Annotated in this window: 80 protein-coding genes, 1 tRNA gene and 1 pseudogene; 21 read left to right on the top strand and 61 right to left on the bottom strand. The window is 63.3% G+C overall.

What is annotated here, in order from left to right:
* The 4 genes from JQ46_RS03545 to JQ46_RS03560 form a co-directional block, all read right to left on the bottom strand.
* A partial coding sequence (locus JQ46_RS03545; protein WP_424647995.1) for a transposase-like zinc-binding domain-containing protein occupies positions 1 to 273 on the bottom strand: 273 nt, incomplete at its 3' end.
* Between the two features lie 230 nt (positions 274 to 503).
* Positions 504 to 1,490 (bottom strand): alpha/beta hydrolase family esterase, encoded by a 987-nt coding sequence (locus JQ46_RS03550; protein ID WP_237744702.1) that lies wholly within the window; start codon positions 1,488 to 1,490, stop codon positions 504 to 506.
* Positions 1,491 to 1,708: 218 nt separating this feature from the next.
* Positions 1,709 to 2,665, bottom strand: coding sequence for an alpha/beta hydrolase family esterase (locus tag JQ46_RS03555; RefSeq protein ID WP_237744703.1), 957 nt, complete (start codon positions 2,663 to 2,665; stop codon positions 1,709 to 1,711).
* A gap of 209 nt (positions 2,666 to 2,874) precedes the next feature.
* Positions 2,875 to 3,750: a TIM barrel protein gene (locus tag JQ46_RS03560; protein WP_237744704.1), complete on the bottom strand. Its 876-nt coding sequence runs from the start codon at positions 3,748 to 3,750 to the stop codon at positions 2,875 to 2,877.
* 148 nt (positions 3,751 to 3,898) lie between these two features.
* Between JQ46_RS03560 and JQ46_RS03565 the strand changes: the two genes are divergently transcribed.
* The gene (locus JQ46_RS03565; protein ID WP_034985514.1) at positions 3,899 to 5,041 is read left to right on the top strand and encodes an isochorismate synthase; all 1,143 of its coding nucleotides are present in this window, start codon (positions 3,899 to 3,901) and stop codon (positions 5,039 to 5,041) included.
* Between the two features lie 54 nt (positions 5,042 to 5,095).
* Here the strand turns inward: JQ46_RS03565 and JQ46_RS03570 are convergent, their stop codons facing one another.
* Entirely contained in the window at positions 5,096 to 5,908 is an 813-nt protein-coding gene (locus JQ46_RS03570; protein WP_034985515.1) for a fumarylacetoacetate hydrolase family protein, read from the bottom strand.
* Positions 5,909 to 6,092: 184 nt separating this feature from the next.
* Here JQ46_RS03570 and JQ46_RS03575 point away from each other — a divergent pair, with 184 nt between their 5' ends.
* Positions 6,093 to 7,787 (top strand): alkaline phosphatase D family protein, encoded by a 1,695-nt coding sequence (locus JQ46_RS03575; protein WP_155271083.1) that lies wholly within the window; start codon positions 6,093 to 6,095, stop codon positions 7,785 to 7,787.
* Between the two features lie 109 nt (positions 7,788 to 7,896).
* Here the strand turns inward: JQ46_RS03575 and JQ46_RS03580 are convergent, their stop codons facing one another.
* Positions 7,897 to 8,910, bottom strand: a complete 1,014-nt coding sequence (locus JQ46_RS03580; protein ID WP_034985517.1) for a 3-isopropylmalate dehydrogenase — start codon at positions 8,908 to 8,910, stop codon at positions 7,897 to 7,899.
* Positions 8,911 to 9,010: 100 nt separating this feature from the next.
* On the opposite strand from JQ46_RS03580, the gene JQ46_RS03585 reads away from it, so the two are divergent.
* On the top strand, positions 9,011 to 9,928 hold the full coding sequence (locus JQ46_RS03585) for an ABC transporter ATP-binding protein (protein WP_051876230.1): 918 nt from the start codon (positions 9,011 to 9,013) through the stop codon (positions 9,926 to 9,928).
* Complete coding sequence (locus JQ46_RS03590) at positions 9,915 to 11,546, top strand: hypothetical protein (protein ID WP_034985518.1); 1,632 nt, start codon at positions 9,915 to 9,917, stop codon at positions 11,544 to 11,546. Before JQ46_RS03585 ends, JQ46_RS03590 begins: the two co-directional genes overlap by 14 nt.
* 114 nt (positions 11,547 to 11,660) lie before the next feature.
* Here JQ46_RS03590 and serA read toward each other — a convergent pair whose 3' ends face one another.
* From serA to JQ46_RS03640, 10 genes are all read right to left on the bottom strand, one after another.
* Positions 11,661 to 13,250, bottom strand: coding sequence for a phosphoglycerate dehydrogenase (gene serA, locus JQ46_RS03595; RefSeq protein WP_034985519.1), 1,590 nt, complete (start codon positions 13,248 to 13,250; stop codon positions 11,661 to 11,663).
* Between the two features lie 98 nt (positions 13,251 to 13,348).
* Positions 13,349 to 14,644, bottom strand: a complete 1,296-nt coding sequence (locus tag JQ46_RS03600; RefSeq protein WP_237744705.1) for a GTP-binding protein — start codon at positions 14,642 to 14,644, stop codon at positions 13,349 to 13,351.
* Between the two features lie 112 nt (positions 14,645 to 14,756).
* On the bottom strand, positions 14,757 to 15,536 hold the full coding sequence (locus JQ46_RS03605; RefSeq protein WP_034985522.1) for an ABC transporter ATP-binding protein: 780 nt from the start codon (positions 15,534 to 15,536) through the stop codon (positions 14,757 to 14,759).
* Positions 15,533 to 16,696: an iron ABC transporter permease gene (locus tag JQ46_RS03610; protein ID WP_237744706.1), complete on the bottom strand. Its 1,164-nt coding sequence runs from the start codon at positions 16,694 to 16,696 to the stop codon at positions 15,533 to 15,535. Before JQ46_RS03610 ends, JQ46_RS03605 begins: the two co-directional genes overlap by 4 nt.
* Positions 16,696 to 17,604, bottom strand: a complete 909-nt coding sequence (locus JQ46_RS03615; RefSeq protein WP_192817231.1) for a FecCD family ABC transporter permease — start codon at positions 17,602 to 17,604, stop codon at positions 16,696 to 16,698. Before JQ46_RS03615 ends, JQ46_RS03610 begins: the two co-directional genes overlap by 1 nt.
* Positions 17,605 to 17,730: 126 nt before the next feature.
* Positions 17,731 to 18,627 carry an ABC transporter substrate-binding protein gene (locus JQ46_RS03620; RefSeq protein ID WP_034985525.1) on the bottom strand — a complete coding sequence of 299 codons (897 nt, stop codon included), beginning with the start codon at positions 18,625 to 18,627 and terminating at the stop codon, positions 17,731 to 17,733.
* A gap of 239 nt (positions 18,628 to 18,866) precedes the next feature.
* On the bottom strand, positions 18,867 to 19,943 hold the full coding sequence (locus tag JQ46_RS03625; protein WP_034985527.1) for a cation diffusion facilitator family transporter: 1,077 nt from the start codon (positions 19,941 to 19,943) through the stop codon (positions 18,867 to 18,869).
* A gap of 270 nt (positions 19,944 to 20,213) precedes the next feature.
* On the bottom strand, positions 20,214 to 21,230 hold the full coding sequence (gene ilvC, locus JQ46_RS03630) for a ketol-acid reductoisomerase (RefSeq protein WP_034975188.1): 1,017 nt from the start codon (positions 21,228 to 21,230) through the stop codon (positions 20,214 to 20,216).
* Between the two features lie 157 nt (positions 21,231 to 21,387).
* On the bottom strand, positions 21,388 to 21,906 hold the full coding sequence (ilvN, locus tag JQ46_RS03635; protein WP_034973946.1) for an acetolactate synthase small subunit: 519 nt from the start codon (positions 21,904 to 21,906) through the stop codon (positions 21,388 to 21,390).
* Positions 21,906 to 23,768 carry an acetolactate synthase large subunit gene (locus JQ46_RS03640; protein ID WP_034985529.1) on the bottom strand — a complete coding sequence of 621 codons (1,863 nt, stop codon included), beginning with the start codon at positions 23,766 to 23,768 and terminating at the stop codon, positions 21,906 to 21,908. Before JQ46_RS03640 ends, ilvN begins: the two co-directional genes overlap by 1 nt.
* A gap of 953 nt (positions 23,769 to 24,721) precedes the next feature.
* Here JQ46_RS03640 and JQ46_RS03645 point away from each other — a divergent pair.
* The 4 genes from JQ46_RS03645 (at position 24,722) to JQ46_RS11435 (ending at position 32,621) form a co-directional block, all read left to right on the top strand.
* Positions 24,722 to 26,791 (top strand): mechanosensitive ion channel family protein, encoded by a 2,070-nt coding sequence (locus tag JQ46_RS03645; protein ID WP_034985531.1) that lies wholly within the window; start codon positions 24,722 to 24,724, stop codon positions 26,789 to 26,791.
* Positions 26,792 to 26,804: 13 nt separating this feature from the next.
* Positions 26,805 to 27,374 (top strand): PH domain-containing protein, encoded by a 570-nt coding sequence (locus tag JQ46_RS03650; protein WP_237744707.1) that lies wholly within the window; start codon positions 26,805 to 26,807, stop codon positions 27,372 to 27,374.
* A 40-nt stretch (positions 27,375 to 27,414) separates the two neighbouring features.
* The gene (gene ilvD / locus JQ46_RS03655; protein ID WP_034985535.1) at positions 27,415 to 29,262 is read left to right on the top strand and encodes a dihydroxy-acid dehydratase; all 1,848 of its coding nucleotides are present in this window, start codon (positions 27,415 to 27,417) and stop codon (positions 29,260 to 29,262) included.
* 332 nt (positions 29,263 to 29,594) lie between these two features.
* Positions 29,595 to 32,621: an excinuclease ABC subunit UvrA gene (locus tag JQ46_RS11435; protein WP_034985539.1), complete on the top strand. Its 3,027-nt coding sequence runs from the start codon at positions 29,595 to 29,597 to the stop codon at positions 32,619 to 32,621.
* Here the strand turns inward: JQ46_RS11435 and JQ46_RS03670 are convergent, their stop codons facing one another.
* From JQ46_RS03670 to gatC, 8 genes are all read right to left on the bottom strand, one after another.
* A complete protein-coding gene (locus tag JQ46_RS03670; RefSeq protein WP_034985541.1) occupies positions 32,622 to 34,163 on the bottom strand; it encodes a DoxX family protein in 1,542 nt (513 codons plus the stop codon).
* 167 nt (positions 34,164 to 34,330) lie between these two features.
* Entirely contained in the window at positions 34,331 to 35,857 is a 1,527-nt protein-coding gene (gatB, locus tag JQ46_RS03675; RefSeq protein ID WP_034985544.1) for an Asp-tRNA(Asn)/Glu-tRNA(Gln) amidotransferase subunit GatB, read from the bottom strand.
* A gap of 200 nt (positions 35,858 to 36,057) precedes the next feature.
* On the bottom strand, positions 36,058 to 37,425 hold the full coding sequence (locus tag JQ46_RS10770; RefSeq protein WP_051876232.1) for an HNH endonuclease signature motif containing protein: 1,368 nt from the start codon (positions 37,423 to 37,425) through the stop codon (positions 36,058 to 36,060).
* Positions 37,426 to 37,777: 352 nt separating this feature from the next.
* A complete protein-coding gene (locus tag JQ46_RS03685; protein ID WP_034985546.1) occupies positions 37,778 to 38,806 on the bottom strand; it encodes an ATP-dependent 6-phosphofructokinase in 1,029 nt (342 codons plus the stop codon).
* Positions 38,807 to 38,924: 118 nt separating this feature from the next.
* Positions 38,925 to 40,313, bottom strand: a complete 1,389-nt coding sequence (locus JQ46_RS03690) for an MFS transporter (RefSeq protein ID WP_034985547.1) — start codon at positions 40,311 to 40,313, stop codon at positions 38,925 to 38,927.
* Positions 40,314 to 40,997, bottom strand: coding sequence for an NUDIX domain-containing protein (locus JQ46_RS03695; protein WP_237744708.1), 684 nt, complete (start codon positions 40,995 to 40,997; stop codon positions 40,314 to 40,316).
* A 298-nt stretch (positions 40,998 to 41,295) separates the two neighbouring features.
* Positions 41,296 to 42,798 (bottom strand): Asp-tRNA(Asn)/Glu-tRNA(Gln) amidotransferase subunit GatA, encoded by a 1,503-nt coding sequence (gatA, locus tag JQ46_RS03700; protein ID WP_034985551.1) that lies wholly within the window; start codon positions 42,796 to 42,798, stop codon positions 41,296 to 41,298.
* A gap of 155 nt (positions 42,799 to 42,953) precedes the next feature.
* A complete protein-coding gene (gene gatC / locus JQ46_RS03705) occupies positions 42,954 to 43,259 on the bottom strand; it encodes an Asp-tRNA(Asn)/Glu-tRNA(Gln) amidotransferase subunit GatC (protein ID WP_034985553.1) in 306 nt (101 codons plus the stop codon).
* A 63-nt stretch (positions 43,260 to 43,322) separates the two neighbouring features.
* On the opposite strand from gatC, the gene JQ46_RS03710 reads away from it, so the two are divergent.
* Positions 43,323 to 43,994 (top strand): amino acid-binding ACT domain protein, encoded by a 672-nt coding sequence (locus tag JQ46_RS03710; RefSeq protein ID WP_034985555.1) that lies wholly within the window; start codon positions 43,323 to 43,325, stop codon positions 43,992 to 43,994.
* Between the two features lie 58 nt (positions 43,995 to 44,052).
* On the opposite strand, the gene ilvA is transcribed toward JQ46_RS03710, so the two are convergent.
* Positions 44,053 to 45,756 carry a threonine ammonia-lyase, biosynthetic gene (gene ilvA / locus JQ46_RS03715; RefSeq protein WP_237744709.1) on the bottom strand — a complete coding sequence of 568 codons (1,704 nt, stop codon included), beginning with the start codon at positions 45,754 to 45,756 and terminating at the stop codon, positions 44,053 to 44,055.
* 213 nt (positions 45,757 to 45,969) lie between these two features.
* Positions 45,970 to 47,379 (bottom strand): cation:dicarboxylate symporter family transporter, encoded by a 1,410-nt coding sequence (locus JQ46_RS03720; protein ID WP_237744710.1) that lies wholly within the window; start codon positions 47,377 to 47,379, stop codon positions 45,970 to 45,972.
* A gap of 668 nt (positions 47,380 to 48,047) precedes the next feature.
* On the opposite strand from JQ46_RS03720, the gene JQ46_RS11220 reads away from it, so the two are divergent.
* Positions 48,048 to 49,385 carry a hypothetical protein gene (locus tag JQ46_RS11220; RefSeq protein WP_155271084.1) on the top strand — a complete coding sequence of 446 codons (1,338 nt, stop codon included), beginning with the start codon at positions 48,048 to 48,050 and terminating at the stop codon, positions 49,383 to 49,385.
* A 36-nt stretch (positions 49,386 to 49,421) separates the two neighbouring features.
* Here JQ46_RS11220 and JQ46_RS03730 read toward each other — a convergent pair whose 3' ends face one another.
* Positions 49,422 to 50,096, bottom strand: coding sequence for a 3'-5' exonuclease (locus JQ46_RS03730; protein WP_051876234.1), 675 nt, complete (start codon positions 50,094 to 50,096; stop codon positions 49,422 to 49,424).
* Positions 50,097 to 50,411: 315 nt separating this feature from the next.
* Between JQ46_RS03730 and JQ46_RS03735 the strand changes: the two genes are divergently transcribed.
* The 4 genes from JQ46_RS03735 (at position 50,412) to JQ46_RS03750 (ending at position 57,327) form a co-directional block, all read left to right on the top strand.
* Positions 50,412 to 52,319 carry a vWA domain-containing protein gene (locus JQ46_RS03735; protein WP_237744711.1) on the top strand — a complete coding sequence of 636 codons (1,908 nt, stop codon included), beginning with the start codon at positions 50,412 to 50,414 and terminating at the stop codon, positions 52,317 to 52,319.
* Positions 52,320 to 52,361: 42 nt separating this feature from the next.
* A complete protein-coding gene (locus JQ46_RS03740; RefSeq protein WP_051876236.1) occupies positions 52,362 to 54,320 on the top strand; it encodes a vWA domain-containing protein in 1,959 nt (652 codons plus the stop codon).
* A gap of 25 nt (positions 54,321 to 54,345) precedes the next feature.
* A complete protein-coding gene (gene ligA, locus JQ46_RS03745) occupies positions 54,346 to 56,433 on the top strand; it encodes an NAD-dependent DNA ligase LigA (protein ID WP_034985561.1) in 2,088 nt (695 codons plus the stop codon).
* Between the two features lie 63 nt (positions 56,434 to 56,496).
* A complete protein-coding gene (locus tag JQ46_RS03750) occupies positions 56,497 to 57,327 on the top strand; it encodes an aldo/keto reductase (RefSeq protein ID WP_034985563.1) in 831 nt (276 codons plus the stop codon).
* Between the two features lie 95 nt (positions 57,328 to 57,422).
* Here JQ46_RS03750 and JQ46_RS03755 read toward each other — a convergent pair whose 3' ends face one another.
* From JQ46_RS03755 to JQ46_RS03765, 3 genes are all read right to left on the bottom strand, one after another.
* Positions 57,423 to 58,538, bottom strand: coding sequence for a hypothetical protein (locus tag JQ46_RS03755; RefSeq protein WP_034985852.1), 1,116 nt, complete (start codon positions 58,536 to 58,538; stop codon positions 57,423 to 57,425).
* A 7-nt stretch (positions 58,539 to 58,545) separates the two neighbouring features.
* Positions 58,546 to 59,769: a tRNA 2-thiouridine(34) synthase MnmA gene (gene mnmA / locus JQ46_RS03760; RefSeq protein ID WP_034985566.1), complete on the bottom strand. Its 1,224-nt coding sequence runs from the start codon at positions 59,767 to 59,769 to the stop codon at positions 58,546 to 58,548.
* Positions 59,770 to 59,837: 68 nt separating this feature from the next.
* Positions 59,838 to 61,082 (bottom strand): cysteine desulfurase family protein, encoded by a 1,245-nt coding sequence (locus tag JQ46_RS03765; RefSeq protein ID WP_424647996.1) that lies wholly within the window; start codon positions 61,080 to 61,082, stop codon positions 59,838 to 59,840.
* Positions 61,083 to 61,433: 351 nt separating this feature from the next.
* On the opposite strand from JQ46_RS03765, the gene JQ46_RS03775 reads away from it, so the two are divergent.
* A complete protein-coding gene (locus JQ46_RS03775; RefSeq protein ID WP_034985570.1) occupies positions 61,434 to 62,633 on the top strand; it encodes an ATP-binding protein in 1,200 nt (399 codons plus the stop codon).
* A 129-nt stretch (positions 62,634 to 62,762) separates the two neighbouring features.
* On the opposite strand, the gene JQ46_RS03780 is transcribed toward JQ46_RS03775, so the two are convergent.
* The 5 genes from JQ46_RS03780 to JQ46_RS03800 all read right to left on the bottom strand — a co-directional run bounded on the left by JQ46_RS03780 (position 62,763) and on the right by JQ46_RS03800 (position 67,767).
* Entirely contained in the window at positions 62,763 to 63,716 is a 954-nt protein-coding gene (locus tag JQ46_RS03780) for an electron transfer flavoprotein subunit alpha/FixB family protein (RefSeq protein ID WP_034985573.1), read from the bottom strand.
* A 21-nt stretch (positions 63,717 to 63,737) separates the two neighbouring features.
* On the bottom strand, positions 63,738 to 64,526 hold the full coding sequence (locus JQ46_RS03785; RefSeq protein ID WP_034985575.1) for an electron transfer flavoprotein subunit beta/FixA family protein: 789 nt from the start codon (positions 64,524 to 64,526) through the stop codon (positions 63,738 to 63,740).
* A 92-nt stretch (positions 64,527 to 64,618) separates the two neighbouring features.
* Positions 64,619 to 65,860 carry a THUMP-like domain-containing protein gene (locus JQ46_RS03790; RefSeq protein ID WP_034985577.1) on the bottom strand — a complete coding sequence of 414 codons (1,242 nt, stop codon included), beginning with the start codon at positions 65,858 to 65,860 and terminating at the stop codon, positions 64,619 to 64,621.
* A 13-nt stretch (positions 65,861 to 65,873) separates the two neighbouring features.
* Entirely contained in the window at positions 65,874 to 66,785 is a 912-nt protein-coding gene (locus JQ46_RS03795) for an NUDIX hydrolase (RefSeq protein ID WP_034985578.1), read from the bottom strand.
* 22 nt (positions 66,786 to 66,807) lie between these two features.
* Entirely contained in the window at positions 66,808 to 67,767 is a 960-nt protein-coding gene (locus JQ46_RS03800; RefSeq protein ID WP_192817233.1) for an ABC transporter ATP-binding protein, read from the bottom strand.
* A gap of 68 nt (positions 67,768 to 67,835) precedes the next feature.
* Here JQ46_RS03800 and JQ46_RS03805 point away from each other — a divergent pair, with 68 nt between their 5' ends.
* Together JQ46_RS03805 and glgB are read left to right on the top strand one after the other, a co-directional pair.
* On the top strand, positions 67,836 to 69,860 hold the full coding sequence (locus tag JQ46_RS03805; protein WP_034985579.1) for an alpha-1,4-glucan--maltose-1-phosphate maltosyltransferase: 2,025 nt from the start codon (positions 67,836 to 67,838) through the stop codon (positions 69,858 to 69,860).
* Between the two features lie 11 nt (positions 69,861 to 69,871).
* Positions 69,872 to 72,007, top strand: coding sequence for a 1,4-alpha-glucan branching protein GlgB (gene glgB, locus JQ46_RS03810; protein WP_034985581.1), 2,136 nt, complete (start codon positions 69,872 to 69,874; stop codon positions 72,005 to 72,007).
* Between the two features lie 75 nt (positions 72,008 to 72,082).
* Here the strand turns inward: glgB and JQ46_RS03815 are convergent, their stop codons facing one another.
* The 17 genes from JQ46_RS03815 to rho all read right to left on the bottom strand — a co-directional run bounded on the left by JQ46_RS03815 (position 72,083) and on the right by rho (position 88,369).
* Positions 72,083 to 73,111 (bottom strand): tetratricopeptide repeat protein, encoded by a 1,029-nt coding sequence (locus tag JQ46_RS03815; RefSeq protein ID WP_034985583.1) that lies wholly within the window; start codon positions 73,109 to 73,111, stop codon positions 72,083 to 72,085.
* A gap of 100 nt (positions 73,112 to 73,211) precedes the next feature.
* The gene (nucS, locus tag JQ46_RS03820; RefSeq protein ID WP_034985584.1) at positions 73,212 to 73,937 is read right to left on the bottom strand and encodes an endonuclease NucS; all 726 of its coding nucleotides are present in this window, start codon (positions 73,935 to 73,937) and stop codon (positions 73,212 to 73,214) included.
* 36 nt (positions 73,938 to 73,973) lie between these two features.
* Complete coding sequence (locus JQ46_RS03825; RefSeq protein WP_034985585.1) at positions 73,974 to 74,393, bottom strand: DUF2550 domain-containing protein; 420 nt, start codon at positions 74,391 to 74,393, stop codon at positions 73,974 to 73,976.
* Between the two features lie 103 nt (positions 74,394 to 74,496).
* The gene (locus JQ46_RS03830; RefSeq protein WP_034985587.1) at positions 74,497 to 74,868 is read right to left on the bottom strand and encodes a F0F1 ATP synthase subunit epsilon; all 372 of its coding nucleotides are present in this window, start codon (positions 74,866 to 74,868) and stop codon (positions 74,497 to 74,499) included.
* A 12-nt stretch (positions 74,869 to 74,880) separates the two neighbouring features.
* Entirely contained in the window at positions 74,881 to 76,326 is a 1,446-nt protein-coding gene (gene atpD / locus JQ46_RS03835) for a F0F1 ATP synthase subunit beta (RefSeq protein WP_034985588.1), read from the bottom strand.
* A gap of 2 nt (positions 76,327 to 76,328) precedes the next feature.
* The gene (locus JQ46_RS03840) at positions 76,329 to 77,309 is read right to left on the bottom strand and encodes a F0F1 ATP synthase subunit gamma (protein ID WP_034985590.1); all 981 of its coding nucleotides are present in this window, start codon (positions 77,307 to 77,309) and stop codon (positions 76,329 to 76,331) included.
* A 66-nt stretch (positions 77,310 to 77,375) separates the two neighbouring features.
* Entirely contained in the window at positions 77,376 to 79,013 is a 1,638-nt protein-coding gene (gene atpA, locus JQ46_RS03845) for a F0F1 ATP synthase subunit alpha (protein ID WP_034985862.1), read from the bottom strand.
* Positions 79,014 to 79,099: 86 nt separating this feature from the next.
* Positions 79,100 to 79,918 (bottom strand): F0F1 ATP synthase subunit delta, encoded by an 819-nt coding sequence (locus JQ46_RS03850; protein ID WP_034985591.1) that lies wholly within the window; start codon positions 79,916 to 79,918, stop codon positions 79,100 to 79,102.
* 5 nt (positions 79,919 to 79,923) lie between these two features.
* A complete protein-coding gene (locus tag JQ46_RS03855) occupies positions 79,924 to 80,484 on the bottom strand; it encodes a F0F1 ATP synthase subunit B (RefSeq protein WP_034985593.1) in 561 nt (186 codons plus the stop codon).
* Positions 80,485 to 80,553: 69 nt separating this feature from the next.
* Positions 80,554 to 80,796: an ATP synthase F0 subunit C gene (locus JQ46_RS03860; RefSeq protein WP_005292984.1), complete on the bottom strand. Its 243-nt coding sequence runs from the start codon at positions 80,794 to 80,796 to the stop codon at positions 80,554 to 80,556.
* Positions 80,797 to 80,889: 93 nt separating this feature from the next.
* Positions 80,890 to 81,690, bottom strand: a complete 801-nt coding sequence (atpB, locus tag JQ46_RS03865) for a F0F1 ATP synthase subunit A (RefSeq protein WP_034985596.1) — start codon at positions 81,688 to 81,690, stop codon at positions 80,890 to 80,892.
* 502 nt (positions 81,691 to 82,192) lie between these two features.
* Complete coding sequence (locus JQ46_RS03870) at positions 82,193 to 82,663, bottom strand: hypothetical protein (RefSeq protein ID WP_049049868.1); 471 nt, start codon at positions 82,661 to 82,663, stop codon at positions 82,193 to 82,195.
* A gap of 5 nt (positions 82,664 to 82,668) precedes the next feature.
* On the bottom strand, positions 82,669 to 83,841 hold the full coding sequence (locus JQ46_RS03875) for an MraY family glycosyltransferase (RefSeq protein WP_034985599.1): 1,173 nt from the start codon (positions 83,839 to 83,841) through the stop codon (positions 82,669 to 82,671).
* Positions 83,841 to 84,500 (bottom strand): L-threonylcarbamoyladenylate synthase, encoded by a 660-nt coding sequence (locus JQ46_RS03880; RefSeq protein ID WP_034985601.1) that lies wholly within the window; start codon positions 84,498 to 84,500, stop codon positions 83,841 to 83,843. The genes JQ46_RS03875 and JQ46_RS03880 overlap by 1 nt, the downstream gene beginning before the upstream one ends.
* Positions 84,501 to 84,555: 55 nt before the next feature.
* On the bottom strand, positions 84,556 to 85,521 hold the full coding sequence (locus tag JQ46_RS03885) for a N5-glutamine methyltransferase family protein (RefSeq protein ID WP_237744712.1): 966 nt from the start codon (positions 85,519 to 85,521) through the stop codon (positions 84,556 to 84,558).
* 19 nt (positions 85,522 to 85,540) lie between these two features.
* Entirely contained in the window at positions 85,541 to 86,617 is a 1,077-nt protein-coding gene (gene prfA / locus JQ46_RS03890) for a peptide chain release factor 1 (protein WP_034985602.1), read from the bottom strand.
* A gap of 3 nt (positions 86,618 to 86,620) precedes the next feature.
* The gene (rho, locus tag JQ46_RS03895; protein ID WP_034985603.1) at positions 86,621 to 88,369 is read right to left on the bottom strand and encodes a transcription termination factor Rho; all 1,749 of its coding nucleotides are present in this window, start codon (positions 88,367 to 88,369) and stop codon (positions 86,621 to 86,623) included.
* Positions 88,370 to 88,661: 292 nt separating this feature from the next.
* Here rho and JQ46_RS03900 point away from each other — a divergent pair, with 292 nt between their 5' ends.
* Together JQ46_RS03900 and JQ46_RS03905 are read left to right on the top strand one after the other, a co-directional pair.
* Positions 88,662 to 90,359, top strand: a complete 1,698-nt coding sequence (locus tag JQ46_RS03900) for a long-chain fatty-acid--CoA ligase (RefSeq protein WP_034985606.1) — start codon at positions 88,662 to 88,664, stop codon at positions 90,357 to 90,359.
* A 151-nt stretch (positions 90,360 to 90,510) separates the two neighbouring features.
* Entirely contained in the window at positions 90,511 to 91,191 is a 681-nt protein-coding gene (locus JQ46_RS03905; protein WP_034985607.1) for a DedA family protein, read from the top strand.
* A gap of 23 nt (positions 91,192 to 91,214) precedes the next feature.
* Here the strand turns inward: JQ46_RS03905 and thrB are convergent, their stop codons facing one another.
* The 5 genes from thrB to argS form a co-directional block, all read right to left on the bottom strand.
* Positions 91,215 to 92,141 (bottom strand): homoserine kinase, encoded by a 927-nt coding sequence (gene thrB, locus JQ46_RS03910; protein WP_034985610.1) that lies wholly within the window; start codon positions 92,139 to 92,141, stop codon positions 91,215 to 91,217.
* Positions 92,141 to 93,214 (bottom strand): threonine synthase, encoded by a 1,074-nt coding sequence (gene thrC / locus JQ46_RS03915; RefSeq protein WP_034985612.1) that lies wholly within the window; start codon positions 93,212 to 93,214, stop codon positions 92,141 to 92,143. The genes thrB and thrC overlap by 1 nt, the downstream gene beginning before the upstream one ends.
* Before the next feature lie 56 nt (positions 93,215 to 93,270).
* Positions 93,271 to 94,596: a homoserine dehydrogenase gene (locus JQ46_RS03920; RefSeq protein ID WP_034985613.1), complete on the bottom strand. Its 1,326-nt coding sequence runs from the start codon at positions 94,594 to 94,596 to the stop codon at positions 93,271 to 93,273.
* A gap of 135 nt (positions 94,597 to 94,731) precedes the next feature.
* Positions 94,732 to 96,144 carry a diaminopimelate decarboxylase gene (gene lysA / locus JQ46_RS03925; RefSeq protein ID WP_034985615.1) on the bottom strand — a complete coding sequence of 471 codons (1,413 nt, stop codon included), beginning with the start codon at positions 96,142 to 96,144 and terminating at the stop codon, positions 94,732 to 94,734.
* 70 nt (positions 96,145 to 96,214) lie between these two features.
* Positions 96,215 to 97,885 (bottom strand): arginine--tRNA ligase, encoded by a 1,671-nt coding sequence (argS, locus tag JQ46_RS03930; protein WP_034985617.1) that lies wholly within the window; start codon positions 97,883 to 97,885, stop codon positions 96,215 to 96,217.
* Positions 97,886 to 98,012: 127 nt separating this feature from the next.
* On the opposite strand from argS, the gene JQ46_RS03935 reads away from it, so the two are divergent.
* Positions 98,013 to 98,085, top strand: a tRNA-Arg gene (locus tag JQ46_RS03935).
* 32 nt (positions 98,086 to 98,117) lie between these two features.
* On the opposite strand, the gene JQ46_RS03940 is transcribed toward JQ46_RS03935, so the two are convergent.
* The gene (locus JQ46_RS03940; protein ID WP_034985619.1) at positions 98,118 to 98,750 is read right to left on the bottom strand and encodes a hypothetical protein; all 633 of its coding nucleotides are present in this window, start codon (positions 98,748 to 98,750) and stop codon (positions 98,118 to 98,120) included.
* 83 nt (positions 98,751 to 98,833) lie between these two features.
* Here JQ46_RS03940 and JQ46_RS03945 point away from each other — a divergent pair, with 83 nt between their 5' ends.
* A complete protein-coding gene (locus JQ46_RS03945; protein ID WP_237744713.1) occupies positions 98,834 to 99,196 on the top strand; it encodes a hypothetical protein in 363 nt (120 codons plus the stop codon).
* Here the strand turns inward: JQ46_RS03945 and JQ46_RS03950 are convergent.
* From JQ46_RS03950 to JQ46_RS03960, 3 genes and pseudogenes are all read right to left on the bottom strand, one after another.
* Positions 99,193 to 101,943 (bottom strand): AAA family ATPase, encoded by a 2,751-nt coding sequence (locus JQ46_RS03950; RefSeq protein ID WP_034985622.1) that lies wholly within the window; start codon positions 101,941 to 101,943, stop codon positions 99,193 to 99,195. The genes JQ46_RS03945 and JQ46_RS03950 overlap by 4 nt on opposite strands.
* 20 nt (positions 101,944 to 101,963) lie before the next feature.
* Positions 101,964 to 103,220, bottom strand: coding sequence for a metallophosphoesterase family protein (locus tag JQ46_RS03955; protein WP_051876238.1), 1,257 nt, complete (start codon positions 103,218 to 103,220; stop codon positions 101,964 to 101,966).
* 15 nt (positions 103,221 to 103,235) lie between these two features.
* A pseudogene (locus JQ46_RS03960) lies at positions 103,236 to 103,666 on the bottom strand (hypothetical protein); the annotation flags it as partial.

Below are 103,666 nucleotides of genomic sequence, written 5' to 3' on the forward strand. Positions count from 1 at the left end.
GGGGTCAGGCACATCAACGAGCCAGCACCACTTGAAGCGCCGCTTCATGGTGGCGCGGCTAACACCGTTTCGTTTGGCTAGGTCGTCGAGTGATATTGCGGTGGTGCAATGCTCGATGAACTGGGTGAACACTGCCGCGTTGGTGATGTCGTTTCGACGTTTGACGCTGGAGGCGCCGCATTGTTTGCAGCGCCATCTGGTGGTGCCTTTGCTGGTGGTGCCGTTGCGTTTCATTTCACCGCCGCAGTGGCAGCGTGGTTGGTTCTTCGACATTGCGACACCACACCACGCCGCGCATAGCACATCACGGCTGCCACACCGAGGATTTCCCGTCGGGGGCTAGATATATGCTTCCGGAGCATATACTTTCCGGAAACCTACAGGTCAATCCGTGAAAATCCGCGATTCCGGACACACTTTTTGACCCTTAACCCGGCTCTGTACAGGCAAAGCAAAACCCCCGCGCGGTGGCGGGGGTTCGGGGTGCCGTTAGGTCACGGCGCCTAGGCCTTGCGGTGGCGCGACAGGAAGTACCACGCAGCCTTCGGAGCGTCCGGGGCGAAGGCGTGCCAGTTGTGGCCGCCGAAGTCCGCACGCCACAGGACGGTGGAAGCGTGGCAACCGTTGTAGGTGAAGCCACTGGTCAGGGCGTGGGCACGAACCCCATGCAGGGTACGCATGTCGCAGGAGTTGCGGCGTGCCGCGTTGTCGAAAGCGGCCCGGGCACCGTAGTAACGCATGCCGTGGCGCTCGCCGCCACCGTAGTGCATCAGGGTGTCGTGCACACCGTGGATCAGCATGGTCGGCACGTTGCGCCCACGGCAGTCGTTCATGGTGGCGTCATAGTAAGCACCAGAAACAGACACGACAGCAGCGACTAGATCCGGAGCCTGGCAGGCCAGGTTCATCGCCATGCCGCCACCGTTGGACAGGCCGGCGGCATACACGCGACGGGTGTCGACGTTGTAGCGCTTAGACAGGGAGCGGACCATCTCGCGGACGAAAGCGACGTCCTCGCCACGGCGGGTCTTGGAGTACGGGGCACCTTCCCAGGAGCGGCCGATGCCCTCGGCGTGGACGACGACGGCATCGCGGCCAGCCACCGCATTGAGGCGGGACATGTTCTTCATGTCCGCCGCAGATTGGCCGCGACCGCCGAACACAAAGAGGATCGGCTTCTTTCGCTTCGCGGAGTTCACCGGAACATCGACGATGGCCGTGCGGGTCTTCCCCTTGACGTTGAAGGTCTGGTAGTTGTTCCCCGGGCGCGGGCTCAGGGAGCCAGCGAGGCCGGTGAGGCCGCCGGAGAGGCTGCCCACCAGGCTGCTTGGGGCGGCGCTGGCCTGCGGGGTAGCGGACTCGTTGCCGGCAGCAGCATCCAGAGCCGGGCCTGCCAGGGAGCTTGCGCCGATACCGAGGGCTACAGCCAGGGAGAGCGTCAGCTTGCGGAAGCGGCCACCGCGGCGAGCCGGGCGGGAAGCGCCGGACACGCCAGAACCTGCGGAATCAGTGTGAGTAGCCGCGGAAAGAGAGTGAGTGTTCGCGGCCTTCGTGTGAGTAAAACGTGACGAAAACTTTTGCACTGTTTAAACATACACCGAGCGATAAAACTTAGGAACTTTTTCTTACAAAACACTAAAATCCGCCACAGCGTCGGCTCGTAGCGCTAGCTCGTAACGCTAGCTGTCTCTAGCAACCCCAGCTAGTTCTAGCTGGCCGCACCGGGCAGCGTCTTGTTCTGGCGAGCCAGGAAGTTCCAGGCCTCGTTGGCGACGTCGGGCGCAAAGTGCCAGTTGTGCCCCTGGTCATTGATCCGCCAAAATACTGCTTCGTCGCGGCAGCCCGGGTATCCGAACTGGGTGACGTTGTTCGGCTTCTGCTCCACCACCGGCTGTGGCGCGCAGCCGTTGCGCAGCGCACGCGAGTGGATCAGGCGTGGAGCCGGCAGGTACGGCGCGTTATGCAGCGTACCGCCGTTGTAGTGGGTGAGCTCGTCCTGCTGTCCGTGGATCACAAACGTCGGCACGGACTCCGGCGCGCACCCCTCGTTAATAGGGTTATAGAAGGCCCCGGAGACGCTCACTACTCCGGCAATGAGGTCGGGAGCCTGGCACGCCAGGTTCATCACGAACCCGCCACCGTTGGACATACCCGTAGCGTAGATGCGGTTACGGTCGACGTTGAACTTCCTGTCCAGCTCGTTGACGATCTGTCGCACGAAGTCGACGTCCTGGCCGCGCTTGCTGGTGGCGTACGGTGCACCCTCCCAGGCGTTGTCGATGCCACGCGGGTAGACCACGATCGCTTCGCTGGCTGCGCCGGTGTTCGAGAAGCGGGAGTAACTGCGGTAGTTCTCGGGCGTATCGTCGCGCCCGCCGAACCCAAACAACACGGGCGTGGGCTTGTGCGGGTCGTAGTTGGAGGTCACGCTAACGATTGCGCTGCGGATGCTGCCGTCGGGTCGGGTGAACTCGATGTTCTCCGGTTGTCCGGGGTGCGCCCTATCTATTGTTGACGCCGGCTTCGGCGCCGGTGCTGGTTTCGGTGCAGGCTTGGGCGCCGGAGCGGGAGCCGGCGCGGGCGCTTCCTGTGCACTGGCCACGCCAGCTCCGCCGACGAGCGTGGCGGCAAGCATCGCCAACGTCATGGCGACAGATACGATCACAAGCAGGGCGAAGCGTAGGGCACGGCTACCAAGGTGGCGCCCGGCACCCGCAGCGTTTCCGGTAGTTACAGAGCCAACAGCTTTAACATTCTTAACAGCAGTCACATGAGTCACAAACGTAACATTAGACACAAGCTTCACTGCGGATGTGCTGTAACACGCCGAAATGTGAGCAAATCCTTCAGCTTTTACTCAGCTAAGCGCACGCGCTAGATGTGCTCGAGGACTACTTCCCCTCCATAGCCAGCCGCCCGCAGCTGGTTAATCCACTCCTCCAGCGGCGCTTGGCCAGACCCCGGCGCCCCACGGCCTGGGAAGTCCGCGATCTGCACATGCTCCGGCCACAGCTCGTTCCCCGGCCCCCGGCCGGCAAGCCAGGTCCAGTCTTCACCATTGGCGGCGAGGTGGTAGGCGTCAAGAAGAAGGCGACCACCTGCGGCAACCAGGGGCGCAGCCTCCTTAATGCTGGTCACAGGGTAGTTTTCAATGCCGCTCAGCGGCTCGACCAAGGCCACGCCACCGAAGCGTGCCAGGCGCTTGGCCACTGCGGCGAACGCGCGCACCTGACGTCGCTGCAACGCGCGACCACCGCGGCCGACCAGCACGTTGAAGCGCCGCACGCCCGTCAGCCGGTGCAGGTATTCGACGGCGTTGAGGTGCTCAATAAGTTCCTCGGTGATCGCGGGGTCGCCATCGACAAATACGTCGTCGACCGCACTCCCGGCATCCTCAGTGTTCCCGCCGCTAGCGTTGCCAGCGTTCTTAGTGCTACCAGCATTCTCAGCCCCGCCTTCTGGGCCGACCAGGTGCAGCACTCCCCGATCACCAGCCGTCAGGTCACCGGCCCACAGGTTCAGTGCCACGAGCTGGCGCGGGTTCTCCTGGCGCCCCTTGGCCAGCGCATCCACCAGCTGGCGCATCTGCTGCTCGGAGGGGTGGGGCGTATCCCATGGCCACCACAGCTCCACCTTGTCGTAGGGAGAATTCGCAACGGCCTCAAGGGCATCCGCGCCGGTCGGCGCGCCGAGGGAATGGTTTTTCGCGGTGGCGAAACTCACCTGATGTGCACCTGATTCTGTATTCATAGGCATCATCATTCCACGTAGAGGCACTAATCCAGAATTCAAGTCAGTTTCTTGCCGTACACAGCCCCGAGGCTTCTTGCCGCATACAACCCGCGCGCAACCCAGGGCGAGGCAGCCCGCTGTCTTGCCGGGAAGTAAAATGGCAGCCATGACCCATGAGCAGCGACCGGCCACCGCCCCGGATTTCCTGCTTTCCCGCCCAGATCGCAGCATCCGCACCCAGGGGCGCAAGGCGACCTTCCCGGACCCGTTCGAAGCATCCACCGCGCTTCGAAACAAGGAAGCAGACTTGATTGTCGGCGCTTTCCCCTTCGACACGTCCCTCCGCGCGGCTCTCATGGAGCCCGAGACCGTCGTCCGCGCCGAAGGCCCGCTGGAGCCACCGGCTTTCTTCCGTGGCAGGGACGCCGCCCGCACCCTGACGGTCGAGTCCGTCGAAGCGCAGACCACCGCCGAGGAGCACACCGCGATGGTCGCCGCCGCCGTCGCCACGATCCAGCAGTCCCGCCTGGAAAAGGTGGTGCTGGCCCGCGCCGTGGACATCACCTACGCCGAGACCGTAGACCCGCTGTTGATTGCCGCACGCCTGATCGACCTGTCCGCCTACCGCGACGGGTTCGCCGTGGACCTCTCCGCCACGGGGCGCTCCGAGTACCAGGGCGCGATGTTCGTCGGCAGTTCACCGGAGATGCTGATTCGCCGCGATGGCCGCCAGATCTCGGCCTTCCCCCTGGCCGGTTCCGCGCCGCGCACCGGAAGTCTTTCTATTGATGACGCCACAGCCCGCGAACTCGGAAGCTCCGACAAGGATCTACGCGAGCACCGCTTTGTGGTGGAGCACTACCGTCGTGTGCTGGAGCCATTGTGCGAGACGCTGGACATCCCGGCCACCCCGGAGATCCATGAAACCAACGAGATGATCCACCTGGGAACCCAGATCGCGGGCACTTTGAAGGATGACGAGTATTCCGCGCTGGATCTGGCCTTGATGCTGCACCCCACCCCGGCTATCGGCGGCACCCCGACGGACGATGCGCTGGGGGTTATTGCGCAGGAGAAATCTCCGCGCGAGTTCTACTCCGGCGCCGTGGGCTGGTGCGATTCCATTGGCGACGGGGAGTTTATGCTCTCTATCCGCTGCGCCATCGTGGAGGACAACACCGCCCGCGCCTGGGCCGGCGGAGGCATTGTCGTGGACTCGATTCCCGCCATGGAGGCGGAGGAAACGTCCGCGAAGCTGCAAACAGCGCTGCGGGCACTCAACGTGCCTGCAGCGCTGCGGGAAGTGTAGCGCCCGGGGCAGCCATAGCCGGCCGGTGCTGAACACGCGGCTGGCGAGCTCCGCCTACTTGCCGTAGGCCTGCACCGGGTTGGCCAGCTTACCCAAGCCCGGGATCTCGACCTCGATGCGGTCGCCCGGAACCATCTCTGCGGTGCCGGCGGGCGAGCCGGTGCAGATCACATCGCCCGGCAGCAGCGTGAATGCGGAGGAAACCCACTCCACAATCTCCGGGATGGACTTGATCATCTGGTTGGAGTTGGAATCCTGCTTGGTTTCCGTCTTCCCCTCGTGGGTGAGGTGCGCCAGGATCGGCTGGTTGTCGATGTCGATGCTGTCCACAGCCGTTTCGATCCACGGGCCCAGCGGGCAGAAGGAATCCAGCCCCTTCGCACGGGACCACTGACCGTCCTGGAACTGCAGGTCGCGGGAGGAAACGTCGTTGACGACGGTGAACCCCAGCACCACGTCCTTCCAGTTGTTCCGGTTGACGTCCTTACACGGGCGGCCGATGACGATCGCCATCTCGCCTTCGAACTCCACGCGCGTGGCCCACTCGGGGATACGGATAGGCGCCTCGGGGCCAACGACGGCTGTCGGGGGCTTCAGGAAGATCGTCGGCGGCAGGTGCTCGGCGCTCTTGTTGAACACCTCCTCGACGTGGTCAGCGTAGTTGCGCCCGACGGCAATAACCTTCGACGGCAGGATCGGGGCCAGCAGTCGAACGTCTTCGATAGGCCAGGATTTTCCGGTGAATTCGGGCTGTCCGAACGGGTGGCCTGCGATCTCGCGGAGGGTAGCGCCGGTGCCGTCCGGCTGGCCGCCTTCCACGATCGCGAAGGCCATGCCCTCGGGGTGTGCAATTCGAGCAATACGCATGTTTCCATACCCTACTCCATTGCCCCTTCTACCTCTTGCTATGCCCCTTCTTTGCGGTCTTGTCCTTGTTCTTCTTTATGACGCCGCCTTCTCCCCGACCATTAACCATGAATTTGTTTTCACGTAATCCGCGATTAACGCGCTTGCCACGGCTGCGACAGTTTTAGCCGTTAGCTTGGCCGCTATGACGAATCGCAGCGTTAATCCACAACTCCCCAATCCCTCGAATCCTTCGAATTCCGCAGCTGCTTCCAACCCTCGCAGCACCACCCGCCGCACGTTCCTGGCCGGCGCCAGCGCCACCGGCGCTGCCCTACTGGGCACGGGCGTGGCGCACGCTCTCGGCTCGCAGGCCGGCAGTGTGGCTGGCTCCGCCGCCGGATCCTCAGTGGGTTCCAGCGGGGCGATCGGCTCAGTTGGGTTGCAGCGCTCCCGGCCAGTGATCACTCATGGCGTCGCTACCGGCGATGTGCGACCCGACGGCGGCCTTGTATGGGCGCGCGTCGATCGACCGGCGCGCATGGTCGTAGAAGCATCAACGGATCCGGCATTCCCGCGCCACAAGACCAAGACTTTCCGCGGCGCCACGCTCACCCCGGATAGCGACGGCACCGGGCGGCTGCGCCTGGTCGGCATGGAGCCCGGCCAGAAGATCCACTACCGCGTGACCATGGAGGATCAGCACACTGCAGCGCGCTCCGTGCCGGTGATCGGCAGCTTCACCACCGCGCCCTCCACCAGCCAGGCGCCGAAGAACATCCGCCTGCACTGGTCCGGCGACGTGGCGGGCCAAGGCTACGGCATCAACCCAGAGATCGGCGGCATGTACTGCTGGAAGACGATGGCAGACCGCAACCCGGACCTGTTTATCCACTCCGGCGATACGGTCTACGCCGATGGGCCGATCGAGGAAAACCACAAGATGGACGACGGGCGAGTATTCAAGAACCTCACCAGCCCGTACAAGAACAAGGTGGCCGAAACCCTGGAGGAGTTCCGCGGACAGCACGCCTACAACCTGCTGGACGAAAACTACAAGCGCTTCAACTCTCAGGTTGCACAGGTGGTGCAGTGGGACGACCACGAGACGACGAACAACTGGTACCCGGGCGAGATCCTGGAAGACGACAAGTACCAGGTCAAGGACGTGAACCTGCTGGCGCAGCGCGGATTCCAGGCCTTCCACGAGTGGCAGCCACTGGACCGGAAGATGGCCGTGGATGGCCGCGTGTACCGCAAGATTTCCTACGGCTCCCTGCTGGACATCTTCGTGCTGGATATGCGCAGCTACAAGGACCGCAACCCGGACAGCGGAGCTTCTGCCACCCAGCCGGGGCACATCCTGGGGGCCAAGCAGGAAAAGTGGCTCATCGAGGGTGTGAAGAACTCCACCGCCACGTGGAAGATCATTGCCAACGACCTGCCGCTGGGCATCGTGGTTCCGGATGGGGACGACCAGGAGGGCGTGTCCAACGGAGCGGGCGGCAAGGCCGTCGGCCGCGAGGCGGAGATCGGGCGCGTACTCAGCGGAATCAAGGATGTGCGCAACGTGGTGTGGCTGACCGCCGACGTGCACTACACCGCCGCCCACCACTACTCGCCGGATCGTGCGGATTTCCAGGACTTCGCACCGTTCTGGGAGTTCGTCACCGGGCCGCTGAACGCCGGCGGCTTCGGACCTAACGACATGGACGGCACCTTCGGCCCGGAGGTCGTGTACGTGCACGCCCCGGCGAAGGATAAGCAAAACTCCTCGCCGCTGGATGATTTCCAGCACTTCGGAGAGGTGGACATCGACGGCGGGTCGAAGGACCTCACCGTCCGGCTGTTCACCACACGGGGCAAGGAGCTGTGGTCAAAGACGCTGCGCGCGCAGTAGCGGCGCGGCCGGCGCCGACGAGTGCTGAGCAGCCACGCGGAGCCAGTGGTCACAGCGGGCGGGCGCCGCCGGGCGCAGCCAGGAGCCGCGCGGCGCACTCAGTGGCTTACTAGAGGTTTGCGACCACGCGGTCGCCGACCTCCGCAGTCTTCACCGGGCCGCCGTCGCGCGCGCCGGCCTCGGCCAGCACGGCCGCCTCGATGCGCTCTGCGTTGGCATCGTCGCCCAGGTGGCGCAGCATCAGCGCCACCGACAGGATCGCCGCGCACGGGTCGGCAATACCCTGGCCCGCGATGTCCGGCGCGGAGCCGTGCACCGGCTCAAACATGGAGGGGTTCTTCCGCGAAGGATCAATATTGCCGGAAGCCGCCAGGCCAATGCCACCGGTGACAGCGCCCGCCAGGTCGGTCAGGATGTCGCCGAACAGGTTGTCCGTGACGATCACGTCGTAGTCCTGCGGCTTGGTGACCATGTAGATCGTCGCGGCATCGATGTGGTTGTAATCCACCTGCACCTCGGGGTACTCCTGCCCCACCGTCTCGATGGCGCGCTGCCACAAAGAGCCTGCGTTCACCAGCACGTTCGTCTTGTGCACCCAGGTCAGCTTCTTACGCCTGCTCTGCGCGCGCTCGAACGCATCGCGCACCACGCGCTCTACGCCGTAGTAGGTGTTTTGGGATACTTCGGACGCCACCTCGTGGTCAGTGCCCGCGCGCAGTGTGCCGCCGTTGCCGCAGTAGAGGCCCTCGGTCCCCTCTCGCACGACGACGAAGTCAATGTCGCCCGGGTTGGCCAGCGGGCTGGAAGATCCCGGGTACAGCTTCGACGGACGGAGGTTCACCGCGTGGTCCAGTTTGAAGCGCAGCGGCAGCAGCAGGCCGCGCTCCAGCACTCCGGCAGGCACGGTGCGGGGGTCGCCGATGGCGCCCAACAGGATAGCGTCGTGCTCGCGCAGGGAGTCTAAGTCCTCGTCGGTCAGGAGTTCACCATTGCGCAGGTAGCGGCGGGCGCCGAGGTCGTAGTCGGTGGTTTCCACGTCGTCACGCAGAGCGTGCAGAACCTTCAGGGCCTCGGCGGTTACTTCGGTGCCGATGCCATCGCCGGCAATCACTGCGAGTTTCACTGTATGAACTCCTTTGTCTCACTAGTTGGTTATCTAGAACAATAGCATGCCACCCGGACACCACCCGCGAACCGACGCAAAACCGATATATCGATATAAAATGGCGCGCATGACTTTTCAGCCATATCCCTCACATTCAACCCCTTACGCAGGAGACGCGGAGATTGGCGACGCAGCGCTAGTCATCCGCAACCTCGTGAAGACCTTCACGGACAAGGTCGCGGTAAATAACCTCAACCTGACCGTGCCGAAGGGCAGCTTCTACGGCATCGTCGGCCCCAACGGTGCAGGCAAAACCACTGCCATCCTCGCAGCAACGGGCATCATTCGGCCCGACAGCGGCAACTCCTGGGTCGCCGGCCACCCACTGTGGGCAGACCCAGCCGAAGGCACCCGGGTGGAAGAGGAAGTGCTGGCAGCCAAGCGCAGCTACGGACTGCTGGTCGACGGCCTCCCCGTGTTCGAACGCCTCAGCGGCAAGGAGTATCTGGAATACCTGGGATATCTGCGTGACATCCCCGGCGAAGAACTGCAGCAGCGCATCGCAGACCTGCTGCGGGCACTCGATCTGGAGGATGCCGGCAAGAAGTACATCGCCGACTACTCCGCAGGCATGAAAAAGAAGATCCTGCTGGCCGGCGCCCTGCTGCACAGCCCGGAGGTTTTGATCCTGGACGAGCCCTTCGAGGCTGTGGATCCGGTATCCGGCGAAGTGATCCGCACGATCCTACGACGTTACGTCGAAGCAGGCGGCACCGTGATCCTCAGCTCACACGTGATGGAGCTGGTCGAGGGACTCTGCAACCACGTGGCGATCATTAACCAGGGCACCGTCGTTGCCGCCGGTACCACCGAGCAGGTACGCGCAGGCAAGTCCCTATCCGAGCGCTTCGTAGAAGCCGTAGGTGGCAAGCAGCTGGACACGGAATCCTTCGGCTGGCTACGCGGCGGATCGCAGTCAGCGCACGGCGCGCAGGCGCACGGGCCACACGAAGGGCAGGCCGGTGTCGAAGACTAAAACCTTCCTCAAACTCCACTGCAAGCTGTGGGCGCACGCGTTCGTGGGCAACCTGCAGATGATCATCGCCTCGGTGGCCGTAACCATCACTGCAGTGATGGGCTGCATCGGCCTAGGCTTCAGCAGCTACGGGGTGCTTGTCAACGATGAAGACCCAGCGATGTTCGTGCTGACGATGGGGCTCGGCAGCGTGCTCTACCTAGCCATGTCGGCCATCTTCCCCAGCGAGGAACGGATGCTGGACCCGCGCATGTTCAGCTCCCTGCCACTGACCGACCGCGACATCCTTCCGGGTATGGTCACGGCCATGTTCATCAACTCGCGGGCGGCGATCTCGCTGGTGAACACCATCATCATGGCCGCCCTTGGATACCTCGCGTTCGCGGAGGTAGCCTCCGCGGGCGCGGGCGCACTGTGGGTACTGGCGTGTGTACTCCAGCTGGTGATCACTTTGCTCGCGGGCGAGGCGCTGGCCGCCGCGCTCAGCAGCATCGCCACCAAGTTCAACGAACTGTGGGGCAACGTCGCCGGGTTCGTCTTCACCTTTGGCTTCCTGGCGCTGTACCTCTTGCCTCAATTGCTGGCCGACGGAACCGATCCCACCGCGGCCATCAAGACCAGCGCCGACATCCTGTCCTGGACACCCTTCGCCGCTGCGGCCGGAGCGGCTGCTGACATGGCCAACATCGGAGGCGGTGGCGTCGGCACCGGCCTCGCCAAGGGCGCAATCTGCCTCGTGGCGATCCTCGCAGTGGCTTACATAATGCGCGTGGCCGTCAAGCACGACCTCAACAACCCACTGCCGACTCAGCACGCCACCCGCGCGGCGAAGGGCGACAGCCTACTGCTGCCGCGCGTCCCCAGCTCCCCCGTCGGCGCCCTCTACTCCCGCGAGATCCGCTACTGGCGCCGCGACAATCGCTTCATGATGAGCCTGATGGTCGTGGTCGTCCTCTGCGGACTGTACCTACTGATGGGAATGCTCGACGCGGCCAACCGCTGGATGCTGTGGTTCGCACTGTTCTTCGTATCCCTTGGTCCACAGCAGGTCGCGGGCAACTCCCTGGGCATGGACGGCCCATCCAACTGGGTACACATGGTCGCCGGAGTGCGCGGCAAGCAGATCGTCGCCAGCCGCAGTCTCTCCACCGTGACGGTGCTGGTGCCGATTTGGCTGATCGTCTGCATCGCCGCCGGAGCCATCGACGGCTTTAGCGCCACCTGGCTGCTGGTTAGCCTTTTGACCCTGGGTTGCATCCTCCTCGCCTCCGCGATGGCGAACTTCAGCGCCACCCGCTTCCCCGCTCAAACCACCGCGCCGGGCACCAACTCCTTCAAGCAGCGCAACGGCGGCAGCAACGCAATAGTCTCCGCGCTGGTGACGATGCTGATTCTCACCGTCTCTTTCCTGCCGGGCGGGCTGCTGGCACTGGTCCCGCTAGCCATGGCCGACGGAGCTAGCAACAGCATTGGCGCCATTCCCCTACTCAGCTGGCTGGGCGTGTTGCTGCACTGGGTGATCGTCGTCGGCGCCGCCTGGATCATGAATCGTCGCGCCTCCCGCCGGCTCGACCTCGAATGGCCGGACATCGCGCAGAAGGTGCAGCAATACCTGTAGCAGCGCGACCGGGGGGCGTCCATAAAAGATCAATCCATAAAAGATCGCAAGAAAAAGGCCGGGCAACGACTGCCCGGCCTCACACGTACTGGGCGTGAAGCCCAGCCTCGCGGTCTAGAGGTTCAGAACGAACGCGTTGGAGGCGTTCAGCTCTGCCTTGACCTCTTCGACTAGCTGCTTGTCCAGTTCCTCACTCACGCGCAGAACCAGAGTTGCCGTCTGCTCATCGTCCGTCGGGGACAGTGCAGCGGCGTCGATGTTGATGCCCTTATTGCCCAGCAGCGTACCGACCTTGCCCAGCGCGCCCGGCTGATCCGGGTATGCCAGGAACAGGTTCGTGCCGGTGGCGCGCAGGTCCAGGCCGCGGTGGTTGATGCGGACGATCTTCTCCACGTGCTCCAGGCCGGTCAGCGCTCCAGCGACGGTGGCGGTGGTGCCATCGGCTGCGACAACCTGAACCTCCAGGATGGAGCGGTGGCTGACGGACTCGTCCTGGGTCTGTACGTCCAGCTCCACGCCGCGCTCTTCAGCGATCTGCGGGGCGTTGACGAAGGTGACCTGCTCATCGATCACGCCGGAGAACACGCCACGCAGGCCAGCTAGACCCAGCGCGTCGACGGACTCGGTGGACAGCTCGCCACGGGCGGTGACGGTCACGGTGTTCGGAGCGCTGTTCAGCAGCTCGGAAGCAACGCGGCCCAGGTTGGTGGCCAGGTTCAGCCACAGGGCAACTTCCTCGGAGACCTTGCCGCCGGAGACGTTCACTGCGTCCGGTACGAAGTCGCCGGCCAGGGCCTTCAGAACGGATGCGGCAACGTCGGTGCCCGCGCGGTCCTGTGCCTCCACGGTGGAAGCGCCCAGGTGCGGGGTAACGACGACCTCTTCCAGCTCGAACAGCGGGGAGTCGGTGCACGGCTCGGAGGCGTACACGTCGAAGCCGGCGCCGCGGATGTGGCCGGACTTGATGGCCTCCGCCAGGGCTGCCTCGTCCACTAGGCCGCCGCGGGCGGCGTTGATGATGATCTGCCCCTTCTTGGACTTTGCCAGCAGGTCCGCGTCGAACATGCCCGCGGTTTCCTTAGTCTTCGGCAGGTGGATGGTCACGAAGTCGGAGCGGCTCATCAGCTCTTCCAGCTCCACCAGCTCCACGCCCAGCTGTGCGGCACGGGCGGGGTTGGCGTACGGGTCGTAAGCGATGATGTCCGTCTCGAAAGCGGCCAGGCGCTGTGCAAACAGCTGGCCGATGTGGCCGAAGCCGACGATGCCGACGGTCTTGCCCAGGATCTCTACGCCCTTGAAGGAGGAACGCTTCCACTCGCCGTCGCGCAGGGTCTTGTCGGCGGCGGGGATCTGGCGGGCGGTGGACAGCAGCAGGCTGATTGCGTGCTCGCAAGCGGAGTGGATGTTGGAGGTCGGAGCGTTGGCGACCATCACACCGCGGGAGGTGGCGGTGTCGATGTCAACGTTGTCCAGGCCCACGCCTGCGCGGCCGACGATCTGCAGCTTCGGCGCTGCCTCGAGCACCTCGGCGTCGACGGTGGTTGCAGAGCGGACCAGCAGCGCGTCTGCGTCTGCGACTGCCTTCAGCAGCTCGGGGCGGTTGGGGCCGTCGACCCAGCGAACCTCGACGGAATCACCGAGAGCATCGACGGTGGACTGGGACAGTTTGTCGGCGATGAGGACTACCGGACGGGTGTTACTCACGAATGTTTCTCCCTAAAGTGCGACATTGCCTCGCCCACGCCGAAACGACCGCGCCGACGCGGGAAGGGACCACGCCATCCAAATGTGACGTGCGACCCTTACAGCATAACTCTTACCTCTGCGTCACTCAGCATTGCCTTAAGGAATTGTTGTACCGCTCTGTCTGCATCGAAATTGACGCCAATAAGTACCACCTCACTGGAGGGGGTCAGCCCCACCTGGCGCCACCCACCCGCCGGCTGTATCCGCAGGTCGGGACCAGCTTGGTGCCAGACGTGAGCGAGTTCCGGGCGGTCGGCGATCCAGCAGTATCCCTTGGAGCGCACCAGCCCGGTTGTGGAGCGCAGAGCCTTGATCAGGCGCTCCCGGTCGAAGGGGCGGTCCCCGCGGAAGACAACGGAGCTGATGCCGTACTCTTCCGTCTCTGGAGTGTGCGGGTTCTCCAACTCGTCGAGGTAGCCTTCGTAGGCGCGCGCCGTCGCTTCGTCGTAGAGGTGTGCGCCGAGAATGTCGTCGACTGCCGACCGCCCCTCAGCTGCGCCGTCGGCCGCCACACTCGGAGTCTCAGCCGCGCCAGGGGCGTCCGCACTGGCGCCGGCGCCTGTTGGGGCGTCGGACTGGTCGGCGACGATGCGGCCGTGGAGGAGTTTCTCGATGCGCGCCCGCGGGTTCATTCTGCGCAGCAGCGCTACCGTCGCGCGGTAGCGCTGCTCGCTGACGAGGTCCGACTTGGTGACGTAGATGACGTCCGCGAACTCAACCTGATCGACCAAAAGATCCGCAATGGTGCGTTCATCGTCCGCAGTCGCCTGCAGGTCCGCTTCTGTGAGCAGCTTCTTCTGCCCTATTTGCGGCAGGAACTGGGCGGCGTCAACAAGAGTGACCATAGTGTCGATCGGCGCAACGTCCGCGAGGCGAGTGCCGTCCTCCCAACGCCATTCGAAAGTTGCGGCGACGGGCATGGGCTCGGAGATTCCCGTGGATTCGATGACGATGTGGTCAAAGTTTCCGCTACGCGCGAGCGTGCCGACGGATTCCACCAGGTCTTCACGCAGTGTGCAGCAGATGCAGCCGTTAGTGAGTTCGACGAAGCGGTCTTCGCCGCGCGTGAGGTGGCCTTCGCCTGCGATGAGGGCGGCGTCGATGTTGATTTCCGAAAAGTCGTTGACGATCACCGCGATGCGCCGGCCGCCCCGGTTGGCGAGCAGGTCGTTGAGCAGTGTTGTCTTGCCCGACCCAAGGAATCCGGACAACACCGTGACGGGCGTGGCACTCGCGGTGGTGGCAGTCGGCGCGACGTCCGCAGGCACCCCACTTCTCTGGCGCAGGGCCTCGCCAGAAGCAGCAACTTCGGAAGCTGGGTGGTCGGAAGAATGGCTATGTGTATGTCTCATAGCCCGTCACCCTACACGTTATTGCAAGCCGTTTTCATTAGTGACGCTGGGAGTGCACTTCGAAATACCTCTAACGACCCTATCTTTAGCGCCTTTAGCGTCTTTAACGTCTTTAGCGATACGGAATCGGCAAGACTCTCCCTGTTTCCGGATCCCGCACTTCCAGGCAGGAAATCCCGAAAAGCTCCTCAACGAGCTGCGCGGACATAACTTCTTCTGTCTCCCCCGCCGCCAGCACCTGACCGTCACGCATAGCCACGATAGAATGAGCGAAACGGGCCGCGTGCGTCATATCGTGTACGACCATCACGATAGTTCGACCGGCAGCGTTGAGCTCTCGCACTAAATCCAGAATCGCGATCTGATGAGCGGGATCCAAGTACGTCGTTGGCTCGTCGAGGAGCAGCACGGGAGTCTGCTGAGCCACGGTCATCGCCACCCACACTCGCTGGCGCTGGCCGCCAGACAAATCCGTCGCTGGAATGTCGAGCAGGGCGGTCACCCCGGCGCGTTCCGCCGCCTCCTCCACCGCGCGGTGGTCCTCCGCTCCCAACGACGCAAACGCCCCGGTATACGGATACCGACCGTACGCGATAACTTCCCGCACACTCACCCCTTCGGGAGTAACGGGCTGTTGCGGCAAGAACGCAACGTGCCGGGCAAACTCACGCGCGCTCATCTTGCGGATGGAGCGATCGCCTAGGTAGACCTGTCCCTTCGAGATTGGTTGTTGACGCCCCAACGCTCGCAGCAGCGTAGATTTTCCGCAGCCATTCGGGCCTATGAGGGCGGTAATCTTCCCCTCCGGAACCTGGAGAGAAACATCTCGCAAGACATCCGGGCCGCCGTAGCCTACCGTGATGGCCTCGGCGTGCAAGGCAGGTTCACTCATCGGGAGCTCCTTTCATCTGTCGTGGGCACCGCAGGCGCTCCCGCAGGGGTGCGAGACATACGCAGCAGAAGATAAATGAAGTACGGGGCGCCGACAACGGAGATCAACGCACCCACAGGGATTTCGGTGGGTGCAAATGCCCAGCGGCCAAGGGCGTCACAGAAAACGACCAACCCCGCGCCAGCCAGCGCAGACACTGGCAACACTCGCCTGGCAGCACCACCAACCAGCAGTCGAGCAGCATGCGGCACGATTAATCCTGCAAATCCCAACACTCCCGCCGCAGCCACTGCGGCGGCTCCCAACAGGATCGCGAACAGCACCGCCACAGTGCGCCACGCTCGCTCACTCACGCCTACTCCCGCCATGGCAGAAGAGTCCAGGTTCAGCATGTCCAAGTGCCTCGAGAGCACGATGGCTACCACTATGACCACCAACACCACTGGCCCAACGACTTGCGCATCCGCGAGAGTGCGGGCGTAAAGCGACCCCTTAAGCCAGGTCATCGCTGCGCCGGCTTCCGGCGCAGCCTTGACCAACAACAGTTGAGTCAGCGCACCGAGACCTACAGAAACCGCTACTCCAGTGAGGGTGAGCCGCACCGGATCCGTTGCTCCCTTTCCTGCGAGCACCAGCACCAGGCCTGCACCCACCAGTGCACCAACAAAAGCCACGGGAGTCAGTGCCTGCGCCGGCAAGGAACCGACACTCAACAGAGCTGCCACGGCTGCCAAGCCCCCTCCTGCGGTGACGCCCACAGTGTCCGGAGCCGCCAGCGGATTACGCAAGGCTAGCTGCAGCAACGCGCCGGAGACCGCCATCGCTGCACCAGCGAGGATCCCCACGAGCACACGGGGCATCCGGTAGCGCCATATGAGTTTCCCACCGGTGAAGAGGTCGTGGATCGTCTCTGCCGGGGGCTTCATGACGGCGCCGACGCTTAATCCCAGGACGATCGCGAACGCCAGCAAAGCCAGCAGCGCTGCATACACGGCTATAACGCGGGGCGCGCCGGCATTAGTACGCCGTGGCGCTATAGCAACTTCCCGCGGCGCCGCAGTATCACCCTGCGGCGCTGCAGTGTCACGCCTCGGCGCTGCAGTTCCCGGCTGGGAAACGCCCCTCCGGAGGATTCGTTTGCGATTCAGCCTGCGGTTCATCAGCGCCCACCTCCTGGTCGCAGCCGATTAATACCCCACAGCAGCAAAGGCACGCCTGCAATGGCAGTAACCACGCCCACTGGAGTCTCCGCCGGCGCCCACAGAGCCTGCGCAACGGAATCCGCCACCAGCAGAACCACCGCGCCCACCACTGGGGCGATCACTAAGCTCAATCGGTGACGCGGGCCTGCCACCCGATACGAGACGACCGCCGCCATCAAGCCAAGGAAACCAATGGGTCCAGCAGCCGCAACTGCCGGCGCGATCAACAGCACTGCGCCCACCACTGCCAAAATGCGCAGACGGTGGGGGTTCGCGCCGACGGAAGACGAGAGGGCGTCACCAGCAAAAAGCGTATCCAGCCCCCGACCAGCAGCAATAGTAAACGGCAGAACCACCGCCACAGCAATAATGCAGGGCACTACATCCGGGAAACGAACCCCACCCAAGCGGCCCGAAAGCCACGACAGCACGGTCGAAAGCTGAGCCTCATCGATGACCAAAATGATCGCGGTACACGCCGAGAACAATGCAGAAACGGCTATGCCGAGCAAAATCATCCGCTGCACCGACTGAGCACCAGTCGGATCCCCCACCGTCACGCGCATCCCGATACCTACCGTGATCGCAGCTCCAAGCGCTGCACCACACAACGCCCCCGGCAGCACAGCTGCGCCCGACACAGATCCCGTGATCGTCGTGCATAGCACAGCGCCAAACGCCGCACCGGAATTCACGCCGGTGATTTCCGGATCCGCCAGCGGGTTGCCTGTAGCCGTGCGCAGCAACACGCCTGCCGCACCCAAAGCCATGCCGATCACCGTCGCCGCCAAGAGCCGGTCGCGCATAACGGAGTGCATTTCCCCCGCGAGTTCTGGCGCGTTAGTCGGCACCTCCACGCTGTTCATGCGCCAGACCCATACTGCAAGAATGACAGCCAATCCCAGCGCCAGCAGAATCGCTAGTTGTGTAAGGCGTGGTTTGAGCCCTCGTTGCACTTAAATTCCTTCGGTCGTAAACGCACGAGGGTGCGCCTACTTACGAGCGTTCTCCGTTTCAATGATCTGATCCAGCATTGCCTCTGCGGCCAGCGGACCACGAGAACGAGACCAGGTGTCCTGCTCCACGTCCACGATGTCCTTCACCACATCCTTGTATGGGCTGGACTTGAAGCCCTCGATGTCGTTGTACAAGTACATCCGATCCAGCTTCATTGAGGGGAGCTTATCACCCGTCATTTCGGCAACGTCAGTCTTGGACTCGATAGCGGTACGGGAACCGTCGTAGCCGTAGACGTAGCCGGCGTCAGAAAGAAGAGAGCCTGCGAAAGAATCCTTGATCCAGGTGTAGAGAGTGCCCTTCGACCATCCGACCAGCGCTGCACGAGTGTTCGGCTTGACGAGCTTCTTAGCCTCTGCGACCTTGCCTTCGATACGCTCACGCACTTCCCCAGCTTTATCTTCCTTGCCCAGCTTCTTTGCGATGTCATCCATGGAGTCAAGGACGTCGGTGTAGCTGGCGTCGCTGTAGGACTTCGTCTCTGCAATTTCCTCCAGCTGCGGCATGATCGATTCCTGTCGCGTTGGGCTAGCGAGGATCAGGTCGGGTTCAAGAGACTGAATGACCTCCAGGTTTGGCTGTTTTGCCTGGCCAACCGATTCGATGCCCTCGAGCTTGCCCTCCAGAGTTTTCGGCCCGGAGGACTTGCCGATCTCTACAATGCCGACAGGCTTTACGCCCAGCGCCTCAAGGATTTCCTCATATCGCCAGTCCAGCGCGACCACCCGTGGCTCGCCGTCTTTACCGCCTCCGCCGTTGTCACCGTCACCGGAGCCACAGGCAACGAGGGCCGTGGCTCCGAGAATCGTCGCGACGAGGAGAGCCAGGGCGCGACGTAAAGAGCCGCGCTGAGAGTTTCGAGAGTTCATCATTCCGCAGACACTACCAGACTTAGGTTCACCTAAGCAAGGTGAACCTACCCTCTCAGGTCGGCTCCGGTTGCTAAGAGTTTCGTCAACCGTTAGCGGTCGTTATCGACCCAGCCGGCGCCGGCCGTTATCGACCCAGCCGTTGGCGGTCGTTGTTTATCCAGCCGTTGGCGGTCGTTGTCACCCCTGCCGTTGGCGGTCGTTGTTTACCCAACCGCCCGCGGCCATTGCCTATCTATCCGCTAGCAAACGTTCTGCGAGCCCTCGTGGTTAGCGTGGCTGGCGCGCTCCACCTGAATGGTGGCGTGCGCGATCCCCCGCTCCTGCAGCGTGGCCTGTGCCGCGCACAGCACCGCGGCCGGGTCGCGATCTTCCGGAACCACCAAGTGCACGGAAGCCAACGCGCTCGTGCCATCCAGCGACCACAGGTGGAGATCGTGCACGTCCAGCACACCGTCGACTTGTCGCAGCAGAGCATCGACCTCAGCGGGCTGGTAACCCGGAGGCGCCTGCTCGAGCAAAATGCGCAAGGCCTGCATCATCAGCTGCCAGGCGCGCGGCAGCACCAGCGCGGCAATCACCAGCGAGGCGATAACGTCCGCATACTGCCAGCCGGTCAGAATGATCACGCCGCCGGCCACGAGCACCGCGACGGAACCCAACATATCCGCCAGCACGTGCAGGAATGCGCCCTGGACATTGACCGAATGCTCCCGCTGGCGATTAAGGATCCACGCGGAAATGATGTTGGCTAACAGGCCGATCACCGCGACGATCATCATCGGACCGGCCATGATCTCCACCGGCTCGCTGAGGCGCTGGAACGCCTCGACCACTATCCATGCCGAAATTCCCAGCACAGTGACAGCATTAACAAGCGCGGCGAGCACCTCCACCCGCCGATAGCCGAATGTCGCTTGCGCGGTTGCAGCCCTGCGGCCGATGAAAATGGCGACGACTGCGATGATTAGGCCGGCGGCGTCCGAAAGCATGTGCATCGCATCGGCCAGCAATGCGACGGAGCCGGTGATCAGACCGCCGATCACCTCTGCAAAGAAGACTGTGCCAGTGACGCCAAGCACAATGAGCAGCGCGCGCAGCGGAGCATCCGTCGGCGTGTGGGAGTGCGAATGTGCGTCGCCGGATTCGTGCGAATGTGCTTGGCCACCCTCAGATACGCCGGCGGGCGCGGGCGCACCGCCAGCCGCGGGCGCGTCGCCAGGCGCGGACGCGCTGGAACGCAAAGAACCGTGGCGGTGCACGTCGGCACCACCACGGTCCTGTGGTTGTTGCTGAGCTGCGCTTGCGGGGTCGTTCATACCCTCACTTTAGCAGCCACATCCCTTATTGACAAATTACTGAAAACAAAGACGGGGAGCCAGAACGGCTCGCCATTGGCGGCCGGAACATGGGCTCCCCGCTAAACAGATTCCAAATTCAGAATCCATAAACTTGGAAATCTAAAGCATTCAGTTATTCAGCCAGACCGCTTTAAGCAGGCCGCTTCAGCCGAGCAGTTTCGGCCGAGCAGTTTCGGTCGGGCAGTTTCGGTCGGGCAGTTTCGGTCGGGCAGTTTCGGCCGAGCCGCTTTAGGCGGTCTCGGCGCGAGCGTCGACCTTGACCCAGCTCATCAGGTCGCGCAGCTTGGCGCCCGTCTTCTCGATCTGGTGATCGTTGTAGGAAGCGCGCAGCTCCTCCAGCTCCTTGTTGCCACCCTCAACGTTGGCAACCAGGCGCTTGGTGAAGGTGCCGTCCTGAATGTCGGTCAGAATGTCCTTCATGCGCTTCTTGGTGTCCGCGTCGATGACGCGCGGACCGGACAGGTAGCCACCGAACTCTGCCGTGTCAGACACGGAGTAGTTCATGTTGGCAATGCCACCCTCGAACATCAGGTCCACGATCAGCTTCATCTCGTGCAGGCACTCGAAGTATGCCATCTCCGGCTCGTAGCCAGCCTCCACCAGAACCTCGAAGCCTGTCTTGATCAGCTCCTCGGTGCCGCCGCACAGAACGGCCTGCTCGCCGAACAGGTCGGTAACAGTCTCCGCCTCGAAGGTCGTCGGGATCACGCCGGCGCGTGCACCACCGATGGCAGCTGCGTAGGACAGTGCCAGGTCGCGGCCGTTGTTCTTCGGGTCCTGCTCAACGGCGATCAGGCACGGAACACCCTTGCCGTCGACGAACTGGCGGCGAACCAGGTGGCCCGGCCCCTTCGGGGCAACCATGCCGATAATGATGTTGTCGGCCGGCTCGATCAGCTTGAAGTGGATGTTCAGGCCGTGGCCGAAGAACAGTGCGTCGCCGTCGTTCAGGTTCGGCTCGATGTCCTCGGCGAAGATCTTCGCCTGGGAGGTGTCCGGAGCCAGCAGCATGATCACGTCTGCCCATTCCGCAGCCTCTGCGTTGGTCTTCACGGTGAAGCCGGCTTCCTCAGCCTTGGCGCGGGACTTGGAGCCCTCACGCAGGCCGATGACGACCTCCACGCCGGACTCGCGCAGGTTCTGGGCGTGTGCGTGACCCTGGGAGCCGTAGCCGATGATGGCTACCTTGCGGCTCTGAATGATGGACAGATCAGCGTCGTCGTCGTAAAAAACATCAATTGCCATGGGGAGCTTCCTTTCGTTGACTGTCTACCTTTATAGCAGACTTTATTTCATTTGGTGAGACTTTGGCGTCCACATAGTGAACTCTTGCGGGACTGCTGCCCTCTTTCGTAGGTAGTGACGCCCACCCGGCTGCAAGCTGAAGGCGTCACCAAAGAACCTAGAGATTCGCCGGGTACATGGCGCGAGGACCGCGACTGATCGCAGTCGGCGACGCCTCGACAAGCTCGCGAATACCGAACGGCTCCAAAACGTCCAGCAGAGCCTGCAGCTTCGACGGCGTGCCAGTGCACTCGATGATCACCGACTCCGGACCGACGTCCACCACGTGTGCGCGGAACAGCTTCGCGGACTCCACCACCTGGGTGCGGTTCGCATTGTCAGCGGAGACCTTCACCATCATCAGGCCGCGGGAGACGATGGTCTCCGGGTCGTGGCGCGTGACCTTAATGACGGGGATCAGTTTGTTCAGCTGTTTCGTGATCTGCTCCACCACGTGATCCTCGCCCTCGACGATGATGGTGATGCGGTTGATGCCCTCGACCTCCGTGCGACCAGAGCTGATCGACAGGATGTTAAACGCGCGGCGGGTAAACATGCCGGAGATACGCGAGATGATGCCGTCGACGTCCTCACACAGGACGGACAGGGTGTGGACCTGTACCTTGTTCGTGCTCATTAGTCTTCTTCACCTTCCTGGGTGACCTCGTGGATCTCCGCGGGCGATTCTGCCGCCGAGGATTCCTCGTCGAACAGCGGCCGCAGGTTGCGTGCGTACTGGATTTCCTCGTTGGACGTGCCGGCGGCGACCATCGGCCATACCTGCGCGTCCTCGCCGACGATGAAGTCGATGACGACGGGGCGGTCGTTGATCTCTTCGGCCTTGCGGATGGTCGGCTCTACATCCTCTGGCTTTGTGACGCGGAACGCCGCGCAGCCCATGGACTCAGCCAACATCAGGAAGTCCGGCAAGTAGGTCTCCCCCGGCTTCAGGTTGGTGTGCGAGTACCGCTGGTCATAGAACAACGTCTGCCACTGGCGGACCATGCCGAGGTTTCCGTTGTTGATGAGGGCGACCTTGATCGGCAGCTTCTCCACCGCGCAGGTAACGAGCTCCTGGTTCGTCATCTGGAAGCAGCCGTCACCGTCGATGGCCCAGACGGAAGTGTCCGGCTTGCCGGCCTTTGCACCCATGGCGGCGGGCACGGAGTAGCCCATCGTGCCGAGACCACCGGAGTTCAGCCAGGTGCGCGGGTTTTCGTAGTCCACGAACTGCGCCGCCCACATCTGGTGCTGCCCCACGCCGGCGACGTAGATGGCGTCCGGGCCGATGGTCTTGGACAGGGTCTCGATGACGTACTGCGGGGCGAGCTTGCCGTTGGGCTGCTCGTCGTAGCCGCGGGGGAAGTCCTGCTTCAGCTTGTTGAGGTAGTTCAGCCAGCCGGCGGTGGCGGGCTTCTTCAGGTCCAGGTTCCGCATCGCCTGGTGGAGTGCGGCCAGCACTTCGCGGGCGTCGCCGACGATTGGCACGTTGGCTTCGCGGATCTTGCCGATTTCCGCCGGATCAATGTCGGCGTGAATGACCTTCGCATCCGGGGCGAAACTATCCACGTGGCCAGTGACGCGGTCGTCGAAGCGGGCGCCGATAGTGATCAGCAGGTCGGAGCGCTGCAGGGCTGCGACCGCCGGGACACTTCCGTGCATGCCGGGCATGCCCATGTACAGCGGGTGGGAGGCCGGGAAGCTGCCCAGTGCCATGAGGGTGGTGACGACTGGGATGTCGTTGGCTTCTGCGAATTCCAGCAGTTCTGCGTGCGCTTCTGCCTTGATCGCGCCGCCGCCGACGTACAGCGTCGGGCGCTTCGCCGCGCTGATCATGCGCACGGCTTCCTCTACCTGGCGCGGGTGCGGGCTGGTGACCGGACGGTAGCCGGGCAGCTCGTACTTCGGCGGCCAGTTGAATTCCAGCTCTGCGTTTTGCACGTCCTTCGGGATGTCCACCAGCACCGCGCCGGGGCGGCCGGTGGAGGCCACGTGGAAAGCCTCGGCGATGGCGCCGGGGATGTCCTCGGGGCGGGTCACCATGAAGTTGTGCTTGGTGATCGGCATGGTCACGCCGCGAATGTCCGCCTCCTGGAAGGCGTCAGTACCCAAAAGACCCTTACCGACCTGGCCAGTGATGGCGACCAGAGGCACCGAGTCCATGTTGGCATCGGCGATGGGGGTTACCAGGTTCGTTGCACCCGGGCCGGAAGTTGCGATGCACACGCCGACGCGGCCGGTGGCCTGGGCGTAGCCGGTGGCGGCGTGGCCGGCGCCCTGCTCGTGGCGGACAAGGATGTGGTTCAGCTTTTCGGAGTCGTACAGCGCCTCGTAGAGCGGCAGCACAGCACCTCCGGGCAGGCCGAATACGACATCGGTGCCTAGCTCTTCTAGGGAGCGGACTACGGCTTGCGCGCCGTTAATTCGCTCTGGCCGCTTGCCGCGGGGGTTATTCGCCAAGGTGGCGGGGCTGGGTTGCGAGCGTGATGTGTGTGTCACGTTTTCCTTCGCTCCTTGAGTCCTGGAATCCGTCCTGCCTTCAATTCTCTGTCTCTTTCGCTTCCCGGTTGCCCGCCGCAGCAGCCGCGCCGCGCGGCGCACGCCACGCGGCACAGCGTTTGCGCCTCAGCGCTGCGCATCAACGCAGCGCCAAGCAAAGCTCTGCAGTGCCCCGCAGTGCCACGCGCATCAGCGCCACGCATTGCCACGCGGCGCACGCCGCAGCGTTCGCACTTCGGCGAGCTGGCGTCACCAGGAAGCGATAGAGCCGAAAATCTTCGGTGTGGAATCGCTTGTTCGGTTAGGTGCATGTCCTCCACACAACAAAAGCCCCCAACTTGCCGACGCTGCTGCGTCAGTTGTCGGGGGCGCCGTGTCGAGCTCGACGAGGTAGCTAGTGGCGCCCCTCGATAATGAGTACTCGTACTAGTTGCGTGAATTCCATGGCTCTAAATTTAGCGGCTTTCGCGAAAGTAGTCAAGCCGTTGACCACTCGTTTCCCAAAGTATGATGCCCCCGTCTCACCTACTGGACAGCCCAAAACGCCCCCGACCTGTACTTCATCCCTCCCGCACCCCCGGCCTCCCTCCGGTTTCTCTCTCCCCGATCTCCCCGGCTCCCCTGAGCTTCCCCCTCCAGTTCCCATCCGCGGCTTCCCTCCGGTTCCCCTCTGGCACTCAGCCTCAGCGCAACCGAAACTCCAATGTCCTCCCGGTCGCCACGCACCCGGCGGCGCAGTTACCCCGGTTGCTCCGGCGCAGAAGCCACGGTCGCCCCGGCGCGCAGTACGCGCGCCTGAACGCGACCCGTGAATCCGACTGGGAACCCCGTCTGGAAACGAATCAGAATCGGGTCAGAATCTGGTCAAAATCTGGTCAGAGTCAGGTCAGAATCCCGTCCGAATCCTGGCGGAGCACTCTCCCCGATCGTTTCCGGGACTACGGTGGGGAAGCATGTTGAAGTTCTATGCTTTCCAGCTCTGGGAATGGGTGGTCGTCCACGGCCTTCCCTTGACTGCACTGGTCATTATCGCAATTTTGATCCCCCGCGTGGGGCGTTTGGCGATTCGCATTGTCAGCAGCCGCTTCGATGAGGGCGAGGAGGCCACCAAATCCCGCCTCGCCCTGGTCGGAGCGCTGGTGTACGTGCTCCAGGCGATTGCGTACTTCGCGATCATCATGCTGGGACTGACGAACCTGGGTGTACCCGCCATGGGTGCCGCCCTGCCTGCAACGGTCGTTTCCGCTGCTATTGGTTTCGGCGCGCAGAACGTGATCGGCGATTTCCTCGCGGGGTTCTTCATCATCTCGGAGCGTCAGTTCGGCGTGGGAGACTTCGTTGCCTTTGACGGCACGTCCAATGACATTTCGGGCACGGTTGTGGGGCTGACGTTGCGAGCGACGAAGGTGCGCACTGCATCCGGTGAGGTTGTGACCATCCCGAACGGCTCCGCGGGTGTGATCACGAACTATTCCCAGGACTGGTCGCGGGCGGTGGTGGACTTGGCGGTTCCTCTGCAGCCGGGCGAGTCCATGTCGCAGCTGACGGATCGCGTGGAGGCCACGGCTGCGAAGGCTTTGCAGGATCCGACTATCGCCGGGGACGTCACCGGCGAGCTCGAGGTTCTGCCGGCTACGGATATCGTCGCTCCTACTGCGGCGGGTCAGTCGTGGCAGGTTAATTTCCGAGTCATGGTCGTGGTGAACCCGGCGCGTCAGTGGGCGGTGGAGCGTGTTCTGCGCTCGGCTTTGGTGAATGTCTTCTGGGACCGTTATGACATGCCGCGAGTCTTTCTTGATGGTTCTGACGCCCACTCCTCCCCCGCTGCCGATCCCACAAAGGCTGTGGCTGCAGAATCCGCGCTGGCGCCCACGGAGGTCTTGCCCGCCCAGCACGCGTCGCGCAATCGGTCAGCTTCGGTGGCTGATGGTTCACAGAGCGGCTCTGCAGGAATCGCCGCTTCGGCTAGCAGTTCTGCACCAGTAGGCCGATCCGCACCCGCGGGCAAAGCTTTAGCGGCGCACGGAACCGCGTCAGCGCACGAAACTGCCGCTATGGATGCCGTGCAGGCTGAAGGGGCTGACCGGGCTGGCCAACTTGCACAGCCCGACCAGGCTGAACCGACTGACAAGTCTGAACAGACTGGCCAGCACGAAAAGACTAATCTGCCCGCGGGGTCTCCTACGACTGACGGCCCTGGAGTCCGTCCCCTCGACAGCGATGGAACCATCGGCCAGACGCAGGCGGCTCCCTCACAGCACACTCGCGCTGGCGCGAGTGCTCGCATTAGCGCTAATGCCAATTCCGCCTCCAGTTCTGACGAAGATACCGGCCTAACGGAGGCCCACGGCGACGGTTCGGATATCCCCATTGGTGCGAAGGACACTGAAAAGGACACTGAGAAAAACACTGAAAAGAAGGAGAAATTCCAGGGCATCTGGCGCAACGAGGAACACTCCTCCAAGTTCAAGAGGATCATGAGCGTCGGTGGCCGCACCCGCCCCTCCACCACCGGGCTGATCCTGGCGCTGTTGCTAGTCGGCGGCCTGGCGCTGGCCTCCTCGAACCCAGAGGGCGGAGACACTGGCTGGCTCTCCCCCGACTACTGGCGCGACCGTCCCTCCAACAGCGAATCCTCCGAAGGCCCCGAGAACTCCGAAGGAAACGATCAATCCGGCGATAACTCCACCGATCAGAACAACCCCACCGGCGACCCAAGTTCTGATCCCAATTCCAACGCAAACACCGACTCCAACAGCCAGCCCACTAACAACCAAAACAGCGGCTCAAACAACGGCTCGCCCAGCGGAGGGACCAACGAACCGACCAGCGACTCCAACGCCAACAGCCCCGAAACGAACTCCGGCGCAGATTCCAGTAGTCAACCCTCGCAACCAGCCGGCCCCCAAAACTCCAACAACAATTCCAACAGCGGCACCGGCGGCAACAGCATGAACGGCGCTGCACCTCGCGCTATGGGTGCGACGGGTACGCCCAATGCGACCGACATCACCCACGGCTGATTAAATGAACACCATGAACTCGAAGGTTTTCCACCCCAGCCGCGAACACATCCTCGGCGGGTTCGTCATGTTCCTGATCTGCCTGCTATTCACCGGCTATAAGGTCGCCTGGTTTTTCTGGGTTCCGCTAGTGCCACTAGTGTTTATTCTGTGGACTTTGTGGGTACGAACCACCGTGTCCGACAAAGCCATCACCACGCGCTACCTCTTCCGCGCAGGCAAAACCATGCAGTGGGAAGACTTCCGTGCGCTCCGCTTCAACCGAGCCGGACGCGCCTACGCCGTAGACAACCAGGAAAACAGCATCTGGCTGCCAGGCGTGACCTTTAACTCCCTGATCGACCTGCACAAGGTCAGCGGCGGGCGTATCCCCGACCCCGTCAGCCCAGCCCGCGCAGCCACGGACGACAAGGTGCAAGTCGTCAATAAGGAGGGCTACGCCGTACTCATGGACAAGGACGAGTACAAGGAATACGAAAAGCAGCGCCGCCGCGAAGCGGGAGTCGACGCGCAAGACGCCGACGCGCAAGACGCCGCCGCGCAAGACGCCGACACGCAGGACAAGGACAACGCCGGCAGCTAAACGCCGAGAAAAGAACAACAAGAAGAGAGCCGTGAACAGTATGAACGCCATCCCATTGAGATCCGCCGTCACTACCCAAGGCCGCAACGCAGCCGGCGCCCGCGCCCTGTGGCGTGCGACAGGCATGACGGACCAGGACTTTGAGAAGCCCATCATCGCCATCGCGAACTCATACACGCAGTTTGTACCGGGCCACGTGCACCTGAAGGACGTGGGAGACATCGTCGCTGACGCCATCCGCGAAGCCGGCGGCGTTCCCCGCGAGTTCAACACCATCGCCGTCGACGACGGCATCGCTATGGGACACGCGGGCATGCTCTACTCGCTGCCCAGTCGCGAGGTCATTTCTGACGCCGTCGAGTACATGGTCAACGGCCACGCCGCCGATGCGCTGGTGTGCATCTCCAACTGCGACAAGATCACGCCCGGCATGCTGAACGCCGCCATGCGTCTGAACATCCCGGTGGTGTTCGTCTCCGGCGGGCCGATGGAAGCTGGAAAAACGGTGGCAGTTGATGGTGTCGTGCAGGCTCCGACGGATCTCATTACCGCCATCTCCGCCTCCGCGTCCGACAAAGTCGACGCACAGGCGCTGCTGGAAGTTGAGTCCGCCGCCTGCCCGACGTGCGGCTCCTGCTCCGGCATGTTCACCGCCAACTCGATGAACTGTCTGACCGAGGCGCTTGGCCTGTCCCTGCCGGGCAATGGTTCTACCTTGGCGACTCACGCCAAGCGGCGCGACCTGTTCACCAAGGCCGGCACCACCATCGTTGAGCTGTGTCGCCGCTACTACGGCGAGGGAGACGCCTCCGTCCTGCCGCGCAACATCGCCACCCGCGAGGCCTTCGAAAACGCCATGGCGCTGGACATGGCCATGGGCGGATCCTCCAACACCGTGCTGCACATCCTCGCAGCCGCCCAGGAGGGTGAGGTCGACTTCGACCTGCACTCCATCGACCAACTGTCCCGCGAAGTGCCGTGCCTGTCGAAGGTGTCCCCGAACTCCGACTACCACATGGAAGACGTCCACCGCGGAGGCGGCATCCCCGCCATCCTCGGCGAGCTCTACCGCGCCGGCAAGCTGAACGAAGGCGTGCACTCCGTTCACTCCGCCACGCTGAAGGAATGGCTACTGTCCTGGGACATCCGCTCCGGGGCTGCAACTGAGGAAGCCATCGAGTTGTTCCACGCCGCTCCCGGCGGAGTCCGCACGACCAAGCCATTCAGCACTGAGAACCGTTGGTCCAGCTTGGACACCGACGCAGAGGGTGGCGTCATTCGCGATGTAGAGCATGCGTACACCGCCGATGGCGGTCTGGTTGTCCTCCGCGGCAACCTGGCCGAAGACGGCGCCGTGATCAAGGCCGCGGGTGTTGATCCATCGATCTGGCACTTCGAAGGCAAGGCACTGGTCGTCGAATCCCAAGAAGAAGCCGTGCGCGTGATCCTGGACAAGAAGGTCAAGCCGGGCCACGTCGTGGTCGTACGCTACGAAGGCCCCGCCGGCGGGCCGGGAATGCAGGAAATGCTGCACCCGACCGCTTTCCTCAAGGGCGCGGGGCTCGGCAAGGAGTGCGCGCTGATCACCGACGGTCGTTTCTCCGGCGGCACATCCGGACTATCCGTCGGCCACATCTCCCCCGAGGCTGCGCACGGCGGCCTGATCGGCCTGGTCCGCGACGGGGATCCGATCACCATCGACGTGCACGAGCGCCGATTGGAGCTGAACATTTCCGACGAGGAGATCGAGCGCCGCCGCGCCGAGATGGAAGCTTCCGACAAGCCGTGGACTCCCACCACTCGCCAGCGCAAGGTCACCAAGGCGCTGCGCGCTTATGCCGCGATGGCAACCTCCGCTGACCGCGGAGCCGTCCGCGAGGTGAAGTAGCCACCGCGCCGCCCGGCTGCCGACGCGCGCGGGGTCGTAGGCGTACGGTCGCACGTCCCAGCGGGCGCAGGCGGTGCTGACGGCTGACCGGCGGCGCTCCTGCCCCGCAAAGCCAGCATCCCCGGGGTCGCGGCCTCCCGCGCGGCCGTAGGCTGGAGGGCATGCATGATTCACATCTCCAGCCCGATGCAGAACGCGCAGACTCCATCGCAGCCGAGGCTGACAGCGCCCGCCGGAGCCATAGTGGCGGCTCCACTGTCAGCAGCTACCACGCCGGCGGTGTCGGCAGCGCTCGCGGTAGCGGCGCCTGTGACTGCGCTGGCGACGATGGAATGATCCGCGTCCGCGACGCCCACCTGCGCAACCTCAAACACCAGGACGTCTCGCTGCCGCGCAACGCCCTGGTGGCGGTGACGGGCGTATCCGGGTCGGGGAAATCTTCGCTGGCGTTTGGCACGCTGCACGGGGAGGCTCAGCGGCGGTATCTGGAATCGGTCGCACCGTTTGCGCGCCGACTAATCGGCGGGGCCGTCGACCCGCGGGTGGGATCCGTGGAGGGGCTGCCGCCGACTGTCGCGCTGCAACAGGGAGCGCAGGCGGGCGGGGCGCGCTCGACGGTGGGTACTGCATCGAACCTGTCGAACACGATCCGCCTGCTGTATTCCCGCTGCGGCGATTACCCGGCGGAAGTGCGCGAACGCCACGGCGGGCGTCTGGACTCGGACAGCTTCTCCCCTAATACGACGGCAGGCATGTGCCCGGAGTGTCAGGGCACGGGCGTGGTGCATGAGCCGACGGAGGAGTCCATGGTTCCGGACCCGTCGCTTTCCATCGAAGAGGGTGCTATTGCCGCTTGGCCCGGCGCGTGGTTGGGGAAGAACTTCCACGATATTGTCGCGGAGCTCGGCTTCCCTATGGACATTCCGTGGCGAGATATCCCGCGGGCCGACCGGGATTGGATCCTTTTCACGGACGAGCGGCCGGTGGTGACGATCCACCCTCACCGGGGTGCGGACCAGATTCAGCGGACGTATGAGGGCACTTGGCGTTCGGTGGCCTCTTATCTGCGGAAGACGTTGGCGGAGACGGGTTCCGATTCCGCACGACGCCGCGTCCTGTCGTTTATGAAGTCTTCCCGCTGTGGGGTGTGCGACGGTCGTCGCCTTATTGTCGACGCCCTTTCCGTGGAATACCTCGACCTTCCCATCGATGCCCTTGGAGCGCTTCCTTTGGAGGAGGTTCTCTCTCGCTTCGCGGAGCGCCGTGCCTCTGTGTCCGCAGACACTGCCCGCGGACAGGACGGAATCCGCGCTACGCCAGCGCAGCGAGAGGCCGAGAGACGAGAGGCAACCGAAACCTCAGTAACTTCAGACACTGAGGCCGCAGAGGATGCTGCGGAGTCGCCAGCCGGCGAAGGTTCCAGCGCGGCCGCACCCGCGGGTGAGGATTCCAGCGCGGCCGCACCCGCAGGTGGGGATTCCAGCGCGGCCGCACCCGCGGGTGAGGATTCCAGCGCGGCCGCACCCGCGGGTGAGGATTCCGCCAGCGCGGAGGCGGAGCGGATTCTGCTGGACCAGGCGATCCCTACGCTGGAGTCTGTGGTGGATCTCGGCTTGGGACATCTGAGCCTGGATCGTGCCACTTCCACCCTGTCGGCGGGTGAGCTGCAGCGGCTGCGGTTGGCGTCTCAGCTGCGGTCGGGACTTTTCGGAGTCGCATATGTTTTGGACGAGCCGTCCGCGGGGCTGCACCCCGAGGAGCGCCGCGCAGTGATGCGGCTGATCCGAGGTTTCCTGGACGCGGGCAATAGTGTCCTGCTGGTGGAGCACGACATGCACCTGGTTGCGGAGGCCGACTGGATCGTCGACGTCGGCCCCGGCGCAGGCGAGCTCGGCGGAGAAATCCTCTACTCCGGCCCGGCCAAGCCTCAAACGCCGCACGCATCTCAAACGCCGCACGCATCTCAAACGCCGGACACATCCCAAAACTCAGCGACTACTGCCGCTGCGGTCGGGGATCCCGGCCAGGGCACATTCCAGTTCCCGTCCGAAAGCGCGGGCCCGGCCGGTAATTCCAACGCGGCCGCAGACGCCAGCGCCGCCACAAACGCCAGCGCCGTCGCAAATGCGGGTCCGGGCGCCAACCAGAGTGCCAACGGCGCTGGCGCCGCTGAAGCCGACCGTGCTAACACTTGCCCTGACACTGGCGGCGCCGACAGGGCTGCCCTGGCGGGAATTGACTGCCCCACCGGCCGAGCCCTCGCCGCCGGGCCGCTGAAACTGACCGCCGACGCCGACGCGCGCACCCCCTCCGGCACACTCAGCCTCACGGACATCAACGAGCGCACCCTGAAAAGCCTCGACGTGGAATTCGGCCTCGGCACATTCACCGCGATCACGGGCGTCTCGGGCTCCGGCAAGTCCACGCTTCTGTACACGCTGGCCAACTCACTGCGCGAACGGGTTAAGACATCGGTCGACGACGGAGACGTGGCGTCAAAAAGTAAGGGCCCCGCAGAAAAAACAGGCTCCGCAAGAGCAACAACGGCCCAACTCAACGCTGACCTCAACTCAGACATTGCCATCAACCGGTTGGTGCAAATCTCACAGAAGCCCATCGGCCGGACACCCAGATCCTGCCTCGCAACCTACACCGGACTCTTCGACCGCGTACGGAAACTCTTCGCACAGACCGACGAAGCGAAACGGCGTGGCTGGACCGTCTCCCGGTTCTCGTACAACGTCACCCAAGGACGCTGCCCCACCTGCAGTGGAGAAGGGCAAATTGAAGTCGAGCTAGTGTTCCTGCCCGGCAGCTACACTCCCTGTCCCGACTGTCACGGCGCACGCTACAACTCTGAAACGCTGGAAGTCACCTGGAACGGGCGGACGATCGCGGACGTGCTGGAGCTCACCGTCGCTGAAGCGCGGGAGGTCTTCGCCGATGAAGAGGCAATCGCCCGGGCGCTGCGGGCTCTGTCGGCTGTCGGGTTGGATTACCTCCGGCTCGGGCAGCCGGCCACGGAGCTGTCCGGCGGCGAGGCCCAGCGAATCAAGTTGGCCACGGAGCTGCAGCGGGCTCAGCGGGGGCATACCGTGTACCTCATGGATGAGCCGACCACCGGCCTACACCCCGCGGACGTGGATTTGCTGGTGACGGAACTCCAGCGGTTGGTCGACAACGGGAACACCGTGGTGGTTGTGGAGCATGACATGCGAGTTGCGGCTCAAGCGGACCGAGTGCTGGAAATGGGGCCGGGGGCCGGCGCGCGGGGCGGCCGGGTTGTCGCAGACGGAAGCCCCGCTGCAGTGGCTCAAACGGACACCGCGACGGGGCGTGTACTAGCGGAAAGGAGCTAGTTAGTTGAACGGGTTGCCTCCGCCGACGCCGAGCCACAGCCCGGCGGTGGCCGCCGCTGCGACTACGAAGAAAATCCATGCAGACGCCAACGGTCGGGTTGCCCATCCCCTACTGCGGTCGAGGCTGATCCGGCCGGGGCCGAGGAAGATGAGGCTTATTGACGCCACCGTCAGCGCCGCCCACAGTTGGACGTGAGGGTTCAGGCCGTATGGCCATAGGGTTCCCTGGAAGCTGTCAAGGTTGTGGAACGCCATAAATCCGCCGACGATAGTGGCGAGTGCCGCACCGAATGGTGTGACGAGGCCGAGGAGCAGTAGCCCGCCGGCGACAACCTCCGCGACGGGGATGCCGATGGCGAGGATGTCGGTGAAGTTGTAGTTCTCCAGCTGGCTCTGGAATATGTCGACGCCCGGGTCTCCGCCGAAGGCGAACAGCGTCTGCAGGCCGCGTACCAAGAGGTACGCGCCCAGCACCGCGCGCAGGATGAACAGTCCGAAGCTGGTGGTACCGCGCTTAACTTCCGCGACTGCGCCCGTGCCCGCGCCAGTCACACCAGCATCAGCAGCCCCAGCGGCCGCGCCGGCAACACTTGCGCCCGCCGTGCTGCGGTCAGTGTCCGCGTCAGTCACACCAGCATCAGCAGCCCCAGCGGCCGCGCCTGCGCCGCCAGTCCCAGTTGCCGTGTCAGCGTCAGTCACACCAGCATCCGCGCCGGCAACACTTGCGCCCGCCGTGCTGCGGTCAGTGTCCGCGCCAGCAGTTGTGCCCGCGCCGACCACTCCAGCCCCAGCGCCAGCGGCCGCGCCTGCGCCGCCAGTCCCAGCGGCTGTGTCAGCGTCAGTCACACCAGCATCAGCAGCCCCAGCATCCGCGCCGGCGATACCCGCGCCCGCCGCGCTGCGGTCAGTGTCCGCGCCATTCTTCGCCTGTCGGATGAAGGCCTGATCGTTGGTTGAAGCGGTGGCCTGCTCCGCCGGGTTGGCGTCATCAACCTTGCCCCAACGGTCGGACGCGCCGCTGGCCGCGCTCGCATCAGCGCGAGTGCCCGCAGCAGACTGGGAGGAATCCAGCTTCGACAGATCCACTTCCGGCTCCGGCGGGCGGCTTTCAATACGCTGCGGACGCGCCCGGCCAAGCACTGCATAAATGTCCCGCTTGGCTGGCTTTTCCTCTACAGAGGCCTCAGCCTCTGGGGCCTCTGCCCCTGGAATTTCAGCCGAAGCATCGGCCGACGCGTCCGACTCGGCCGGCACTGGCTTCCTCGCCGACTTCGCCTCTCCCTCGGAAACCTTCCCCCGCTCTGGAGCTTCGGGCTTGGCATCCTCTGCTGCTGACGATTCCACGGTTTCCCCGCCGACAGGTTCCTCGCCGGGCTTGTCGATTTTGGTCGCCTTGGCGGGCGGTGTGACGTCAGCGGGCTTCTGCGCGTCCCGACGGTAGACGGGCACGTCGATATCGTTGTTCAGGTCATCCGCTAGATCATCCGCGGAGTTGCCGAACAAAGCGTCGTCTGGACTGTTGGGCTTCGCGTTGTTATTCACGCACCCCAGACTATTCTGACCAGCGCGATTTCCGCGGGAGGTCGCTCGGCATGTCTTGGATGCCATACTCCATCGGCTGTGTTCGCACTGACCAGCTGCTGTTCTGGCGATTCCGGCCGGTCCGATAGTTCCGGCGAGCCCGGCGGGTCCGACAGTGTCAGTCGCAGCTAGCTGAGCTTCTTAGCGATCAGCTGGTTCACCTGTGCGGGGTCTGCCTTGCCCTTGGTGGCCTTCATAACGGCACCGACAATCGCGCCGGTGACCTTCTTATTGCCCGCGCGGTACTTTTCGACGATGTCCGGGTTTGCGGCCAGGGCTTCGTCGACTGCCGCTTCGATGGCGCCGTCATCGCGCACGACTTCCAGGCCGCGCGCTGCGACGACCTCGTCGACGTCGCCTTCGCCTGCCAGTACTCCGTCGACTGCTTGCCGTGCAAGCTTGGTGGTGAGCTTGCCTTCGTTTACTAGTGACGCCACCCGCGCCACCTGAGCCGGCGTGATGTCTAGACCGGTAAGCTCCACGCCTTGTTCGTTTGCCTTACCCGCGAGGTAGGAAACCCACCAGGAGCGAGCTTCGTCGGGCTTGGCGCCTGCTTCGACGGTGTCGACCACTAGATCCAGGGCACCGGCGTTGACGAGGTCGCGCATTTCCTCGTCCTTCAGACCCCATTCCTCCTGGATGCGGGCACGGCGGATCCACGGCATTTCCGGCAGGGTGGCGCGGATTTCTTCGACCCACTCGGCGGGGGCCAGTACGGGCGGCAGATCCGGGTCGTTGAAGTAGCGGTAGTCCGCCATGGTTTCCTTCGGGCGTCCCTTGGAAGTGGTGCCGTCAGTTTCCTGGTAGTGGCGGGTTTCCTGAACGATCTCCACGTCGTTGACAAGGCAGGCTGCTTGGCGCTGCATTTCAAAGCGTACGGCCTGTTCGACGGACTTCAGCGAGTTGATGTTCTTCGTTTCGGTGCGCGTGCCGTATTCGGTGGTGCCGACGGGGCGCAGGGACAGGTTGGAGTCTACGCGCATGGAGCCTTGGTCCATGCGTGCGTCGGATACGCCGAGTGCCTTGACGAGGTCGCGCAGTGCGGAGACGTATGCCTTCGCAACTTCTGGTGCGCGTTCGCCGGCACCTTCGATCGGCTTGGTCACAATTTCAATCAGCGGCACGCCTGCGCGGTTGCAGTCCACCAGGGAGGCGGTGGCGCCGTGGATGCGGCCGTCTGCGCCGCCGAGGTGGGTCAGCTTGCCGGTGTCTTCTTCCATGTGGGCGCGTTCAATCTCCACGCGCCATTCGGTACCGTCTTCCAGTACGACGTCGAGGTATCCGTCGTAAGCGATGGGCTCGTCGTACTGGGAAATCTGGTAGTTCTTCGGCTGGTCTGGGTAGAAGTAGTTCTTGCGTGCGAAGCGGGACTTCGGAGCAATATCGCAGTTCAGCGCCAGGCCGATCTTAATGGCCCATTCCACGCCGAGTTTGTTTACGACGGGCAGCGCGCCCGGTAGGCCGAGGCTGCATGGGTCGACGTTGCTGTTTGGTGCGTCGCCGAATTCCGCGGAGGACGTGGAGAACATTTTCGTCTTCGTGGCGAGTTCGACGTGAACTTCCATGCCCATTACCGGGTCGAAGCGCTCCAGCACTTCGTCGAAGTCCATCACATCATCGGAGTAATCGTAGACAGGCGCAGTCATGCCAGCCATCTTAATACGTCCCCGTGGCTGTGTGGCGTTAGGGTCGCTGGGCGCCCGCGGCCGCGCCTCCGCGCACCTCCCACGCATTTCAGCGCGCCAATGGCCACCTACGCACCTTTTCGGGCACCCCGGCACCTCCCAACGCGTCAGCACCGCCGCTGCGTCAACGCAGCCGCGCCTCCGCACACCTCCCTCGCATTTCAGCACCCCTAGTCCTTCCATCCACGATGTGCGCCTGGTCCCCGCTCCCCGCGTCCCGGCGGTTCCAGCGGTTCCCCGCGTCCCGGCGGTTCCAGCGGTTCCCCGAGTTCCGGCGGTTCCCCGCGTCCCGGCGGGCTCGGCGGCAGCCAGGTGACGCGCCCGTGCTCGCGCACCATCCGCCCGCGGCCGCGTTGCCCGTTCACGCCGTTGTGGTACGGGCACAGGAGTGTCATATTTTCAGGGTTCGTTTCTCCGCCTTTCGCAAATTCCTGCAGGTGGTGAACTTGGCATTCACTCGCCGGACGCCCACAGCCCGGCCAGGCGCATCGCGTCGTTTCGGCTTCCAGCATTCGGCGCTGTTTTGATGACGCCAACCGCTTCACCCTGTACAAATTCACCGGCCCTTGCTCCGGAGCTATCAGGGTGACGCAATCCCCATCTTTCAGTACCTCGCCGGCCACGTAAGCCGCAACCTCCGCGCCGGCCGAGCCCGCTGAGGTGCTGCCTGCCACACCGGCTGAACTCGCCGTAAGCGCCGTCTCCGCCGCTCTGGCCGCCTCCGCCGAGGTGCTGCCTGCCACCCCGGCTGAACTCGCCGTAAACGCCGTCTCCGCCGCTCTGGCCGCCTCCGCCGAGGTGCTGCCTGCCACGGCTGCGTCGGCGATTGAAGTGTCGGCAATTGGCATGGATAGCTGGCTGGGAAACACAGCGTCTTCTAAACGACGGGCGACGTATTCCGCCCCGGTGAGGACGGCCCCGTTGGTGGCACGCAACTCGATCTCATCCCCTTGTCCACTGAGTACCTGAATGTAGTCATCCAGGCTGACCACAACGTTGGTGGTCAGCGTGCTGCGTTGAATGGTGCGATTCTCCGTGAGCCATGCCAGTGGGTCCAGACGTGCAGACTCCCAGATCTCCGACATGCGGTGCGACGGCCCCGTGAACTGGATGGTGGTCTTCGTGCCGTGCATGATCCGGCGTCCTCCGTCGTCGGGAACCCGAGGCCCCTGCATTTCCCGCCGCAGCTGCGTCGCCCGGCGCGAAATCGCTGCATAGTCTCCAGCGGTATTGCATAGCGCTTCGGTGAACACATAACGCTGTTTGATCCCCAGCGTCCGTGCTCGTTCGGCGATCAGTATCAGCACATCCAGACCGTGTCCGTTGCGCTGGGCGGCTTCCAGCGCCCGCTTTTTATAACGCGAGTACGCCGCCCCGGAGAAGTGTTCCGCGGCCCGCGCCACGCTCCGCGCATACTCGCGTTCCAGCGGCAGCTGCTCGGCGGGCGTGCCAATGGCTTCTGTCAGCAGCTCCACGCCGTGGCTCTGCGCGTCCGCCACTTGGCGCTTGAGCTCCGCGAGCTGCTGCAACTTTTCCATGCCCCGAACGCTAAACCATGCGCAAAATCTTTGCCCCGCACCGCGCGACCACCTGTGGATAACTCGCCCCCTTTGCCAGCGTTTTCCACAGGCTTTTCAATTCCCCCTTGACAATCCTCCGCCAGGCGTGCTGTACGAAGCGCGCATCCCCAGCATGCGACGCTTGCCACTAAACGCACGATTGCCCGGCTCTGCCCAGCACCGCCCGGCGTTGGCTAAACGCCGGACATACAGCGCGCCCTGCCTGTGGCGCCTGGCTCTGTCGACATTGCGCCGCGCCAGGCTGCTCGCGCGCCTCCGCCGCCCTGCACCCCTTCGGCGTCCGCGGCGTCTGTGATGTCCGCGGCGTCCGCTAGCCGAACAGCGAGCGCGCCGTTTCGTAGCGCCTCTCAGGAACTTCCTTCAGCGTGCCGACTGCCTCTTCAAAGTCGATCAGCTCGATGCTGCCGCCCTTGAGCGCTACTACCTTGCCAAACTCCCCCCGGATGGCGGCCTTGGTGGCATTCACAGCAAACCGAGTTGCCAGCACGCGGTCAAACGCGGTGGGAGTTCCGCCGCGCTGGATGTGCCCCAGCACGGTGGAACGCACGTCGGTATCCAGGCGGTTTTCGATTTCCTTGGCAATCAGCGCGGACATGTCTTGGAACTTCTCGTGGCCGAACTGGTCCACTTCGCGTTCGGCGACGTCCAGGGTGCCTTCCTTCGGCAGTGCGCCTTCGGCAACGACGATGATGCCGTACTTCTCCCCCAGCTGGAATCGGCGAGCCATCCGGCGGCAGACATCGTCGATGTCGAAAGGGAACTCCGGAATCAGGATTTCGTGCGCGCCGCCGGCCATGCCTGCGTGTAGTGCGATCCAGCCGACGTGGCGGCCCATGACTTCCACGATCATCACGCGGTCGTGTGATTCGGCGGTGGTGTGCAGGCGGTCGATGGCGTCGGTGGCGACGGCAACGGCGGTATCAAAGCCGAAGGTGTAGTCGGTTCCATTGACGTCATTGTCAATGGTCTTCGGCACGCCGATGACTGGCACGCCGTTGTCGTGCAGGAAGCGCGCGCCTTTCAGGGTGCCTTCGCCGCCGATGGGGATCAGTGCGTCGATGCCTGCGTCTGCGAGGTTGGCTTTAACACGGTCGATGCCGGCCATGAAGTCGTCGGGGTGCAGGCGTCCGGTGCCGAGGATGGTGCCTCCGCGGCGCAGGATTCGGTCGATGAAGTCGTCGTCGTACAGTTGCACGCGGCGGTCTTCCAGCAGTCCTTGCCAGCCGTCTTCGAATCCGACGACGGTATGGCCTTCCCCGGCCGCTGTCCGCACGATGCCTCGGATGACGGCGTTCAATCCTGGGCAGTCTCCACCACTGGTCAAGGTCGCAATACGCATGTTTTAAAGTCTAGCGATACCCCGCCGGATCTGCCGGGCGGGATGTTTTCGCGACGGTTTCGGGGGTTTAGCTGGCCTCTACTGGTTTTCCGGTCTTTATTGTCTTTATTATTGACGCCTACTCGTCTCCGCGACTGCCCTCTGGCCGAGCCATGCCGGAGGCCACTGCGCCGAGGATCAGCATGATCACCGCGGGCAGCAGGGAGTCACCGAAGGCCTGAGGACCGACGGCACTGACGCGCGCTTGCACGACGGCGGCGATAACGGCGGCTCCTGTGACGGCGCCGAGTTGGCGGGTGGCGTTGTACATTCCAGAGCCGGCGCCAGCGAACTGGGGCGGCAGGTCGCGCAGGGTGGTGGTGGAGTTCGGAGCCCAGACGAAGGAGTTTCCGAATCCAAGGATCACGAAAGCCCCGATCATCATCCATAGTGGGCGTTCGGGGCGCATGGAGAACACCAACGCGGCCACGCCGGTGGCCATTAGGCAGAATCCGAGGACGGCGAAGCGCCTGGGCTCGTAGCGGTCGACCAGTCGGCCGACGAACGGCGCCATAACTCCAGCGATGATGGCCATGGGCGTCACCACAAAGGAGGCTTTCATCGGACTGAAGAGGTGGACTTCCTGCAGGTACATCATCACTGGCACCATCATGCCGGCGACGGTGAAGCCCATGGTGAAGATGGATGCGTTGCCGAATGCGAAGTGGCGGCGTGCGAACAGTGCGATCGGAACGAGCGCGCTGCCTGCGGACAGGCGGGATTGCAGCCAGACGAAGGCCACCAGCAGCGCCACGCCTCCGAGCAGCAGTACCCAGATCCACGGCGCCCAGCCGGCGGGGTCGCCTTCTTGGATGCCGTAGATCACCATCGTCATCGCCACCATGGAAAGCAGGATCGACGGCACGTTGATGCGTTCGTCGGTCGGCTGGAACCGCGGCACCCAGCGGGCGACCATCACCACGGACAGCACGCCGATGGGTACGTTGATGAAGAACACCCACTGCCAGGTTGCGTATTGGGTGATGAGGCCTCCGAGCAGCGGCCCGGCGAGAGTGGAGATTCCCGCCGTGGCACCCCAGATGCCCAGTGCGGCCCCGCGCTTGTCGCGCGGGAAGATGCGGTTGATCACGCTCATGGTCTGGGGCGTCAATAAAGATCCGCCAATACCTTGCACGGCGCGGGCGGCGATCAGCGTTTCGATGCTGCCGGCCAGTCCGCAGGCAAGTGAGGAGAGCGTGAAGATCGTCATGCCCGCGATGTAGAGGTTCTTCGGGCCGAAGCGGTCGCCGAGCCGGCCGGTGACCATCAGAGGCACCGCGAACGCCAGCAGGTAAGCGCTGGTGACCCACAGCACCTGGCCGTAGTCGGCGTGCAGGTCGGCTTGGAATGCTGGCGTGGCGACGGCGACGATCGTTTGATCCAGCAGGATCATGAAGAAGCCGATGCACAGCGCCACGAGGGCACGCCATGCTTGCGGCAGTGGAAGTGGCAACGCGGGGTAATTCACTTAAAGGGAGTCTACTGCTGCCCGGATTGCGGGCAAACTGGCCTTAAACTCCGGCATCAGTGGCAGTTCTTCCAGCTGGTCGATGGGCTGCCATAACAGCTCCAGTGATTCGGCTGTCGGGTGCAGTTCCAGGTGTTCGGAGCAGGTGGCCAGGACGGTGGTGTACGTCCACTCGTTGATTTCCGGGTTTTCGTATTGCCACCAGTATGTGCCGCCGAGTCCGAAGATTCCGTGGGCGTTCAGCGAGGTGTCGAGGCTGGGGTGTCGGACGGGGAAGTCCTGCAGGGCCTTGCGGGGGTCTCCGTTGCGTTCGATGATCTTTTCGATGTCGGCGAAGAGGTGCCACTCGTCGTCGCGGACGGGCAGGCGGCAGTACGCAACCTTGACGGGAACGGTGGAGGTGACGATTTCTCGGTGTACTTTTACCGATGACGCCCCCACGCCTGTCTCTTCCCACGTTTCGCGGAGGGCGCCGTCGGTGGGTGTTTCGCCGACGTCGATGGCGCCGCCGGGCAGAGCCCAGGTGCCGCCGCGGTTGGTCCACTTGGCGCGGTGCTGCATCAGCACGTGGCGGTCGTCGGTGACGAGGAACAGCCCCGCCGCGCCGAGGACTCCCCAACGTCGGGATCCGTCGGGGTCTTCGACGAAGCCGTCGCCTGTGTAAAGTTCGGGAATTTTACCCATGTCCCCCACCATACGCTGCTCCGCGACGCTCGCCGCGGGGCGCCCGGGCCTGACCATTCCAGCGCCCCGGCCACGGCCACGCTCGCCGCGGTCTCCGTCGCCGGCAGCTTTGCCCGGTCGGTTTGCGCCCGGCCGGTTAGGCGCTGCCAGACCGTCCGCCCTGCCCGCCGAATCCAGCGTCCCCGGAAACTCCGGGGCAGCCAGCCGGCGCTGCCAGACCGTCCGCTCCGCCCGCCGAATCCAGCGTCCTCGGAAACTCCGGGGCAGCCAGCCGGCGCGGCAGGCTAGGCGCTGTCCGTTAGGCGCGGCCGGCTTCGAAGGCCGCGCCGACGCGGTACAGGCGGTCGTCGCCGTGTGCCGGGCCCATGATCTGCAGGCCGGTCGGCAGGCTGGAGTCGCTGGCGAAGCCACCGGGCACGGACATGCCGCACACGCCCGCCAGGTTCAGCGGCAGGGTGAACAGGTCGAACATGTACATTGCCAGCGGGTCGTCGGCCTTCTCGCCCAGCTTGAAGGCAGTGGACGGCGTCACGGGCGCGACGATCGCGTCGACCTGCTCGTAGGCCTTGGCGAAGTCCTGGGAGATCAGGTTGCGCACGCGCTGAGCCTGCAAGTAGTAGGCGTCGTAGTAGCCGACGGACAGGGCGTAGGTGCCCAGCATGATGCGGCGCTTAACCTCCGGGCCGAAGCCTTCGGCGCGGGTCAGGCTCATCACCTGGTCGGCGGAACGGGAGCCGTCGTCTCCGCGGCGCTGGCCGTAGCGCATGCCGTCAAAGCGGGCCAGGTTGGAGCTGACCTCACAGGGCAGAATCAGGTAGTAGGCGTTCAGCGCGTGGTCGAAGTTCGGGCAGTCGACCTCCACCAGCTCAGCGCCCTGGGACTTCAGCTGCTCCAGGTTGGCGTGGTAGGTCTCCAGCACGCCCGGCTGGAAGGCCTCGGCCCGCTCGAACTGCTTAACCACACCCAGCTTCACGCCGCTCAAGTCTCCAGAGGCGCCCTGCTTCGCCGCCTCGACAACCGGCGCGACGGCGTGGGAGGAGGAGGTCGAGTCGTTGGCGTCATGCCCCGCAATAACCTCGTGCAGCAGCGCGGTATCCAGAACCGTGCGCGCCGTCGGGCCACCCTGGTCCAGCGAGGAGGCGCAAGCCACCAGGCCGTAGCGGGAAACGGTGCCGTAGGTCGGCTTCACGCCAACGGTGTTGGTCAGTGCGGCGGGCTGGCGGATGGAGCCACCCGTGTCCGTGCCGATGGCCAGCGGAGCCATGCCGGCGGCCAGCGCTGCAGAGGAGCCACCGCCGGAGCCGCCTGGCGTGCGCTCCAGGTCGTAGGGGTTCTTCGTCGGGCCGTAGGCGGAGTTCTCGGTGGAGGAGCCCATGGCGAACTCGTCCATGTTCGTCTTACCCAGGATCGGGATGCCAGCGGCGCGCAGACGCATGGTGACGGTCGCGTCGTAGGGGCTCATGTAACCCTCCAGCATCTTGGAGGCACACGTGGTCGGCGCGTCGGTGGTGGTGAAGACGTCCTTCAGCGCCAGCGGCACGCCGGCCAGCTTGCTGGTCGGCTGGTCACCGGCGGCCAGTGCGTCGTCAACGTTGGAGGCCGCCGCCAGCGCCTCGTCGGCGCCAACGTGCAGGAATGCGTGGATGTCGCCGTCGATCTCGCCGATGCGGTCCAGGTGGGCCTGCGTAACTTCCTGGGAGCTGATCTCGCGCGCGTGGATCTTCTCCGCCAGTTCCGCGGCGGTCCAGGTGGTGTAGTCCGAGTCGTCCCGGGAACCGACGATGTACTTGTTCTCAGCCATGAGTGTTCCTACAGTTCCTTGCTTTTCTTTAAAGGTTCTTCTCTAAAGCTTGTGTCTTTAGCGTTCGTTCGTCTAACGGTCTTTTAGCTTTTTTGACGCCACCCGTGGCAGCTGTGCCGCAGCCCCAGTGACGCTGGCGTTCCTCTGAGGCTGGCCTAGTCAGCGAGGATCTGCGGCACCTCGAAGCGCTGCTCGCTCTGCTTCGGCGCCTGATCCAGAGCCTGCTCTGCGGTGAGGCTCGGAACGACCACATCTTCACGCATCACGGCGACATCACCGTCAACGTTCTGAGTGGGGTGGCTCAACGGCTCAACACCTTCGGTGTCTACCTTCCCGATCGCGGCCACGTGATCGACGATCCCGTCGATCTGAGCTGCGTATTCATCCAATTCCTGCTCCCCCAGGTCCAGGCGAGCCAGGCGGGCCAGGTGGGCAACATCTTCGCGCGAAATCTCAGACATGGGTTCTACTCTAGCCAAGGCAAGTAGCCCCCGTGGACTTCAGGTGGCGCTAGTATCGGTGCCATGTCTTTCCTTATGCGCGTGCGTATGCCCGATACCCCCGGCTCCCTTGGTCTGCTGGCCATGGCGCTGGGAACTGTCGGCGGTGACATTCGCGGTGTGGATATTGTCGGACGCCCAGAACAGGATGAGCCCGACTTCGTCATGGACGACATTGTCGTCTCCTTGCCGTCTGGGCATCTGCCCGACAGCCTGATCACGGCCACACAGGAGCTCGAGGGTTTCTACGTCGACTCGATTCGCCCCTTTACAGGTTCTATCGACCGACGTGGCCAGATTCAGATGCTGTCCGGGGTGGCGGAGAAGCGGCGTCACAAAGAAAAGGCGCTAGAGATCATGATGCAGGACCTGCCGCGCTCCATGACGGCAGGCTGGGCGGTCGTGCTGGATACGTTGCCGCGGACTCACCGGGTGGCGGCTTCCCCTGCCGCACCGGAGGACAACGGTAAGGAGCTGGATCACCCGCCGCTGGACGAGGCACGGGTACTGAACCCAGAGCGCGAGGATTGGATCCCCGAGAACTGGGCTGTCATGGACTCCGCCCTGGCGGGCACGCCGATTGAGGGCACGAGCCTGCTGCTGATCATCGGCCGTCCGGGCGGGCCGGACTTCCTGCTCAGCGAGGTTGAGCATTTGCGCCAGCTCGGCGCGATCTTCGGCGCATTCTTCAGCTAACGCTGCACACGTCGGCGTACCACCCGCGTGCCGGTGCGCCCCATACTTAGGCGCCCAGCTATTCGGCGCTGATGAAGAAGTCGTAGGCCGGGCTGTCCGTCACGTCCGTGGCGTGATAGCCGAGCTGCTGCAGGTGCTCCTGGAATTCCGCGTCGCCGGATACATCCTCGAAAGCCGCCAACACGCGGCCGTGGTCCATGCCGAAGCTGCGGTAATGGAAACCGGTGATGTTCCAGCGGGTTCCCAGGACTTCCAGGAAGTGCAGCAGGGCTCCCGGGTTTTCGGGGAACTCGAAGCTGTAGGCGGTTTCATCGACGTGCTGGCCGGGGGTGCCGCCGATCATGTAGCGGACGTGTTCCTTCGCCACGTCGTCGTCGGACAGGTCGACCACGCCGTAACCTGCCTCGCGGAGGTCTTCGGCGATGGCCTTGCGCTCGTCTTCGCCGTTCTTGAGCTTGACGCCCACGAAAATGCGTGCGGGCTTTTCCCCGTCGCGCTGGCCGACTCGGTAGCTGAATTCTGTGACGGCACGGTGGCCGAGGATTTTGCAGAACTCGAGGAAGGCTCCCTCGCGTTCGGGGATGCTCACGCCGAAGATGCCTTCGCCGCCCTCGCCGATCTCCGCGCGTTCGGAGACGTAGCGCAGGGAGTGGAAGTTCACGTTCGCGCCGGACAGGACGTGTGCCAGGGTCTCCCCTTCGACCTGGTGGGTGGCGGCGTAGCGCTTCAGGCCTGCCAGGGCGACAGCGCCGGCTGGCTCGGCGATGGCGCGCGTGTCGTCGAAGATGTCCTTGATGGCGGCACTGATCTCGTCGGAGCTGACGGTGATGACGTCGTCGAGGTATTCGCTGCAGATTCGGAAGGTTTCGCTGCCGATCTGCTTGACGGCCACGCCTTCTGCGAAGAGGCTGACGTGGTCTAGGGCCACGGGGTGTCCGGCGGCTAGCGCATGAGTGAGGCAGGCGGATTCTTCGGGCTCCACGCCGATGACCTGGATGTTGGGGTCTAGTTCTTTGAGAAGCACGGAGATTCCGGCGGCCAGTCCGCCGCCGCCGACCTGCACGAAAACGCGGTCTACGTCGGGGCGGGATTGGAAGATTTCCAGCCCGGCGGTGCCTTGGCCGGCGATGACGGCTTCGTCGTCGAAGGGGGCGACCCACACCATGCCCTCAACCTCGGAGAGTTCCATGGCCTTGGCTTTGGCTTCGTCGAAGTTTGCGCCGTACAGCAGTACTTCCCCGCCGAAGCTGCGGACTGCGTCGATTTTGATGCTGGGTGTCACTTCCGGCATGACGATGACGGTACGGACGCCGAGTTCCGTGCCGGAGAGCGCTACGCCCTGGGCATGGTTGCCTGCGGAGGCGGCGACGACTCCGCGGGCGCGTTCTTCGTCCGTGAGCTGGGACATGCGGTTGAACGCGCCGCGGATCTTGAAGCTGTGCACGGGCTGCAGATCTTCGCGCTTGACCAACACCTCGTTGCCGATGCGCTTCGACAGCGTTTCCATGTTTTCGAGTGGCGTGTTCGCGGCCACGCGGTAGACGGGGGCGGAGACGATCTTCTTCAGATACTCCGCGCCTGAAATCGTCTCCGTGCCGGAGATCGTTTCCGTGCCTGCGGTGGAATCAGCACCGGCGGCAGCTCCTGCACCAAAGGTGGTTCCAGCACCGGCGGCTTCCGCGCCGGCGTTTTCTTCCGTGTTTGGGACTTGCCCTGCCGGGGCGGTCCCCTCGCTTACGGGACGTGAAGCTTCGTGTGACATGCGCTTCAGTATAGTCCTGCCGGTGATCCCCCTTACGCGGCAGTCCCCCGCTGCCGCGCCGCGCCCACTGCGCGCTTGACCGGGCCGCGGTCTCCGCCGCCAGCCGGGCAAGGCCAGCGGTCGGACATGCCCAGCGCCTGCTGCGCCGTGTCGGAGCCGCGCCCGCCGCGCGCCCGCCGCGTACCCGCGCCCGGCAGGCTACCGCCCGCCGGGCTATTGCTGACGGTAATCGTCCAGGTTTACCTGCGGGGTGGGCTGCAGGTGTGCCGTGGCCGGGTTCTTCACCGACGGGTACTTGAGGTCGACGTTGTGGTCGTCCCCGGCATCCACGTATGGATCTTCACCGTTCAGCACCCGCTTGACCTGCTCCTTGTCGACGGTGTGTGTCCACTTGCCGACCAGCAGGGTGGCCACGGCGTTGCCGGAGAAGTTGGTCAGCGCACGAGCTTCGGACATGAAGCGGTCGATGCCGACGATGATGTCCACGCCGCCCAGCAGCTCCGGGCGGTGGGACTGCAGGCCGGCTGCCAGCGTGGCGATGCCCGCGCCGGACACGCCCGCCGCTCCCTTAGAGGCGATGATCATGAACACCAGCAGGCTGATCTGGTCGCCGAGCCCCATGTGGACGTTCATGGCGTCCGAGATGAAGATGGCGGCCATCGTCAGGTAAATCGCGGTTCCGTCCAGGTTGAAGGAGTATCCCGTCGGCACGACGATGCCGACCGTGGACTTGTCCACACCGATGTGTTCCATCTTGCGCATCAGGTTCGGCAGTGCAGACTCCGAGGAACTGGTGGCGAAGATCAGCAGGTATTCGCGGCCCAAGTACTTCACCAGCTTGAAAATGTTGAACCCCGTGAACACCCGCAGGATCAGACCCAGGATGCCGAAGACGAAGATCACACAGGTGATGTAGAAGCCGAGGATCAGCACGCCCAGCTGCAGAACTGCCTTGATGCCCGTGCCGCCGACTACGCCCGCCATGGCGCCGAAGGCACCGATCGGGGCGAGCCACAGGATCCAGGACAGGATCTTGAAGACCAGCTTCTGCAGGGTGGCGACGAAGCTGAGGATCGGCTCGCCGGCCTTGCCCATAGACTGCGTGGCGAAGCCCACCAGCAGGGCGATGAACAGCACCTGCAGAATTTGGCCACTGGTAAAGGCGCCGAAGAAGGTGTCCGGGACAATGCCCTGGACGAAGCCCACCAGGCCTTCGGCCTCCTGCTCTTCGCCGTTTCCGAAGGTGTTGCTTCCGCCGGTGCTCAGGTTCAGGCCATCGCCCGGCTGGAGAATGTTGCCAACCATCAGGCCCACTGCGAGGGCGAAGGTGGACATCGTAACGAAGTATGTCAGTGCCAGGCCGCCTGCTTTACCTACTGACGCCGCAGACCTCACCGAACCAATTCCCAGCACAATCGTGCAGAAGATCACCGGTGCGATGATCATCTTGATCAGGCTGACGTAGGTGGTGCCCAGCTCTTTGAATCCCTTGGCGGTATCGGGCGCCACTAGGCCAAAGATGATGCCGGCGATCACGGCGATAATCACGCCGATGTACAGCCAGTGGGTGTTGTCTTTCTTCTCTTTCTTCGGCTCCGCGATCTGCGGGGAGCTAGCTACCACAGCCCCCAACGAAGCTTTTACTTCCTGCGCCTTTTGCTCGGTGACGTGGTGATCAACGCCATGCTGCTACGCGTTTTCGTGATCCGCATTGTGGTCTGCGCCCTGGGGATTGTGCTTGTCGTTCATGGATCCCTAGTGCCCCATTTCGATGTCTATGAGATGGACTCTTGAAAGTGCTGATCTTTTCCCCCTTGTCAGTCCGCAACAGCCATGGGGCTCGGTGGAAGCCGTGTGGGCGTCACAAAAACCACGCAGGAGTTAACCTCAACACCTTTATTGTGCTACTTCACCAAGATAAGAAACAAATAGAGAAAGCGATAGGTTTACCCGAGGATTTTCGTCCAGCGGGCGGACAGTGTTGACCTGCCTTTTCTTCGAGGGGAATTCGAATCAATGGATGCTGGAGCTGCTGGAGCACTGTGCAGCGCAGCTAAGTCAGCGGCTTTATAGCGAGCAGTACCCCCTGAGGGTACGAAGCAGAAGCCTTTTCAAGCGAAAAGGTGAATCGTTCCCTAGTGTTCTCCCTAGCATTGTTTCTCCACAGCATTGTTTCTTTGCAGCATTGATTCATTGCAGTGGAGAACTTTTTCACGTTGGGAACATTGCGTGGCCACGCTTCATCCCATCCCTATAGAACACCAACAAACCCAGAAAGGCGCTGGTTCCTCGTGCGGTCTCCTCAAGCAAAGACCCACCAGCTTCCACAGACCTGGCGATTCGCTGTCGCAGTGTTCGCGTTTCTCACTGGCATTGCTCTGCTGCCGATCTTCGCCGTCAACGCGAACGCCGACGACGAAAGCAGAGTCGCCGGAGATTATGAAGCTGCAGGTACACCCGTCCAGCTATCCGACGATGCGACCGACGCGTTTTACCTGGGCGAGGGTTTGTACCAAAGCACCTTGCCCGGTTCCAGCAACAGCGGAGGTGATAGCGATGATAGGTGGTTCAACATCAGCATCCCTCAAGGGAGGAAAGCTGTGATCTCCGTCAATGCTGTTCCCCTGGGATCCGCTAAGGACGATTCAGCCTCATACGGCACCCGGGTGGGATATAAAAACGACTCGTGCAGTGACAAAGTCAGTGGTTATTCCACTTCAAATAGCTGGCCCGATCCACCGGAGGCGGAAACTATAACAATTGTTCCAGAGGATGGCTGCGACCCGACGAAATATCGGGTGAATATCAGTTCTGCGGGTAGCAGCTTTGACGGCGAGCTCCCGGTGGAAATTGTCGTCGGCTTCCCGCCTATAGTCGATGGTGCCGAAGCCGGTCCGGAAAACGACCGAGAAACCCCGGATGGCGATGACAAGGACAAAGTCAAGGTGCCACACACCGACCCGAAGTCGACCCCTGGTGGCCTGTCTTATGACAAGGCGACTGAGATCACCCCAGGCACCGTTTCTGACACCCTGGTTCCAGGCGAAACAAAGTTCTACCGCATGAATGTCGACTGGGGTCAGCGCCCCCTTGCAGAGGTGGAATTCGATAAGAAGCAGACCGATGATTCCCGCCGTGGAAAAATCTTTGTCGCTTCTCCGCGACGTGTTCAAACGTCATATTCGTCTTCGGAATCACTGGATGAGGATCTTCCAGTTACCGCCCGCGCAGTAGGCACGCCCTATGTCTTCTTTCGCAATGGCGAAGGAAGCTCGTCCCAAGGCGATGCCAAGGAAGCTGGCCAGTGGTACGTGATGGTCTCGCTTGATGGAAGCGGTGATAACGGCATGCAGTCCGAGGAAATCGAGTTTCGCCTGTCCACCGCCCTGGAAGGCGACAAGGTCGATGGACCGGAATGGCGTCAACCCCTAGAGCCCGGTCCGGCACCAACCCTCGAGCCCACAAGCAACGAAAACAACAGCAATAGCAGCGAAAGTGCCAATAGCGCCAGCTCCGGAAACGAGAACACTTCCCAGAGCAACGCCGTGCTGTACGTTGGCCTCGGAATCCTGGCAATCATCCTGATCGCTGCTGTGGCGGTCTACTTCACCGCCGTTCGCCGCCAGTAGCGATTTTCCGCCAGTAGCGCTATGCCACCGGTGGCGCTACTCCGCCAGTGGCCAGGCGGTGTTGACGGGCACGTCCCTGCCCTTCTTCTGGAACCATTCCTGCAGCCCCTTCTGGGACTCGTAGAACCAGGTGGCCTGGGAGAGCATCAGTTCATCTGCTGACATTTGTGTCACCTCGGGATACTTGCGCGCCAGCATCCACGCCACACGGGCGGCGGCCACCGCATCCGCCGTCGCCTCGTGGGCATTGTCCAAGCTCACACCGTAGTGTTCGCACACACTCTCCAAGGTGCGCTTGCCTTTGCGGTACTGGTCCTTCGCCCTATCAACAACATAGGGATCGAACACCGGCCCGTCGACGGTAAAGCTGGGCTCCAATGCCCGCAACACACTGAGGTCGTAGGCGGCGTTGTAGACGATCAATGTGGCTCCGGCGCGCCAGGCCTCCCGAATTCCTTCGATGGTTTTTGCCAGTACTTCGCCGTGGTCCTCGCCGTGTTCACGGGCGTATTCGGTAGTGATGCCATGCACATCAGAAGCCTGCTGCGGAATCTCCACGCCGGGATCGGCGAGCATCTCAATGTCGTTCCGCTCGCGCCCCTTGATGGTCACGAGTGCGCTGGTGACGATACGAGCGGTCTTTGGGTCTACTCCAGTGGTTTCCAGGTCGAAGCTCAGCATGTGTGCCGGATCAAAATGCGGTGCAGTCATGTCGACCACTCTATAACGAGCGCCGGACACCCCCTGAAGGCCCGAAAGAAAGAGTCCTTTTCCTGCGGAATCTATCGATGTTCCCTAGGATTTCTACCCAGATTGGGAGATTTCTCACAGGAACTTTCCACGCATCGGGAACATTGCGTTGCCGTGAAGCGTCCCACTCCCGTAAGGAAAAATTCTCTCAGGCTAAGCCAGCAACTAAACGGCATATCCAAACCAGAAAGGCGCTGATTCCCCATGCACGAAGTTAAATCTGCTCACCAGATAAAAGTGAGACAAAAGCCTGGTACAGGGAGGCTTGCTGCGGCGGTGCTCGCTTTCCTCACCATCATGGCGCTGCTTCCGATCCTCGCAGTTAACGCCAACGCCGAAGACAACGAAAACTCCGGTGACGCTGGTGGCGACGGCGATGGCAAGGTCGCCGTCGTTCTTGACGCCTCAGACTCCATGGCCGAAAAAGATGCTGGCAACGGTGAAACCCGCATGGACGCAGCCAAGAAGGCTGCCAACGACACGGTGAAAACTCTGGCCGACAAAGCCGAAACCACCGTCATCGCCTACGGCTCCAAGGAATCCAACGCCCCCGACAACCGCGAGAAGGGCTGCCAGGACATCACCACGCTGGCGCCCCTGGGCAAGAACAAGCCCGAGGATCTGGAAGGCAAGATCAACGAACTAGAACCCAAGGGTTACACCCCCATCGGCAACGCCATCAAAAAAGCCGCCGAAGAACTAGGCGACTCCGGCACGCGCAACATCATCCTCGTCTCCGACGGCATCGACACCTGCGCCCCACCACCAGTCTGCGACGTCGCCGAAGACATCGCCGGCGACGGCATCGACCTGGCCATCCACACCGTCGGATTCAAAGTCGACGACAAAGCCCAAAAAGAACTCGAATGCATCTCCGACGTCTCCGGCGGCACCTACACCTCCGCAGACGACACCGAAGCACTCACCGAAGCACTCACCGACGCCGCCCAACGCGTCGCCGGAAACTACGAATCCGCAGGCACACCAGTCCAACTAGCCGACAACGCCACCGACGGGTTCTACCTCGGCGAAGGCCTCTACCAAAGCACACTGCCCTCCCCTAAGGGATCCAACAAGGACGGCGCCGACAAGTGGTTCAGCATCAGCGTCCCAGAAGGCAAGCAGGCACAGGTAACCGCAAACCTGGTTCCAGTTGGCTTCGAAGGCGGCGACCACATCTACTACAACATCAACGTTGAATATAAGAACGACAGCTGCAGCGACAAGGGCTCTGGCTACTTCGGAAGCTCTAATTGGCCCGGCCCGCCAGAGGCGGAGTCCGTCACTATCGACCCTGAAGAGGACTGCGATCCGACGAAGTATCGCGTGAAGCTGCACCACTCCGGCACCGAAATGGACCGTGACCTGCCCGTCGAGATCATGGTCGGGTTCGCGCCTCAGGTCGACGGCGCCGATGCCGGACCGGAGAATGATCGCGAAACCCCGAAGGGCAAGGACAAAGACGAGGTCAAGGTGCCCAGCACCTCCCCGAAGCCGACCCCCGGCGGCACGTCGTACAACAACGCGACCGAGATCTCCCCGGGCACTGTGTCCGACACCCTGGTTCCCGGCGAGACGAAGTTCTACCGCATGAATGTCGACTGGGGCCAGCGCCCCATCGCGGAAGTCGAGTTCGACAAGAAAAACACGGACGATTCCCGTAACGGCGACATTTACGTAGCGTCGCCGCGTCGCGAAGTCACGTCTGAGCAGACAATTCGGACCCTCGACAAGGATGTCCCCACCACCGCACGTGCTGTGAGTACGCCGTATGTCTTCTACCGCAACCGTGAAGAAAACGTGGCGCATCAGGAAGCTTCGGACGCTGGCCAGTGGTACGTCATGGTCACCCTCGAGGGCTACAAAGACAACGGAAAGCAAGCTAAGGACATCGAATTCCGCCTGTCCACCGCAGTGGAAGGCAACAAGGTCGATGGACCGGAGTGGCGTCAAACCCTAGAGCCCGGACCGGAGCCTACCCCCGAGCCGCCAGGAACCAACGACGACGGCAACGACGGCCAGGAGAACAACGGAAACTCCAACGACGATGAGTCCAATGTCCAGGCCAAGGACATCGACAATGCTTCCCAGAGCAACACGATCCTGTACATCGGTCTGGGTGTCCTAGTCCTCATCCTGCTCGCTGCGGTGGCCGTCTACTTCACCGCCGTTCGCCGCAAGTAACAGCACCCCCGCAAAGCCGGAACTAGAGAGGGTTGATTCCCCTTGCTCCCCGCCCGCTCGATCCTCAGTCCCTACGCCGGTAAGCCATCGCGCACCTGGCGTGTCGCCTCGGCGCTGCTGGCACTCCTCACTGTGCTCGCTCTTGTGCCGATCTTGACGGTCGACGCACAAGCGCAGGATAAAGACAGTGCCGACCAGCATGGCGGTTCCGGCCAGCGCGGCGGTGACGGTACCGATAGCCAGGTCGCCATTATTGTTGACGCCTCACGCCACATGGCCGAGAAAAGCAAAACAAACGAGGGCAAAACCCGGATGGACGTGGCGAAAAAGGCGGCGAACGAAACAGCCAAAGCGGTAGCCGATAGGTCAGAGACCATGGTCTTGGGATATGGCTCCGAGGTAGAAAAAGCTCCTGAGAACGAAAGCAGTGGCTGCCTCGATATCACTTCCCTTTCGCCCCTGGGCAACAACAAAGCTGCCGACCTGGAAAAAGACATCAACAAGCTGCAGCCCAAGGGCTATGCACCCATCACTAATGCTCTTAAGCATGCCGAAAGGGAAATGGATTGGAGCAAAAAGCGCAGCATTGTCCTCATTTCCTCGGGCATCGACTCCTGCCCGTACCCGCCTGCGTGCGAATTCGCCGAGACTGAGGTAAGTGATTCGACGAAGACCATTCACACCATCGGAGTGGGCACCGACGACAAGGGGAAAAAAGAACTCGAGTGCATCGCCAAAGCCACCGGCGGCACCTACTCCGACGCCGATAACATTCAAGACCTCCTGGTTGAGCTAATCGACGTGAAAGGGCGTGTGCCGAACTACGGCGCCCCCTCCGGCACGCCCGTCCAATTAGCCGACAACCCCGACGACGGATTCTACCTCGGCGAAGGCCTCTACCAAAGCAGCCTGCCTTCCCCAGCCAAAGGAAAGGAGAAAGGCGCCGAGAAATGGTTCAGCCTCAGCGTCCCGGACAACACCCAAGCACGGATCGCGATCACCCCAATCCCATTGGGCTTCGAGGGCGGCAACTGGGACGATTATGGCGCCGAGGTGGAGGTCAGAAACGACACCTGTGAATACAGGGAGACTTACAAAGAATCATCCGGCTGGCCGGGACCACCTTCAGCAGAGAACATCACTATCACCCCCGATCAGTCATGTGACCCGACAAAGTACCGAATCAAGATGTCCAGCATGGGCGACCTGCACGACACTGAGATCCCGCTCGAGATTCTTGTCGGCTTTGAGCCCATAGCTAGCGAGTCCGAAGCCGGGCCAAATTACGGCAGCGCGATCCCTGAATCAGGGGACGAAATCAAGATCCCACACACATCTCCGCAGCCAATCCCCGGTGGCACGTCTTACGCCACTGCACCTGAAATCACTAAAAGCACGGTCTCCGACACCCTCGTCCCCGGCGAGATGAAGTTTTACCGCATGAATGTCGACTGGGGTCAGCGCCCCGTCGCGGAAGTCGAATTCGACAAGGACGAGGAACCGGGAAGCCGTTCCCGCTCGGGGAATTTGTATATCGCATCCCCACGCCGCGCAGTTACGTCGGATCCTCTGCCCGAAAACCTAGAGAAAAATGCTCCCGTTACCGTCCAAGCTGTGGACACCCCATACGTGTACTACCGCAACCGCGAAGGAGCCGAGCAGAACTGGAAAACAGCAGACGCCGGACAGTGGTACATCGTGGTCTCCCTTGAGGGGTACAACGACAACGGCAAGCCGAATAAGGAAGTCGAGTTCCGCCTATCCGCGGCGGTAGAAGGCGAGCGTGCCGACGGGCCGGAGTGGCGCCAAACCCTCGAGCCCGGCCCGGCTCCTTCCACCGAACCCCCAAGCAACACCGGCGCAGACGAATCCGACCCGCAAGCAAAGGACATCGACAACGCCACCCAAAACCAAACGATCATGTACGCCGGCCTGGGATTGCTGGCCATCGTCCTGATCGCAGGCGGCGCCGTCTACTTCACCACCGTCCGCCGAAAGTAGATCCCCCGCAAGTAGACTAGCGGAGGTGAGTACTCAATCCCGCTGGCAAGAACTCGCTGACCAGGTGCGCCACCACCGGCAGCTCTACTACTACGGCGAACCGGCGATCTCGGACGCGGACTTCGACGCCCTGCTGCAGGAGCTCAAAGACCTAGAGCAGGCCCACCCGGAGGTCGTCACCGGCGCGTCCCCCACGGAGGAAGTCGCCCCCGCCCCACCTACCAGCAGTCCGTTCCGCAACGTCGACCACCGCGAGCAGATGCTGAGCCTCGACAACGTCTTTGATACCGAGCAACTCGCCGGCTGGCTGGACCGCACCCCCGCGAAGACATACCTGACGGAGCTGAAGATCGACGGGGCGTCAATAAACCTCCTTTACATCGACGGCCAGCTGGAACTCGCGCTAACCCGCGGCGACGGTACGACCGGAGAAGACATCACCCACAACGCGCGGACCCTCGACGACATCCCGGATACCCTCCACGGCACCGACGAGTTCCCCGTCCCGGCTCTGGTGGAAATCCGCGGCGAGGTGTTCATCGACGTCGAGGACTTCGCCACCATGAACGCCCAGCGCCAGGCCGAGGGGCTGAAGATGTTCGCCAACCCCCGCAATGCCGCCGCGGGCGCGATGCGACAGAAGAATTCCGCGGACACGGCCAAGCGCCCGCTGAAGTTGATCTGCCACGGTATCGGCGCGCGCGAGGGCTTCTCCCCCGCTTCCCAGCACGATGCGTACCGCGCGATTGCCGCGTGGGGGCTGCCAGTCAGCCCGTACACCAAGCAGGTTCACTCCGCTAAGGAGGTCCAGCAGCAGGTCGAGTACTGGGGTAAGCACCGGCACGACGCGGCGCACGAGATGGACGGGCTGGTCGTCAAGGTCGATTCCTTGGAAGAGCAGCTGGAGCTGGGCCACACCAGCCGCGCCCCACGCTGGGCGATCGCGTATAAGTACCCGCCGGAAGAGGCGATGACCACGCTGCACAACATCCGCGTCGGCATCGGCCGCACGGGTCGCGCCACGCCTTATGCCGTCATGGCGCCGAAGTACGTCGCGGGCTCTACGGTCTCGATGGCCACGCTGCACAACCCGACGGAGGCCCACCGCAAGGGCGTGATGCTGAGCGATACGATCACCATCCGCAAGGCCGGCGAGGTCATCCCGGAGGTGCTGGGCCCGGTCGAGGACAAGCGCACGGGCACGGAGCGGCCTTTCCTGTTCTCGACGTTCTGCCCCGAATGCGGCACCCGTTTGGCTCCTTCGAAGGTTGGTGACGCCGACTGGCGTTGCCCCAACACTCAATACTGCCCTGGCCAGTTGCATACCCGCTTGACGTATCTGGCTTCCCGCAAGGCTTTTGATATCGACGCTTTGGGCGAAAAGGGTGCTTATGATCTGATCCATTCCGGTGTGTTGGCCGACGAGTCGGAGCTGTTCGACTTGCGCGCAGAGGATCTGGAAAAGACCAGTTCTTATGCGACGAAGGCCGGGAAGCTGAATAAATCTGGCGAGACCCTGCTGGAGAAGCTGCAGTCTGCGAAGGAGGCGGACCTGTGGCGGGTGCTGGTTGCGCTGTCGATCCGGCACGTGGGTCCGACTGCGGCGAAGGCTTTGGCGAAGCATTTCGAGTCCGTGGAGGACATCGCCTCTGCTTCCGCGGAGGAGATGGCCGGCATCGACGGTGTGGCCGAGACGATCGCGGAGTCGATCTCGGATTGGTTCACGGTGGATTGGCACCGTCGGATCGTGGACCGCTGGGCGACAGCTGGCGTGCGGATGCGCCGGGAGGCCGAGGAAGCTTCCGGCGAGGCGAATGGCGTGGATTCTGCGCTGCTGGAGGGCCTGACGATCGTGGTCACCGGTTCGCTGGAGGACTTCGACCGGACGGCGGCGAAGGAGGCTATCGAGGCTCGCGGTGGTAAGGCGGCGGGCAGCGTGTCGAAGAAGACGGACTTCCTGGTGGCGGGCGAGAAGGCTGGCTCCAAGCTGAAGAAGGCTGAGGACCTGGGCGTGCCCGTGCTGAACGAGGCAGCCTTCAAGGAACTGCTGGAAAATGGCGCCCCAAGTTCCGGCGATGATGCAAGCACCAGCGCCGATAGTGTGGACGACTAGACACAGAGTTCTTGTGCAGGCCACGAACAACACAGACCGAACAGATGCGAAAGGTAGAAACGAATGACTGAAACTTCAGCTCTTTCCCTCCCGGAGATCGGGCTCGGCACCTACAAGATGCAGGGCCAGGCGGGCGCGGACTCCGTGGCTGCGGGCATCCGCGCGGGCTACCGTCTGATCGACACGGCCTACAACTACGAAAACGAAGGCGCGGTGGGCGCGGGCGTCCGCGCTGCGACCGGCGCCGGCGGGATCCGCCGCGACGAGGTGATCGTCACCTCCAAGCTGCCCGGCCGTTATCAGCGGCACGACGACGCTGTCGCCTCCGTCGAGGAATCCCTCTTCCGTTTGGGGCTGGATCGCATCGACCTGCACCTCATCCACTGGCCGAATCCCAAGCAGGGCCACTACGTCGAAGCCTTCGAAACGCTGCTGGAGCTGCGCGAACGCGGGCTGATCCGCCACGTGGGTGTGTGCAACTTCCTGCCCGAGCACCTGGAGGCCGTCCACGCCGCTACTGGCGAGTACCCGGTGGTCAACCAGATCGAGCTGCACCCGCACTTCCCGCAGGCCGAGGCCGTCGCGGCCCACCGCGAGCTGGGCATCGTGACGCAGGCCTGGTCGCCGCTGTTGCGCGGCGCGGTTCTGGAGGAGCCGGTCATTGCCGAGATTGCTGACGCCCACTCCGCAACCCCCGGGCAGGTCGTCCTCGCGTGGCACCGCGGCCGCGGGGTGTTGGCGATCCCGAAGGCTGCCTCAGAGGATCGGCAGCGCGAAAACTTGGACTCCCTGAACGTGACGCTGAGTGACGCGGAGATCGAGGCCATCACGGCGCTGGGCCGCCCGGACGGGCGCCGGAAGAACCAGGATCCGGCGGTCTACGAGGAGTTCTAGCGCTGCCGCATGCGCCGCGCTCAGTCGCGCTCAGCGTTGCACACCCGCGCTCAGGCGCGCCGCGGGTTCGCGCTAGAGCAGCACCAGTTGCACTATCAATTGCGCCAGAGAAGCGCCGCCGCGTGGCGCGCCCGCGCCGCAGCCACGGAGGCCTGCGCGGCGGTGCGCTTGCCCTCGGGCACCACGATGTCCACCAGCCCCGGCAGTTCGTCGGCTGGCAGCGTCCACTGCTCCCACTGGCGCAGAACGGCGCGGGCGATGTCGCCCGCGGCGGCCTCCACGTCGGCCCCGCTGACGTCCTCGGCAGAGGCGCCGACACTCTCCCCACCGGCTGGCTCCGGATGCCCGACAGCATGCCCTCGACCGCCGGCAGTCTCCCTGCCAACCGGCGGCGCCGCCTGGGGCACCGCCCAGCCAATCCCCTGGCCACGTCCAATCATCCCGCCGACCAGGTCCTTTCCGCTGGTTGTCCGCAACTGATCCGCGGGCACCACGATGCGATGGAAGCCGGGCGCGTGCGAGAGGGCGTCATCGATAAAAGACCCCGTGTCCAGCACCACTGGGCGCGCGACCTGCTGCTGGAAGCGCTGCCACACCCCGTAAATGAACTCGCGGTCGACGGCGGGGATCGTATCGAAGCGGGTGGCACCGGGTAGGCCGCCCATGACCTCGCGGACGCGCGGCTCGTGGAGCGCAATGATGACTTCGCAGCCGAGCGCCGCCGACAGTGCGCCGGCGATCTGCTCCACGCCGAAACCCAGGTGCAGGGCGCAGTCCTTAAACGCCGGGCGGTCGCGCAAAACTGGGTGGCCGCGGAACTCCACGTCCGCGCCGAAAGTCCACGGGCCGGTGACGTGCAGCATCAGCCGCTCTGCCTTGCCCGTCAGCAGCTCCTCGGCAGCATCCGTGGCCTCGCGTACCCAGCCGTCCATGCGCCGGGATTCTAGGCTCGGGTGGGCAGTCAGCTCCCAGCCACGGGGATTAGCGCGGATCGGAACTTGCGCGAAGCTGGCCGTCACCGCAGTGAGATCCCCCGCCCGCCCGCAGCGAGGGAACGACAAGACCGGCGGCACGCCTGTGTCCTCGTCCACGTCGCACGTGCGAGTCAGCGCCGACTGGATCGCGGCGCGGACCTCCGCGTGATCCGTGACGGTGTTCTCCCACCACCCCAGGCGCCCGATCGGCACCGGCTGCACGGTGTTGCCTGCCATCGCCGTGCTACGCCTCTGCTGGCGTTGCGCGCTCACCTGCGCTGCCAGCGGCTTCGGCATTAGCCGCGCTATCCCGCAGTGCAGGGCCACCCGCATCGCTCCACGGCGCAGTAGCGCGGATGGTGCCGCTGCCGAGCAGGATATCGCCATCGGCGTCCGGCTGGTAGATCACGGCGGCCTGACCGCGCGCCACGCCCTGCAACGGCTCGTGCAGGTCTAGCTCCAGGCGCCACGGGCTCTCGCCCTCCTTCTTGACGCGCCCCGCCGGCGTGGTTTCTTCCGGGTCGTCCACCAGTCGCGCAGTGGCGGGCACTACCCCACCGTGGGCGCGCACCTGCACTTCGCATTCAAACTCGCGGCCGTGCACGGCAGGGTCCAGGCGCTTCAGTCGATCGGCCGTGATCGCTCCGATGCGGAGATCGTCGCGCTGACCGATGGTCACGGTGCCCGTGGCGGCGTCAATATCCGTCACATAGCGCGGCTTGCCATCCAGCCCCTCGCGTGGCAGCCCCAGCCCCTTGCGCTGGCCGATGGTGAAGCCGTACACGCCGTCGTGTTCGGCAACAGTCGAGCCGTCCTGGTCCTTCATCAACCCCGGCCGCAGGCCGATCTGCTTGCCCAGAAAAGCCTGCGTCTGCCCGTCGGGGATGAAGCAGATGTCGTGGGAATCCGGCTTGGAGGCCACACCGAAGCCGCGGTCCTTCGCCTCCTCGCGGATCTCCGGCTTGATCGTGTCGCCAACCGGGAACATGCAGTGCGCCAGCTGCTCGTCGGTCAGCACGCCCAGCACGTACGACTGGTCCTTGTTGGCGTCCACGCCGCGGCGCATCACGCCATCGTGCAGGCGGGCGTAGTGCCCGGTCACCACGGCATCGAATCCCAGCGCGATGGAACGGTCCAGCAGCGCCTCGAACTTGATCTTCTCGTTGCAGCGCAGGCACGGGTTCGGGGTCTCGCCGATGGCGTAGGAATCCACGAAGTCGTCGATCACGTCGGCCTTGAAGCGATCGGAAAAGTCCCACACGTAGAAAGGGATCCCCAGCTTGTCGGCCACGCGGCGTGCGTCCGCGGAGTCCTCCAGGGAGCAGCACCCGCGCGAGCCCGCCCGCACAGCCTCGGGAGACTGGGACAGCGCCAGGTGTACGCCGATCACTTCGTGTCCGGCCTCGAGCGCTCGGGAGGCCGCCACGGCGGAATCCACACCGCCACTCATTGCTGCTACTACTCGCATGTTTGGCACCCTACTCGGGTATCGGCCTCTTAGGCCATTCCGCTGAGCTATTCAGCTAGCCCACCCAGCTAGGCCATTCCGGCGGCGCGGGCCTGCTCGACCACGCGCGGCAGGATGCCCGCCAGGTACTCGACCTGGTCGTCGGTGATGTCCGCGCCCAGGGTTAGCCGCAGCGCTCCCCTTGCCACGTCCACTGGCACGCCCATGGCGGTCAGCACGTGGCTGGCGCGGTTCACCCCGGCGCTGCAGGCGGAGCCCGTCGATGCGTCCACCCCGGCGGCGTCCAAAAGCATGATCAGTGAGTCGCCCTCCGCGCCGGGGAAGCTCATGTGCAGGTGCCCGGGCAGCGCACCGACCTCGGGGGTCCAGATCCGCACGCCGTCGATGCCCTGCGCCGCCGCCCGTAGCCTCTCGCGCGCCACGCGCATTCTGGCGGTTGCTTGTTCTAGTTCTTTAATTGATGACGCCAACGCCGCCGCACATCCCACCGCACCCTGTACGTTCACGGTGCCGGAGCGGAGCTTTCGCTCCTGGCCGCCTCCGCGCACGGGGCTTAAGATGTCCGCGTCCCGGCGGGCGAGCAGCAGTCCCGTGTTCTTCGGGCCGCCGAACTTGTGAGCGCTGGCGGCGAGCGTGGTGGCGCCGAGGGCGTGGAAGTCGACGGGGATGTGGCCGACGGCTTGCACCGCATCGGTGTGGAAGGGCACGCCGTTATTGCGAGCAAAGCTGGCGAGCGTCTCCACCGGCTGGATCGCGCCTGTTTCGTTATTGGCCCACATGCAGGTCAGCAGCGCGAGGTCGCTAGGCGCGTCCGCGCCGTTTTCTAGACCGGCGATCCAGTCTTCGTCACGGATGCGGCCGGCGGCGTCTGTAGGAAGGACCGCACGGTCAAAGCCCAGATCGAGCGGCCCGGCCGTGAGCCAGTCGACGGACTCGACCACGGCGGGGTGTTCGATGTCGGAGCTGGCGATCACATGCGCGCCCCGGTGAGCCTTCGAACCAAACGCGAGACCCTGGATGGCGATGTTGTCGGCCTCCGTGCCAGAGCCGGTGAAGATCACCTCTGCTGCATCCGCGCCGAGGAGTTCGGCGATCTGCTCGCGGGCGTCCTCTAGGCTGCGGCGGGCATCGCGGCCGGTCTTGTACTGGCCAGCGGGGTTCAGCAGCTCCGCGGCGCGCTCCATCGCTTCCTGCGCTTCGGGGCGCAGAGCTTGAGACGCCGCGTTGTCCACGTACAGGCGCCCCCGCGCGCCCGCTGCACCAGTCGGCGATCCTGGCACTGGGCTCTTCGCTGCGTGGTTGGTCTTGTTCACGCCCCTACCCTACTTCTTGGGCATCGCACACCGCGCACGGGACCGCTGCCTCTTGATACCCTTCAAGTACTCAGAGCTGATCCGCGACAGGAGTAATCGCACATGGGTCACGCAGAGTGCCTATTGATGGTACTGATCGCGCTTCTTGTCCTTGCGGTTCCTGGCCTTCTCATCGCGATCATCTATATGCTTCGGAAGAACAAGAAGGACACAGTCACAGTCACGGACACAGCCACAGTCACAGTCACGGACACAGCCGGATCCAGAGATCTCAGGTCTAACACTTCTAACAAGCCCACCGAGATCTAACAGATCTAACAAAAACGCCAAGCTTTCACTATGGTGTGAGACATGTCCGAACCCTCATCCCAAGCCGCCGTACCCAGCCAGCGAAACCCCTTCCGCCCCAGCTTCGGCACGTCGCCGTACTACCTGGCGGGCAGGGCTGAGTTGCTGCAGGATTTTGAGCTCAGTCTCGCCGAAGGTCCCGGCTCCCCACACCGCACGATTCTGGCCAGCGGTCTGCGTGGTGTGGGCAAAACGGTACTGCTCAACGAGATCGAGGACAAGGCCCGCGCCCAGGGTTGGATCGTCCTGCGCGCCTACCCCAATAGCGACATGATCTCCGAGCTGGTCGAAACAACGATCCCCACCGCCATCACTAGCATCGAGCAGCCACCGGAGCGCAAGCTTTCCGGGGCCTCCATCACCGGTGTGGGCAGCTTCCGTACTGAAGCCCACTCCCGAGCTGAAGATCTCCGCAGCGTGCCAACGCTCATTACCCGCCTACGCGAACTCTCCGACGTGATCACCGGCACCGGCATCCTCATCACCCTCGACGAGCTGCAATCCGCCGACCTCGACCAGCTCCACCGCCTGGCCACAGCGGTCCAGGACCTCATGCGCGATGAGCGCGACATCGCCTTCGTCTGCGCGGGCCTACCCCACGGCGTGGACACGCTACTGCAGCACGAGGGCACCACGTTCCTCCGCCGCGCCTTCCGTGTGGACCTCCACGCTGTGCCGACTGAGGAAGTCTCGAAGACCCTTGCGATCACCGCCGCGGATTCTGGCCGCCCTTTTACTGATGACGCCCTAGGCCGCGCCACCGACATTTGCCGCGGATACCCCTACCTCATCCAGGTGGTTGGCGCACTGTCCTGGGCGGCTGCCGGAATCGACGGTTCGGGCACCATCGAGGCCGCACACGTGGAGACTGCCTCCCAGCGGGCTATCGACCGCATGACCAGCCACGTCCACCGGCCCGCGCTCAGCCGCCTGCCGGAGGGCGAAATGAACTTCCTCCGCGCGATGGCTGCGATAAGTGCCGACGAGGGGGCGTCCGAACCAGAACCGGTAAGCGCGGCAGCACCGGCAACGAGAGCTGTCAAGACTGGCGACATCGCCGCTCACCTGGGCGTAGAGCCAAGAGGCCTGTCCACCTGGCGAAGCCGCCTCATTACCCGCGATCTGATCGAGCCGGCGGGATTCGGCCGCGTGCGATTCACGCTGCCGTACATGGAGGACTACATCCGGCAGCAGGACGGGTAGCGCAGAACAGGAGACAAGAAAACCGGCGCCCTTCCGCCTGCGTAAAGCTAAGCGAAAGGGCGCCGGTTAATGGCTGCCGTCCACGCCAGTAGTGGCGATAGGACGGCTATTAAAGCCTAGGGCGAAGAACTACTTGCGGTTCTTCAGCTCCTCGGTAGCCTGCGGAGCAACCTTGAACAGGTCGCCGACAACACCGAAGTCTGCGATCTCGAAGATGGATGCCTCTTCGTCCTTGTTCACAGCAACGATGGTCTTGGAGGTCTGCATACCAGCCTTGTGCTGGATAGCGCCGGAGATACCCAGTGCGATGTACAGGTTCGGGGAGACCGTAACACCGGTCTGACCGACCTGGAACTTGCCCGGGTAGTAGTCTGCGTCCACCGCCGCACGGGAAGCACCAACAGCGGCACCCATGACGTCGGCCAGCGGCTCGACAACGTCGGTGAAGCCCTCGGAGCCACCAACGCCACGGCCACCGGAGACCACGATGTTGGCCTCGGTCAGGTCCGGACGGTCGCCAGCCTCAGCCGGAGCGAAGGAGGTGATGGTGACGGCGGTCGGGCCAGCGCCCGGCAGCTCAACCTGCTGGACGTTGCCAGCGGCAGCCTGCGGCTCCGGATCCAGGGAGCCCGGAGCCAGGGTGAAGACCGGGGATGCGCCAGCGGCGGAAGCGGTAACGGTGTAAGCGCCACCGAAGATGCTGATCTCAGCGGACTTCTCGGCGGTGATGCTGCTGGTGTTGTACAGAACACCGGAAGCAACGCGGGCGCCTACGCGGCCTGCAACCTCGTTGCCGGTTGCGGTAGCGGAGACGATAACCGGAACCTGCAGCTGAGCTGCCAGGCCGGACAGTGCGTCGACCTCCGGGGTAATCAGCAGGGACTCTGCCTGGTCGGACTCTGCGGCGTAGATGGTCTCTGCGCCAGCCTCGGCCAGTGCGCCCTGCAGCTTCTCGGTGGTGCCGGGAGCGCCAACAACAACGGCGCCAACGGTGCCGAATACACGTGCAGCGGTGATCAGCTCGACGGTGGAGTTCTTCAGCTGACCCTCACCGTGCTCAACCAGTACTAGTACGTTGGTCATGTCCTTAAATCCCTACTTCCCTTAAACCAGCTTTTCCTTGACCAGGAACTCGACCAGCTGCTTGCCGCCCTCGCCCTCGTCGTTGACGATCTCACCAGCCGACTTCGGCGGCTTCGGGGTGGAAGCGGAAACGGAGGTGGTGGCGTTTGCCAGGCCAACGTTTGCAGCGTCCACGCCAATCTCTTCCAGAGACAGCTCTTCGATGGTCTTCTTCTTGGCAGCCATGATGCCCTTGAAGGCAGCGAAGCGCGGGGTGTTGGACTTCTCAGTCACAGACACGATGGCCGGGGTCGGAGCCTCCAGGCCGAACACGCCTTCCTCGGTAACGCGCTTACCGGTGACCTTGCCGCCCTCAACGCTCAGCTCTTCCATGTGGGTCAGAGCCGGGATCTGGCGGTACTCAGCCAGCAGGCCCGGGATGGAGCCAGCGCCACCGTCGGTGGAGGCGTTACCGGCGATAATCAGCTCGATGTCCTCGATCTGGTTCAGAGCATTGGACAGGGTCCATGCCGTGCCCAGTGCGTCGGAGCCAGCCAGGTTCTCGTCGACAACCAGCTTGGCCTCGTCGCAGCCCAAGGACAGTGCCTTGCGCAGCGCCTCGGTTGCGCGCTCCGGGCCGACGGACAGAACGATGACGTTGCGGGAGCTGTCTGCTTCCTTCAGCTGCAGTGCAGCCTCAACAGCGTTTTCGTTGATTTCGTCCAGGACAGCGTCTGCGCTGTCGCGGTCGAGGGTGAAGTCATCGTCGGTGAGCTTGCGCTCGGAGTAGGTGTCCGGCACCTGCTTAACCAGAACAACGATGTTCGACATTCGTTGACCTTCCTGCTTGGGTATTGTGATTTGGCACCATAGTACCTACCACCAGGTGACCACCGCCACAAATTTCTTATATTGTTTTAGAACTACCCCCGCGAGCTGCGGCGAGCCCTACAGATAAAGGCCACAGCCTTGGCAGCGCCGCCCTCGCCAATGCGCGTAACCACGACGGAGTAAGCAGTATCCGCCGCTCCGGCACCACCCGCGCCACCGCTTCCGCCCGCGTTGCCCTTCTTCAGCTTCCACTTCTTCCGCAGCTCGTCGGGGTCCACATTCACGCCGCGCACGAGGATTTCCACGCTCTTCGCACCTAGCGCCACCAAAGCGGGACGCGCCTTCTTCAGCGGCACTTCTTCGACAATCTCAAAGCCACGCACGCCCGCGGGCAGCTCGTCGCCTGTCAGGTACGCGATGTGCGGGTCCAGTTGCCACAGCCCGTGCCGCGCCGCGTACTGGCGCACCAGCCCGGCGCGCACGATGGCACCATCGGGGTCCACGATGTAGCGCCCTGCCCCACCCACGCGGTCGGCCTCGGGTTCGTCGCTTGTCACTATTTCTTTAACTGATGACGCCCCCGTCACCACCGCCCGGCGTCCCCGCCCCAGGATCGCGGGTGAATAAAGGCACGTCTCCTTTACTCCTCCATCGACGGAAACAACCTCCACGTGGCCGTCGAACTCGGAGTAGTCGATGCCTGGCGCGCATTTGACCACCAGATTGTCGTAGCAGTCCATGAGCTCCGGCAGCGGCGGCTGCAGGTCTTCCAACTTGGCGATACGCCCCGAGGAATTCCGGCGTGCTGGATCCGCCACCACAACGCCGGATTTCAGGATGCCGGATTTCAGTGCGCCGGATTTCAGGTCACCGGCGAACGCGGGACGCAGCGCATCCATGCGCGCGACCGGAACTTCCGGCACATTGAAATGGGCCATCCGCAGGCGCTGGTGGTCCAGATCCCCGCCCAGCACCCGCAGTCCCGCGGCAGCAAGCGCGTGCAGTTCAGTGCCGATACTGCAGGTGACATCCACAGCGGCCTCCACCCCGGCGGACTTCAACACCTCCGCGCGCCACGCGGCGACTACCGGCGGGGTGGCCTGCTGGACTGATTCACTATCCATCAGCCAGTTTTCCGGCAGCTTGCCCGCGCGGCGAGCCTGTACCAGTTCCACCAGGGCGCGGGCGTGCTCGCCGTGTGCCTTGCGCAGGTGGGAAAGGTCCTGCACGAGGGATTTCTTGGTCAGCTGATACGTAGTGGCGTCATTAATAAGGGGCGAGCCAGCGGCACAATCGGCGAGCAGAAAATCCAGCTCGGCAGCAGAAAAGGCCATGCTTGCGCGCGCCCTACTGCTCGTAGGAGTCGGGGCGGATGGCGAAAGGATTCTCCGGCATCTCGGCGGGGTCAACGACGAACTTCATGCCCGGCGCGAACTGGCGGGCGGGCGCGCCGTACATCTGCTGTTCCATCAGGTAGTACTCAGCCATGTACGGCTCGTCGACGGGCTCCTCGAGCACCGGATCGACGGAGAGGCTGGAGGAAAAATCCAACACTTCCTCGACGGTGCGGAAGGTATCCAGCAACTTCAGCTGCGCCCACGTCGGCGGCATCAGAGAGATCTTGCGGGAGCGCCAGCCATCCAGCAGCGTGGAGGGACGGAACCAGCCTGTCGAGGTGGCCTCCGGGGTATCAGCCCTCGTCTCCTGCCCCTCCGGCATGGCGGCCACAAAAAAGGCCGTGTCGTAGCGAATCGGCTGCTCCACCGGGGTGACCCAGTTGGCCCAGGGGCGCAGCAGGTCGGAGCGCAAGACCAGGTTGTTGTTGCTCATGAAGTCGGAGAAGCTCAGCTGGTGGTTCTCCAGCAGCTTGCGTTCCTCCTGGTAGGGCGTGGTGTCCACGACTGGTGAGCCATCGCGGTGGGTGGCCAGCAGCGTGCCGCACTCCTCGAAGGTCTCGCGCACCGCGGCACAGACCAGGGCGCGAGCCATGGATTCCGGCTTCTGCAGGCGCTTGGCCCACCACTTGACCTCCGCGCCCTGCCAATTGATGGCCGGCGACATGTGGCCATCGCCGTCGACGTCTCCCGGCATATCTCGGGAATCCACACCGCCGCCTGGGAAAACCGTCATCTCCGCGCAGAACTTCATGGTCGAGGCACGCTCCTGGACGTACACCTCGATCCCCGACAACGTGTCGCGCAACAGAATCACCGTTGACGCGTGACGTGGCTGCACTGGGCCCAAACGGTTTTCCTTCATGCGTCAGAGTCTACCGATCTTCCTATCGGCGGTGGCCGGCTCCATTGGCGCCACTGGCTCCACTGGCTCCACTGGAACGGTGACTTCCCCGGCGCTGGCGGCTACGGCGGGCGAACCAGCGGCCGTCCTCGTGCTTGACTTCGATCGGCTGGTGGAAGGTGCGGGTGAGGTTCTCGCTAGTCATTACGTCTTCCAGGATTCCCTGGGCCACAACCTCGCCTTCGTCCAGCAGCAGGGCGTGGGTGAACCCCGGCGGGATTTCCTCCACGTGGTGGGTGATCATCACGATCGCCGGGGAGTCCGCATCCGCCGCCAGGTCCGACAGCAGCGCCACCAAGTCCTCGCGGCTGCCGAGATCCAGGCCCGCGCCCGGCTCGTCCAGCAGTAGTAGCTCGGGGTCGTTCATCAGGGCGCGGGCGATCAACACGCGCTTGCGTTCGCCTTCGCTTAGGGTCCTCCAGGTCTGCTCGGCCAGGTGGTAGGCGCCGACGCTTTCCAGGATCTCGATGGCGCGTTCGTAGTCCAGCTCGTCGTAATCCTCTCGCCAGCGGCCCAGCACGTCATAACCGGCGGAAATCACGATGTCCGCGACCTTCTCATCCCCCGGCACGCGCTGTGCCAGCGCCGAGGAGCTCATGCCGATGGCGGTGCGCAGCTCGCGCAGATCCACCTTGCCCACCTGCTCGCCGATGAGCTTCACGGTGCCAGTGGTCGGGAACATCTGCGCCGATGCCAGACGCATCAGGGTGGTCTTGCCCGCCCCGTTGGGGCCGACGATGATCCAGCGTTCGTCCAGCTCCACCTGCCAATCCATCGGCGCCAGGATGGCTCGTCCGTCGCGCACAACGGAGACGTTGCGCATGTTTACGATCAGGTCGTCCTCGTCAGCCTGCGCGGTGGCCGGGGTGGAAATCAAGTTCGTCACGTTCTCGCTCACTCCCCCATGGTGCCTGAAGATCCGCGCGAAGTGTGCCAACAACATAGGCTTGCTGTGTAAGCACCAACGCGAATCGCCAACGGATCCCCACTGCCATTTAAAGGAGCTTCCCCATGACCGGCCGCCTCGGCATCGACTGCATCTCCCCCGTCATCTCCCACGGAGCCACCCCCGCCAAGGCCATCGTCGGCCAGGTGTTCCCGGTCAGCGCGACTGTCTGGCGCGAGGGGCACGACGCTATCTCCGCCACCCTCGTCGTCCGCCGCCCCGCCGGCGCTGAGGGCGGTCGCGCGAAGATCACGATGTCGCCGGATCCCGAGGACGTCGACCGTCGCCATGCAGTGTTCGTTCCGGATGTGCCGGGTATGTGGACTTTTCGTGTTGACGCCTGGTCGGATCCAGCGGCCACATGGTTCAACGCAATCACCAAGAAGGTAGCCGCAGGACAGGATGCCCAGGCGCTGGCCAATGATTTTGAGCTCGGCGCGCGCCTGTTCGAGCGGGCGGCGGAGAAGGCCTCCCGTAAGCACCGGGAGCTGGTGGCCTCCGTACCCGGCCAGCTGCGCGATGAGTCCTTGAGCATCGACGAGCGCCTAGCCGCCGCCCTATCTCCGGAGATCAAGGAGGCCCTGGACAAGCGCCCGCTGCGCGACCTGCTGACCCGCGGCCCGGAGTTCCACGTGCTGGTGGAAGAAAAGACCGCCGGCGTGGGTGCCTGGTACGAAATGTTCCCCCGCTCCACCGGCGGCTGGGATGCCGACGGCAACCCGGTGCACGGCACCTTCGCCACCGCTGCCGCGGACCTGCCGCGCATCGCGGACATGGGCTTCGACGTGCTGTACCTGCCGCCGATCCACCCGATCGGCGAGATCAACCGCAAGGGTAAGAACAACACCCTGACCCCCACCCCGGAGGACGTCGGCTCCCCGTGGGCCATCGGCTCCAAGGAAGGCGGCCACGAGGCCGTGCACCCGCGCCTCGGCACCGTCGAGGACTTCGAGAACTTCGTCGCCGCCGCCAACGACCAAGGCCTGAAGGTCGCCCTGGACCTGGCGCTGCAGTGCGCCCCCGACCACCCCTGGGCTAAGGAGCACCCGGAGTGGTTCACTGTGCTGCCGGACGGCACCATCGCCTACGCCGAGAACCCGCCGAAGAAGTACCAGGACATCTACCCGCTGAACTTCGACAACGATCCGGAGGGTCTGTACCGAGAGGTGCTGAAGGTAGTGCGCCTATGGATCGGCCGCGGCGTGCGCATCTTCCGCGTAGATAACCCGCACACCAAGCCCACAAACTTCTGGCAGTGGCTGATCGCCGAGGTCCACGCCACCGACCCGGACGTGGTCTTCCTCTCCGAGGCTTTCACCCGCCCGCCGCGCCTCTACGGCCTGGCCAAGGCGGGATTCACGCAGTCCTACAGCTACTTCACCTGGAAGACCACCAAGGAGGAGCTGGAAGAATTCGCCGGGGACATAGCCAACTACGCCGATGTCTTCCGCCCGAACCTGTTCGTCAATACCCCGGACATCCTGCACGAATCCCTGCAGACCGGCGGCAAGGCCATGTTCGCTATCCGCGCCGCTCTGGCCTCCACCCTCTCCCCGCTGTGGGGCGTGTACTCCGGCTTTGAGATCTACGAATCCACGCCGGTTCACGCGGGCTCGGAGGAATACCTGGACTCCGAGAAGTACGAGCTGCGTCCGCGCGACTACTCAGTGGACAACTGCGCTGAATGGATCAGGGATCTGAACCTGTGGCGTCAAGAAAACCCGGCGCTGCAACAACAGCGCACCCTGCGCTTGCACGAGACCACGAGCGACGACCTCCTCGCGTACTCGAAGGTCGACGGTGTTACCGGCAACGCGGTGCTCGTGGTGGTAAACCTGAACCCCAACGCGATCGTCGAGGGCTCTGTGCACCTGGATACCGAAGCGCTTGGCCTGGGTGCGCCGGAGGAGACGCACTTCGAGGTCACCGACCTGCCGACGAACCAGACCTACACCTGGGGCGCCAGCAACTACGTGCGCCTGGACCCGGACTTCCAGGTTGCGCACATCTTCCGGCTGCCCACCCTTGGTGAGGGTGAGCGCGAGCGCGTTTGCATGCGAGCCCAGGAAGAATACGATCCCCGCAGGTAGAATCGGCGGGTATGAACCACGATTACCACCGGCTCGCAGAACGTAGGCACCACGCCCCGCACGACGTGCTTGGGGCACACGAAAACGGAGACGGAACCACCACCATTCGCACGGTTCAGTGCGGGGCGGAGTCCGTCGCCGTGCGCATCAACGGCGGCGAGCCGGTGCAGATGGCGGCGGCCGAAGAATACCCGGCGCTATTCACCGCAACCGTGGATTACTTCGTAGACACCTACGTCTTCGAAGTCACCTGGGCCGGCGGCACCACCGCCACCCTGGAAGACCCCTACCGCCGCCTGCCGACCGTCGGCGACCTCGACCGCTACCTCATCGGCGAAGGCCGCCACGAGGAGCTGTGGAAGGTTCTCGGCGCGCATGTAGTGGACGGTGGCGTGGCCTTTTCCGTGTGGGCGCCGCATGCTGCGGGTGTTTCCGTGATCGGCGACTTCAACGGCTGGAACGCTAACCAGCACCCCATGCGCGCGCTGGGTAGCAGCGGCATCTGGGAGCTGTGGATCCCCAGCGTGGGCGCCGGGGCGCACTACAAGTTCTCCATCACCACCGGCGACGGCGTGCGCCTGGACAAGGCCGACCCGATGGCGCGCCTGGCCGAGCCCGCCCCCGCGACCGCCTCCATCGTCGTAGCGGACAGCGACTACGCCTGGGGCGACGACGAGTGGCTGGCCCACCGCGCCGCCGTGGGCGTGGACGAGACCATGAGCATCTACGAAATGCACCTGGGTAGCTGGCGCAAGGGTCGCAACTACCGGGAGCTGGCCGGGGAGCTGGTGGAGTACGTACAGAAGTTGGGCTACACCCACGTAGAGCTTATGGGTGTTTCCGAGCACCCCTTCGAGCCCTCCTGGGGCTACCAGGTGACCAGCTACTACGCGCCGAACAACCGCTACGGCGGCCCGGACGATCTGCGCTATCTGATCGATTCGCTGCACCGCGCAGGCATCGGCGTGATCATGGACTGGGTTCCGGGCCACTTCCCCAAGGACGGCTGGGCTCTGGGCCGCTTCGACGGCGAGGCCTGCTACGAGCACCCGGATCCGCGCCGCGGCGAGCAGCCGGACTGGGGCACCTACGTGTTCGACTTCGGCCGCAACGAGGTGCGCAACTTCCTGGTGGCCAACGCTTTGTACTGGTGCAAGGAGTTCCACATCGACGGCCTGCGCGTGGACGCTGTGGCCTCGATGCTGTACCTGGACTACTCCCGCGATGACTGGCTGCCGAACCAGTACGGCGGGCGCGAGAACCTCGATGCGGTGGAATTCCTGAAGGAAATGAACGCCACCGTGCACCGCGAGTGCCCGGGCTCGCTGACTATCGCCGAAGAGTCGACCTCTTGGCCGGGCGTGACTGCCCCCACCAGCGAAGGCGGCCTGGGGTTCAGCCTGAAGTGGAACATGGGCTGGATGCACGACAGCCTGGAATACATCCAGCGCGACCCGGCCTACCGCAGCTACCACCACAACGAGATCACGTTCTCGATGGTCTACGCCTACTCCGAGAAGTACGTGCTGCCGATCAGCCACGACGAGGTCGTGCACGGCAAGGGAACCCTGTGGTCGCGCATGCCCGCCAGTTCCGCTTGGGATAAGGCGGCGATGGTGCGCAGCTACCTGGCGTTCATGTGGGCGCACCCGGGAAAGAAGTTGCTCTTCCAGGGCCAGGAATGGGGCCAGACCGAGGAGTGGAACGAGTCCCGCGGCCTAGACTGGCACAACCTCGAAGGCTGGGAAGGCGAGTTTCACCGCGGCATCAGCGCCCTGACCAGCCAGCTGAACAAGCTCTATCACTCCGAGCCCGCTCTGGGGCAGGACCACGCGCCGGAGGGCTTCCAATGGATCGCCAGCGACGACTCGGCGAATAACGTTCTTTCCTTTATTCGACGCCACCGTGGGCGCGAGCTGGCGTGTGTAATTAACTTCTCGGGCACCACCCAGGAGAACTACCGCATCGGCCTGCCGCAGGCCGGTACGTGGCGCGAGGTGCTAAACACCGACGACGTGCAGTACGAGGGCGCCGGGCGCGTGAATGGCAACCTACACACGGAGCCCACCGGCTCCCACGGCATGGACGCCTCCGCTGTGCTGCAGATCCCGGCGCACACCGCGCGCTGGTTCGTGCTAGAGAGCTAAGCCCGGCTCAGCTCTCGCGGCCGGAGCATCTTGGGCCGACCCGGCCCAGCTCCCGAGCCTGGGCGGGTGTGGCGCCTAGAACAGTGCCGAGGCCATGCGGGTGCGGCCCGCGATGACCTCCGGATCCGCCGGGTCGAACAGGCTGAACAGCTCCAGCAGACGAGCCTTCGCCTGCTTCTTGTGATCTGCGCTGCCCTCGGCGGACGGGCGCAGCTCCTCAATCAGTAGGTCGAAGGCCTTAGGCTTGTCGCCCGCCAGCAGCAGGCGGTCGGATTCCGCGAACTCGTCCCCACCCGTGGACAGGCGCTGCATCAGCAGCGCATTGGCACGCGCCGCGCGAGCCTCCCCTACGAGCTCTTCATCGGCCTGTGCGGGGTTGGCAAGGATGGCGTCATACTCCGCAACTGCACCTGCGTAGTCCTCCGCCTCGAGCTTCTCGGCGGCGGCAGCCAGGCGCGGGTCACCCGCATCCTGGTTCGCGTCAGCACCATCCGAGTCGGCGCCTGCGCCACCGCCGGCCGCATTAGCCGGGTCTTCCTCCGGAGCCAGGCCGCGCAGCTTGCCGTCTACGGCCTGCACCACAGCATCTACCCAGCCGTGCAGCTGCGCGGCGGGCTGGCCGCCCTCGAAGTTGGTCAGCGGGCGACCGGCGGCCAGCGCGATGACGGTAGGGATTGCCTGCACGCCGAAGGCCTGAGCGACCTCTGGGGTGGCGTCGACATCCACGTAACGGAAGAGCCACTTGGTCGGCGCCTGCTGGGACTCAGCCAGCTTGGTGAAGTCCTTGCGCATCTGCTCAGAGGCTTCCGAGCGTGCGGAGCCCAACAGCGTAACTACCGGCACCTGAGTGGAACGAACCACAAGGTCCAACTCGAAGTTCTCCGGGGTAATGGTACTTACGAAAGCTACGGAAGCTCCGGTGCCTCCTGCGCCGGTTCCGCCTGCCGCGCCAGTACCTCCAGCGGCGGCACCAGCGCCAGCCGCTCCCGCCTGGGCGGCGCGGGCCTGCGCCTGCGCTCGCTGCTCAGCCTGCTGCTTTACCGCACCCAGGTCCACTGCCCCGGCCACGAAGCGGGACGGAGGAGTATTAGAAGGATTCGTCACCTTTAAAGTGTCCTTTCTTACTTGCCCTCCCACGCGCTGACCGCGCGGGAGTAATTAATCGCCTGTTGAGGGCTAAAACCGACAAAGAGCGCTGAGTCTTCTAGAAAAGCCGCAGCTCCGAGGAGTCGGTTCCTCGCATTGCTTCATAGTCCAGGGTAACGCAACGAAAACCACGGTCCTCTGCCAGTGTGCGAGCCTGCGGCTTGATCTCCTGGGCGGCAAACACGCCCGTGACGGGAGCCAGCAGCTCGTCCCGGTTAAGTAGCTCCACATAGCGGGTCAGCTGCTCCACACCGTCGATGCCACCGCGGCGCTTGATCTCCACGGCCACCGTCGCGCCTGTCGAGTCCTTAGACAGAATATCCACCGGGCCGATAGCCGTCGGGTATTCGCGGCGGATCAAAGAGTACCCCTCGCCCAAGATCTCAATCTGCTCAGCCAGCAGCTCCTGCAGGTGTGCCTCCACGCCATCCTTCACCAGGCCTGGGTCCTCCCCGAGGTCGTGCTCCGTATCGGAGTAGATCTCGAAAATCTGGATCCGCAGCTGCTCCCCCTTTGGATTCGTGACGATCCACAACTGCTCGACCCCCTCATTTCCAAGCTCCGAATACTCCGTAGGGGCGTCATCAGCATCAAAAGAGCTAGCCTCGACGACCTCGAGGGAACACGGCGGCATCATCCAATTGAGCGGCTTATACGCACGATCGTCGGCGTGGATAGAGACCGAACCATCGGCCTTCACCAAGATCAGACGGTCGGCGGGCGGCAGGTGGGCCTCCAGGCGTCCGACGTAATCGACACAGCAGCGGGCAATGACTAAGCGCATGGTTGTTCAGCCTACGCTACGCAAGCCGGCGACGACTCAATGACGGGGTATGCGGCGTTCCGAAGGGGCGGATTCCAGCCAAGACACCAACGCGGTATCCCCTGCACTATCCAGGGCGATCTCCCAATGCGTCTTGCGGTGAACCACCTCGACGATGTGCACGTCGTCCTCCAAGAAGGCGGACTCCCGCGGGGTGATCTCGCGGCGAGAAACAATTGCGGTGCCCAGGCGCGTAAGCACTACATCCGAGGCGGGGCGCAGGCTACGCAGCTTGTAGAACTTGGCGGATTGGCCCGAATACTTCAAAATCCCGTGGCGCCAGTGCCTGCCATCAGAATTTGGCAGGCGCCGGACGACCACGGGATACCCCTGGGAACGCAGCGCAAAAAAGCGCCACACAACGGCGATGACGACGAACAGCGCCACCGCCGCAAGAAAATACAACAACCACGCCATATACCTAACTTACAGGCATGAAGTGGGTTTCGAAAAAGCAAAACGGGCCCCACCGTGAAAACAGTGGAACCCGTTTGTCGGGAAGTTTAAAGCTAGATAGCTCTTAAGCTTCCATACGCTTCACAGCGCGCAACTCGGACTCTGCGACGGCCTTGTCGTGCTCAGTCTCTGCAGACTGCTTGCGGGACTCGGCATCCGCAACGTTGACCTCGCTGGCCCACGTTGCAGAATCCGCCAGAATGGTGATCTTCTTGGAGGACACGGACAGGAACCCGCCCTGCACCGCGGCCACCAGCTTCTCACCGGTGTTCGTCCGAATGGTAACGACGCCGTTCTCGACCAGCTGGCCGAGCAGAGGCTCGTGACCAGGGAGCACGCCGATCTCGCCCTCAGTGGTCTGCGCGGTAACGGACGTTGCGGTACCAACCCACAGCGGACGTTCCACGGAGACCAGTTGTGCGGCAATCTCAGCCATGTGCTTAACCCCTTACTTTTCGGTCATCTTCTTGTAAGCAGCCTCGACATCGTCCAGGCCACCCAGACCGTTGAAGGCCTGCTCCGGGTAAGCGTCGAACTCGCCGTCGCAGATGCGCTCGAAGGCGTCGATCGTGTCGGCCAGCGGCACGTAGGAGCCCGGGATACCGGTGAACTTCTCCGCAACGAAGAAGTTCTGGCCCAGGAAGCGCTCCAGGCGACGTGCACGCTGAACGGTGATCTTATCCTCTTCCGAGAGCTCGTCCATACCCAGGATGGCGATGATGTCCTGCAGCTCCTTGTTCTTCTGCAGGATGTGGATCACGCGCTGGGCAACCTCGTAGTGACGCTCGCCGACGATACCCGGCTCGAGGATACGAGAGGTAGAGGTCAGCGGGTTCACTGCGGGGTAAATACCCTTCGAGGCGATGGAACGATCCAGCTCGGTCGTCGCATCCAGGTGGGCGAAGGTCGTAGCCGGTGCCGGGTCGGTGTAGTCATCGGCCGGCACGTAAACGGCCTGCAGGGAGGTAATGGAACGACCCTTGGTCGAGGTAATACGCTCCTGCAGAACACCCATCTCGTCAGCCAGGGTGGGCTGGTAGCCCACGGCAGAAGGCATACGACCCAGCAGGGTCGAAACCTCAGAACCGGCCTGGGTGAAACGGAAGATGTTGTCGATGAACAGCAGCACGTCCTGGTTCTGAACATCGCGGAAGTACTCCGCCATGGTCAGACCGGACAGAGCCACGCGCATACGGACTCCCGGCGGCTCGTCCATCTGGCCGAACACAAGCGCGGTATCCTGCAGCACGCCCATCTCTTCCATTTCCAGGAAGAGGTCGGTGCCCTCACGGGTACGCTCACCAACACCGGCGAACACGGAGGTACCGGAGAACTCGCGGGCAATACGGGTAATCATCTCCTGGATGAGAACCGTCTTACCCACACCTGCACCACCGAACAGGCCGATCTTGCCGCCCTTCACGTACGGGGTCAGCAGGTCGATGACCTTAATACCGGTCTCCAGGATCTCGGTCTTGCCCTCGAGCTGGTCGAATGCCGGCGGCTCGCGGTGGATGCCCCACTGCTCGCCGTCGCGGCCCAGGCCCGGCTCGTCCAGGCAGTCGCCCAGAGCGTTGAAGACGTGGCCCTTCACGACGTCGCCGACCGGTACGGAGATCGGCTTGCCGGTGTCGGTAACCTCAGCGCCACGGATCAGGCCGTCGGTCGGTGCCATGGACACGGCGCGCACGAGGTTGTCCCCGAGGTGCTGTGCAACCTCCAGGGTGATGGTCTTTGCCACTGCCTCGAGGTCAACCTCGACGGTCAGGGCGTTGAACAGTGCTGGCTGCTGGCCGCGCGGAAACTCCACGTCGACGACCGGGCCGATAACTCGCACGACGCGGCCCGCAACAGCCGATTCAGCGGGCTGCTGAATCTTGTTTGCTGTAGTCATACTTAATCACTTTCTCCGCTATCGGCGAGCGCGGATGCGCCACCGACGATCTCTGTAATTTCCTGGGTAATCTGGGCCTGACGAGCCTGGTTGGCAACTCGGGAAAGCTGCTTGACCAGGTCGGTCGCATTGTCGGTTGCGGCGCTCATCGCGGTACGACGCGCTGCGGATTCCGACGCCGCAGACTCCAGCATTGCTGCGAAGATGCCTCGGGAGACATACTGCGGCAGCAAAGCCTTCAACAGGGTGTCTGGGTCGGGCTCGAAGTCGTAGTCGGCGGAAACCTGGTCAACCTTGTCGGAGACCAGATCCTCGCCGAGCTCGAACTTCTCTTCCTCAACCACAGTCTCGATCGGCAACAGTCGGTGTGCCTCTGGCTTCTGGCTCAGCATGGACTCGAAGCGGGTGTACACGATGTGCACCTCGTCGAATCCCTGTACAGCCTGCCCCTCTTCCGCGTTGAGGCCCTCGCGCCACTTAGCGGTTCCTTCGGAACCGGCGACGAAGCCGTCAATCAGGTGGCGGCGCACATCGTGGGTAGCCGCGTAGTCGGGGTCCTGAGAGTAGCCCGACCAGGCACCTGCGATGTCCTCGCCACGGAAGTTGTAGTAGGAGATGCCCTTGTTACCAGAGACGTACAGAACAACGTCCTTGCCTTCGTTCTCCAGGCGCTTGCGCAGCTCTGCAGTCTTTTTGAAGACGTTGTTGTTGTAGCCACCGCACATGCCACGGTCACTTGAAACCACGAGGATTGCGGCGCGGGAAGCATCCGTCGGCTCCTGCAGGATCTTGTGATCCAGGGTGCTGGCGGAGGCCAGGCGCTGAACCACGCGGGTGATTTCATCCGCGTAAGGCTCCGCATCGTCAACACGTGCCTGAGCCTTCGTGATCCTCGAGGTGGCGATGAGCTCCTGGGCCTTCGTGATCTTCTTAGTCGAGTTCACGGACTTGATGCGTGTCCTCAGTTCGCGAAGACTAGCCATAACTATCGCCTCCCTTCTGTTTCATTAATGGTCTTGGTGGTCACTGTGCTCACTTACCTTCCGCGCCTACTGGGTTTTGCGGGAGACAGTGATCTGAGACTTGGTGACCTCGTCGTCGCCAAGCGGGCGAGCTTCCGGCTCGTTGATGACGGGGGTGCCGTCGGTGGTCTGGAAGCCCTGCTTGAAGTCCTGGACTGCGCCAGCCAGCTCGGCCTTGGACTCGTCGCTGAACGGGGTGCCACCCTTGATCTGCTCGAACACGCCACCGTGGGAAGCGTGCAGGTTCTCCAGCAGCTCGGACTCGAAGCGGCGAACGTCCTCAACCGGAACGTCGTCGAACTCGCCCTCGCCTGCCAGGTAGATGGAAACCATCTGGTCCTCGACGGACTGCGGCTCGGTCTCCTTCTGCTTCAGCAGCTCGACCAGGCGCTTACCGCGCTCCAGCTGTGCCTTGGAAGCCGGGTCCAGGTCGGATGCGAAGGCAGCGAATGCCTCCAGGTCGCGGTATGCGGCCAGGTCCAGACGCAGGGAGCCGGACACCTTCTTCATGCCCTTGGTCTGTGCGGCACCACCAACACGGGAGACGGACACACCAACGTTGATAGCCGGTCGGACACCCTGGTTGAACAGATCGGACTCCAGGAATACCTGACCGTCGGTAATGGAAATAACGTTGGTCGGAATGAAGGCAGATACGTCGTTTGCCTTGGTCTCAATGATCGGCAGTGCCGTCAGGGAACCGCCGCCCAGCTCGTCGTTCAGCTTCGCTGCGCGCTCCAGCAGACGGGAGTGCAGGTAGAAGACGTCACCGGGGTAAGCCTCGCGGCCCGGCGGACGACGCAGCAGCAGGGAGATCGCACGGTAAGCCTCAGCCTGCTTGGTCAGATCATCGTAGATAACCAGGACGTGCTTGCCCTGGTACATCCAGTGCTGGCCCAGTGCGGCGCCGGTGAACGGTGCCAGCCACTTGAAGCCGGCGGAGTCGGATGCCGGTGCTGCCACGATGGTGGTGTACTCCAGCGCGCCGTGATCTTCCAGGGTCTTACGGATCGAAGCGATCGTGGAACCCTTCTGACCAACCGCAACGTAGATGCAGCGAACCTGCTGCTTCGGGTCGCCGGTTGCCCAGTTGTCGCGCTGGTTCAGGATGGTATCGATGCAGACCGAGGTCTTACCGGTCTTGCGGTCGCCAATGATCAGCTGACGCTGACCACGGCCAATCGGGGTCATTGCGTCGATAGCCTTGATGCCGGTCTGCATCGGCTCCTCGACGGGCTGACGCATCAGAACGGAGGGCGCCTGGAGCTCGAGGGCACGTTCTTCCTCGGACTCGATGTCGCCCAGGCCGTCGATGGCCTGACCCAGTGGGTTGATAACGCGGCCGAGGAACTTCTCCCCAACCGGAATGGACAGGACCTCGCCGGTCCTCTTGACCTCGTCGCCCTCCTTGAGGGTCTCGAAGTTACCCAGGATCACGACGCCGACGCTGTCGGTGTCGAGGTTCTGTGCGACGCCAATCACGCCGCCTGGGAACTCGAGTAGCTCGTTAGCCATCACAGAGGGCATGCCGCTTACCTGGGCAATACCGTCTGCAGCCGCCGTGACCACGCCGACCTCCTCACGGGAGGCCTCCGGGGAGTAGCTCGAGGTGTAGTTCGCAATCGCGCTACGGATCTCATCGGAGGAGATCGTCAGCTCCGCCATGTTCTTCCTGCTCTCGGTTTCGTCTTCCAGCATCTATTTTCTTGCTTGGTCTTTGTCGGTTCCTTGGGGCGCCTTTTTATGACGCCCTAAGCGATCGACGCGCGGAGGCGCCGCAGGTTACCTGCAGTGCTGCCGTCGATAATTTCGTGTCCGACGCGGATCACGGCACCGCCGAGGAGGCTGGTATCAACCTCGGAGTGGACCGCAATCTTGCGACCGTAAATCTTTTCCAGCTTGTCCGACAGAGTCGACTTCTGCTGTTCACCCAGGGCAGCTGCGGCACGGACACGCGCTACGGTGCGCCCCTCCAGTGCAGCTACCTCGTCAACCAACGAGTCAAGTTCCTCGACTGGACGCTGGCGCAAACGGCCAATTGCCTGCAGCGCCAGTGCCTCGGTCGTGGAAGTGACCTTGCCATACAGGACCTTTGCCAGCAGGTCGCGGCGAGCATCCGGGGATGCGGCGCGGTCGGCCAGCTTCAGCTCCAGCTCCGGCTCACGTTCGATGATGCGAGCCAGCTGGAACAGTTCGTCTTCAACGCGGTCCTGCTGACCTTGAGCGTCGGCGGCGCGCAGCAGGGCCAGGCGGCCCAGCTTCACCAGTCCGTCGCGCAGGTCGCGAGTGTTGGACCACGACTGGGATACAGCAGCAGACACGATTTCTTCCGTCGAGGCAGATACCTTGCCGCCGAACAGGCTCTTGGCCAGTTCCACGCGGGTGTTGGCATCCCTCGCCGGGTCGATCAGCGCGACACGCAGGCCGCGGTCACTGTCGAGCAGCTCGACAACGTCGAACAGCTCGGTGCCGGTGGTTACACCGGTGCCCACTTTGTCGGAGGTCTCGTTAAGACCCTGATCCAGGGTCTGCTCGAGGCGCTCAATTGCCTCTCGGCTCGCTGCGTGCATACCGATCACTTCCCGGATGCGCCGACGTTGTCCAGTCCGGCGAGGAAGTTATCGATGGTGCCCGAGCGCTTCACGTCGTCCGACAGCTGCTCGCCCAACAGGCGCTCAGCCAAGTTGATGGAGTTTTCACCCATCTCCTTGCGCAGGTCGGTGACAACGGCGGAACGCTGTGCCTCGAGCTGCTTGTGGCCCGACTCGACGATACGGTTGGACTCTTCGGTTGCCTGAGCCTTCATGTCCGCGATGATCTTCTGCCCCTGAGAACGGGCGTCATCACGAATCTGCGCAGCCTCAGTGCGTGCCTCAGCAAGCTGAGCGTTGTACTTCTCCAAGGCAGCCTTAGCCTCTGCCTGAGCGGACTCGGCGCGCCGAATGCCGCCCTCGATCTGGTCCTCGCGCTGATTCAGCACTTCCTGGAACTTCGGAAGCACGAACTTCCAGAAGACAAACAGGATGACTGCAAAAGGAATGATGGACCAGACGATGTCGTACAGCGGAGGAAGCAGCGGGTTTACCGACTCCTCCATCGGCAGCTTCTCAGCTGCTAACAAAAAGGTGTTCGTCATAGTCTCCAGCTTTCGATTCTGGTGCGGTGGTTAGAAAGTGCTCTTAACGAGCGGCCAATCGCACTGAAATTAGAACAGGAAGCCGGCGACGAAGCCGATCAGAGCCAGTGCCTCGGCGAAAGCGATACCCAGGAACATGGTGGTGCGCAGCTGGCCGGCCATCTCGGGCTGGCGAGCCATTGCCTCAGCGGTCTTACCTGCAACGTTACCCACACCGATAGCGGAGCCGATAGCAGCCAGGCCGTAGCCGATGGTGCCGAAGCCCTGGAACTTGGTGGTGGTGTCCTGCGCGATGAGGAAGATGTCGTTCATTTGGTTTCCATTACCTTTCTGAGAACCAGCCGGTTGCAGCTTTTCTTTTGTCGTTGTCCGGCTTGGTCATTTGAGTACTTAAAAAGGGGCGAATTAGTGCTCGTCTGCGTGGAGGGACAGCTCGATGTACACGGCGGTCAGCAGGGAGAAGATGTATGCCTGCAGGAAGATCACCATGAGCTCGAACAGGGTGAAGGCGATCGCGAAGAGGATCGTGCCGCCAGCAGCCACAGTCCAACCGCTCATCTGCCAGAAGAAGAAGTTCGTGGCACTGAACAGCATGACGAGGATGATGTGTCCAGCCAACATATTCGCCATAAGACGAATCGTCAGCGTTACCGGACGGAGGACGAATGTGGAGAATGCCTCAATCGGCGCCACGATAAAGTGGAGCCAAGAGGGCAAACCAGGAATGATCAGCGAGGACTTGATGTACTTGCCGAAGCCATAGCGCTTCACACCCGCGTAGATGAATGCGATATACGCGACAACAGCCAGCACCAGTGGCAGACCCACTCGAGCGCTGGCTGAAATGTTCATGAACGGAATGATCGTCGACATGTTGACGGCAAGAACAGTGAAGAAGATAGCGGCGATGATCGGCAGGAACCGGCGCCCCTCCTTCTTGCCCAAGATATCCTCCGCGATGTGAATCCGAACGAAGTCCAAGAAGTACTCAGCAACGTTCTGCACGCCGCTCGGAATCAGCTTCGGCTTCCGCATTGCAAAGAAGAAGAATGCGGAAACCAGAAGAATCATCACAATACGGATGACCATGAGGCGGTCGAGCGCGAAGGCTCCACCAGCAAACTCACTGAACCACAGCTGGTTGCTATCCACTTGCCCCGGGAAGAATTCGTGTTCCAATGAAGGTACGTGAAACTCGCCCTTCATGGCCAAGGTTGTTACGCTCAGCGTTCTCTCCCGTGATTGGGCCGCAAGATTGCACAGAATCACTGCGGTGCGATGGAGGTCTCTTTTCGAAGAGTTAGGCCGACGCTGAGGGACTCCGTCGCACGTCCCTACATAATCAGCCGGTGCCGTATCTACTGTTCACACATACGTGTGCCAATAAATGGCCCGATAGAACAATATCAGCTTTATCTCGCGAATCGCTAAGTGAAACACGTTGCGGTCCCCCCCACTTGGTCGTGGTTTTCAACGTTTTTGGTTCCAGAATCATTTGTATGTGTTTAGGCCTACCTCCGCTTCCCTCCCCGCTGCACTTACCCCAGCTCGCTACTGACAGTTGTCGCCTCTCCGCGTGAGGGCGTCATCTCTCTGCGCGCAAGCAGTGCCACCCGTAGCGCCACAACAAACAAAGAGCCCCGGCCTGCATTGGCTATGCAAACCGGGGCGTGGATTCGGGCACTAGCACTAGATGCCGTTAGCCTCGCTAGCTGATGTAAAGCTTCTGGGTGCGAGTAACTGCCAGCGTCTCGATGGCCAGTACGGCGACCATGCTCAAGATCACGGTTACGGCCAGCGCTGCGGTGTCGTAGAAAGTCTTGTCCTTCAGGAAGAACAGAATGCCCAGCAGCACCGCCGCCTTAACCAGCCAGCTGCCCAGGATCAAGCCCATCGTCATCGAGGGCGAAGTGTTGGAACTAAACAGCACGATCACTACCGTCAGCAGCATAAATCCGCCGCCGACCAGCCACCCAATACCTGCTCCCCACAGCCCCTCGGTGCCGCTGATAAGACCCCACACCAACAGGGAAAGCGCACCCAGCACCACCAGCGCCAGCGCTCCGGAACGCATGGCAGCCTTCAGCGGGCCGACGTGGTCGCTGGCTTGGGATACGTCGTTCAGCTCGGGCAGCTCTTTAGCGCCCGCAGCACCGTTGTTCTCAGTCGCCTCAGTCATGGCGATTAGCTTACCTGAGCCGTGTTCGACTTCCGATTCTCCCGCCACAGCGGCACCACCGTCGCCACGATGGCAACGATCACCAGCAAACTAAAGGAAATTGCCATCACGTGCAGAGGCAACACGGTCAGCCCCACCGCACCGAAGGCCACTACCCCAACCCAGGTGTACAAAACCAGAACCACGCGCTTCTGACTGTGGCCAATGTGCAGCAGTCGGTGGTGCAGGTGCTTCTTATCTGGCGAGAACGGACTCTTGCCCTGGGACACGCGGCGCACAACCGCCATCACCAGGTCCAGCAGCGGAATGGACAGGGCCGCCAGAACCACAATCATCGGCGAGAGCAGAGCCACCATATCCGCCGGCCCGTACAGCGCCGCGTTGATGCGCCCGGATGCCGACGTGCAGGCCGCGGACAGCAACAGGCCGATCAGCATCGCGCCGCTATCCCCCATGAAGATGCGCGCGGGCGAAAAGTTGTGAGGCAGGAAACCCATGCAGATTCCCACCAGCGCCGCAGAGATGATCGCCGGCGGGTAGGCCGCCACGGTGCCGCCCTGGTCATGCAGGATTGTCAGCGAGTAGATCAGGATCGTCCCGGCGGCGATCGCCCCCAACCCCGCGGCCAGACCATCCAAGCCGTCGACGAAGTTCATGGCGTTCACGATCGTGACGGTCAGCAGCGCCGTCAGGATCGTGGACTGGACCTGGTCCAGGATCAGCGTAGTCCCGTCCCCGAAAGGCAGGTAGAACAAGTACCAGCTCAAGCCCATCAGGCTCATCACCACGGCACCCACTACCTGCCCGCCGAGCTTCAGCACCCAGGAGATGTCGTAGAGGTCGTCCACCACCCCGACGACAACAATCACGAAGGCGGCCATCAGCACCGCCGTCATATCGGGTGTTACCGGCGGGAACCCGCGCGTCAACGCGGGCAGCTGGTTGGCCACCACTACGGCCACGACCAGCCCCGTAAACATCGCTACCCCGCCCAGCCGGGGCATCGGAACCTGGTGCACGTCGCGCTCGCGCGGGGCAGCCATCCGCCCGTAGCGCAAGATCACCGAGCGCACCACGCCCGTCACCAGATACGTCACCGCGCAGGCGGCGAGCAGCACCAACACCAACTCGCGCAGGGGAATACCTGCGCCGATAGCCGGCTGGGCAAGGACTGTCATTAGACGTCTCCCCGCAGCTCCGCACTGCTCATTCCCAGAACCTCGGCCACGCGCTCGGTGGTGGCCGCGCCCTCGCGCAGGATGCGCGGGCGGCCGGAGGAAAGGTCAACGATGGTGGAGGCCACGCCGTGGTGCGCTTCCCCACCGTCGATGTAGGTCGTCACGTCCGCACCCAGCTGGTCCTCGGCCATCTGCACATTCGTCGCCGGCGGCTGGCCGGAGATATTGGCGCTGGAAACGGCCATCGGGCCGGTGCGCTCCAAGAGCTCCAACGCAATGGGCTGGTTGGGCATGCGCAGCATCACGGTGCCGCGGGTATCCCCCAGGTTCCACGGCAAACTGGGCGCCTGGTGGACGACCATCGACAGGCCACCCGGCCAGAATGCCTCGACGAGCTTACGCATGTTGTAGGTGTACTCGCGCACGAGCCCTTGGATGGTCGTCCAGCTGGGAACCAGCACGGGAACGGGCATGTCGGGGCCACGCCCCTTGGCACGCAGCAGGGCGGACACTGCCTCATTGTCGAAGGCATCGCAGCCGATGCCGTAGACCGTGTCGGTCGGCAGCACAACCAGCCGTCCGCCCTTCACCGCATTCGCCGCGGCGTCTAGCGCGGCCTCGCGGTTCTGCGGATCGGTTGCGTCTACGGTTCTCGACATTGCGGCCCTTTCTTGCTCATTTATTACGTGCTCTACCTTAACCCCATCGCCGGTACTACTGCGGTAGCAGGGCGGTGACGAAGCGCGGCCGGCCAGCCAGGTCGTGGTGTTGGGTGATCTCTCGCCAGCCGTGTTGCTGCATCATCGCCGCTACCTGCGCGCCGTTGGAGTCGTCGTGTTCTATTCCGACGCCACCACCTGCGCGCCCCAGCGCCTCAGCCCACTGCAGTACCCGTGGCATGAGCTCCAGCCCGTCGTCCCCGGAGAACACGGCTGCGTGCGGGTCGGCTGCCACCTCGGGGGAAACCTCCGCGGATTCCGGCACGTACGGAGGGTTGCACACCACCACGTCCGCGGGCGTGAAAGCCTCGGGGGAAACGCCCGCCGTCGCTGGCAACTCCGCGGGATCGTCGACAGCCAGATCCGCCTGAACGAAAGTGGCTTTGACCTGCGGAACAAGTCGGGCATTCCTCTCGGCCAGGCGCAGTGCGTCACGAGAGATTTCGATTCCGGTCAGGGAGATGGGGGCGTCATAAAGAAAAGAAACCCCGAGCCCCAACGTGCCGGGTCCGCAGCAAAGATCGACCACGTGCGGCGCGGGGCGGCCATTGAGGAAGCGCGCGGCCCAGTCGGCGAGCAGCTCGGTTTCGGGGCGCGGGACGAAGCAGCCGGGATCCACGAAGAGGTCCAGGCCGCAGAAGGGAGCGGAGCCGACGATGTGCTGCAGGGGTTCGCGCGCGGCGCGGCGGGCCACCCAGTCGGCATAGGCGCTGGGGGCGGGATCGTCGGCGCGCATAAAGAGAGTGCCGGGATCGACGGCGGCGCGGGGCGCGGCAAGAGCGGCGGTGTCAGCACCGGTTCCGGGAGCAGCTGAGCCAGTGCCGGGGTCAGCGAGCAGGTAGCGCATCAGCAGGCGCGCGTCGACTGCAGCAGAATCGATGCCCGCCGCGCTCAACTGTGCGGTGGCCTCCCGGATCGCCTGGTTGATATTCAACGTCCCACCGTTCTGCTGCTCTGCCACCGCCGAGGCGACGGAAAGACTAGTCTTCCGCCTCTAGGCGACGTGCGCGGTCGGCTTCCTTTAGCGCCGCGAGCAGCGCCTCCAGGTCGCCGTCCAGGACAGCATCCAGGTTGTTGGCCTTGTAGCCGATGCGGTGGTCGGAGACGCGGGACTCGGGGAAGTTGTAGGTGCGGATGCGCTCGGAACGATCCATGGTGCGGATCTGCGCTGCGCGACCCTCGGCTGCCTCTGCCTCGGCTTCCTCTTCCTTCATCTGCTGCAGGCGTGCAGCCAGAACCTGCATCGCGCGAGCGCGGTTCTGGATCTGGGAGCGCTCCTTCTGACAGGTCACCACAATGTTGGTTGGCAGGTGAGTAATGCGCACGGCGGAGTCCGTGGTGTTCACACCCTGGCCGCCCTTACCGGAAGAACGGTAGACGTCCACACGGATGTCCTTGTCGTCGATGTGCACATCCTCGACTTCATCGGGTTCCGGGTACACCAATACGCCCGCTGCGGAGGTCTGAATGCGGCCCTGCGACTCGGTGACGGGGATGCGCTGCACGCGGTGCACGCCACCTTCGAACTTGAACTCCGACCACGCGCCATCGCGGGAGGGCTGCTTGGAGCGAATGGACAGAGTCATATCCTTCACACCACCCAGGTCGGTCTCGTTCAGACCCAGGATCTCGGTGCTAAAGCCGTGGCGTTCAGCGTAGCGCTGGTACATGCGCGCCAGTTCGCCGGCGAACAGCGCGGCTTCCTCGCCGCCGGCGCCAGACTTGATCTCCATGACGATGTCGTCGCCGTCGTGCGGGTCGCGAGGAGCCAGCAGGTCGGTCAGCTGCTCCTCCAGCTCGCCGATCTCCTCTTCCAGGCGCTTGGCTTCCTCGGCGAATTCCTTGTCCTCGGATGCCATCTCCGACGCTGCCTCGTGGTCCTCGCGGGCCTGCTCGAGCTTCTGGTGCGTCTGGATAATCGGCTGCAGCTCGGAAAAGCGCTTGCCGACCTTGCGGGCGGCGGCCGGGTCGTTGTGCAGCTCGGGATCGCTCAGCTGCATTTCCAGGCCCTGGTACTCGGCCAGGATGTCGTCGATGACTGACGGTGATTGGCTCATGGTTTAATCCTCCTCGTCCTCGCCTGCCAGGGGCGCGGAGCTGGCAACCTGCAGCATGAACTCCCGGTTGGTCTTGGTCTTACGCAGCTGCTTGATCAGCAGGTCGATGGCCGCCTGCGAATCCAGGGCGGACAGGATGCGGCGCAGCTTGTGCATAATGCGCGCCTCCTCCGGGCTGAGCAGCAGCTCGTCCTTGCGGGTACCCGACGGGTTCACGTCCACAGCCGGGAACACACGGCGCTCGGAGATCTTGCGGTCCAGCTTCAACTCCGCGTTGCCGGTGCCCTTGAATTCCTCGAAGATCACCGTGTCGCCGGCCGAGCCGGTCTCCACCATCGCGGTGGCGATGATCGTCAGTGAGCCGCCGTTTTCGATATTGCGGGCAGCGCCCAAGAAGCGCTTCGGCGGGTACAAAGCATTGGAATCCACACCACCGGACAGGATGCGACCAGAGGCCGGCGAGGAGTTGTTGTACGCGCGACCCAGGCGGGTGATGGAATCCAGCAGCAGAACAACGTCCTTGCCCTGCTCCACCAGACGCTTTGCGCGCTCGACGGCCAGCTCGGCGACGTTGGTGTGCTCCCCCGGCGGGCGGTCGAACGTGGAGGCGATGACTTCGCCCTTCACGGAGCGCTGCATGTCCGTCACTTCCTCCGGGCGCTCGTCCACCAGCACGACCATCAGGTAGCACTCTGGGTTGTTCGTGGAGATCGCGTTGGCGATGTCCTGCAGGATGGTCGTCTTACCGGCCTTCGGCGGGGAAACGATCAGCGCGCGCTGGCCCTTGCCGATCGGCATGATCAGGTCGATCACGCGGGTGGTCAGCGTCTTCGGGTCGGTCTCCAGGCGTAGGCGCTGGTTCGGGTACAGCGGGGTCAGCTTCGCAAAGTGCGGGCGCGCTGCCGCCTGCTCCGGGGTCAGGCCGTTAACGGTCTCTACCTGGTAGATCGGCGTGTACTTCTGGCGGTTCCGTCCGCGTCCGCCGCCGTTATTGTTGTTGTTCTTCGGGCGGATGGTGCCAACGATCGCGTCGCCGTGGCGCATGCCGTACTTCCGTACCGTGTTGATAGGCACGTACACGTCCGTCGGGCCCGCGTGGTAGCCGGTGGTGCGGATGAACGCGGTGTTCGCGTCCACGAAGTCGAGAATGCCCGCGACGGGTGTCAGCTCTTCCGGCTTCGGGTCGCGGTTGTTGTTACCGCCATTGTTACCACCGTTGCCGCCGCCGTTATTGCCATCACCGTTGTTGCCGCCGTTGTTGCGGTTGTTATCGCGGTTGCTGTCACGATTATTGTCGCGGCCACGGTTACGGCGGTTGCGGCGATTGCGACGGTTGCGACGGTTGCCGCGGTTATTGTCGTCTCGATTGTTATCGCCGCGCTCGTTATCGTGGCGGTTCTTCTCGCGATCTTCGTGGCGCTCTTCACCGCGGTTGCCACCGTTCTGCTCGGAGCTATCTGCGGTTTCTTCTTGGCGCTTTTCTTGGTGACGCCCCTCCCGCGCCTCCGCGACCGACTTTTCCGTCGGCTCCTTCGGCTCCTTCGGTGCAGTCTCTTCGGCAGGCTGAGGCTTCCGGGGCGCTCCACCGCCACTCGATGCAACACCGGATTCGATAACGGCGATCAGCTCGCCTTTGCGAAGACCAGAGGTGCCTTTCAGCCCCTGTGCCGCTGCAATCTGTCGCAGCTCCGGCAATTTCAACGAGGCGAGGCCATTGGCTTGGCCACGAGCCAAAATATCGGACAGGCTCACAAAAGTCCTTTCACGTCTGGCTTCTTCATCGACCCTTCAAAAAGCCTGCGAAGCCCCAGGGTTGGCCAGACATGCGTATTCGACAACAGTTTTTAATTTAACCCAAAGATTGCGGGAATCTTCCAGAAAGATTGCCGCCTTAACGTCCCACGATGCGACTGGCGGCGGGTGTAGCGCGGGGTGGCGTCGTAAAAAGAAAGAAAGAGAAAAAGAAACGAGCCTCACATCCGGCTTCCGTAGCTAACCATAGCACCTCCCACACCGCGAGTACCTAACGGCTAGGCTGAAATGCATGAAGTCGACGATGCAGGAGATCCCACTATCCGTAGCGAGGATCCTTGAATACGGGGCCAGCGTTCACCGAAACACCACGGTGACCACGTATTTTGACGAGACCGCGGAGCAAACCAGCTTCCTGCACATCGGCATCCGCGCAGCCGCTATGGCCAACATGCTGCGCGACGAATTCGGCATCGAACGCGGTGACCGCGTGGGCACTGTCCTGCCGAACTGCGCCGAGCACCTGGAGGTACTGCTCTCCGTGGCGTCGATGGGCGCGGTGTTTAACCCCATCAACCGGCACCTCATGGACGCCCAGATCACACACATCATCAACAAAGCGGCGCCGAAAGTGCTGGTACTCGACCCGACCTGCAGCGAACAGATCGTCCCGCTACTAGCCGACTGCCCGTGTGTGGAGGCGGTGCTGGTGATCGGCCCGAACCTTGCGGACACCGAGGCGGTGCAACGGCTCGTCACAGCACAGGGTGAACAGGGCGAACAAGGCGAACAGGGCAAACCGGGCTTGAGCCACCTGCGCGTATTGAACCTGGAGGCCGCACTCGACGGGCGCAGTGCCGACTTCGATTGGCCGGACATGGAAGAAACCGACCCGGCGGCCATCTGCTTTTCCACCGGCACAGAAGGCCCACCGAAGGGCGTAGTCTACTCCCACCGTGCGCTGTGGCTGCACTCCATGCAGCTGCGCGCCGCCGATAGCTTCAGCATCCGCAACGGCACCAGCTTCCTGTGCTGCGTGCCGATCTATCACGTCCTCAGCTGGGGCGTGCCACTGGCCGCGTTTATGGCCGGCGCGCCGATCGTGTTCACCGGCCGCAGCGCCACCCCAGAACACCTGGCGCACGTGATCGCAGACGCCATGCCGCGCCAGGCCCACGGATCGCCAGCTGTGTGGACGGGTCTGCTGGTGCACTACGCCAAGAAGCACCCGAAGAAGATGAGCCTGCAGGAAATCTACGTCGGCGGCTCGCAGGTTTCCCCCGCCATGATCGATGCCTGGGAGGAGCGCTTCGGCGTGGACATCATCCACTCCTGGGGCATGACGGAGACCGGACCGGTGGGCACCGTCGCCCACCCACCCGCAGGCGTGGCCGGCGCTGCCCGCGCTAAGTACCGCGAAAGCCAAGGGCGCTTTCACGCGGGCATGCGCTACCGCATCGTCGACGACCACGACAATGTGCTGGAAGCCAACGACCGCAACGAAGGCGAGCTGCAGGTACGCGGCAACACGGTGACAGCCTCGTACTATAAGGACGACAGCCCGCGCTTTACCGAGGATGGCTGGCTGCGCACCGGCGACATCGCCACCGTAAACAAGGACGGCTACCTGACAATCCACGATCGCAAGGCCGACATCATCCGCTCGGGCGGCGAATGGATCTATTCTGCAGCGCTGGAGAACTACCTGCTGGAACCCACAGCGGTGATCGAGGCGGCGGTGATCGGCATTCCATCGGAGAAGTGGGGGCAGCGTCCGCTCGCGGTGGTAGTGGTTGCCGAAGGCACCCCCTGGACTGCGGAAACCGCGCAGGAGTTGGCCGACGATCTACGCAAGCGCGTGCCCGGCTGGATGGTGCCCGAGAACTGGACCTTCGTGGATCACATCGATAAGACCAGCGTGGATAAGTTCGACAAGAAGGACCTGCGCCAGTACTTCCGCGAGGGGAAGTTCGAGATCATCACGATCTAAGGGGCGCACCCGGGTGCCTGCTGAGGGGTAGGCTGGGGCGAACTGGACCGGGTAAGGGGGCACACCCCCTGGGTCGTCGGGGTAAATTCACCAGAATTTAACAGGAACGATTCCAACTATTGCGGGAAAAAGTAGAGTAGCGTTTTCCTGCATGACCGATGTAACTGTGCTGGCCCTCGGGCCGCAGTGGTTCGACCCGATGTATTTGCTTTCGGGCTCCGGACCTTTCGGCGCGGCGATCCTGCCCGCCATTTTTGCGATCATCTTCATCGAATCCGGGCTGTTCTTCCCTTTCCTGCCCGGCGACTCCCTGCTCTTCACCGCTGGTCTACTGGCCAGCCAGCCCGATGGCTTCGCACCCCTGTGGCAGGTATTGCTAATCACCCCGATCGCAGCGATCCTGGGCGACCAGGTGGGCTACTGGATTGGCCACCGCTTCCACCCCGCGCTGCGCAACCGGAAGGACGGGCGTTTCTTTAAGCAGGAGCATCTGCACCGTTCTGAGGCGTTCTTTGAGAAATACGGTGCGATCACGATCATCCTGTGCCGCTTCGTGCCCTTCGTGCGCACCTATGCCCCACTAGTAGCTGGGATGTCCGGCATGCGCTATCACACGTTCATTCTTTTCAACGTGCTTGGTGGTGTGCTGTGGGCCAGCGGCATCGTCTACCTGGGGTCGCTATTCGGCGGAGTGGAGTTCGTGCGCAACAATATCGACGCCATCTTCCTCGGAATTGTCGCCTTCTCGATTGTCCCGATGCTATTCGGGTTAATACAGAAAGCCCGGAGCGAGAGGAAACAATCTCCCGCCCCGGCCACTATTGAAGAATAGTCTCCCAGGATTGGTTTCCGGCCTTACCCGGTGACGTCCACCTCAACCGGACCGGCGATGTCCAGCTCCAGGACCTTCATTCCGCGACCGCGAGCCTCTTCCACCAGTGCGTTGTCCACCGGCTCGGTGCTCAGCACCAGGATCGTCGGGCCCGCGCCCGAAAGGAACGCCGGGTAACCCAGGTTGCGCAGGCGGTTCACCCACTCGGCGGTCACCGGCAGAACCTCGGCCCGGTAGGTCTGGTGCATGCGGTCGCGGGTGCCCTCCCACAGCAGATCCGGATCGTCGCGCAGCGCGACGGTCATGACTGCCGTGCGGGATACGTTGAAGCGGGCATCCACGTGGCTAATGTCCGACGGCAGCACGCGACGGATCGCCTCCGTCGATGCGTGGAAGTCCGGGATGAACGCGGTGGCCTTGATGTCCGGGTGCACGTCGATGCGACGGGCGTGGTAGGCCGGTGCGGATACTCCGTCGATGGGCGTGTTCGTCCACGAGACCACGCCCGCGCCCAGCACGGAAGCGCCCGCGTTGTCGGGGTGCCCCTCAAAGGTAGAGGCGATCTGCACCTGTGCCTGGTCGTCCAGCGTGAACCCTGCCAGGCCGTTGCCCGCGGCCACGCCTGCCGTCGCCGCGGCGGCCGAAGATCCCAGGCCACGGGACTGCGGGATGGAGTTCGTGCAGCTGACACGCAACCCCGGAACCGTCACGTCGGCTTCCTTCAGCGTTGCGCGCAGAGCACGCACCACCAGGTGGCGCTCGTCCAGCGGAACCTCGCCCTCGCCTTCACCGGTGACCTCGACCTCCAGGCCGGACTCAATGACCTCGGCAGTCACATAGTCGTACAGCCCCAGCGCCAGGCCGAGGGTATCGAAGCCAGGTCCCAGGTTCGCGGTCGATGCGGGAACCTTGACGGTGGCCTTGCGGCCAACGGGGATCTCGACGCCCATTACTTCAACCCCAGCTTGTCTGCAACGGCGTACGGGTCCACGTCGGTGACGGTGGGCTCCGGCATCTGGGACAGGGCGGTCGTCGGATCCTTCAGGCCGTGGCCGGTGACGGTACACACGATGCGCTGTCCGGCGGTCAGTTCGCCGTTGGCGTGAGCGTCCAGCAGACCTGCAACGGAAGATGCAGAGGCCGGCTCGACGAAGATGCCCTCGCGGCCAGCGATGGTGCGGTAGGCCTCCAGAATCTGCTCGTCGGTCTGCGCGCGGAAGTCGCCACCCGACTCCTCCTTGGCTGCAACGGCCTGCTGCCAGGAAGCCGGGTTACCAATGCGGATCGCGGTGGCGATCGTCTCCGGCTCCAGCACAGGCTCGCCCTTGACCAGCGGGGCAGCTCCGGCTGCCTGCACGCCCTTCATCACGGGGCGCTGGGTGGAAACGCCGTCCTCCGCGTACTCGGAGTAGCCCTTCCAATACGCCGTGATGTTGCCCGCGTTGCCGACTGGCAGGAAGTGAACATCGGGGGCGTCACCAAGGCAATCCACAATCTCGAACGCGGCGGTCTTCTGCCCCTCGATGCGCATCGGGTTCACGGAGTTGACCAGGGCGATCTCCGGGAACTCGGTGGTGGTCTTGCGGACCAGCTCGAGGCAGTCGTCGAAGTTGCCGCGTACCTGGATGATCTGCGCGCCGTGCATTACTGCCTGCGCGAGCTTGCCCTGGGCGATCTTGCCTTCTGGGATCAGCACGGCGGACTTCAGACCGGCGCGGGCGGCGTAGGCCGCCGCGGAGGCTGAAGTGTTGCCGGTCGAGGCGCACATCAGGACCTTCTGGCCCTTGTGGTAAGCGTCCGTGACGGCCACGGTCATACCGCGATCCTTGAAGGAACCGGTGGGGTTGGCACCTTCGATCTTGAGGTAGACCTCACAGCCGGTGAGTTTCGACAGGTAGTTCGCGCGCAGCAGCGGGGTGCCGCCCTCGTTGAGGGTCACCGGCTCCCAGTCCTTCGCGAACGGCATCCGATCGCGGTACATGTTGATCAGGCCGGTCCAGTGGTTCAGAACCTTGTTCGTCATAGCTTCCCTGTCGTTTCTTCCCAGTTGTCGGTCTTGGCTTAAAGCGCTCTTAGAGTTTAGCCTTCCATGCGGATGACGGAGTCAATCGCCTTGACAGCGTCGAGCTCCTTGAGCTTCGCCACGGTCTCTTCCAGGTTCTTTTCCTTCGCGCTGTGGGTGATGACGACGAGGCGCGCACCGTCGTTCAGCCCTTCTTGACGCACGGTCTTCAGCGACACACCCTGCTCAGAGAACACGGAGGCCACCTCAGCCAGCACGCCCAGGCGATCATCCACCTGCATGTCCACGTGGTAGCGGGTACGCACGTCACCAAAGTTGGCGATGGGCAGGGAGGCGTAGGTGGACTCCCCTGGTCCGCGGCCACCGAGCACAATGTTGCGCGCCACGGCCACGACGTCACCCAGCACGGCGGAGGCGGTCGGGCCGCCACCGGCGCCGTTGCCGTAGAACATCAGGCGACCGGCGGACTCCGCCTCGACGAAGACTGCGTTGTAGGACTCAGAGACGCTGGAAAGTGGGTGGCTGCTGGGGATCAGCGCCGGGTACACGCTTGCAGACACAGATTCCTTACCTTCCTCATCCACCAGACGCTCACAGATAGCCAGCAACTTGATGGTGGAGTTTGCGGCCTTGGCCGCTTCGATGTCGGCGACGGTGATGTCGCGGATGCCTTCGGTATGCACGTCCTCGCCGGACACGCGGGTGTGGAATGCCAGGGAGGCCAGGATGGCGGCCTTGCTGGCGGCGTCAAAGCCGTCAACGTCGGCGGACGGGTCGGCCTCCGCGTAACCCAACTCGGTGGCCTCTGCCAGCATCTCGTCGTAGCTGGCACCCCGGGTGTACATTGCGTCGAGAATGAAGTTAGTGGTGCCGTTGACAATGCCCATCACCTGGTTGACCTTGTCGCCGGCAAGGGAGCGGCGCAGCGGTCCAACAACCGGGATGGCGGCGGCAACGGCCGCCTCGAAGAACAAATCCACGCCGGACTCGTCGGCAGCGGCAGCCAGCTCGTCAGCGTGAGCGGCGATGAGAGCCTTGTTGGCGGTGACGACGGACTTGCCGGCGCGCAGCGCCGCCAGCACGACCTCGCGCGGGTACTCGATGCCGCCGATGACCTCGATGACCAGGTCAATGTCGTCGCGGGCCACCAGAGACAGCGCGTCGTCGGTCAGCTTCTCCGGATCCACACCCGGGCGGGGCTTGGACAAATTGCTGACGGCAATACCCCGGACCTCCAGCGGGCCACCGATGCGGGCTGCGAATTCATCACTGCGCTCCTCCAGCAGCCGCAGCACTTCTGCACCAACGGTACCCATGCCCAGCAGAGCCACACCTACGGTCTGGCCGATTCCCTTGCCTGGCTTAAACTTCTGCTCGGTCATGTCGCTCCTTTGTCGCTCCTTTGTAAGGTCTCAATGAGAGGAAAGTTGGTAATTTTTTCTTAGGTTATCGCACCAATCTACCGTGCGACTAGACAAAGCTGTCCATTACCCCTATTTTGCCCTGTATCCAGGAGGTTACTCCTCCAAAGCCAGCACGTCGTCGATGGTTTCGCGGCGAATCATCAACCGCGCCTCGCCGTCGGCCACTCGCACCACCGGGGGTCGGGTCATCATGTTGTACCGAGAGGCCATCGCGTAGCAGTACGCACCCGTAGCGCCGATCATCAATAGGTCTCCGGGGCGAACGTCCTCCGGCACCAGCGCGTCATTGACCAGCACGTCGCCCGACTCGCAGTGGGAGCCCACGATGCGGGTCGGCAGCAATTCTCCGTCGACCTCGCGGTTGGCCACGCGGCAATCGTATTCCGCCTGGTATAGGGCGGGGCGGATGTTGTCGCTCATGCCGCCGTCGACGGAGATGTAGCGGCGGGTCATGCCTTCGGCCACCTCGACGTCCTTCACCGTGCCCACCCGGTAGAGCGTGATCATCGACGGTCCGGCAATCGCTCGGCCCGGCTCGACGTTGAGCTTCGGCTCGGGCACGCCGGCCGCCTCTGCTGCCTTGCGCACCTTGCTCTTGAGTTCGGACGCCACCTCTTCCACGTCCAGAGCCTCCTGATCCGGCATGTAGGCGATACCGTAGCCACCACCGAGATCGAGGGTATCCAGCGACGTAGGGGCGTCCGAAAGCGTCGCTGTGGAATCCAACAGCTGCTTCCACAGACCCAGCAGGCGCTCGGCGGCCAGGGCGAAGCCGGAGGCCTCGAACACCTGGGAGCCGACGTGACAGTGCAAGCCGCGCAGGCGCACGCCATCAGCAGCGTGGCACGCCATGGCCGCATGATGGGCCGCCCCGGAGGCCAGGGAGAATCCGAACTTCTGATCCTCGTGGCTAGTGGCGATGAACTCGTGGGTATCGACGTGCACGCCAGGGGTCACACGCACCAGCACATCCTGGGACCTCCCCAGCTCGCCGGCGACCGTGGACAGCGCCTCGATCTCCTGCAGCGAGTCCACGACGATCAACTCCGCACCCTCGGAGACTGCCAGGCGCAAAAACTCCGGGGACTTGTTGTTGCCGTGCACGGTTATGCGCTCGGCGGGGAAGCCCGCCGCCAGGGCGACCTGCAGCTCGCCGAGGGAGGCAACGTCCAGGGATAGCCCCTCTTCCATCACCCAGCGGGCGACCGTCTTCGACAGGAACGCCTTGGAAGCGTAGTGCACGAAGTGCCCGCCACCGAAAGCCTTCGCCAGGCGGCGGCAGCGGGTGCGGAAGTCTTCCTCGTCCATCACGAACGCCGGCGTGCCAAACGTCTCGGCGATCTCGGTGATCGGCACGCCACCGATGGTGACCTCACCCCGGTGCTCCCCTGCCGTTTCGCGACGAAGGGTCAGCGGGTAGACGTGCGCGGGAATCGCGTTGAACTCCGCGGTGCTGGCCGTGCGACGGCGCAACGGCGTGGAGTTCAGGTGAGTCTCCGGATCCAAGGGAATCTCCTAGGTGAGTGAATTATCGGCAGGGGGCGGGAGGTGGTGGCGTCACAAAGAAAAACAACAACTACATGCGCTCCGGGGCGGACACACCCAACAGCTCGAGCGCATTGGCCAGGGTCTGACGGGAAGCCGCGGCCAGGGACAGACGGGCGGCGAACAGGGCCTGGTTCTCGGCCACAGTCTGCTCGTCGTCGCTCGGCTTAGGCAGGATCTGGCAGGCATCGTAGAAACGGTGGAAAGTGCCGGCCAGGGACTCGGCGTAGCGAGCCACACGGTGCGGTTCGCGCAGCTCGGCGGCGGTCTTCACCACGGCTGGGAACTCGCCGAGGGTGCGGATCAGGTCGCCTTCGCGGTCGTGGGTCAGCAGGGAAAGGTCGGCGCCCTCGCGAGTAACGCCCAGGTCCGCGGCCTTGCGCGCCAGAGAGCACAGGCGGGCGTGCGCGTACTGGACGTAGAACACCGGGTTGTCGTTGGACTTCGAAGCCCACAGGTCCATGTCGATATCCAGGGAGGAGTCCACAGAGCTGCGGATCATCGCGTAACGGGCAGCGTCCACGCCGATGGCCTCCACCAGGTCATCCAGGGTGATGACGGTGCCGGCGCGCTTCGACATGCGCACGGCCTTGCCGTCCTTGACCAGGTTCACCAGCTGACCGATGAGCACCTCCACCTGCTGCGGGTCGTAACCCATGGCGGCAGCCGCCGCACGTAGGCGAGCGATGTAACCGTGGTGATCGGCACCCAGCATGTAAATGCACAGGTTGTGGCCACGATCGAACTTGTCGGCCACATAGGCAATATCACCAGCGATGTATGCCGCGTTGCCGTCAGACTTGATGACCACACGGTCCTTATCGTCGCCGAAGTTGGTGGAGCGCAGCCACCATGCACCGTCGGCTTCATAGAGGTTGCCGTTGTCCTTGATCTTCTGGATCGCAGCCTCCACCGCACCGGACTCGAACAGGGAGTTCTCGTGGAAGTACACGTCGAACTCCGTGCCGAACTCCGCGAGGGTGCGCTTGATGTGAGCGAACATCAGCTCCACGCCCTGGGATCGGAACAGTTCCTGTGCCTCGTCCGCGCCGAGCTGCTGCCAATCCGGGTTGGCCTCCACGATCTGGGAGGCGATGTCCTGGATGTAATCGCCGCCGTAGCCGTCGTCCGGAGTGGGATCGCCCTTCGCGGCGGCCACCAGGGAGCGGGCAAAGCGGTCGATCTGCGCGCCGTGGTCGTTGAAGTAGTACTCGCGGGTGACCTTCGCGCCGCGGGCGGTAAGCACGCACCCCAGGGAGTCGCCCACGGCCGCCCAGCGGGTACCGCCCAAGTGGATCGGGCCAGTCGGGTTGGCGGAGACGAACTCCAAGTTGATGGCCGAGCCAGCGAGCTCGTCGCCGCGGCCGAAGTCTGCGCCGGCGGCAAGGATGTCCTCGACGATCTTGCCCTGCGCAGCGGCGGCCAGGCGGATGTTGATGAAGCCCGGCCCTGCGACAGTGGCTTCGTCGATGCCCTCGTGCGCACCGAGGGATTCCGCCAGCCAGGTGCCGAACTCGCGCGGGTTCGTGCCGGCCTTCTTGGCCACCTGCATGGCGATGTTCGTTGCGTAGTCGCCGTGCTCCGGGTTGCGCGGGCGCTCCACGGTGGCGCTCTCCGGCACCACGGAGGAATCCAGACCGTGGGCATCCAGGGTCGTGCGGGCAGTTTCAGTAATCAGTTCAGACAATTCAGCAGGAGTCACAGCATTAAACACTAGCAGTGAGGTCGGACACCTCACGCAGTGGCGGAGGTGATTGAACTACTGCCCCGGTGCAGTGCTAGACTTTCAACCCGTATTGACGTGAACACAAAGTGAACCGCCGATACGCGCCTTCGTAGCTCAGGGGATAGAGCACTGGTTTCCGGTACCAGGGGTCGTGAGTTCGAATCTCGCCGAGGGCACTCTTTTCAAGCCAGGGGCACTCGGGGTGTTCTTATTCCTCCGATTTCCTCGGATCGAACTCTACCGAGTCGATGATCGCCTCGATCTCTTCCTCGGACAGGGTGAGCGCCAAGATCTCAACTCCAGCGGCTCCACCGCTTCCTGCGGAGACGAACACCCACGCGCCGTGCAGAGTCTTGCCGGACTTTTCGTTCGTCGTCCAAGTGGTCAGCTTGGCCTCGTCGGCGTTTTCGATATCCAGGTCGCGGGACTCGCCTAGTTCGAAGTCTCTTCCGTGGGTGGTTCGGAACTGGGCGTTCACTTCGAAGTACCCCATCGTGGCGGTTGCCGTAGGCCCTTGCCCCTGGTCAGAGCTCAGACGAATCACGTCCGTTGGCTCTTTATCGGCCTCTTTGTCCGCGTTAGACCAAGACGTGGTGAAACCATTCTCCGTTGGTTTGAAGTCCTCGGTCTCTTCCCAATCTGCTGGAACTTCGAGGGAGATTCGCCCTTCCTCAACCCGCTGCATTCCTTCGGTCACGGACTGTGCCGAGTTTTCGGCCTGATCCGAATCTTCGGAAGCAATGAGGCTGCACGACCCCAGTAGGGCGGCTGAGGTGATTACTGCAGCGATCTTTACTGCTAGCGAATGGGACTTTGAGCGAGGCTTTGAGTGGGACTTCATGGGAGCACTCCTAAGTGTTCTCTTCTGTGGCGATAATAACGTCGCTTTGGGGCACTCGCTGGGTATTCTTAAAGCAATTCTTATTGCCCTCAAAGGTCTCAAAGGACTCAGAGGCTAAGTCCCCGGCACCTACCCCGGGCGGTTCGCAGCAGCAGACGAACACCACCGGCGAGGTGGTCATTGGCCACACTGAGGCGCCGGGGCAGGCGAACCCATCCGTCATGAATAAGACGATCGCCTCTTGCGGGGATCCCTCGATGCACGAGACCGGCACAACTTTCTTTACCGACGGAACGTCGGGGTGGACGTCGACGTGTGCCAACAAGATGATGGCCGCCCGCCCGGCCGAGCCTGCACCCGCGCCGGATGATTCTTACTACGAGGGATACCTCGACGGTTATGACGACGCGCAGTATGACTACTACGACGAGTACAGCGACTACTAGGAACTAGCTCCGGCTTTCTTTAGGCTGTCGATACTCTGGAAATCCACGCCCGGGATCCGGGAGAACCTATCCTTGTCGCAGGTCAGGACGATTATCTGATTATCCCGCCCCAAGGCGCCAAGCACCTTGTTCATGCTCTTGGCCCGGTCGGTATCGCTGAATCCCAGCACGTCGTCCAGGAATATCGGCACCCCGCTGCCGTCGTGCCCCACCAGGCGGGCGATGGCAAGCAACTGCAGAATCTCCACCTGCTCCTGCGCACCGCCGGAGAGCTGCTCCTTGTCCAACCGCACGTTGCCGATAGCGCGGCTCGAAACCTGGAACTTCTCATCGACGTCCAGATCAACATCGCTGCCAAAGACAATCCCGGAGAGCTTGTTCAGGGCCTTGCGATACGGCTCGGAGTACTTTTCCTGCATCCGCTTCCGCGATTCCTGAACCACTTGATGCAGTAGCTCCGCGGCATCCGCCTGCCTGCGCAGCCTAGCCACCACGCCCTCCAAGCGTTTGACTTCCGCCTCCGCCTGCACCTTGGTTTCTGCGGAACCGCGAGCCTGCCCGAGCTTGGCGTTCAAGGCGGCAATGTCCACGCGGCATTCCTGTACCTGCTGGTTCAGCATGTTTACCCGGCTCCGAGCCCCCTCGAAGCTCGCCTGCACGTCCGCCACGTCGCCGAGCTCGCCTACTTCCTGCCTCTTGGAATCGAGCTTTTCGCGTGCCGCATCCACGGCCTGTGCTGCCTGGGTACGCTTCGCGTTCAGTTCTTCGTCGGAGTATCGCTCGCGGGCTGCTTCCAGATCCTTCGCTGCCGCATCCAGCTGCTGTTGCAGGTTTTCCACCTTCGCTTCGTACTGGATCTTCCGCTCGATCGCGTCGCTGTTCTGTAGGGAAAGCAACCGTCCGTTGGCTTCGTCACGGGCTCGGGTGGCTGCCTCCAGCGCGGCACCTTCTTCTGCTTCGTCGATGTTTTCGCCGGCTTCCACGTTGGCGTCACTACGCAGGGAGCTACTGGTTTCCAGTAGCTTCTCGACCTCGGCGGTGAGGTTTTCCACCTGACCGTTCAGGTCGGAAAGCGTTCGCTTGCCGAGGATGGCCTTGAGGCTCGCACGCTGGTCACGCAGGGTTTCCTCGTCCTCGTTCCGTGCCCGAACGGCACGCCCAAACTCTTCAAGGACTTCCGCGCGCGGATCCTCGAGCGCAATATGCTCGCGCCCGACCGCCGATAGTTCCGCATTGACTTTCTGCAGCGCCTCGTCGACGTTCAGGTCGAGGTTGCTGGAATCCTGCGCCGGGGTGACGCGCACCTCGTATTCACCCAGGCCAACGGTCCATTCGGTGGTGACCTTCTTTTCCAGGCCGCTCTCCCCCAGGGTGGCCTCCACTCCGTTGTCCACGATGGTGCTGTCGGCCGGCCCTGCGATATGCACGGAAGTCGCGCCCGCATCGCGGATCTTTATCTGCGCGTCCAGGTCCGTCATCGCCTCACGGATCCTCTGTTCCGCCTGCGGCGTGGCCGGGTTGCGATCCACCTTTTGAGCCAGCTCCGCTACCTTCGCGTCCAGCTTCACCGCGCTATCCCGCTCCTCCGTCGCGGACTCCAGCCGCCCCTGGATGTCCGCCGCGTTCTTTAGCGCGGTGGCCAGCTTGGCACGCTTATCCGCACGCACGTACGCGGCGTGGGCACTATCGAAGGCTCTCTTCGCCTCGTCGCGCTCGGCCTGTTGTTCCTCTGCCCTTTTCTGGACGCCACGTAGCTCCTCCGTCGCTGTTTTGAGCGACTGTTCTAGCTCCCCCTGCGCTAGCTTCTGCTTCTCCCGCGCCTCGGATGCCTCTTGCCATCGCCCGACCTGGTCCTGTTTCAGTTCCAGCTCGTTTTCCAGGGCGCTTAAGGCCTCCGCGATCTTCTTCGCAGCCTCTAACCGCTCGGCGCATTCGTCGAACTCTTTCTGCGCATCCGGTAGATCGTCTTCGGCATCGGCGCGCTGAATCTGTTTGGATTCGATTTCGCGGATCGCTGCCTGCGCATTGTTGTACTCAAGCTTGGCGGTCGCTAGGGCTTCCTGCGCACTCGCCAAATCTGCCTCGGCGGCGGCCAGCTCTCCCTTGGAATTTCTGTTGGCTCGGCGGTCCCGCAGCTTCTTGTCCTCGTCGTCGATCAGGCGGACTAGCAGCTCCGCGGCGCCCTGGTCATTTTCGCTGATACCACTGGCGGCGCTCACTGTGGCGTCATCACCGGCGGTGCGCAGGGCCGAGGACAGGGAGGGGATGGCCGTGAAGTCGAGTGCGTCCAGGCGCTGTCCTTGGCTGACGAAGAGTGCCTCGCGCAGGGCGGAGTCGATGCTCTCGTTCAGCAGCTCGCTGAACTTCTCCATTGCCTGGTCGCCGGTGTAGTTGCGCACGGAGGGGCGCAGCACATCTAGGAGCACCTTCTTTTTCTCGAAGTCCTTGGTGTACTCCACCAGGTTCTCGCCCAACTGCATACGGGCGGTGATCTTTGGCTTGGTGCCGCTGCCCACGGGGAAAAAGCCACTGACTTTCTTGGAGGTCGTCGAGACTTTCCAATCCGAAAGCAGCAGGCCAAAGGCGTTCATCAGGCTGGATTTTCCGGCCTCGTTGCTGCCGTGAACGACGGTCACACCCGTGGCGCTTGGGGCAAAGTGCGCGGACTCAATGCCCGCGAAGTTGCGCACATCCAAGTTCTCCAGCACGAAGCTGGCTTTTGGCGATGCCTTGGTAGAAGATGTCATTTCCTTGCCGTCCCTCTCCCCTAGTTAGCCTTCTCCGCCTGGTGTGCCAAGCGCACGAGCAGTCGCAGCGCATCCTGCGCCTGCTGTGCCCGCTCTACCCGTTGCGGATCCTTGCTATCGGAATTCGCCAGCTGCTGCAGTTCTTCCACCGCCTCGCCGACAAAACCTTGACTGAGCAGCCCCTCGGAAAGCTCGTCCTCGTCGGGAATAACATGCAGCTTCATTAGCCGCTCGCGCGCGTATAAAGCAGCGAAGGTCGGCGCGATCTTCGTGATCCGCTCGTCCAGGTAAGCGGCATCGTGGACGGACAGCGTTCCCTCCAGCGCGTACTTCACCACGGTGGTGCGCTTTGCGTCGATTCCCTCTAGCCGCTCCAGGAACTCGTCGATATCCGCCGCCGAGTTCACCGTCGCGTTCAGCGCCTTGAATGCCCAGCGCCCGACCGGAACCTCCTCTACCTGAACGTCCGCCTGTTGTGCTGGTCGCGCCGGATCCACCGCGATGTCCACCATCAGCACGTTTCCGGAGTTCGCTTCGCCACCCCCGTCTGGTTCAACGAAGGCCGTGACCTCCTGTGCGCCTGAGTACCACACCCGCGCCCGTGATGCGTCCGCGTCCAGCGGCATTGTCGAGTGCGTGTCACCCAGCGCCACGTAGTCCACCTTCCGCTCGCGGCACGCCCGGGCTGCGTTGTCTACGTCGATGCGGTCTAGATCATCCTTGTCGCCGAAGGAGCCTACTGCCCCGTGCCCCACCAGCACGCGCACACCCGCTCCCTGCACCGGCTCCAAATCTCTCAGCGCGGCCGCCACCAGGTCCTCGTCCGCGTTCTTCCCCCGCAGCGGGGCACCCACAATCTCGAGAGGAACACCAGCCGCGCCCGCGCCACCGGAGTTCGGCACCGCCACTGGAGCCGAATCCCTAAGCACATAAACATTCGCCAGTTCGGTGAACTCCTCCCGGTGGTACACGCTGGCCGCGTCCAGCGGATCATGGTTTCCAGGCAGAAGGAACACCGGCACTTTTGTGCGCTTTAGCACGTCCATCGCACGCCCGTAAATCTCTGGTTTCAGCAGGTTATCGTCGAAGACATCGCCTGCCACCACGATGGCATCACACTGCCTTTCCTCCGCGAGGTCCAACAGCGCCTCGACCGCCGTCAACCGCGATTCATCAAAACGCGACTGCGCCTCGCTGCTCAAGAAGCGGCGCTTCATCCCCAATTGCCAATCCGACGTGTGCAAGATCCGCACCCGGTGCGCCGATGTTGTTGCCATAGGTTGTGCCATGCCTTACCCCTGCCCGTTGTTGTCAGTGTTGCCGTTATCGCTAGCGTTGCCGTCTACTTCGCCACTTGTCTCGTCTGTAGTTCTATCAGCCCCTCCAGACAAGCCAGCTTCATAATAGAACAAAGGTTCGACCGTCTCCAGGGTCTCATAGCAAACCTCCAGCTCATGCATGGCCTTCAGCTGATCCACCGCATGCCAGGTCACCGACCGCATGGCTTCTTTCAAAGCCTTTTGATCGCCCTGTTCCATGCCCGATTCCCACTGCAGAGGCTCCCATTTCACCGGCTCCGCCGCCGTCCCCCAGAACTCGGCCGAATCCACCTGCTCCGGTTGGTCGGTATGCTTCTCCGCGTTGTCTGGAGCTTGCTGTTGCCTAATTGGTGACGCCCCCACGCCCCCACCACCCCAGCCCTGAACTGGGCGCAGCAGCTCCT

It is taken from the genome of Corynebacterium jeikeium (genome assembly GCF_000738175.1).
GTDB lineage: Bacteria > Actinomycetota > Actinomycetes > Mycobacteriales > Mycobacteriaceae > Corynebacterium > Corynebacterium jeikeium_C.

Excerpts from the sequence above, each read along its gene's own strand:
- JQ46_RS03560 (WP_237744704.1), bottom strand. The coding sequence starts at position 3,750 with ATGAATACAGAATCAGGTGCACATCAGGTGAGTTTCGCCACCGCGAAA.
- JQ46_RS03565 (WP_034985514.1), top strand. The coding sequence starts at position 3,899 with ATGACCCATGAGCAGCGACCGGCCACCGCCCCGGATTTCCTGCTTTCC.
- JQ46_RS03570 (WP_034985515.1), bottom strand. The coding sequence starts at position 5,908 with ATGCGTATTGCTCGAATTGCACACCCCGAGGGCATGGCCTTCGCGATC.
- JQ46_RS03575 (WP_155271083.1), top strand. The coding sequence starts at position 6,093 with ATGACGAATCGCAGCGTTAATCCACAACTCCCCAATCCCTCGAATCCT.
- JQ46_RS03585 (WP_051876230.1), top strand. The coding sequence starts at position 9,011 with ATGGCGCGCATGACTTTTCAGCCATATCCCTCACATTCAACCCCTTAC.
- JQ46_RS03600 (WP_237744705.1), bottom strand. The coding sequence starts at position 14,644 with ATGAGACATACACATAGCCATTCTTCCGACCACCCAGCTTCCGAAGTT.
- JQ46_RS03605 (WP_034985522.1), bottom strand. The coding sequence starts at position 15,536 with ATGAGTGAACCTGCCTTGCACGCCGAGGCCATCACGGTAGGCTACGGC.
- JQ46_RS03610 (WP_237744706.1), bottom strand. The coding sequence starts at position 16,696 with ATGAACCGCAGGCTGAATCGCAAACGAATCCTCCGGAGGGGCGTTTCC.
- JQ46_RS03615 (WP_192817231.1), bottom strand. The coding sequence starts at position 17,604 with ATGAACAGCGTGGAGGTGCCGACTAACGCGCCAGAACTCGCGGGGGAA.
- JQ46_RS03620 (WP_034985525.1), bottom strand. The coding sequence starts at position 18,627 with ATGATGAACTCTCGAAACTCTCAGCGCGGCTCTTTACGTCGCGCCCTG.
- JQ46_RS03625 (WP_034985527.1), bottom strand. The coding sequence starts at position 19,943 with ATGAACGACCCCGCAAGCGCAGCTCAGCAACAACCACAGGACCGTGGT.
- ilvC (WP_034975188.1), bottom strand. The coding sequence starts at position 21,230 with ATGGCAATTGATGTTTTTTACGACGACGACGCTGATCTGTCCATCATT.
- ilvN (WP_034973946.1), bottom strand. The coding sequence starts at position 21,906 with ATGAGCACGAACAAGGTACAGGTCCACACCCTGTCCGTCCTGTGTGAG.
- JQ46_RS03645 (WP_034985531.1), top strand. The coding sequence starts at position 24,722 with ATGTTGAAGTTCTATGCTTTCCAGCTCTGGGAATGGGTGGTCGTCCAC.
- JQ46_RS03650 (WP_237744707.1), top strand. The coding sequence starts at position 26,805 with ATGAACTCGAAGGTTTTCCACCCCAGCCGCGAACACATCCTCGGCGGG.
- ilvD (WP_034985535.1), top strand. The coding sequence starts at position 27,415 with ATGAACGCCATCCCATTGAGATCCGCCGTCACTACCCAAGGCCGCAAC.
- JQ46_RS11435 (WP_034985539.1), top strand. The coding sequence starts at position 29,595 with ATGATCCGCGTCCGCGACGCCCACCTGCGCAACCTCAAACACCAGGAC.
- gatB (WP_034985544.1), bottom strand. The coding sequence starts at position 35,857 with ATGGCTGGCATGACTGCGCCTGTCTACGATTACTCCGATGATGTGATG.
- JQ46_RS10770 (WP_051876232.1), bottom strand. The coding sequence starts at position 37,425 with ATGGAAAAGTTGCAGCAGCTCGCGGAGCTCAAGCGCCAAGTGGCGGAC.
- JQ46_RS03685 (WP_034985546.1), bottom strand. The coding sequence starts at position 38,806 with ATGCGTATTGCGACCTTGACCAGTGGTGGAGACTGCCCAGGATTGAAC.
- JQ46_RS03695 (WP_237744708.1), bottom strand. The coding sequence starts at position 40,997 with ATGGGTAAAATTCCCGAACTTTACACAGGCGACGGCTTCGTCGAAGAC.
- gatA (WP_034985551.1), bottom strand. The coding sequence starts at position 42,798 with ATGGCTGAGAACAAGTACATCGTCGGTTCCCGGGACGACTCGGACTAC.
- gatC (WP_034985553.1), bottom strand. The coding sequence starts at position 43,259 with ATGTCTGAGATTTCGCGCGAAGATGTTGCCCACCTGGCCCGCCTGGCT.
- JQ46_RS03710 (WP_034985555.1), top strand. The coding sequence starts at position 43,323 with ATGTCTTTCCTTATGCGCGTGCGTATGCCCGATACCCCCGGCTCCCTT.
- ilvA (WP_237744709.1), bottom strand. The coding sequence starts at position 45,756 with ATGTCACACGAAGCTTCACGTCCCGTAAGCGAGGGGACCGCCCCGGCA.
- JQ46_RS03730 (WP_051876234.1), bottom strand. The coding sequence starts at position 50,096 with ATGACTGCACCGCATTTTGATCCGGCACACATGCTGAGCTTCGACCTG.
- JQ46_RS03750 (WP_034985563.1), top strand. The coding sequence starts at position 56,497 with ATGACTGAAACTTCAGCTCTTTCCCTCCCGGAGATCGGGCTCGGCACC.
- JQ46_RS03755 (WP_034985852.1), bottom strand. The coding sequence starts at position 58,538 with ATGGCAGGCAACACCGTGCAGCCGGTGCCGATCGGGCGCCTGGGGTGG.
- mnmA (WP_034985566.1), bottom strand. The coding sequence starts at position 59,769 with ATGCGAGTAGTAGCAGCAATGAGTGGCGGTGTGGATTCCGCCGTGGCG.
- JQ46_RS03775 (WP_034985570.1), top strand. The coding sequence starts at position 61,434 with ATGTCCGAACCCTCATCCCAAGCCGCCGTACCCAGCCAGCGAAACCCC.
- JQ46_RS03780 (WP_034985573.1), bottom strand. The coding sequence starts at position 63,716 with ATGACCAACGTACTAGTACTGGTTGAGCACGGTGAGGGTCAGCTGAAG.
- JQ46_RS03785 (WP_034985575.1), bottom strand. The coding sequence starts at position 64,526 with ATGTCGAACATCGTTGTTCTGGTTAAGCAGGTGCCGGACACCTACTCC.
- JQ46_RS03790 (WP_034985577.1), bottom strand. The coding sequence starts at position 65,860 with ATGGCCTTTTCTGCTGCCGAGCTGGATTTTCTGCTCGCCGATTGTGCC.
- JQ46_RS03795 (WP_034985578.1), bottom strand. The coding sequence starts at position 66,785 with ATGAAGGAAAACCGTTTGGGCCCAGTGCAGCCACGTCACGCGTCAACG.
- JQ46_RS03800 (WP_192817233.1), bottom strand. The coding sequence starts at position 67,767 with ATGTTGTTGGCACACTTCGCGCGGATCTTCAGGCACCATGGGGGAGTG.
- JQ46_RS03805 (WP_034985579.1), top strand. The coding sequence starts at position 67,836 with ATGACCGGCCGCCTCGGCATCGACTGCATCTCCCCCGTCATCTCCCAC.
- glgB (WP_034985581.1), top strand. The coding sequence starts at position 69,872 with ATGAACCACGATTACCACCGGCTCGCAGAACGTAGGCACCACGCCCCG.
- nucS (WP_034985584.1), bottom strand. The coding sequence starts at position 73,937 with ATGCGCTTAGTCATTGCCCGCTGCTGTGTCGATTACGTCGGACGCCTG.
- JQ46_RS03825 (WP_034985585.1), bottom strand. The coding sequence starts at position 74,393 with ATGGCGTGGTTGTTGTATTTTCTTGCGGCGGTGGCGCTGTTCGTCGTC.
- JQ46_RS03830 (WP_034985587.1), bottom strand. The coding sequence starts at position 74,868 with ATGGCTGAGATTGCCGCACAACTGGTCTCCGTGGAACGTCCGCTGTGG.
- atpD (WP_034985588.1), bottom strand. The coding sequence starts at position 76,326 with ATGACTACAGCAAACAAGATTCAGCAGCCCGCTGAATCGGCTGTTGCG.
- JQ46_RS03840 (WP_034985590.1), bottom strand. The coding sequence starts at position 77,309 with ATGGCTAGTCTTCGCGAACTGAGGACACGCATCAAGTCCGTGAACTCG.
- atpA (WP_034985862.1), bottom strand. The coding sequence starts at position 79,013 with ATGGCGGAGCTGACGATCTCCTCCGATGAGATCCGTAGCGCGATTGCG.
- JQ46_RS03850 (WP_034985591.1), bottom strand. The coding sequence starts at position 79,918 with ATGCACGCAGCGAGCCGAGAGGCAATTGAGCGCCTCGAGCAGACCCTG.
- JQ46_RS03855 (WP_034985593.1), bottom strand. The coding sequence starts at position 80,484 with ATGACGAACACCTTTTTGTTAGCAGCTGAGAAGCTGCCGATGGAGGAG.
- JQ46_RS03860 (WP_005292984.1), bottom strand. The coding sequence starts at position 80,796 with ATGAACGACATCTTCCTCATCGCGCAGGACACCACCACCAAGTTCCAG.
- atpB (WP_034985596.1), bottom strand. The coding sequence starts at position 81,690 with ATGAAGGGCGAGTTTCACGTACCTTCATTGGAACACGAATTCTTCCCG.
- JQ46_RS03870 (WP_049049868.1), bottom strand. The coding sequence starts at position 82,663 with ATGACTGAGGCGACTGAGAACAACGGTGCTGCGGGCGCTAAAGAGCTG.
- JQ46_RS03875 (WP_034985599.1), bottom strand. The coding sequence starts at position 83,841 with ATGACAGTCCTTGCCCAGCCGGCTATCGGCGCAGGTATTCCCCTGCGC.
- JQ46_RS03880 (WP_034985601.1), bottom strand. The coding sequence starts at position 84,500 with ATGTCGAGAACCGTAGACGCAACCGATCCGCAGAACCGCGAGGCCGCG.
- prfA (WP_034985602.1), bottom strand. The coding sequence starts at position 86,617 with ATGAGCCAATCACCGTCAGTCATCGACGACATCCTGGCCGAGTACCAG.
- JQ46_RS03900 (WP_034985606.1), top strand. The coding sequence starts at position 88,662 with ATGAAGTCGACGATGCAGGAGATCCCACTATCCGTAGCGAGGATCCTT.
- JQ46_RS03905 (WP_034985607.1), top strand. The coding sequence starts at position 90,511 with ATGACCGATGTAACTGTGCTGGCCCTCGGGCCGCAGTGGTTCGACCCG.
- thrB (WP_034985610.1), bottom strand. The coding sequence starts at position 92,141 with ATGGGCGTCGAGATCCCCGTTGGCCGCAAGGCCACCGTCAAGGTTCCC.
- thrC (WP_034985612.1), bottom strand. The coding sequence starts at position 93,214 with ATGACGAACAAGGTTCTGAACCACTGGACCGGCCTGATCAACATGTAC.
- JQ46_RS03920 (WP_034985613.1), bottom strand. The coding sequence starts at position 94,596 with ATGACCGAGCAGAAGTTTAAGCCAGGCAAGGGAATCGGCCAGACCGTA.
- JQ46_RS03940 (WP_034985619.1), bottom strand. The coding sequence starts at position 98,750 with ATGAAGTCCCACTCAAAGCCTCGCTCAAAGTCCCATTCGCTAGCAGTA.
- JQ46_RS03950 (WP_034985622.1), bottom strand. The coding sequence starts at position 101,943 with ATGACATCTTCTACCAAGGCATCGCCAAAAGCCAGCTTCGTGCTGGAG.
- JQ46_RS03955 (WP_051876238.1), bottom strand. The coding sequence starts at position 103,220 with ATGGCAACAACATCGGCGCACCGGGTGCGGATCTTGCACACGTCGGAT.